The 115,343-nt window shown below is 71.3% G+C and carries 97 protein-coding genes, 1 tRNA gene and 1 pseudogene (2 of these 99 running past the window's edge); 48 read left to right on the forward strand and 51 right to left on the reverse strand.

Going from position 1 to position 115,343, the window contains the following annotated elements:
- From ABT254_RS26460 to ABT254_RS26510, 11 genes are all read left to right on the forward strand, one after another.
- Positions 1-523, forward strand: the 3' portion of a protein-coding gene (locus tag ABT254_RS26460; RefSeq protein ID WP_351474828.1) for a carbohydrate ABC transporter permease. 446 nt of this gene lie to the left of the window's left edge; 523 of the gene's 969 nt are visible here — the last part of the coding sequence; the start codon falls outside the window, past its left edge; the stop codon is at positions 521-523.
- Positions 524-525: 2 nt separating this feature from the next.
- Positions 526-1,419 carry a carbohydrate ABC transporter permease gene (locus ABT254_RS26465; RefSeq protein WP_351474831.1) on the forward strand — a complete coding sequence of 298 codons (894 nt, stop codon included), beginning with the start codon at positions 526-528 and terminating at the stop codon, positions 1,417-1,419.
- 6 nt (positions 1,420-1,425) lie between these two features.
- Positions 1,426-2,691 (forward strand): 6-phospho-beta-glucosidase, encoded by a 1,266-nt coding sequence (locus ABT254_RS26470; protein WP_351474834.1) that lies wholly within the window; start codon positions 1,426-1,428, stop codon positions 2,689-2,691.
- Positions 2,682-3,674: an N-acetylglucosamine kinase gene (locus tag ABT254_RS26475; RefSeq protein WP_351474837.1), complete on the forward strand. Its 993-nt coding sequence runs from the start codon at positions 2,682-2,684 to the stop codon at positions 3,672-3,674. Before ABT254_RS26470 ends, ABT254_RS26475 begins: the two co-directional genes overlap by 10 nt.
- A 126-nt stretch (positions 3,675-3,800) precedes the next feature.
- Complete coding sequence (locus tag ABT254_RS26480) at positions 3,801-5,255, forward strand: CHASE3 domain-containing protein (RefSeq protein WP_351474840.1); 1,455 nt, start codon at positions 3,801-3,803, stop codon at positions 5,253-5,255.
- Positions 5,256-5,269: 14 nt separating this feature from the next.
- Positions 5,270-6,319: a glutamate ABC transporter substrate-binding protein gene (locus tag ABT254_RS26485; protein WP_351474843.1), complete on the forward strand. Its 1,050-nt coding sequence runs from the start codon at positions 5,270-5,272 to the stop codon at positions 6,317-6,319.
- Between the two features lie 65 nt (positions 6,320-6,384).
- A complete protein-coding gene (locus ABT254_RS26490) occupies positions 6,385-7,716 on the forward strand; it encodes a coiled-coil domain-containing protein (RefSeq protein ID WP_351474846.1) in 1,332 nt (443 codons plus the stop codon).
- A 25-nt stretch (positions 7,717-7,741) separates the two neighbouring features.
- Positions 7,742-10,228, forward strand: a complete 2,487-nt coding sequence (locus ABT254_RS26495) for a serine/threonine-protein kinase (RefSeq protein ID WP_351474849.1) — start codon at positions 7,742-7,744, stop codon at positions 10,226-10,228.
- A 3-nt stretch (positions 10,229-10,231) separates the two neighbouring features.
- Positions 10,232-11,566 carry a PP2C family protein-serine/threonine phosphatase gene (locus ABT254_RS26500; protein WP_351474852.1) on the forward strand — a complete coding sequence of 445 codons (1,335 nt, stop codon included), beginning with the start codon at positions 10,232-10,234 and terminating at the stop codon, positions 11,564-11,566.
- 98 nt (positions 11,567-11,664) lie between these two features.
- On the forward strand, positions 11,665-13,011 hold the full coding sequence (locus ABT254_RS26505; protein WP_351474854.1) for a vWA domain-containing protein: 1,347 nt from the start codon (positions 11,665-11,667) through the stop codon (positions 13,009-13,011).
- 79 nt (positions 13,012-13,090) lie between these two features.
- Complete coding sequence (locus ABT254_RS26510) at positions 13,091-14,344, forward strand: FHA domain-containing protein (protein WP_351474856.1); 1,254 nt, start codon at positions 13,091-13,093, stop codon at positions 14,342-14,344.
- 61 nt (positions 14,345-14,405) lie between these two features.
- On the opposite strand, the gene ABT254_RS26515 is transcribed toward ABT254_RS26510, so the two are convergent.
- Positions 14,406-15,389, reverse strand: a complete 984-nt coding sequence (locus ABT254_RS26515) for a methyltransferase domain-containing protein (RefSeq protein ID WP_351474858.1) — start codon at positions 15,387-15,389, stop codon at positions 14,406-14,408.
- 132 nt (positions 15,390-15,521) lie between these two features.
- Here ABT254_RS26515 and ABT254_RS26520 point away from each other — a divergent pair, with 132 nt between their 5' ends.
- A complete protein-coding gene (locus ABT254_RS26520) occupies positions 15,522-15,926 on the forward strand; it encodes a globin (RefSeq protein WP_351474861.1) in 405 nt (134 codons plus the stop codon).
- 221 nt (positions 15,927-16,147) lie between these two features.
- Here ABT254_RS26520 and ABT254_RS26525 read toward each other — a convergent pair whose 3' ends face one another.
- The 9 genes from ABT254_RS26525 to ABT254_RS26565 form a co-directional block, all read right to left on the reverse strand.
- Positions 16,148-16,825 carry a DUF8185 domain-containing protein gene (locus ABT254_RS26525; protein ID WP_351474863.1) on the reverse strand — a complete coding sequence of 226 codons (678 nt, stop codon included), beginning with the start codon at positions 16,823-16,825 and terminating at the stop codon, positions 16,148-16,150.
- Positions 16,822-17,235 (reverse strand): acyl-CoA thioesterase, encoded by a 414-nt coding sequence (locus tag ABT254_RS26530; RefSeq protein ID WP_351474866.1) that lies wholly within the window; start codon positions 17,233-17,235, stop codon positions 16,822-16,824. Before ABT254_RS26530 ends, ABT254_RS26525 begins: the two co-directional genes overlap by 4 nt.
- A gap of 6 nt (positions 17,236-17,241) precedes the next feature.
- Positions 17,242-18,906, reverse strand: coding sequence for an energy-dependent translational throttle protein EttA (gene ettA, locus ABT254_RS26535; protein WP_351474869.1), 1,665 nt, complete (start codon positions 18,904-18,906; stop codon positions 17,242-17,244).
- A 134-nt stretch (positions 18,907-19,040) separates the two neighbouring features.
- Positions 19,041-19,328 (reverse strand): zinc-ribbon domain-containing protein, encoded by a 288-nt coding sequence (locus ABT254_RS26540; RefSeq protein WP_351474871.1) that lies wholly within the window; start codon positions 19,326-19,328, stop codon positions 19,041-19,043.
- 96 nt (positions 19,329-19,424) lie between these two features.
- A complete protein-coding gene (locus ABT254_RS26545) occupies positions 19,425-19,793 on the reverse strand; it encodes a hypothetical protein (protein ID WP_351474873.1) in 369 nt (122 codons plus the stop codon).
- A gap of 115 nt (positions 19,794-19,908) precedes the next feature.
- Positions 19,909-21,318 (reverse strand): Cys-Gln thioester bond-forming surface protein, encoded by a 1,410-nt coding sequence (locus tag ABT254_RS26550; RefSeq protein ID WP_351474876.1) that lies wholly within the window; start codon positions 21,316-21,318, stop codon positions 19,909-19,911.
- Between the two features lie 259 nt (positions 21,319-21,577).
- Positions 21,578-22,054 carry a single-stranded DNA-binding protein gene (locus tag ABT254_RS26555; RefSeq protein ID WP_351474879.1) on the reverse strand — a complete coding sequence of 159 codons (477 nt, stop codon included), beginning with the start codon at positions 22,052-22,054 and terminating at the stop codon, positions 21,578-21,580.
- A gap of 330 nt (positions 22,055-22,384) precedes the next feature.
- On the reverse strand, positions 22,385-24,274 hold the full coding sequence (locus tag ABT254_RS26560) for a GTPase (RefSeq protein ID WP_351474882.1): 1,890 nt from the start codon (positions 24,272-24,274) through the stop codon (positions 22,385-22,387).
- Between the two features lie 3 nt (positions 24,275-24,277).
- On the reverse strand, positions 24,278-25,885 hold the full coding sequence (locus ABT254_RS26565) for a dynamin family protein (protein ID WP_351474884.1): 1,608 nt from the start codon (positions 25,883-25,885) through the stop codon (positions 24,278-24,280).
- Between the two features lie 320 nt (positions 25,886-26,205).
- Here ABT254_RS26565 and ABT254_RS26570 point away from each other — a divergent pair.
- Positions 26,206-26,278: transfer RNA gene (locus tag ABT254_RS26570), tRNA-Arg, on the forward strand.
- A gap of 290 nt (positions 26,279-26,568) precedes the next feature.
- Here ABT254_RS26570 and ABT254_RS26575 read toward each other — a convergent pair.
- From ABT254_RS26575 to ABT254_RS26605, 7 genes are all read right to left on the reverse strand, one after another.
- Positions 26,569-26,793 carry a hypothetical protein gene (locus ABT254_RS26575; protein WP_351474887.1) on the reverse strand — a complete coding sequence of 75 codons (225 nt, stop codon included), beginning with the start codon at positions 26,791-26,793 and terminating at the stop codon, positions 26,569-26,571.
- 97 nt (positions 26,794-26,890) lie between these two features.
- Positions 26,891-27,814, reverse strand: a complete 924-nt coding sequence (locus ABT254_RS26580) for a zinc-binding dehydrogenase (RefSeq protein WP_351474890.1) — start codon at positions 27,812-27,814, stop codon at positions 26,891-26,893.
- A 158-nt stretch (positions 27,815-27,972) separates the two neighbouring features.
- Positions 27,973-29,601: an LCP family protein gene (locus ABT254_RS26585; RefSeq protein WP_351474893.1), complete on the reverse strand. Its 1,629-nt coding sequence runs from the start codon at positions 29,599-29,601 to the stop codon at positions 27,973-27,975.
- Positions 29,602-29,843: 242 nt separating this feature from the next.
- On the reverse strand, positions 29,844-30,137 hold the full coding sequence (gene tatA / locus ABT254_RS26590) for a Sec-independent protein translocase subunit TatA (RefSeq protein ID WP_351474896.1): 294 nt from the start codon (positions 30,135-30,137) through the stop codon (positions 29,844-29,846).
- 15 nt (positions 30,138-30,152) lie between these two features.
- Positions 30,153-32,801: a magnesium-translocating P-type ATPase gene (gene mgtA / locus ABT254_RS26595; protein ID WP_351474899.1), complete on the reverse strand. Its 2,649-nt coding sequence runs from the start codon at positions 32,799-32,801 to the stop codon at positions 30,153-30,155.
- Entirely contained in the window at positions 32,794-33,156 is a 363-nt protein-coding gene (locus ABT254_RS26600; RefSeq protein WP_351474902.1) for an ArsR/SmtB family transcription factor, read from the reverse strand. The genes mgtA and ABT254_RS26600 overlap by 8 nt, the downstream gene beginning before the upstream one ends.
- 42 nt (positions 33,157-33,198) lie before the next feature.
- Positions 33,199-33,477: a hypothetical protein gene (locus ABT254_RS26605; protein ID WP_351474905.1), complete on the reverse strand. Its 279-nt coding sequence runs from the start codon at positions 33,475-33,477 to the stop codon at positions 33,199-33,201.
- A 194-nt stretch (positions 33,478-33,671) separates the two neighbouring features.
- Between ABT254_RS26605 and ABT254_RS26610 the strand changes: the two genes are divergently transcribed.
- Positions 33,672-34,631, forward strand: a complete 960-nt coding sequence (locus tag ABT254_RS26610) for a D-2-hydroxyacid dehydrogenase family protein (protein WP_351474908.1) — start codon at positions 33,672-33,674, stop codon at positions 34,629-34,631.
- Positions 34,632-34,649: 18 nt separating this feature from the next.
- On the opposite strand, the gene ABT254_RS26615 is transcribed toward ABT254_RS26610, so the two are convergent.
- From ABT254_RS26615 to ABT254_RS26635, 5 genes are all read right to left on the reverse strand, one after another.
- Positions 34,650-35,522, reverse strand: a complete 873-nt coding sequence (locus ABT254_RS26615) for a tyrosinase family protein (protein WP_351474910.1) — start codon at positions 35,520-35,522, stop codon at positions 34,650-34,652.
- Positions 35,506-35,973 carry a tyrosinase family oxidase copper chaperone gene (locus ABT254_RS26620; RefSeq protein ID WP_351474912.1) on the reverse strand — a complete coding sequence of 156 codons (468 nt, stop codon included), beginning with the start codon at positions 35,971-35,973 and terminating at the stop codon, positions 35,506-35,508. The genes ABT254_RS26615 and ABT254_RS26620 overlap by 17 nt, the downstream gene beginning before the upstream one ends.
- A gap of 134 nt (positions 35,974-36,107) precedes the next feature.
- The gene (locus tag ABT254_RS26625; RefSeq protein ID WP_351474915.1) at positions 36,108-36,605 is read right to left on the reverse strand and encodes a DUF5949 family protein; all 498 of its coding nucleotides are present in this window, start codon (positions 36,603-36,605) and stop codon (positions 36,108-36,110) included.
- 74 nt (positions 36,606-36,679) lie between these two features.
- The gene (locus tag ABT254_RS26630) at positions 36,680-37,159 is read right to left on the reverse strand and encodes a hypothetical protein (RefSeq protein ID WP_351474918.1); all 480 of its coding nucleotides are present in this window, start codon (positions 37,157-37,159) and stop codon (positions 36,680-36,682) included.
- Positions 37,160-37,181: 22 nt separating this feature from the next.
- The gene (locus ABT254_RS26635; protein ID WP_351474919.1) at positions 37,182-37,916 is read right to left on the reverse strand and encodes a glycoside hydrolase family 16 protein; all 735 of its coding nucleotides are present in this window, start codon (positions 37,914-37,916) and stop codon (positions 37,182-37,184) included.
- A gap of 278 nt (positions 37,917-38,194) precedes the next feature.
- Between ABT254_RS26635 and ABT254_RS26640 the strand changes: the two genes are divergently transcribed.
- The 4 genes from ABT254_RS26640 to ABT254_RS26655 all read left to right on the forward strand — a co-directional run bounded on the left by ABT254_RS26640 (position 38,195) and on the right by ABT254_RS26655 (position 39,976).
- Positions 38,195-38,590: a hypothetical protein gene (locus tag ABT254_RS26640; RefSeq protein WP_351474922.1), complete on the forward strand. Its 396-nt coding sequence runs from the start codon at positions 38,195-38,197 to the stop codon at positions 38,588-38,590.
- A 306-nt stretch (positions 38,591-38,896) separates the two neighbouring features.
- Complete coding sequence (locus ABT254_RS26645; protein ID WP_351474925.1) at positions 38,897-39,217, forward strand: hypothetical protein; 321 nt, start codon at positions 38,897-38,899, stop codon at positions 39,215-39,217.
- Between the two features lie 61 nt (positions 39,218-39,278).
- On the forward strand, positions 39,279-39,596 hold the full coding sequence (locus ABT254_RS26650) for a hypothetical protein (protein ID WP_351474928.1): 318 nt from the start codon (positions 39,279-39,281) through the stop codon (positions 39,594-39,596).
- A 59-nt stretch (positions 39,597-39,655) separates the two neighbouring features.
- The gene (locus ABT254_RS26655; protein WP_351474931.1) at positions 39,656-39,976 is read left to right on the forward strand and encodes a hypothetical protein; all 321 of its coding nucleotides are present in this window, start codon (positions 39,656-39,658) and stop codon (positions 39,974-39,976) included.
- A gap of 413 nt (positions 39,977-40,389) precedes the next feature.
- On the opposite strand, the gene ABT254_RS26660 is transcribed toward ABT254_RS26655, so the two are convergent.
- Positions 40,390-40,719, reverse strand: coding sequence for a hypothetical protein (locus ABT254_RS26660; protein ID WP_351474934.1), 330 nt, complete (start codon positions 40,717-40,719; stop codon positions 40,390-40,392).
- Between the two features lie 324 nt (positions 40,720-41,043).
- Between ABT254_RS26660 and ABT254_RS26665 the strand changes: the two genes are divergently transcribed.
- The 8 genes from ABT254_RS26665 to ABT254_RS26700 are packed head-to-tail and all read left to right on the forward strand — an operon-like array spanning position 41,044 to position 50,417.
- The gene (locus tag ABT254_RS26665) at positions 41,044-42,180 is read left to right on the forward strand and encodes a glycosyltransferase (protein WP_351474937.1); all 1,137 of its coding nucleotides are present in this window, start codon (positions 41,044-41,046) and stop codon (positions 42,178-42,180) included.
- A gap of 20 nt (positions 42,181-42,200) precedes the next feature.
- Entirely contained in the window at positions 42,201-43,655 is a 1,455-nt protein-coding gene (locus ABT254_RS26670; RefSeq protein ID WP_351474940.1) for an exopolysaccharide biosynthesis polyprenyl glycosylphosphotransferase, read from the forward strand.
- 6 nt (positions 43,656-43,661) lie between these two features.
- Positions 43,662-45,053 carry an O-antigen ligase family protein gene (locus ABT254_RS26675; RefSeq protein ID WP_351474943.1) on the forward strand — a complete coding sequence of 464 codons (1,392 nt, stop codon included), beginning with the start codon at positions 43,662-43,664 and terminating at the stop codon, positions 45,051-45,053.
- On the forward strand, positions 45,050-46,717 hold the full coding sequence (locus tag ABT254_RS26680; protein WP_351474945.1) for a lipid II flippase MurJ: 1,668 nt from the start codon (positions 45,050-45,052) through the stop codon (positions 46,715-46,717). The genes ABT254_RS26675 and ABT254_RS26680 overlap by 4 nt, the downstream gene beginning before the upstream one ends.
- Positions 46,707-47,498: a polysaccharide deacetylase family protein gene (locus ABT254_RS26685; protein WP_450751886.1), complete on the forward strand. Its 792-nt coding sequence runs from the start codon at positions 46,707-46,709 to the stop codon at positions 47,496-47,498. The genes ABT254_RS26680 and ABT254_RS26685 overlap by 11 nt, the downstream gene beginning before the upstream one ends.
- Entirely contained in the window at positions 47,495-48,637 is a 1,143-nt protein-coding gene (locus ABT254_RS26690; RefSeq protein WP_351474951.1) for a glycosyltransferase, read from the forward strand. Before ABT254_RS26685 ends, ABT254_RS26690 begins: the two co-directional genes overlap by 4 nt.
- Complete coding sequence (locus ABT254_RS26695; protein ID WP_351474954.1) at positions 48,634-49,308, forward strand: YveK family protein; 675 nt, start codon at positions 48,634-48,636, stop codon at positions 49,306-49,308. The genes ABT254_RS26690 and ABT254_RS26695 overlap by 4 nt, the downstream gene beginning before the upstream one ends.
- Entirely contained in the window at positions 49,305-50,417 is a 1,113-nt protein-coding gene (locus tag ABT254_RS26700) for a GNAT family N-acetyltransferase (RefSeq protein ID WP_351474957.1), read from the forward strand. The genes ABT254_RS26695 and ABT254_RS26700 overlap by 4 nt, the downstream gene beginning before the upstream one ends.
- A gap of 7 nt (positions 50,418-50,424) precedes the next feature.
- Here the strand turns inward: ABT254_RS26700 and ABT254_RS26705 are convergent, their stop codons facing one another.
- The 11 genes from ABT254_RS26705 to iolC form a co-directional block, all read right to left on the reverse strand.
- Positions 50,425-51,684 (reverse strand): glycoside hydrolase family 26 protein, encoded by a 1,260-nt coding sequence (locus ABT254_RS26705; protein WP_351474959.1) that lies wholly within the window; start codon positions 51,682-51,684, stop codon positions 50,425-50,427.
- A gap of 119 nt (positions 51,685-51,803) precedes the next feature.
- Positions 51,804-53,726 (reverse strand): AMP-dependent synthetase/ligase, encoded by a 1,923-nt coding sequence (locus ABT254_RS26710; RefSeq protein WP_351474961.1) that lies wholly within the window; start codon positions 53,724-53,726, stop codon positions 51,804-51,806.
- 87 nt (positions 53,727-53,813) lie between these two features.
- Entirely contained in the window at positions 53,814-55,376 is a 1,563-nt protein-coding gene (locus tag ABT254_RS26715) for a vWA domain-containing protein (RefSeq protein WP_502972047.1), read from the reverse strand.
- A 147-nt stretch (positions 55,377-55,523) separates the two neighbouring features.
- Positions 55,524-56,396, reverse strand: coding sequence for an ABC transporter permease (locus ABT254_RS26720; RefSeq protein ID WP_351474967.1), 873 nt, complete (start codon positions 56,394-56,396; stop codon positions 55,524-55,526).
- Positions 56,393-59,182 carry a CocE/NonD family hydrolase gene (locus ABT254_RS26725; RefSeq protein WP_351474969.1) on the reverse strand — a complete coding sequence of 930 codons (2,790 nt, stop codon included), beginning with the start codon at positions 59,180-59,182 and terminating at the stop codon, positions 56,393-56,395. The genes ABT254_RS26720 and ABT254_RS26725 overlap by 4 nt, the downstream gene beginning before the upstream one ends.
- Positions 59,183-59,363: 181 nt before the next feature.
- A complete protein-coding gene (locus ABT254_RS26730; RefSeq protein ID WP_351474972.1) occupies positions 59,364-60,764 on the reverse strand; it encodes an APC family permease in 1,401 nt (466 codons plus the stop codon).
- A gap of 242 nt (positions 60,765-61,006) precedes the next feature.
- A complete protein-coding gene (mmsA, locus tag ABT254_RS26735; RefSeq protein WP_351474975.1) occupies positions 61,007-62,509 on the reverse strand; it encodes a CoA-acylating methylmalonate-semialdehyde dehydrogenase in 1,503 nt (500 codons plus the stop codon).
- 14 nt (positions 62,510-62,523) lie between these two features.
- Complete coding sequence (gene iolD / locus ABT254_RS26740; RefSeq protein ID WP_351474978.1) at positions 62,524-64,410, reverse strand: 3D-(3,5/4)-trihydroxycyclohexane-1,2-dione acylhydrolase (decyclizing); 1,887 nt, start codon at positions 64,408-64,410, stop codon at positions 62,524-62,526.
- Entirely contained in the window at positions 64,407-65,234 is an 828-nt protein-coding gene (iolB, locus tag ABT254_RS26745; RefSeq protein ID WP_351474981.1) for a 5-deoxy-glucuronate isomerase, read from the reverse strand. Before iolB ends, iolD begins: the two co-directional genes overlap by 4 nt.
- Positions 65,235-65,241: 7 nt before the next feature.
- The gene (locus ABT254_RS26750; protein ID WP_351475251.1) at positions 65,242-66,162 is read right to left on the reverse strand and encodes a Cgl0159 family (beta/alpha)8-fold protein; all 921 of its coding nucleotides are present in this window, start codon (positions 66,160-66,162) and stop codon (positions 65,242-65,244) included.
- Between the two features lie 56 nt (positions 66,163-66,218).
- Positions 66,219-67,169 (reverse strand): 5-dehydro-2-deoxygluconokinase, encoded by a 951-nt coding sequence (gene iolC / locus ABT254_RS26755; protein WP_351474984.1) that lies wholly within the window; start codon positions 67,167-67,169, stop codon positions 66,219-66,221.
- Between the two features lie 125 nt (positions 67,170-67,294).
- Between iolC and ABT254_RS26760 the strand changes: the two genes are divergently transcribed.
- From ABT254_RS26760 to ABT254_RS26770, 3 genes are all read left to right on the forward strand, one after another.
- Positions 67,295-68,215, forward strand: a complete 921-nt coding sequence (locus ABT254_RS26760) for a sugar phosphate isomerase/epimerase family protein (protein ID WP_351474987.1) — start codon at positions 67,295-67,297, stop codon at positions 68,213-68,215.
- A 290-nt stretch (positions 68,216-68,505) separates the two neighbouring features.
- Positions 68,506-69,354 carry a helix-turn-helix domain-containing protein gene (locus ABT254_RS26765; RefSeq protein ID WP_351475254.1) on the forward strand — a complete coding sequence of 283 codons (849 nt, stop codon included), beginning with the start codon at positions 68,506-68,508 and terminating at the stop codon, positions 69,352-69,354.
- A 360-nt stretch (positions 69,355-69,714) separates the two neighbouring features.
- Positions 69,715-69,939, forward strand: a complete 225-nt coding sequence (locus ABT254_RS26770) for a helix-turn-helix transcriptional regulator (protein WP_351474990.1) — start codon at positions 69,715-69,717, stop codon at positions 69,937-69,939.
- Positions 69,940-70,030: 91 nt separating this feature from the next.
- Here ABT254_RS26770 and ABT254_RS26775 read toward each other — a convergent pair whose 3' ends face one another.
- Positions 70,031-71,104, reverse strand: coding sequence for a zinc-dependent alcohol dehydrogenase family protein (locus ABT254_RS26775; protein WP_351474993.1), 1,074 nt, complete (start codon positions 71,102-71,104; stop codon positions 70,031-70,033).
- Complete coding sequence (locus ABT254_RS26780) at positions 71,055-73,337, reverse strand: MMPL family transporter (RefSeq protein WP_351474996.1); 2,283 nt, start codon at positions 73,335-73,337, stop codon at positions 71,055-71,057. The genes ABT254_RS26775 and ABT254_RS26780 overlap by 50 nt, the downstream gene beginning before the upstream one ends.
- 131 nt (positions 73,338-73,468) lie before the next feature.
- Here ABT254_RS26780 and ABT254_RS26785 point away from each other — a divergent pair, with 131 nt between their 5' ends.
- The 3 genes from ABT254_RS26785 to ABT254_RS26795 all read left to right on the forward strand — a co-directional run bounded on the left by ABT254_RS26785 (position 73,469) and on the right by ABT254_RS26795 (position 76,756).
- Positions 73,469-74,140 carry a TetR/AcrR family transcriptional regulator gene (locus ABT254_RS26785; protein WP_351474998.1) on the forward strand — a complete coding sequence of 224 codons (672 nt, stop codon included), beginning with the start codon at positions 73,469-73,471 and terminating at the stop codon, positions 74,138-74,140.
- Between the two features lie 106 nt (positions 74,141-74,246).
- Positions 74,247-74,486, forward strand: a complete 240-nt coding sequence (locus ABT254_RS26790; protein WP_351475001.1) for a heavy-metal-associated domain-containing protein — start codon at positions 74,247-74,249, stop codon at positions 74,484-74,486.
- A gap of 20 nt (positions 74,487-74,506) precedes the next feature.
- Positions 74,507-76,756, forward strand: a complete 2,250-nt coding sequence (locus ABT254_RS26795) for a heavy metal translocating P-type ATPase (protein ID WP_351475004.1) — start codon at positions 74,507-74,509, stop codon at positions 76,754-76,756.
- A 692-nt stretch (positions 76,757-77,448) separates the two neighbouring features.
- Here ABT254_RS26795 and ABT254_RS26800 read toward each other — a convergent pair.
- Positions 77,449-78,738: a citrate synthase gene (locus ABT254_RS26800; protein ID WP_030934849.1), complete on the reverse strand. Its 1,290-nt coding sequence runs from the start codon at positions 78,736-78,738 to the stop codon at positions 77,449-77,451.
- 261 nt (positions 78,739-78,999) lie between these two features.
- Complete coding sequence (gene recD2, locus ABT254_RS26805; RefSeq protein ID WP_351475007.1) at positions 79,000-81,264, reverse strand: SF1B family DNA helicase RecD2; 2,265 nt, start codon at positions 81,262-81,264, stop codon at positions 79,000-79,002.
- A gap of 128 nt (positions 81,265-81,392) precedes the next feature.
- On the opposite strand from recD2, the gene ABT254_RS26810 reads away from it, so the two are divergent.
- The 7 genes and pseudogenes from ABT254_RS26810 to ABT254_RS26840 all read left to right on the forward strand — a co-directional run bounded on the left by ABT254_RS26810 (position 81,393) and on the right by ABT254_RS26840 (position 89,351).
- On the forward strand, positions 81,393-82,409 hold the full coding sequence (locus ABT254_RS26810; RefSeq protein WP_351475010.1) for a LacI family DNA-binding transcriptional regulator: 1,017 nt from the start codon (positions 81,393-81,395) through the stop codon (positions 82,407-82,409).
- On the forward strand, positions 82,406-83,935 hold the full coding sequence (locus ABT254_RS26815; protein ID WP_351475013.1) for a sugar ABC transporter ATP-binding protein: 1,530 nt from the start codon (positions 82,406-82,408) through the stop codon (positions 83,933-83,935). The genes ABT254_RS26810 and ABT254_RS26815 overlap by 4 nt, the downstream gene beginning before the upstream one ends.
- Complete coding sequence (locus ABT254_RS26820) at positions 83,925-85,877, forward strand: ABC transporter permease/substrate-binding protein (protein WP_351475016.1); 1,953 nt, start codon at positions 83,925-83,927, stop codon at positions 85,875-85,877. The genes ABT254_RS26815 and ABT254_RS26820 overlap by 11 nt, the downstream gene beginning before the upstream one ends.
- A gap of 134 nt (positions 85,878-86,011) precedes the next feature.
- A complete protein-coding gene (locus ABT254_RS26825) occupies positions 86,012-86,914 on the forward strand; it encodes a ribokinase (protein ID WP_351475019.1) in 903 nt (300 codons plus the stop codon).
- Complete coding sequence (rbsD, locus tag ABT254_RS26830; RefSeq protein WP_351475022.1) at positions 86,911-87,300, forward strand: D-ribose pyranase; 390 nt, start codon at positions 86,911-86,913, stop codon at positions 87,298-87,300. The genes ABT254_RS26825 and rbsD overlap by 4 nt, the downstream gene beginning before the upstream one ends.
- Positions 87,301-87,577: 277 nt before the next feature.
- Positions 87,578-87,844: pseudogene (locus tag ABT254_RS26835) on the forward strand (EsaB/YukD family protein); the annotation flags it as partial.
- Positions 87,845-87,917: 73 nt separating this feature from the next.
- Complete coding sequence (locus ABT254_RS26840; RefSeq protein ID WP_351475025.1) at positions 87,918-89,351, forward strand: hypothetical protein; 1,434 nt, start codon at positions 87,918-87,920, stop codon at positions 89,349-89,351.
- 12 nt (positions 89,352-89,363) lie between these two features.
- Here the strand turns inward: ABT254_RS26840 and ABT254_RS26845 are convergent, their stop codons facing one another.
- Genes ABT254_RS26845 through ABT254_RS26865 form a run of 5 tightly spaced genes read right to left on the reverse strand, consistent with a single transcriptional unit; the run spans position 89,364 to position 93,920 of the window.
- Positions 89,364-90,179 carry an MOSC domain-containing protein gene (locus ABT254_RS26845; protein ID WP_351475028.1) on the reverse strand — a complete coding sequence of 272 codons (816 nt, stop codon included), beginning with the start codon at positions 90,177-90,179 and terminating at the stop codon, positions 89,364-89,366.
- Complete coding sequence (locus ABT254_RS26850; protein ID WP_351475031.1) at positions 90,176-90,727, reverse strand: hypothetical protein; 552 nt, start codon at positions 90,725-90,727, stop codon at positions 90,176-90,178. The genes ABT254_RS26845 and ABT254_RS26850 overlap by 4 nt, the downstream gene beginning before the upstream one ends.
- Positions 90,728-90,781: 54 nt before the next feature.
- Entirely contained in the window at positions 90,782-91,579 is a 798-nt protein-coding gene (locus ABT254_RS26855) for a sugar phosphate isomerase/epimerase family protein (protein ID WP_351475256.1), read from the reverse strand.
- A gap of 35 nt (positions 91,580-91,614) precedes the next feature.
- Positions 91,615-92,766, reverse strand: coding sequence for a dihydrodipicolinate synthase family protein (locus tag ABT254_RS26860; RefSeq protein WP_351475033.1), 1,152 nt, complete (start codon positions 92,764-92,766; stop codon positions 91,615-91,617).
- Positions 92,763-93,920, reverse strand: coding sequence for a Gfo/Idh/MocA family protein (locus ABT254_RS26865; protein WP_351475036.1), 1,158 nt, complete (start codon positions 93,918-93,920; stop codon positions 92,763-92,765). The genes ABT254_RS26860 and ABT254_RS26865 overlap by 4 nt, the downstream gene beginning before the upstream one ends.
- A 316-nt stretch (positions 93,921-94,236) precedes the next feature.
- Here ABT254_RS26865 and ABT254_RS26870 point away from each other — a divergent pair, with 316 nt between their 5' ends.
- The 5 genes from ABT254_RS26870 to ABT254_RS26890 all read left to right on the forward strand — a co-directional run bounded on the left by ABT254_RS26870 (position 94,237) and on the right by ABT254_RS26890 (position 98,536).
- Positions 94,237-95,295 carry a LacI family DNA-binding transcriptional regulator gene (locus ABT254_RS26870; RefSeq protein WP_351475039.1) on the forward strand — a complete coding sequence of 353 codons (1,059 nt, stop codon included), beginning with the start codon at positions 94,237-94,239 and terminating at the stop codon, positions 95,293-95,295.
- Between the two features lie 474 nt (positions 95,296-95,769).
- On the forward strand, positions 95,770-95,997 hold the full coding sequence (locus ABT254_RS26875; protein ID WP_502972048.1) for a hypothetical protein: 228 nt from the start codon (positions 95,770-95,772) through the stop codon (positions 95,995-95,997).
- 92 nt (positions 95,998-96,089) lie between these two features.
- Positions 96,090-96,689, forward strand: coding sequence for a dihydrofolate reductase family protein (locus ABT254_RS26880; protein ID WP_351475042.1), 600 nt, complete (start codon positions 96,090-96,092; stop codon positions 96,687-96,689).
- Positions 96,690-96,791: 102 nt separating this feature from the next.
- A complete protein-coding gene (locus tag ABT254_RS26885) occupies positions 96,792-97,724 on the forward strand; it encodes a bifunctional helix-turn-helix transcriptional regulator/GNAT family N-acetyltransferase (protein ID WP_351475045.1) in 933 nt (310 codons plus the stop codon).
- An 11-nt stretch (positions 97,725-97,735) separates the two neighbouring features.
- Positions 97,736-98,536: a sugar phosphate isomerase/epimerase family protein gene (locus tag ABT254_RS26890; protein WP_351475048.1), complete on the forward strand. Its 801-nt coding sequence runs from the start codon at positions 97,736-97,738 to the stop codon at positions 98,534-98,536.
- On the opposite strand, the gene ABT254_RS26895 is transcribed toward ABT254_RS26890, so the two are convergent.
- Genes ABT254_RS26895 through ABT254_RS26905 form a run of 3 tightly spaced genes read right to left on the reverse strand, consistent with a single transcriptional unit; the run spans position 98,520 to position 101,410 of the window.
- Complete coding sequence (locus ABT254_RS26895) at positions 98,520-99,233, reverse strand: GNAT family N-acetyltransferase (RefSeq protein WP_351475050.1); 714 nt, start codon at positions 99,231-99,233, stop codon at positions 98,520-98,522. The genes ABT254_RS26890 and ABT254_RS26895 overlap by 17 nt on opposite strands.
- A 13-nt stretch (positions 99,234-99,246) precedes the next feature.
- Entirely contained in the window at positions 99,247-100,491 is a 1,245-nt protein-coding gene (gene aroA, locus ABT254_RS26900) for a 3-phosphoshikimate 1-carboxyvinyltransferase (protein ID WP_351475053.1), read from the reverse strand.
- 4 nt (positions 100,492-100,495) lie between these two features.
- Positions 100,496-101,410 carry an EamA family transporter gene (locus ABT254_RS26905; RefSeq protein ID WP_351475056.1) on the reverse strand — a complete coding sequence of 305 codons (915 nt, stop codon included), beginning with the start codon at positions 101,408-101,410 and terminating at the stop codon, positions 100,496-100,498.
- A gap of 89 nt (positions 101,411-101,499) precedes the next feature.
- On the opposite strand from ABT254_RS26905, the gene ABT254_RS26910 reads away from it, so the two are divergent.
- From ABT254_RS26910 to ABT254_RS26920, 3 genes are all read left to right on the forward strand, one after another.
- Entirely contained in the window at positions 101,500-102,417 is a 918-nt protein-coding gene (locus ABT254_RS26910; protein ID WP_351475059.1) for a LysR family transcriptional regulator, read from the forward strand.
- A 331-nt stretch (positions 102,418-102,748) separates the two neighbouring features.
- Entirely contained in the window at positions 102,749-104,542 is a 1,794-nt protein-coding gene (locus tag ABT254_RS26915; RefSeq protein WP_351475062.1) for a glycoside hydrolase family 3 protein, read from the forward strand.
- A gap of 165 nt (positions 104,543-104,707) precedes the next feature.
- Positions 104,708-105,343 (forward strand): hypothetical protein, encoded by a 636-nt coding sequence (locus ABT254_RS26920; RefSeq protein WP_351475065.1) that lies wholly within the window; start codon positions 104,708-104,710, stop codon positions 105,341-105,343.
- A 34-nt stretch (positions 105,344-105,377) separates the two neighbouring features.
- Here ABT254_RS26920 and ABT254_RS26925 read toward each other — a convergent pair whose 3' ends face one another.
- The 5 genes from ABT254_RS26925 to ABT254_RS26945 form a co-directional block, all read right to left on the reverse strand.
- On the reverse strand, positions 105,378-106,799 hold the full coding sequence (locus tag ABT254_RS26925; RefSeq protein ID WP_351475068.1) for a S28 family serine protease: 1,422 nt from the start codon (positions 106,797-106,799) through the stop codon (positions 105,378-105,380).
- A gap of 97 nt (positions 106,800-106,896) precedes the next feature.
- Positions 106,897-107,289 (reverse strand): hypothetical protein, encoded by a 393-nt coding sequence (locus ABT254_RS26930; RefSeq protein ID WP_351475262.1) that lies wholly within the window; start codon positions 107,287-107,289, stop codon positions 106,897-106,899.
- 77 nt (positions 107,290-107,366) lie between these two features.
- Positions 107,367-111,101: an ABC transporter ATP-binding protein gene (locus tag ABT254_RS26935; RefSeq protein ID WP_351475071.1), complete on the reverse strand. Its 3,735-nt coding sequence runs from the start codon at positions 111,099-111,101 to the stop codon at positions 107,367-107,369.
- A 98-nt stretch (positions 111,102-111,199) separates the two neighbouring features.
- Complete coding sequence (locus tag ABT254_RS26940) at positions 111,200-112,225, reverse strand: esterase-like activity of phytase family protein (protein ID WP_351475074.1); 1,026 nt, start codon at positions 112,223-112,225, stop codon at positions 111,200-111,202.
- Positions 112,226-112,273: 48 nt separating this feature from the next.
- Positions 112,274-113,134 carry a serine hydrolase gene (locus ABT254_RS26945; RefSeq protein WP_351475077.1) on the reverse strand — a complete coding sequence of 287 codons (861 nt, stop codon included), beginning with the start codon at positions 113,132-113,134 and terminating at the stop codon, positions 112,274-112,276.
- A gap of 157 nt (positions 113,135-113,291) precedes the next feature.
- Between ABT254_RS26945 and ABT254_RS26950 the strand changes: the two genes are divergently transcribed.
- Positions 113,292-115,343, forward strand: partial view of an ArnT family glycosyltransferase gene (locus ABT254_RS26950; RefSeq protein ID WP_351475080.1) — the 5' portion only. Its footprint extends 222 nt past the window's final position; the window shows 2,052 of its 2,274 coding nt (coding positions 1-2,052); its start codon is at positions 113,292-113,294; its stop codon lies beyond the right edge, outside the window.

Consider the following 115,343-nt stretch of genomic DNA (forward strand, 5'->3'; position numbering starts at 1 on the left):
GAATTCGATCCTCGAAAAGGTCGGCATTCCGGCCCCGGGCTGGTTCAACGACCCCACCTGGTCCAAGCCCGCCCTCACCCTGCTCGCCCTGTGGGGCATCGGCGACCTGATGGTCATCTTCATGGCCGCGCTGCTCGACGTACCGCAGGAGCAGTACGAGGCGGCCGAACTGGACGGGGCATCCGCCTGGCAGCGGTTCCGGTATGTAACCCTTCCCAACATTTCGCCGATCGTCATGTTCGCCGTCGTCACCGGCGTGATCCAGACGATGCAGTACTACACACAGCCGCTCATCGCGGGGAAGGTCGCCTCCGGCGTGATCCAGGGCGCGGGCACCCAGTTCGAGCCCGGCTATCCCGAGAAGTCGACCCTCACCCTCCCGCAGCTCGTCTACAACCTCGGTTTCCAGCGCTTCGACTACGGCTCCGCCTGCGTCGTCGCCCTGGTCCTGTTCGCCCTGTCCATGGTGTTCACCGCGTTCCTGATGCGGCGCCGGGGCGGTCTCAACCTGGCAGGTGACTGACCATGGCCCAAGTACTGGACAAGCCCGTGCAGTTGAAGGCACCGGTCTCCCCCGCCGAGCGCACGGCCCGCCGCCGGGCCGTACTCGAATGGGTCGCGATCCACTCCCTGGGCGTGGCGACCGCGCTGTTCTTCACCCTCCCCTTCGTGTTCGTGTTCCTGACCTCCCTGATGAGCGACACCCAGGCACTGAGCCGGGACCTCGTCCCGCACACCTGGGAATGGGGCAACTACAAGAAGGTCTTCGACACCCCGGGCTTCCTGACCTGGTGGAAGAACACACTGATCTACGCGGGACTGGGAACAGTCCTTACCGTCGCGTCCTCGATCCCCGTGGCGTACGCGCTCGCCAAGTTCCGCTTCCGCGGCCGCAATCTGTCGCTGATGCTGGTGATCTCGATGATGATGCTGCCACCGCAGGTGATCATCATCCCGATGTACCTGTTCTGGGCGAAGCAGCTGGACCTGTCGGGCACGCTGTGGCCGCTGATCATCCCGATGGCTTTCGGTGACGCGTTCTCCATCTTCCTGCTGCGCCAGTTCCTGATGACCATCCCGAACGAGTACCTGGACGCGGCGAAGGTGGACGGCTGCGGCGACCTGCGCACGCTCCTGAAGGTCGTCCTGCCGATGGCCAAACCGGGCATCGCGGCCGTGGGTCTGTTCCAGTTCTTCTACGCCTGGAACGACTACTTCGGCCCGCAGATCTACGCGTCGGAGAACCCGGGCGCATGGACCCTCAGTTACGGCCTGGAGTCCTTCAAGGGCGCACACCACACCGACTGGAACCTCACCATGGCCGCGACCGTGCTGGTCATGGCCCCCGTGATCCTCGTGTTCTTCTTCGCCCAGAAGGCGTTCGTCGAGGGCGTCACGCTCACCGGAGTGAAGGGTTAACCACGTATGAAACTCACCGTGGTCGGCGGAGGCTCGACCTACACCCCCGAACTCATCGACGGCTTCGCCCGGCTGCGCGACACCCTGCCCGTCGAGGAACTCGTCCTCGTCGACCCGGCGCCCGAACGCCTGGAGCTGGTGGGCGGCCTGGCCCGCCGTATCTTCGCCAGGCAGGGGCACGACGGCCGGATCGTGACGACCGACGACCTGGACGCCGGCGTGGACGGCGCCGACGCCGTGCTGCTGCAACTGCGCGTGGGCGGGCAGGCGGCCCGTGAGCAGGACGAGACCTGGCCGCTGGAGTGCGGCTGCGTCGGCCAGGAGACCACCGGCGCGGGGGGCCTGGCCAAGGCGCTGCGCACGGTCCCGGTGGTGCTCGACATCGCGGAACGCGTCCGCCGTACCAACCCGGGCGCGTGGATCGTCGACTTCACCAACCCGGTCGGCATCGTCACGCGCGCGTTGCTGCAGGCGGGCCACAAGGCGGTCGGTCTGTGCAACGTGGCGATCGGCTTCCAGCGGAAGTTCGCGGACCGGCTCGGGGTCGCGCCGGCCGACGTCCACCTCGACCACGTGGGCCTCAACCACCTCACCTGGGAGATCGGGGTACGCCTGGGCGGCCCCGAGGGCGAGAACGTCCTGCCCAAGCTGCTCGCCGAACACGGCGACGCGATCGCCGCGGACCTGCGGCTGCCGCGGGCCCTGCTCGACCGCCTGGGCGTCGTCCCGTCGTACTACCTGCGCTACTTCTACGCCCACGACGAGGTGGTGCGCGAGCTGCGCACCAAGCCCTCCCGTGCCGCCGAAGTCGCCGAGATGGAACGGAACCTGCTCAAGATGTACGGCGATCCGGCCCTCGACGAGAAGCCGGAACTGCTCGCCAAGCGGGGCGGCGCCTACTACTCGGAGGCGGCGGTGGACCTCGCGGCCGCCCTGCTGGGCTCGGCCGGCAGCCCGTACCAGGTGGTCAACACCCTCAACCGGGGCACGCTGCCGTTCCTTCCGGACGATGCGGTGATCGAGGTGCAGGCGGCGGTCGGCCCCAAGGGGCCGCTCCCGCTGCCGGTACCGCCCGTCGACCCGCTGTACGCGGGCCTGATGGCGAACGTGACGGCGTACGAGGACCTGGCCCTGGAGGCGGCGCTGCGAGGCGGCCGCGACCGGGTGTTCAAAGCCCTCCTCGCCCACCCCCTCATCGGCCAGTACGAGTACGCAGAAGCCCTCACCGACCGACTGATCGCACACAACCGGGAGCATCTCGCGTGGGCATGACCGCACGTGTCCTCGCCGTCGACGCGGGCAACAGCAAGACCGACGTCGCGGTCGTGGCGGCCGACGGAACCGTCCTCGCCACGAGCCGCGGCGGCGGCTTCCGGCCGCCCGTGGTGGGCGTGGAAGCGGCCGTCGACAAGGTCGCCCAGGCGGTGCAACGGGCCTTCGCCGCGGCCTCGGTGAGCTCGGTGGACCACGTCTCCGCCTGCCTCGCCAACGCCGACTTCCCCTTCGAGGAGGAGCAGCTGGCGGCCGCGCTGCACGCGCGCGCGTGGGGCGCGGGCGTGGAGGTCCGCAACGACACCTTCGCCATCCTGCGCGCGGGCGTCACCGAACCCCGCGGGGTCGCCGTCGTCTGCGGCGCCGGCATCAACTGCGTCGGCATGCGCCCCGACGGCCGCACCGCCCGCTTCCCCGCGCTCGGCCGCATCTCCGGGGACTGGGGCGGCGGCTGGGGCCTCGCCGAGGAGGCCCTGTGGCACGCGGCACGGGCGGCGGACGGCCGCGGCGACCCCACCGCCCTCGCGCACACCCTCCCGGCCCACTTCGGCCACGACACCATGCTCGACCTCATCGAGGCCCTCCACCTGGAGCAGGTACCGCCCGCCCGCCGCCATGAACTGACACCGGTCCTCTTCGCCACGGCGGCTGACGGCGATCCGGTCGCCCGCGCGATCGTGGACCGCCTGGCCGACGAGGTGGTGACCATGGCCACGGTGGCCCTGACCCGCCTCGACCTCCTGGAGGAGGAGACCCCCGTTCTCCTCGGCGGCGGCGTCCTGGCCGCCCAGCACCCCCAACTCAACGACGGAATCCGCGAGTTGCTGTCCGCCCGCGCCCCGAAGGCGGTCCCCCGGGTGGTGACGGCGAGCCCGGTGCTGGGGGCGGCACTGCTGGGCCTGGACAGGGTGGGCGCGAAAGCGGAGGTGCACGAACGGGTGCGGGCATACTTCGAGCAACCGCCCAGAACGGAACCGAACTGATTCCCAGAACGTGTTCTTGGGCAGGGGGTCGTGCGGGATCCTGCAAGCCGCCGGCAGGCACCCCGTGCGGATGTCAGTCCTGGCGGCGATACTTGCTGTGACGGATGACCATGGGGGAGGTCAAAAGTGACACACCCGCCGAAGAGCAGTGCGGCAAGACCGGGCACCGCCGTGCCCACGATGCCGTCCGTACCGCCTCAGCCGGGCCGGCCCGTTCCCCCCACGCCGACGGGCCCCGCAGTCGTTCCCGACGTCGTCTCCGCACGCCGTACGGCCTTCGCGGAGGGCGTCGACCGGCTGCGCGAGGCCGCGACCACGGAGCCCGGGCGGCTGCGCATCATCGGTGCGTTCCTCGCCCTTCTCGTCGTCGCGTTCGGTGCGGTCACCGCCTGGCAGATGACGGCCCGGGCGACGGCCGCCGAGCAGGTGCTCACCCGCAGCCAGCCGCTCAGCTCCGACGCGGCCGACATCTACCGCTCGCTCGCCGACGCCAACACGGCGGCGGCCAGCGGCTATCTCGCGGGCCCGCAGGAGAAGCCCGAGACGCGGCAGCGGTACGAGGACGGCATCAGGACGGCCGCGGAAAAGCTGGTCACGGCCGCCTCCAGCTCGGACCCGGGATCCGATTCGGCGAAGACCATCGCCGAACTCAACAAGCTGCTGCCCCGGTACAAGGGCCTGGTGGAGACGGCCCGGGCCAACAACCGGCAGGGCTACCCGGTGGGCAGCGCGTATCTGCGCGCGGCGAACGAGCAGATGCAGCAGCAGATGCTGCCGAAGGCCGAGGCCCTCTACCAGAAGGAGAACCAGCGGCTGAGTTCCGACTACGCGCACGCGAAGTCGTTCCCGTGGGCGGCGGTCGGCCTCGGCCTGCTCGTCCTCGGCGGGCTCGCCTGGGCCCAGCGCCGCAACTACCTGCGCACCAACCGGGTGTTGAACCACGGCCTGGTCATCGCCTCGGCCGCGTCCGTGGTGGTCCTGCTCTGGCTGGTCGTCGGCCACACGGTCGCCCGCTCGGGGCTGAACGCCTCGTACAACCACGGCGTCCGCTCGCTGAACGTGCTGCACGACGCCCGTATCGCGTCCCTGACGGCCCGCAGTGACGAGAACCTCAGCCTGATCCGCCGCGGCGCCGACACCAAGGTCGTGGGCGGCAATCCGGTGGACGCCTACGCCGCCGGGTACGACGAGCAGATCGGTGAGCTGGCGGCCTCGCTGACCAAGGCCGACGGTCTCGCGGACGACTCGGCGGGCCGCAAACCCGTACAGGACGCGAACGGCTTCATGAAGGTGTGGAAGCAACGGCACACGGTCGCGCAGGGCTGGAACGACAAGGGCGAGTACCAGCAGGCCCGGGACAAGGTCATCGGCGTAGGCAAGGACCCGACGAGCGAGTGCTTCGACAACATCGACATCGCTCTGGAGAAGGCGCTCAAGCATGAGCAGACCGAATTCAAGCAGGCCGCGGGTGACGGCCGGGACGCGCTGACCGGACTGCCGTACGGGGCCGCGGTCCTCGCGGTGCTGGGGGCGGCCGGCGCGGTCGTCGGCATCGGGCGCAGGCTGTCGGAGTACCGGTGAGAGGGGGCGTGACGATGGATGCACGGCGTCTGGCACAGCGTCTGCGGACCGGCCTCCGGGGCTGGGGCGGGGTCGGCGCGATGGCGGCCCTGTGCGCCCTCGCCCTGGCGTTCGCACTGCTGCTGCCCCTGACCCAGTCGAGCGGCACGGACGACGCCGCGGGCAGCGGCGGCCCGGGGGTCGCGCAGGGCCTGCAGGCCAGGGCGGCGGCCAAGTGCGACAACCCGCAGGACGGCAGTCTGTCGCCGTCGGGCGGTGACGGCAGCACACCGATCATCGACAGGATCAAGGCCCGCAAGGACCGGCGCCTGATCGTCGGCATCGACACCAACAGCTACCGCTGGGGCTATCTCAACCCGAACAACGCCTCCGGTGCGCCGGAGGGTTTCGACATCGACCTCGTCCACCAGATCGCCAAGGACATCCTGGGCGACCCGGACGCGGTCTCGTTCAAGGCCATCCCGACCAGCCGCCGTATCAAGGCGATTCAGGACGACGAGGTCGACATGGTGGTGCGCACCATGACCATCAACTGCGACCGGATCAAGCAAGTGGCGTTCTCCGCCCCCTACTTCAGGACCGGACAGCAGGTCCTCGCCCCGCGTACCTCGGCGATCACGGGATACAACCGCACCCTCTCCCACAAGAAGATCTGCTCGGCGGACAGTTCGACGGCGCTGGACCGGCTGCAGGCGGACAAGGGGAAGGGCACTCTTCCCACCGGCGCGGACATCTCGACCGTGGTCCCCAACCAGCTCGACTGCCTGGTGAAGTTGCAGCTCGGCGAGGTCGACGCGGTCGTCACGGACGGCGCGCTCGCCGCGAGCCAGGCCGCACAGGACCCCACGGTGCAGCTGAAGGGCGGCCTGTTCACCGACGAGTACTACGGCGTGGCGATGAAGCTGGGCTCCCGGGATCTGATACGCCAGGTCAACCGGACCCTGCAGAACTACATCAAGGACGGCGATTGGGCGGCCTCGTACGAGAAGTGGCTGCATCCGACCATGGACCAGGGTGGCGAGAAGTCGGCGTCGGCGACCCCTCCCGAAGCGCACTACAAGTGACCGATCATCAACTGACGGATGTACGGCACCACACGACGGAACACGACAGCAGCGAGAGGTGATCGATGGGCGTCACGGACCCCGCCGGGCCGGTGATGGACCGGGACGAGGTGGACCGTGCGCTGGCGCGGCTCGGCGCGGAGCACGAGGCGATCGAGACCTCGCTCCTCGCCCTGCAGGACCACGCGGGCCGCAGACTCCTCGAGGGCGCCCAGCTGACGGGCATCACCAAGGAGCGGTGGGCTGCCGCGGAGGCATCGATCACGCTGCTGTGGGCGTACTTCGACGCCTACACGGACGCGTTGCGCTCCGCCCGGGAGATCCGCTCCCGCCGCCGCTGGTCCAGCCGCGAGGACCTGGTGGAGCTGACGGAGCTGCTGCGCGGCGAGTCCGTCACGGTCGCAGGGTCGACGACGGCCACGGCGAACGCGCCGACGCTGCTGTCCGCCCCGGGCAAGCTCAGCCGGCGGTTCTCCCTGGCCGCCCTGGTCGACCTGATGAACGAGCTGTACGCGTCGAGCCTGGACATGGTGGTCGCGGCCGACGCGGTCTGGTCGGCGCTGCCCGCCCGGATCGATTTACTGGCCGCGGAGCTCCAGCGCACCCGTACGCTCGCCCACTCCGTCGGTGTGCGCCCCGGCGAGCACCCCTCCGGGGACGACCTGGAGCGCATCACCCGCACCCTGACCACCCTGCGCGAGCAGGTGATCTCCGACCCGCTGGCGTACTGGATTCCCGCGCAGGGGAGTTCGGCTCCGGGCGGCGGCCGGCCGGACACCACGGTGTACGACCGGGAGGCGCGCGCCCTGGAGGAGGTGCGCCGGGAGATCGACGCCGTGCTCACCGTCCGGCAGGACGCGGAGCAGCGGCTGGTGAAGCTGCGGGACGTGCTCAGCAGGGCGGACCGCACCCTCGCGGAGGCACGCAACGCGCGCGGGGAGGTCCTCGCGAAGATCGCCGCCACGGAGGTGCCGGTCGTCAGCGGCCCGCCGACCGCGCTGCAGGAGCAGCTGGCGACGGCCGCCGAATACCGCAGACACGCCCAGTGGCACCGCCTGTCCCCGCTCCTGGAGTCCCTGGAGCAGAAGGCGGAGGACGAACTGCTGCGCGCCCGCGAGTCGTTGACCGCGGTCACCGCGCCCCTGGCGGTCCGCGCCGAGCTGCGCGGCCGCCTCGACGCGTACAAGGCGAAGGTCGCCCGGCTCGGGTACGCCGAGGACCCGTTCCTGATCGAGCGGTACGACGCGGCGCGCCGCATGCTGTGGAGCGCCCCGTGCGATCTGCGCGTCGCCGAACAGGCCGTGCTGCGCTACCAGCAGGCGGCCGCCGAAGTGCTGGGCGCCCCGCGCGTGCCGCCGCAGGGCGGCCCGCGGGACCGCGGGGGGTCCGGAGCGTGAGCGACAAAGGGGGTACGGCGTCGTCATGAGCGAGGCACAGCAGACCTGCCAGCGACCGGACTGCGAGGGCACGTACGAGGACGTGGGCGGCGGCGAGCTGTACTGCGACACCTGCGGTCTGGCGCCCGTCGTGTCGGCGAAGGGCATGGTGGGCTCGTCGGCCACCGGCATCACCGGCGGCGGCAAGGGCTCGCAGGACAGCGGCAGTTCGCGGGCCGGCAGCTCGCGTACGTCCTCGCAGTCGTCGAAGTCGAGGCGCTCGGTGTCCGGGCGGCTCTCGCGCTCCCTGTCGGGGAGGTCCACGGGCCGTTCGGTGTCGGTGCGCAGCTCCGGTTCCGGCACCAGCACCGGTTCCCGCGGCCGGCTGGGCGTGGGCCTGGTGCAGGTTCCGGACGTGCCGCGGCCCGATCCGCGCGCGATGGTGCTGGAGAACCCGGAGGTGCCCGAGCGCAAGCGGTTCTGCTCGCGCTCCGACTGCGGGGCGCCGGTGGGCCGTTCACGCGGGGAGCGCGCGGGCCGTACCGAGGGCTTCTGCACCAAGTGCGGCAACCCCTACTCCTTCGTCCCGAAGCTGAAGTCGGGTGACGTCGTCCACGGCCAGTACGAGGTCGTCGGCTGTCTGGCGCACGGCGGCCTGGGCTGGGTCTACCTGGCCGTGGACAAGGCGGTCTCCGACCGCTGGGTGGTCCTCAAGGGCCTGCTGGACACCGGTGACCAGGACGCGATGGCGGCGGCGATCTCCGAGCGGCGCTTCCTGGCGGAGATCGAGCACTCCAACATCGTGCGGATCTACAACTTCGTGGAGCACCTGGACCAGCGCACCGGTTCGCTCGACGGCTACATCGTCATGGAGTACGTCGGCGGCAAGTCCCTGAAGGAGATCGCCAACGACCGCCGCACCCCGGACGGCAAGCGGGATCCGCTGCCGGTGGAGCAGGCCTGCGCGTACGGCATCGAGGCGCTGGAGGCGCTCGGCCATCTGCACAGCCGCAACCTGCTGTACTGCGACTTCAAGGTCGACAACGCGATCCAGACCGAGGACCAGCTCAAGCTGATCGACATGGGCGCGGTGCGCAGGATGGACGACGAGGAGTCGGCCATCTACGGCACGGTGGGCTACCAGGCGCCGGAGGTCGCCGAGGTCGGCCCGTCGGTGGCGTCGGACCTGTACACGGTCGCACGCACCCTGGCCGTCCTGTCCTTCGACTTCCAGGGCTACACGAACGTCTTCGTGGACTCCCTGCCCGACCCCGACAACATCGAGGTCTTCCGCCGGTACGAGTCCTTCTACCGGCTCCTGGTCCGCGCCACCGACCCCGACCCGGCCCGCAGGTTCGCCTCCGCGCAGGAGATGGCGGAGCAGCTGACGGGTGTGCTGCGCGAGGTGGTGTCGCTGCAGACGGGCCGGGCGCGGCCCGCGCTGTCGACGCTGTTCGGACCCGAACTGAAGGTCACGGACACGGAGTTGTTCCCGAAGCTGGAGGGGGACGTGTCACGGCTGGGGGCGCGGATGGTGCGGCCGCGGAAGGGGCAGCAGCCGCAGCTTCCCGCGTCGGCGAACGGCACGGCGGCCCTCGTCAAGCACGTCGACTCCCCCACCGCGGCCCTCGCCCTGCCGGTCCCCCGCGTCGATCCCTCCGACCCGAACGCGGGTTTCCTGGCGGGCCTGATGACGACCGCGCCGGCCGAGCTGCTCGGGGCGCTCGCCGCGGCTCCGGCGGCCTCGGTCGAGACCCGGCTGAGGCAGATCCGCGCCTGGCTGGAGAACGGCGACTTCGCGACCGCACTCAACGCCCTGCAGACCCTGGAGACCGAGCGGCCCGACGACTGGCGGGTGGTCTGGTACCGGGGCGTGGCCGCGCTGGTGACCGGCGACGAGGAGAGCGCCGCGCTCGCCTTCGACGCGATCTACGACGCCTTCCCCGGCGAACCCGCGCCCAAGCTGGCGCTCGGCCTGTGCGCGGAGGTGCTGGGCCAGCTGGACAACGCGGCCGAGTACTACCGGCTGGTCTGGTCGACCGACCCCAGCTATGTGAGTGCCGCGTTCGGTCTGGCCCGCGTGCAGCTCGCGACCGGGGACCGGCGCAGTGCCGTACGGACGCTGGAGTCGGTACCGGAGTCCTCGATCCACTACACGGCCGCGCGGGTGGCGGCCGTGCGGGCACGGCTGCGCGGGCGTACGGCGGCCGCTTCCGACGTACCGTTCCTGGAGGACCTGCGGGCCGCCGCCGGGCAGGTCGAGGCGCTGGACGCGTATGGTCTGGATCCGGCACGCCGGGAGCAGTTGTCCGCCGAAGTCCTCGGTTGCGCGCTGGACTGGATACTCTCCGGTGGCCAGGTGGTTGCTCCCGCCGCGCAGCGCGTGCTGCTCGGCAGCGACCTGGACGAGCGGGGACTCCGCTTCGGACTGGAGCGTTCGTACCGCACGCTGGCCCGGCTGGCGCGGGGCGGCGAGGAGAGGATCGACCTGGTGGAACGTGCCAACCGTTACCGCCCCCGGACGTGGGTGTAGTTGATGTCGCAGATGCCCCAGCAGGCCGCCCTGTCGAACTGCCCGAGCTGCGAGTGGCCGCTCGAGTCGGGTGACCGTTTCTGCGGTGCGTGCGGATACGACCTGTCCGTCGTGCCCGCACGGCCGGACGACCATCCGACGATCGCGCTGAACGGCTCGGACCTGCGGCCGGGCGAGGGCGACGGTGCGGCCTGGCCCGTCGCCGCCGCTCCGGGCGGCTCCGACACCCCGGCGGCGACCCATCTGCCGACGGACCTGCACGGCACGGACTCGGGCGGCTCCCCGCTGCCGCCGGAGCAGCCCACGGGATCGCCGGTCTCCCCCGCCTCCGGGGTGCGCTTCGACCGGCCGCCGGTGCCCGACGAGTACCCGCTGCAGGCCCCGGACCCGCGCGTCGCCTCGCTCGCCGCACCCGCCGAGGAGGCCAAGCTGTGCGTGGCCTGCCGCGCGGGCCGTGTCGACGACGACGGCTACTGCGAGAACTGCGGGCACGCCCAGCCCCGGGAGCGCGACCACATGGAGCAGGAGTCCGGCCCGGTGGCCGCCGTCAGCGACCGAGGTCTGCGCCACCACCGCAACGAGGACGCGTTCGGCATCGGCACCGCCACCCTGCCCGACGGCGCGCCCGCGTCCGTGGCGATCGTCTGCGACGGGGTCTCCTCGGCGACCCGGCCCGACGAGGCCTCGCTCGCCGCCGCCCGCGCCGCGAACGACGCGCTGCTCACCGCCCTGCCGCGCGGCACGCACCCGCAACAGGCCATGCACGACGCGATCGTGGCCGCCTCGCACGCGGTCAACGCCCTGGCCGACGAACCCGCGACCGCCCGCGAGCACTCCCCGCACCAGAACGCGCCCGCCTGCACCATCGTCGGCGCGGTCGTGACGGCCGGGCTGCTGGTCGTCGGCTGGGTCGGCGACAGCCGCGCCTACTGGGTGCCGGTGGACCGCAGTTCGGCCCCGGCCCGCCTCACCGAGGACGACTCGTGGGCCGCGCAGATGGTCTCCGCGGGCCTGATGAGCGAGGCCGAGGCGTACGCCGACGAGCGGGCCCACGCGATCACCGGCTGGCTCGGCGCGGACGCCTACGAACTGGAGCCGCACACGGCTTCCTTCAAGCCGGACCGGCCGGGTGTAGTGGTGGTGTGCACGGACGGACTGTGGAACTACGCGGAGGCGGCCGAGGAGATGGCCGAGGTCGTGCCGACGGATGCCGCCGTACGTCCGCTGCACAGCGCCCGTGTGCTGGTCGGTCACGCCCTGGACGGCGGGGGCCACGACAACGTAACAGTGGCCGTCGTGCCGTTCCCGGCCGTCCCTCAGGGGGCAGGATCGGCCTGAGGCCGTATACGGGGATGCCTCAGCGGACCGGAGGGGACCGGTCCGCATACAGTCGTCGCCCCGCGAACGCGGGGTTTTCGAGGGGGATTTGAGTAGGCATGGCCAATTTCTCGAAGTCCAGCGTGCCGCAGTTCTCGATGGACGTGTACCAGAACGAGTACCTGCCGGAGGGCGGCCGCGAGGTCAACGCCATCGTCACGGTCACCGCCACCGGCGGCGGCACGGTCGGCAGCGCCGTCGCAGCGCCTCACCTCTACGGGCCGGGGCGCGGCCCGTCGGCGGGGGTGGCGATCATGGTCGACTGCTCCGGCTCGATGGACTACCCGCCGACCAAGATGCGCAACGCCCGTGACGCGACCGCCGCCGCGATCGACACCCTGCGCGACGGGGTGCACTTCGCGGTGATCGGCGGCACGCACGTCGCCAAGGAGGTCTACCCGGGCGGCGGGCGCCTCGCGGTCGCCGACGCCACCACCCGCGGCCAGGCCAAGGAGGCCCTGCGGAAGCTGAGCGCGGGCGGCGGCACGGCCATCGGCACCTGGCTGAAGCTGGCCGACCGGCTGCTCTCCTCGGACGAGGTCGCCATCCGGCACGGCATCCTGCTCACCGACGGCCGCAACGAGCACGAGTCGCCCGAGGACCTCAAGCGGGCGCTCGACGAATGTGCCGGACGGTTCACCTGTGACGCACGTGGCGTGGGCACCGACTGGGAAGTGAAAGAAGTCACAGGAATCGCCTCCGCACTGCTCGGCACCGCCGACATCGTCGCCGACCCGGCCGCCCTCGCCGCCGACTTCACGCAGATGATGGAGAAGGCGATGGGCAAGGAGGTCGCCGACGTCGCTCTGAGGCTGTGGACGCCGGTGGGCACCACCATCAAGTTCGTCAAGCAGGTGGCGCCCACGGTCGAGGAGCTGACCGACCGCCGCACGGAGGCCGGCCCACGCGCCGGGGACTACCCCACCGGCTCCTGGGGTGACGAGTCCCGTGACTACCACGTATGCGTCGAGGTCCCGGCCGCGGCCCTCGGCCAGGAGATGCTCGCCGCCCGGGTCTCCCTGGTCGTCCCGCAGCCCGACGGCAGCGCGCACAACCTCGGCGCCCAGGGCCTCGTCAGGGCCGTGTGGACCGACGACATGGTGGCTTCCACCTCGATCAACCCCCAGGTCGCCCACTACACGGGGCAGGCCGAACTGGCACAGGCCATCCAACAAGGGCTGGATCTTCGCAAAGCGGGCGATATGGATGGAGCAACGGCCAAACTAGGCCGGGCCGTTCAGCTCGCCAGCGCCTCCGGAAACGCGGATACTGCGAAACTGCTTGCGAAGGTGGTGGACGTGGTCGATGCCGCGACAGGTACTGTGCGACTGAAAGCGAAGGTCGCGGAGGCCGACGAGATGACTCTCGAGACACGGTCGACAAAGACTGTTCGTGTAAAGAAGTGACAGCGACGTCCCGTCGCCGTACACATCACACACATCCCAGGATCGAGTAGGACCCTGAAGGAAAGGGGGAAGCGCCGACATGCCGACCTGCCCGAACGGACACCAGTCGGGTTCCGACGACTGGTGCGAGGTCTGCGGTCACCGCATGGCCGGTGCCGTGCCTCCGCCCCCTCCCCCGCCGCCCCCGCCCGGCGGCGGCTACGGCTTCCCGCCGCCCGGCCAGGGCCCTCGGCCCGGCGGCCGCCCGCTCTCCTCTGTGCCGGACCCCGAGCCGGAGCTCTGCCCGCAGTGCCGTACGCCCCGTGAGGGCGGCGCGCCGTTCTGCGAGGAGTGCCGGTGGAACTTCCTGACGAACACCGCGACCTCGTACACCCCGGCCGCCCCGCGCCCGCCGGCGCCCGGCCCCGGCGGGCCCTTCCAGCAGCAGCCGCCCGGTCCGTCGTACGGCGGCGGCGACTCGTACGAGTACCAGGGCTCCCGCCCGTCCCAGATGAACCGCCCGGCGGAGCCGATCCCGCCGAGCCCGTTCGGCAACGAACCCTCGGGCCCGCCGAGCCCCTTCGGCAACGAGCCCTCCGGTCCGCCGAGCCCGTTCGCCGACCGGTCCGGCTTCGGCCCCGACCCGTCGCGTCCGGTCCCGCCGCCGCCCGGCCCCACACCGCACGGCGGCCCCGGTGGCCCGGGGGGCGCCCCGCAGGCGTTCCAGCAGCCCGGTCCGCCGGCCCCGCCCCGCTACCCGCAGGAGACGGGACGTCCGCCGCAGCAGGGCGGTCCGTCCTTCGGCGGCGGTGACGACGACTGGGTGATCTCCCCGCCGTCCGGCGGCCCCGGCGGCCCCGGTCAGGGCGGTGGCTACGGCTATCCGCAGCCCGGCTCGACGCAGGCACCCCCGCCCGGCCAGGGCTTCCCGCAGACGCAGGGCGGGCCGGTGACCTGGACGGCGACCATCGGTCCGGACCGCGAGTACTTCATGGCGATGATGCAGCGCTCCGGCCCGGAGGCCGCGGGCCTCAACCTGCCCGCGTACTCGCCGGAGCAGCAGCGCACCCTCAGCGGCAACCAGATCACCATCGGCCGCCGCCGGCACTCCACCGGCGACACCCCCGACATCGACCTGGCGGTGCCGCCGGAGGACCCGGGCGTCTCGCACCAGCATGCGGTGCTCGTGCAGCAGCCGGACGGCAGTTGGGCGGTCGTGGACCAGAACTCGACGAACGGTACGACGGTCAACGGCTCTGATGAGCCGATTCAACCCTTTGTGCCGGTGCCTCTGCAGGATGGGGATCGAGTGCACGTGGGTGCGTGGACGACGATCACTATTCGCCGTGGGTAGTTGATGTCGTTGTGGGGCGCGGCGCGGTCGTGGCTGGTCGCGCCCCTCAAGGGCGGCTGAATCACCGGAGGGGCCAGATGTACGGCCCCTTCGGGTCGTCCAGCCATGCCCACGCTCGCTCTGTGCCGATGGTGATGCCGTAGCGCTGGCGCTCCGGCTGTTCCTCGTGGTCCCAGAGGGCGAAGGCCTCCTGGGGATCGAGGGTGCCGCGGGTGAGGGCCAGGAGGAAGCGGAAGAGTTCGTGGTCCCTGGCACGGCGGGGAATGTCGCCGAGTTGGAGTGACTCCTGCTCGGGGCGGGTCCCGCCGCGCAGGGGGACGAAATAGGCGGGCGTGTGGAGGAAGCGGCCCTCGGCGTGGGTGGGGTCCCGGACCGTCAGGACGATCAGGCCCGTGGCGAAGGGCGCCAGGATGCGGGCGCCGGGGTTGCACTGGGCGAGCCAGGCGCGCGGGACCGAGGTCAGGGTGCAGGTGGCGATGATCCGGTCGAAGGGGCCGCGTTCGGGGACTCCGCGCGCGCCGTCGCCGGTGACGACGGCCGGGTGGTGGCCGGCGGCGGCCAGGTGCTGCCGGGCCGACTCGGTGATCTCCGGCTCCAGGTCGACGGTGGTGACCAGGTCGTCGTCGCCGAGGCGGTGGGCCAGCAGGGCAGCGTTGTAGCCGGTGCCCGCGCCGATCTCCAGGACCCGGTTGCCGTCCTCGACCCTCAGCTCGGCCAGCATCTTCGCCATCAGCGACGGCTGGCTGCTGGAGGAGAGCAGCTCGCCGTCGCGCAGCCGCGTGGCCAGCGGGGCGTCCTCGTAGGCCCCGCGCAGCCAGCGCTCGCGCGTCCGTGGATCAGGGCTCTCGCCCCAGCGTCGCTCGTAGCCGCCGACGACCCCGACGTAGTAGTACGGCACGAAGAGATGGCGCGGGACCGCGGCGAACGCCTCCCGCCACACCGGGTCGTCGTCCCAGGCCCCGCTCGCGTCGATCTCCCGTACGAGCTCCGCCCGCGCGGTGGCCGCGAGGTCGTCCAGTTCCTTGTCGAGAGCAGCTGCGCCCATAGGTCCACTGTGCGGCGGGAGGGGGCACGAGGCGAGTACCGAAGCCGCCAGATCCGGAATGTCCGGTTCCTGGAGGCGGGGCGGGGACCTAAGCCTCAAGTCCTCCGCCGAGCGGTCTGAGAGCATGGGAGCGTGAATGAGATTCGGCGCGGCACGCTTCAGGAGCAGACCTTCTACGAGCAGGTCGGCGGGGAGGAGACCTTCCGCCGCCTCGTCCACCGTTTCTACGAGGGGGTGGCCGAGGACCCGGTACTGCGGCCCATGTACCCCGAGGAGGACCTCGGCCCGGCCGAGGAGCGCCTCACGCTGTTCCTGATCCAGTACTGGGGCGGCCCGACGACGTACAGCGACAACCGCGGCCACCCCCGGCTGCGCATGCGTCACGCCCCCTTCACCGTGAACCGCGAGGCGCACGACGCCTGGCTGCGGCACATGCGGGACGCCGTCGACGAGCTCGGCCTGTCCGAGGAGCACGAGCAGCAGCTGTGGAAGTACCTGACGTACGCCGCGGCCTCGATGGTCAACGCCCCGGACTGACCCTGACGACGTTCGGCGCGGCGGCACGGTTCGCCCTGTCACGCGTCGGCGCGCGAGCGGTGACGCGGCCCTGCGCCACTCGCTGCGGGGCCCGCAGAACGCCGCGCAGCGCCTCGGTCCGAAGTCCGGCGACCGCGTGGCCCTGGAGCCGGACCGCATCGCCGTACGGCCGGACGGCAGTGAGTGATCACGTGGGATGACCACCGGACCCGTGCGGATGGCTACCGGACGCTGACGTCCAGCCCCCCAAGCCCCGCACGCCGTACGGCGATCGACCCGTACGGCGTACGCAGCCGCAGCCAGGCGCCCGACGAGACCAGCGCCAGGTCCCCGGCACTCTGCGTGGACCGGAGGAACCCGAGCGACTGTGCCGCGTGCGCGGCCCGTACCGGAAGGTGGGTGTCGCCGACCGTCCGGGACCAGATCTCCCGTCCGATGCGGTCGAGCTCGGCGCGTGTGCGCAGCTCGGGTGCCAACTCCCCCGTACGGGAGCGGAATTCGGCGACGGCCGCGCCGACCATGGCGCGCAGCGCGTCGGGCGCGGGCAGCCCGGGCTCGGGCCGCCAGCCGCCGCGGGGCGGGAGGACGCCGGCCCACGGCGGCCCCGTCAACGCCGCCGGAACGCCCGCCGTCGCCGCCGACTCGTCGACCACCTCCAGGAGTTCACCGGCGGACACGGTCACGTCGAGCGTGACGTCGAGCCCGTTCTCGTACGGCTTGGCGAGCCGCACCGCGCGGATCGCGAGCACCTCGAAGGACGGCGGCCGCCCGAAGACGGCGAGCGCGGTCCCGGCGGCCTGGAGACGTACCGCGGCACCGCGGTCGTAGTGGAGCAGCCGCGAGAGGAAGGCCGCGAGGTCCGCCGCCTCCCGCTCGTCGGCAAGGTGGAGCGCCGTCATGCGGCGACGGCCTCCTCCTCGGCGTCGTCCCGGTACCCCTCGAGGAACTCCCGCTCCTCGGAGGTGATCCGGCGCGGCCGCTGCGTCTCGAAGTCGAACGGCACGACGACGGTCGAGGCCCGTACATAGACCAGGTCCTCGTCCTTCACCTCGTAGGTGACGGTGAAGGACGCGGCCCTGATCTCGGTGATCCACAGCTCGATGTCCACCGGGTCGGGCCGGTGAACGAGCTGCCGCTTGTAGTCGATCTCATGGCGCGCCACCACGGACCCCTGCTTGGACTCCTTGCCCCGCAGGGACAGGAAGTCGATGCGTGCCTCCTCCAGATACCGGAGGAAGATCGCGTTGTTGACATGGCCGTAAGCATCCATGTCCGACCAGCGCAGGGGGCAGCGGTAGATGTGACGCAAGATCGATCAGCCCCGGGTCAGCTTCTTGTAGGTGGCGCGGTGCGGGCGCGCGGCGTCCGGTCCGAGCCGCTCGATCTTGTTCTTCTCGTACGACTCGAAGTTGCCCTCGAACCAGAACCACTTGGAGTCACCCTCGTAGGCGAGGATGTGCGTGGCGACGCGGTCCAGGAACCACCGGTCGTGGGAGACGACCACGGCCGCGCCCGGGAACTCCAGCAGCGCGTTCTCCAGCGAGCCGAGGGTCTCGACGTCGAGGTCGTTGGTCGGCTCGTCGAGGAGCAGCAGGTTGCCGCCCTGCTTGAGGGTGAGCGCGAGGTTGAGGCGGTTGCGCTCACCACCGGAGAGGACACCGGCGGGCTTCTGCTGGTCGGGGCCCTTGAAGCCGAAGGCGGACACGTACGCCCGGCTCGGCATCTCGACCTGCCCGACGTTGATGTAGTCGAGCTCATCGCTGACGACGGCCCAGAGGGACTTCTTCGGGTCGATGTTCTCGCGGCTCTGGTCGACGTAGGAGATCTTGACGGTCTCGCCGACCTTGATGGAGCCGGAGTCCGGGGTCTCCAGACCCTGGATCATCTTGAAGAGGGTGGTCTTGCCGGCGCCGTTTGGGCCGATGACACCGACGATGCCGTTGCGCGGCAGGGTGAAGCTCAGGTCGTCGATGAGGAGCTTGTCGCCGAAGCCCTTGCTGAGGTTGTTGACCTCGACGACGATGCTGCCCAGACGCGGACCCGGCGGGATCTGGATCTCCTCGAAGTCCAGCTTCCGCATCTTGTCGGCCTCGGCGGCCATCTCCTCGTAGCGCGCGAGACGGGCCTTGGACTTGGCCTGACGCCCCTTGGCGTTGGACCGCACCCACTCGAGCTCTTCCTTGAGCCTCTTCGCCCGCTTGGCGTCCTTCTGCCCCTCGACCTTGAGACGGGTCTGCTTGGTCTCGAGGTACTTGGAGTAATTGCCCTCGTAGCCGTGCAGGCGGCCGCGGTCGACCTCGCAGATCCAGCCGGCCACGTTGTCGAGGAAGTACCGGTCGTGGGTGACGGCCACGATGGTGCCGTCGTATTTGGCGAGGTGCTGCTCCAGCCAGTTCACCGACTCGGCGTCGAGATGGTTGGTGGGCTCGTCGAGCAGCAGCAGGTCGGGGGCCTCCAGCAGCAGCTTGCAGAGCGCGACGCGGCGCCTTTCACCACCGGAGAGGTTGGTGACGGGCCAGTCGCCCGGGGGGCACCCGAGGGCGTCCATGGCCTGCTCGAGCTGCGCGTCGAGGTCCCACGCGTTGGCGTGGTCGAGCTCCTCCTGCAGCTTGCCCATCTCGTCGAGCAGCGCGTCGGAGTAGTCGGTGGCCATCAGCTCGGCGATCTCGTTGAACCGGTCCAGCTTGCCCTTGACCTCGGCGACGCCCTCCTGGACGTTCTCCAGGACCGTCTTGTCCTCGCTGAGCGGCGGCTCCTGGAGCAGGATGCCCACGGTGTAGCCCGGCGACAGGAACGCGTCACCGTTCGACGGCTGCTCCAGCCCCGCCATGATCTTCAGGATGGTCGACTTACCGGCACCGTTCGGCCCGACCACACCGATCTTCGCGCCGGGCAGGAAGTTCAGCGAAACATCGTCAAGGATGACCTTGTCGCCGATTGCCTTGCGCGTCTTGCGCATGGTGTAGATGTACTCAGCCAAGAGAAACCGTCCGGCAGCTTGAAATCTGGCAGTGGGCAGATACACCCCATCTTGCCTGAGGTCCAGCCTTGGGTGGTAACCCATATGGCCGGGCGCCCGTGACCTGGGGCTTCGCCGGCCGGTGTCGGGGGTGATCAGGCTCCGGGGTGCTGGTGCGGCTGGGTGTGGGGGCGGCCGTCGGGGGTGGCTGTGGCCTGGGTCTGGAGCTGTTCGGCCTGTTCCTTGGTCACCTTCTGTTCCCTGCCGCAGAAGGTGCACTGCGTGGCGTACCTCGTCGAGATGGGGAACAGCGGCACGAAGAACAGCGTGAACTTCGTGACACGCTTCCTGAGCGTGTGCGCGGCAGGGTTGCCGCAGCCTCCGCACACCAGTGTGAGTATCGCGAGCTGGTACAGGTATCCCCTGGTGCCAAAGATGATCACGAGATCGGCCCTTCTCGGGTCGGTGTCCGCCGCCGGGTGGAAGACGCTGGACCGAGATCTTCTCGCAGATTCACCTCCTCGGCGCCATGGTGACTGTCAGTGGTCGCCGTTCGCCCTGGGCAGCCGCTGGGCCAACAGCAGGGCAGCTACGGCCGTCACCCCGACCACTCCCGCCGACCGGAAGGCACGGGAGGAACGCCAGGACAGCACCGACCACCGGGACTGCGCGGACAGCAGCGATCCCGTGCTCAGCCAGGACCCGGCCGAGATCAGCGACAGCGCCGAGCCGATCGACCCGACGGAGAGCGCGCTCCCGATCGACCCGACGGACAGGGCCGAGCCGACGGACCCGATGGACAGCACCGACCCCACCGAGCCGATCGACAGCACCGAGTCCTGCGACCACAGGGACAGCACCGACCCCGAGGAGGTGGGCGACCCGGGCGATACGGATGACTTCGTCATGAGGCCATCCTGCCCATCGATCGGGCCGGGCCGCACGCATGTGGCCCAACCCGTGTTGGAAGAGCGTGAGTTGGGGAGGCGTCCTTGCCCTCGGCGCCCACGCTTCCTCCGGGTCTCAGTCCTGCGTCGGTGCGTTCTTCTTTCCTACGAGGACCAGGGCCGCGCCGCCGATCACCACCAGGGCGATGGCGATGCCCGCGATCAGTGGGGTCGCGGTGGAGCCGCCGGTTGCGGCGAGGTTGGTGTCGTCCGCTGTGCCGCCCACCGTGGCGGGGCTCGGTTCGCTGAGGATCTGGGTCGCGTTGCCGGTCTCGGAGGCCTGGGTCCTGCAGTCGAGGATGCCGGTGAAGCGCTTCTGGAAGCCGGCGGGGCCCGTGATCGTGAAGTCGTAGGGCTGGTCTTCCTGCAGGGGGATCGTCACCGTGCGGGACTCGCCTGCCGGGATGCTGTGCTCGATGCCCATCAGCTCGAAGGTGAACGCCTCGTCGCCCTGGTTGGCAGCGGTGATGTCCACGCCCTCCTTGACGCAGTTCCGCGCGGCGGACAGGGCCGGTATGGCGCCCTTCTTCGCCCAGGTCGCACCCACCACCGCCGAGACCGTCGACTCGCTGGAGCCGGCCAGGATCTGCGTCTGGCTGCGGGTGTCGGAGGCGAAGGCGCGGCCCACGGGCACGGTGGTCGAGGCCTGCACGGTGAGCTCGGCCGAGCCGTCGGCCGCGTGCTCGGGCACGTCGAGGAAGACCTGGCTGCCGTCGACCGCGGAGGTGAGGGGCTTGCCGTCCTTGCCGACGATCCTCACCCCGGTGGTCGCCGCGTTCGCCGGTGGCGTCACGGTCACGCCGGTCGCGTTGGTGTGCACGGTCACCGGGCCGAGCAGCTCGCCGGGGTGGCCGGAGACGGCGGCCGGGTCCAGCGTCAGCGACGCCTGGGGCTCCGCCATGTCGACCGCGCTCTTCTGCAGGTAGTCCGCCAGCTTCTCGGCCTGCGGGTCGACGGCGTCGACGTCGGCGTGGTCCGAGTAGCGCCAGATGGCCACCTGGGTGCCGGCCGCCGCGTCCTGCTCGGTCAGGCCGCCCTGGACGCCCGCCTTCGCCGCGAGCGCCGCGAGGTCGTTGACCTGCGGGTAGGAGTTCTGCAGGATCCAGCGGATCCGGCCGGCGTTGTCGTTGGCGCCCAGCGAGGTGCCGCTCCAGGCGGTCTCGTGGTACTTGGCGTCCCGCTGGGTGGGGTTGTGGATGTCGACGCAGTACGTCTGCAGGGTGCCGCCGCCGTCGACGGACATCTCGAACAGGCCTGCCGAGACCTGCTGGTCGCCGGTCTTCTCGTGGATCACGGCGGTCCCGTAGGTCTTGAGGCCGCCTATGGTGGCGGTCGCCCCGCCCTGGCTCTGTGTCGTCTCCTCCGCGGTGGCCGTACCGGCTCCGGTGAGCATCCCGACAGCCACAAGACCGGACACCAGCGTCGCGGCGGCGAGACGGACGGCCCCTCGCCTGCGCGCGGACGGCGCAGAGAAAGAAGAAAACACCAAATTCCCCTTCGAGCAGGACCATTGACGTGGGGGGTGTGGTCCCACCAGCAGAATCAGAAGCCCCGAGAGCTATGCCGGGCATCCTATGGACGCGGCGCACCACGCTTGCCGGTCATACCGTCGGACAAGCGATCCGACTCGGAATCGTTATCGCCAGGACAGCCCATGAGCAGGGCTTATCGACAAATCCACCGGACCGTTCGGAACGCATTCGCCGATAAGCCGCAGTACGGTCAGCTCGGGGCACCGCCTGACATCACGTCACCGCAGCGGGCTCCGGCTCTCGTTGGGTTGAGTCAGTACCTGAACCGCCGGGCGATGTCTCCCAGTTGGGCTCGGGCTGCCGGGGCTCAGCAGCGGCCGGCTCGGGTTCCGGCCTGCCCGGCCGCCGGAAGGCCGAGGTCCCGCGCGTGAGGTCATGGCCGATCGCCACCGCCTCGAGGTCCGCCGAGGCCCAGTTCTGTCCCTCGCGCATGTCCGTGCGCACCTTGAGCCTGCCCTGCACGATGACGGGATCGCCCACGTCGAGCGAGGCGGTCACGTTCGTGGCCAACTGCCGCCTCGCCCACACCGTGAAGAAGTTGGTGTGGCCGTCGGTCCACTCGTTCTTCTCGCGGTCCAGATAGCGCGTGGTCACCGCGAGCCGGAAGCGCGCCGACGGCCCCGACGCCAGATCCCGGAACACCGGCTTGGTCGCCACGTTCCCCACGGCGCAGATGATCGTCTCGTTCATCACGACCCCCTCCCTCGCCCGGCCGCCGGGGCCGGGCGGACATGCCTACGGGCCCGTCCCGTACGGCTGCGTCTGCCGCGGTGACCGCGTCCCTCGCGATCACCGCACCGCCAGACTGCCTGTGCCGGGCCGAGCCCGCCGGACCCTGTGGACCGTCCCCCGCCTGTGGAAAACTCCGTCACCCGGACGAGTGAGTCCAGATGGACCCCGAAGAGTGATCATCTACAGAAAGGCTCACCGTCACCCTCCGGGAGCCAACGCCCCGTCCGGGTGTCGCCGCCTCGTCCAGGTGTCACCGCCCCGTCCGGGCGCCACCGCCCCGTCCGAATGTCACCGAGGCCCGTTCCCCACCCCCGTCACCCGCCCATACTGCTCCCGCACCTCCCGGTAGCGCAGCAGCTCCGCCGCCACCGGGTCCAGCACCCGGGCCCGGCCGCACCCGGCGGCCGCCTCCCGCAATCGCCTTTCCGCGTCGGTGCCGTAGCGCCGAGCCGGTCCGCGCGCCGCCATCCGGCAGCTCCACTCGACGATCGGGCCGCCGATGATGCCGGCCGCCATCAGCAGCACCGGCACCCCCAGGTTCGGCGCCATGAACCCGATGATCTGCCCCAGCAGCCACAACCCGCCCACGACTTGAAGGAGCGTCATGGAGACCTGGGCCATGACGGCCAGTGGCCACCAGCCCGGCCGCGGTGGCCGGCCCGGCGGCAGCCCCGCCCGTACCGCCAGGTCGTCGAGCGCCTCGGGCAGCCCGTGGGAGCCGCGTACGGCCGCCTCGCGCACCGCCTGGGCCCAGGGCGCGGGCAGCCCGGTCGCGGCCTGGTCGGCGAGCGTGCGTACCGCCTGCTCGACACGCTGGCGTGCCGTGACCTCCTCGTCCGTCTGGGTCGGCAACGGCACCCGCCCGGTGGTCGCCTCGGACCGGTCGCGGTACCACCGCCACAGCCGCAGCCAGGGCGTTCCGCAGGCGCGGTTGGCGTTGCGCAGCCAGGCGCGCTCGGCCGCCTCGCCGGCGGCGGAGGCTCCCACCGCGTCCGCGAGCCGGGCGGAGAACTCGTCCCGCGCCTCCTCGCTCAGGCCGGTCCGCCGCCGTGCCGCGTAGAGGGGCCGCAGCGACGCCGCGGCCGCGTCGAGATCAGCCGAAATTCGCCGTGCCGGAGCGCCGCGTTCCGCCACGAACTGCCCAAGTGCCTCGCGCAGTTCACCGACGCCGTCCCCGGTGAGCGCGGACAGCGCGAGCACGGTGGCACCGGGATCTCCGTACTCGCCCAGTGCGATCCCGTCCTCGTCGAGCAGCCGCCGCAGGTCGTCGAGAACCTGATGGGTGGCCTCGCCGGGCAGCCGGTCGGTCTGGTTGAGGACGACGAACATGACCTCCGCGTGTCCCGCCATGGGCCGCAGATAGCGCTCGTGCAGGACGGCGTCGGCGTACTTCTCGGGGTCGACGACCCAGATGACGGCGTCGACGAGGGCCAGCACCCGGTCCACCTGCTCACGGTGCTGTACGGCCGCGGAGTCGTGGTCGGGCAGGTCGACCAGCACCAGCCCGCGCAGTTGCGCCTCGGTCTCCGGGTTCTGCAGCGGGCGCCGCCGCAGCCGGGGCGGGATGCCGAGCCGCTCGATGAGGCTCGCCGCGCCGTCGCTCCAACTGCACGCGATGGGAGTCGCGGTGGTGGGCCGCCGTACGCCGGTCTCCGAAATGGGCACCCCGGCCAGGGCGTTGAACAGCTGCGACTTGCCGCTGCCCGTCGCGCCCGCGATGGCGACGACGGTGTGCTGCCCGGAGAGCCTGCGCCGCGCCGCCGCCTCGTCGAGCACCCGTCCGGCCTCGGCGAGCGTCTGGCCGTCGAGCCGGGTGCGGGAGAGCCCCACGAGTTCCCGCAGCGCGTCGAGCCGCGACCGCAGGGGGCGGTCGTAGGTGAGCGGGACCGCCGGCTGGACGCTGAGCGCCCGTGTCTCCACCACCGGGGCATGCTCGGACCCGGTGTTCTCCTCGGTGGCGCGCCGCGCGATCAGCCCGTCGTCCCAGGCGCTCGCGGTGTCGGCACGACGGGAGGTGCCGACGTCCACCACGCGCGCGTGGCCGCCTTTGTCACGTACGCCGGACTCCCGCCCGCCGGGCCCCTGCTTCGCCGCTCCGCCCCCTCCCGTCAGGCCCTTGGCGCTCTCTTCGGGGTGCTCGGCCCGGCCCGTGTGGTCCTCGTCTGTGACGGCAGTCACCGGTCACCTCTCCTTCTGCAGTACGGACAGCGCGGCGATGAGTTCGGCCTGGGGTTCGGGGTGGATCTCGAGGGCGTCGAGGGGGGCGAGGCGGCGCTCGCGTTCGGTGTTCATGACCCGGTCGAGGTGCTCGGTGAGCAGCCGCCCGCCCCGGTCGCGCAGCCGCAGCGCCCCGTGCGCGCCGATCCGCTCGGCGAGCCCTTCACCGGCCGGACGCGCCCGGCGGCCGCCCAGCAGCGCGGTGGTGACCAGGGCGGCGACGACCTCGGGGTCCGGCGCGACATTGCGGTCGAGGTCGCGGACCTCTTCCTCGGCGTACTCCTCGAGCTCGCGCCGCCATCGCCGTACGGCCATCCCGATGCGGTCCTCGGCGCTCTCCGAGGACGGCTCCTGTTCCGTCAGCTCCGGGGCGCTCGCCGCGGGTTCGCGCCGCCAGGCCTCCCGGATGCGCTCGTCGGCTGCCGTGACGGCGCACAGCAGGAGCGTGGCCAGGCTCTCCACGAGCGCGTCCAGGAGCTCTCCGGCGGAGCAGTCCAGGGGGAACGCGCGCCACCGCTTGAGGGCGTCTCCGGCGAGTACGGCGCCTGCCTGCAGCCGCGCCCGCACGCGCGCGTGCTCGCTGTCGTACGCGCCTTCGACGGCGTTGGTGAGCCGCAGGGCCGCCGCGTACTGGGCGGCGGAGGCACTGGCCAGTTCGGGCAGCCGGGTCCTGAGGGAGTCGAGCATCCCGTTCACGGTGCGTGCCATGGCCTGCTGCCGGGCGGCCGGGTCCTGCGCCAGGTGCACGAGCCAGGTCCGCAGCGAGGCCACGGCGGTGGCCGGCAGCAGCCCGCTTCCCCAGGCGGACTCGGGCAGTTCGGGCACGGTGAAGCGCGGTACGTCGCCGAGTCCGGCCTTGGTGAGCAGGGCGCCGTACTGCCGGGACACCTCGGAGACGACCTGGTGCGGCACGCGGTCGAGCACCGTCACGAGGGTGGCGTCGTACTCCTTCGCCGTACGCAGCAGATGCCAGGGCACGGCATCGGCGTAGCGGGCGGCTGTGGTGACCATCACCCAGATGTCGGCCGCGCAGACGAGTTCGGCGGCCAGGACGCGGTTGTCGGCGATGAGGGAGTCGATGTCGGGGGCGTCGAGGAGGGCGAGCCCGCGCGGCATCGTGTCGGCGGTCTCGACGCGCAGCACGCGCGCGGGGTCCTCCCCGGGGAGCAACAGGTCGTCCCCGGTGTCCTGATGGGGCACCCACACGCGCGTGAGGTCGGGCAGCACCCTCATCCCGCTGAACCAGTGATGGTCCTCCGGGTGGCACACCAGCACCGGGGTCCGCGTGGTCGGCCGCAGCACGCCCGCCTCACTGACCCGGCGCCCCACGAGGGAGTTGACGAGAGTCGACTTGCCGGCTCCTGTCGATCCGCCCACGACGGCCAGCAAGGGCGCTTCGGGCTCCCGCAGGCGGGGCACCAAGTAGTCGTCGAGCTGTGCGAGCAGTTCGTCGCGGTTGGCACGCGCGCGTGGAGCCCCGGCCAGGGGCAGCGGGAAGCGTGCGGCGGCGACACTGTCGCGCAGGGCGGAGAGTGCGTCGAGCAGCTGAGGCCGTACGTCCAAGGTCACCACATGCGGAGAATGCCCGATTTTAGGGGAATTCTGAAGCATATGAGCATGTCTGCGCGCCGACAGGACACAAGGGACGGAAGGGACGACTGGGACGCGGGCACAGTCCAGGCATAACGAGTGCACAACACCCGGTGCGCGAGGGCCCAAAAGCGATGCACGATTCGTACCTGCCTGCGATTATCAGGACCGCTTCACCGAACCTCCACATCGAGCCACGGAGGCGAAGCAACAGGGACAAGGACACGGGAGCCCTATCCTTGTCCCCGGCAACGTCACGGAACGGCCCACACCCGGGCACCCACGACAGAGGCCACACACCGGCCCCCGTAGCTCAGTGGATAGAGCAGGCGCCTTCTAAGCGCTTGGCCGCAGGTTCGAGTCCTGCCGGGGGCGCCCAGTCTCCGCCCTCCTTCGGGAGGGCGTTTTTGCTGTTCAGAGCGGCTTCCTCGGGCACGACAAAGCCCCGGGCGCTCCCCCAACGATCAAGGGAAGGCTCCGGGGCTGTCCGGCTGTCACCGGGTTCTTGCGGGTCGCCGTGTCGAATACGTCTCGAAGTTTTTGGCCGAAGATCAACCAGTGGCGGGCAGCTCGGGGAGGTCTCCGGCGGCTTTCACCGGCTTCTTCCAGTCAGGAAGTTGCCCTCGACACACCGGGATGGTGGTGGGTTGAGGGGACCGTTCGACCTAGATCGTCGGGTAGTCGAGCACGTTGCCGTTCGGGCAGTTGTTGGCGTGGACGGGAACGAAGTCGGTCAGAATCGGCAGCACCGACACCTCTGCCCCTTCCAGCCCGCAGACGGATCCCGGCGCGAAGGTCCAGTGGGGGGTCGACTTGTTGTCCGCGTGAGCAGGAACTGCCATGGCGACAGCAGCCACGGCCAGCGTGGCGGTCATGATGATCTTTCGCATGTTCGCTCCAACGACCATGCCCATCACCGGACACGGCTCACCATGGGCGTGTCCCCCACGTGCCGGAACCAGAGGCCGGGCGTCCGGTCTCCGCTGGTCAGTGTGGGCTTCCCAGCGCCATGACCGCTTTTCCTGAGACGCGGGGCCCGCGGAGGGCCTCGGCGGCCTCGTCGAAGCGGTCCCAGGAGCCCTGCCAGCCGATCTCGACCCTGAGGAACCCCTCAGCGGCCATGCCGGCGAGAACGGCCAGGTCCGCGCCGGCATGGCCCTCGATGACGAAGGAGTTCAGCGACTTGGCCGGGCCGACGGTCGCATACGGCGGAAAGACGGCCGGCTCCCCGGAGGTCCAGCCGACGCTCTGCACGCTGCCCCCGGGAGCGAGCAGGTTCCATGCCGCGACGAGTTGAGAGCCGCCCACGCTGTCGATGACCGCGTCGACCGGTCGATCGAGCCCCTCCAGCCCGATCAGCACCTCGTCGGCGCCGGCCTCGGTCAGCCCCTCTCCGCGGGCCGCCGAGCCCACCGACGCGATCACATGGGCGCCGGCCCGCGCCGCCAGCTGGACAGCGAACCGGCCGACCCCGCCGGAGGCCCCGGTGACCAGCACCCGCTTGTCCGGTCCGAGCCCCGCGGCCCGCAGCGCGCGCAGTGCCGCCACTCCGGCCACCGGCAGAGCGGCCGCCCGTGCCGGCTCCAGGCCCTTCGGTATTTCAGCGAGTGCGTCCACGTCGATCGCCACGCGCTCGGCGAACGCCCCCGCGGTCAGCGCCACGACCTGGGTGCCCACCGCCGGGCCCGTTCCGTCGGCCGCGGCCTGAACGACCACTCCGGCGGCGTCCGAACCGAGCACCGCGCCCACGGGGACGCGCCCCGAGCGGGCGTCGTTGAGGTCGCCGTGGTTCAACGAGGCGTGGGAGACATCCACCAGGACCTGGCCCGGTCCGGGCACGGGGTCGGGCACCTCGGCGAGGCGGACGGCCGCGGATGCGGACGGATCGACGACGAGAGCACGAACAGGCATGTCTTCCCCCCTGGTTCACGACTTGTTACAGCAGTCAAGCGGCACCGGTCCGCCATCGCCGAGGCCCGCGCCGTCTATGACACCGCGGCGGAGCAGAGATCCGACACCGGCTGAACGGGCCGCACGGCGACGAACCGCTCATCCGGCGAGGGGCTCGGTCACGGCGCCGAGTCCTTCCTGCCGCTCGCCGCCGCGTACGCCTGGGACGGTGTCATCGGCACGCCGTTGATCTGCACCGTCTTGTAGGGGCTGACCTTCGCGCAGGTCTTGGCCTTGTCGGCGGTCTGGGCGTGGGCGTCGGCCACCGCGGCGTGCGTGTCGGCGGGGGCGGCCGACGAACCGCCCGAGGAGCCGTACGCGGTGCCGCTCGGCCAGTCGCTGCCGATGACGAGGACCACGCCGCTGCCGCTGCCCTGGGTGAGGTGCGAGGCGGGCAGTCCGAGGGCGGAGGCCGCCGTCTGGGCCTCGGCCTTCTGCCCGGGGCCGTAGGTGATCGTCGTCCTCGACGACTGCGCGGGGGCGTTGCCCGTGGTGGTGTTCGAGCTGAAGCCCTTGGCGAGGAGGGCCTGCGCGACGGCGGAGGCGCGTCCGCCGGTGGTGGTGCCGTTCTCGACCTGTACGGCGACCTCGGAGGCCGGCACGGTGGCCGCCGCCGACGCGGACGGGGACGCCGAGGACGTCTTCTTCTTGCCGCTGTCCGAGGTCAGGGACTGGTCGTTCGCGATGGTCGCGAACAGCGACTTCGCGGAGGCCGCGGGGACGACCCGGTTGGCGTTGGTCGGGTCGGCCGCGGTCTGCATCGTGGTGAACGTCATCCGCTTGGACGGGACCTTGTTCAGATCGGTCGCCAGGTCCACCAGCCTGGTGACGCTGCCCAGGCCGGTGTCCACGGTCAGCGCCTTGGTGGCGGCGTCCGCCAGCGAGTACACCTTGGCCGGGTCCGTCAGGGTCCCCGCGCTCTTGAACTTGCGGATCATGGCACTGAGGAAGAGGTGCTGGGAGACGGTACGGCCCAGGTCGCTGCCGTCGCCGAAGCCGTGCCGGGAGCGGACGAACTCCAGCGCCGCATCGCCCTGGAGGGTGTGGGTGCCCTTGGCCAGCTTCAGATGGGAGTAGGTGTCGTAGACGTTGTCGCTGACGCACACCGACACACCGCCGACCGCGTCGGACATCTTCACCACGCCGGAGAAGTCGAGCATCACGAAGTGGTCGATGGTGATGCCGGTGAGCTGGTGAATGGTTTTGACCTGGCAGGCCGCGCCGTACTGCAGCGCGCTGTTGATCTGCCCGTAGTAGCCGGACGTCGCCTGACCGCTGTCCGGGTCCTTGCACGCGGGGACATTGGTCATGGTGTCGCGCGGGACGCTCATCACGGTGGCGTTGGAGCGGTCGGCGGAGACGTGCACCACCATCTCCACGTCCGCGTTGTGCCCGACGGTCGAACTCGCCGAGCCGCAGCCGCCGCCCAGTTTGCAGTCGGCCGCGTTGTTACGGCCGTCGGAGCCGATCACCAGGATGTTGATCGGGGTCCGCCCGAAGGCGTCGGCCTTCTCTTTCCCGCCGGCGCCGTCGTCGATCGCGACGCTCTTGATGTTGCCGTTCAGGTGCTCGTACAGCCAGGCACCGGCTCCGGCGGTGACCAGGATCAGCACCGCCACCGTGAACAGGGCTATGCGGGCGATCCTTCTGCGCCGGACGACGGGCTTGGCCCGGCGGCCCGAGCCGCGCCCCCGGGAGCGCGCAGCCTGCCGGGTGGCCGCCCGGCCCCCCTGCGGCGGGCGGGACATGCCGTCATCCGACTCGCGCTGACGGGGAACGCTTGCTGAACGATCTCGGGTGGCCGCATGGCCACGGTTTCCGCCCCAGGGGTCGCTCAACTCCCACTCCCTACGCTGTGGCCGACGCCAACCGACGGCGCCACGGCGCATCCCTCGGGTTGGTTGATTGCGCAATATAGCAAGCGTTATCCCGTTCGCAGGTGGGCTGCGTCACACCTCCCACCTGCACCGGGCCGGTACGCCGTACCGGCTCAGCGAACCGTGCTGCCCTCGGAGACCGGACGGGCCGATGCCGTATCGCCCGGGAAGGACTGGACGACACGGACGGCCGTCGCGCCGGACGGGAACGCGGGCTCGGACCGGCGCTGGGCGGCGGGTGCCGGGGCGGCGCCGTCCTCCTTCATCGCCTTCGCCTCGCTCTTGAGGATGCGCATGGACTTGCCGAGCCCGCGGGCGGCCTCGGGCAGCCTCTTGGAACCGAACAGCACGATGATGACGATCGCCAGGACCAGCAGGTGCCAGGGTTCCAGTCCGTTGCGGAGCATCCCGCCCACCCCTTCTCACTTCTCGCATGGTTGCTGCGTTGCGCAACTGTACAACCAAGGTGCCCTTCCGACAGCCATCAGTCCGACGGTGTACAGCGCGAGAACGGCGGCCAGCAGCAGGTAGTAGAGGAGCGGCAGCGGGGTCAGCCCGAGCAGCGAGCCGAGCGGGGAGACCGGCAGCAGCAGCCCTACGGCGGCCAGCGCGCCCGCCGCCCAGCCGATCGGCCCGGGTCCCCGACCCGCCGCGAGGCGCCCCGTGCGCAGCAGCACCATCACCAGGGCCTGGGTGAGCAGGTTCTCGGTGAACCAGCCGGAGTGGAACACGGCCTGGTCGTCCAGCCCCTCGGGCCCGTGCAGGGCGAGTTCCAGCACGCCGAAGGTGGCCAGGTCGGCCACCGCGTTGAGGACGCCGAAGCCGATGATGAAGCGCAGCAGGTCGCGAGGGCGCAGCAGCGTCGGACGGCGCAGCACGGAGGGATGCGGCCGGTCGTGCGCGAAGGCCAGCTGGGCCGCGTCGAAGCACAGGTTCTGCGCCAGCACCTGGGCCGGCAGCATCGGCAGGAAGGGCAGCAGGAGGCCCGCCGCGAGCATGGCGATGACGTTGCCGAGGTTGGAGGAGAGGGTGATGCGCAGATAGGTGGCGATGTTGCCGCCCGAGTACCGTCCGGCCGCGATGCTGTGGTCGATCGCGGTGAGGTCCTTGTCGGCCAGGACCACGTCGGCGCTGTCCCGGACGACGGCCACCGCGTCGCGCGGTGCGATGCCGACGTCGGCCGCGCGCAGGGCGGGCAGGTCGTTGACCCCGTCGCCGAGGTAGCCTACGGTGTGTCCGCCGGCTCGCAGGGCGGCGGCGAAGCGGGCCTTGTGCTCGGGGGTGCAGCGGGCGATGACGACGGTTCGGGCGGCGGCCGCGGCGAGTTCGGCGTCGGTGAGCGAGTCGATGCCGTCGGCGGTGAGGACTCCGTCCTGCGGTACGGCGATGCCCAGGTCGCGGCAGGCGCGGACGGCGGTGCCCGGGTGGTCGCCGGTGAGGATCCGTACGGTGACGCCCCGGTCGGCGAGGACCTTCAGCGCGTCGCCGGCGGTCGGGGCGAGCGCGTCCTTGAAGGTGACGAAGCCCCGGAAGTCAAGGCCGCGTTCGTCGGCGGCCGTGTACTCGCGGGTGCGGGCGGGGCGGTCGGCGGTGGCGACGGCCAGCACCCGCAGCCCGTCGTCCGCGTGCCGCGCCGCGAGCGCGAGCAGTTCCCCGCGCTCGTCGTCCTCCAGTACGCAACGCTCCAGGACGCCCTCGGCGGCCCCCTTGACGACCAGGGTGTGCGTGCCCAGCCGCCCCGGTCTGCCCACGACGGCGGTCGCAAGGCGCCGCAGCGGATCGAACGGAAGGGCGGCCACCCCGTCGTACGCCATGACGTCGTCCTCGTCGGCCGCGTCCAGGACCGCGTCGTCGAGGGCGTCCGGGGCGGGCAGATCGGCGAGCTGCAGGGTCCACCAGGCGTTCACCGCGGCCCAGCGCAGCACCTCGGGGTCCTCCCGGCCGTCCGGGGCGAGGGCCCGGTGGAGGACCGGCCGGTCCCGGGTGAGCGTGCCGGTCTTGTCGAGGCACAGCACGTCGACGGCGCCGAGGTCGTGCAGCGCGGGCAGCCGTTTGACGATCACCCCGTGGCTGCGGGCCAGCAGCGAGGCGCCGCGGGCCAGGCACATGGTGACGATGACCGGCAGCATCTCCGGCGTCAGCCCGACCGCCACGGCCACGGCGAACGGCAGCGTCTCCAGACCGCGGTCGCGCAGCGCGGCATTGGCCATCAGGACCAGCGGCGGGGTCAGCAGCATGAACCGGATGAGGATCCAGGAGATGCCGTGCACGGACCGGTCGAAGGCGCTCGCCTCGGGCCGGGCGTCGCCGCGGCCGTGCGCCGCGGCGAACCGGGTGCGCGCACCGGTCGCCACGACGACCGCGGTGGCGCTGCCGGAGGCGACACTGCTGCCCTGGAAGCAGAGCTCGGGCCGGTCGAACGGACCACCGCCCGCCCCGTCGGCGGCGTCTTTCGCCACCGGGGCCGACTCGCCCGTGAGCACGGCCTGATGCACGGTCAGGCCCTGCGCGCGCAGCAGTCGTACGTCGGCGGGGACCAGGTCGCCGGGGCCGAGCCGGATCACATCTCCCGGCACCAGCTCGTCCACCGGGATCTCCCGGGCGTCCGGCGGCAGGTCCTCCCCGGCGCGGCGCAGGACGGTGGCGGTGGTGGCGACCAGACCGCGCAGCGCGGCCATGGACCGGCCGGCCCGGTACTCCCCGGACGCCCGCAGCACACAGCTCACGGCGACCAGCAGGAGGATCACACAGGCGGTGCCCCAGGAGGCGACGGCCGCCGACACCAGCCCGAGGCACAGCAGCACGGCGGTGAACGGATCGCGCAGACTGCGCAGCAACGCCCGTGGCCAGGAGGCCTCCCGGTGCGTCGGCAGCGTGTTGGGCCCGAAGCGGGCCTGACGCTCCTCGGCCTGCGCCTCCGTCAGACCGCGCGGCCCGCTGCCCAGGCGCCGCAGGGTCTGCAGCAGCGTCGCAGGGCCCGGCCCCGATCCCGCATCGGCGACCGGTCCCGGCCCTCCCGCGGAATCGAGCGCCCCGGAGTCCGGTTCCGGGGCCGCGGTGGTGTCAGCCACCGGCCCCGTGCAGCGCGTGCACGGAAGCGGACGCCCCGTCGGCACGCGCGGCCAGCTGTCCCACCATCACCCGGACCACGGTCACCACGTCGGGATCGTCGACGAAGTAGATCTGCCGCCGCCCCTCCCGCCGGGACCGCACGAGCCCCGCGAGCTTCAGCTTCGCCAGGTGCTGGCTGACCGCGGGCAGGGCCCCGCCCACCCGGTCGGCGAGGTGGGTGACATCGCTCTCGCCCTGCGCCAGCGCCCACACGAGGTGCAACCGGGCCGAGGAGGCCAGCAGTCCGAAGGCGGCGGCCGCCTCGGCCAGTACCTCGGCGGACGGATCGTCGAAGCCCCCGATGTCTGCCGCCACAGTCCTCTCCCGTCCAGCCCTGGTCGTCACGCTCGGTCCAGTCTAGGTGTCCGGCTGTGCCCGGACCTCCGTCTCGGCGCCCCCTGCCGTCGCGTCGTCCGGCTCGGACCGGCCGCGGGCCGCCATCAGGAACCAGGCGACGTCACCGACCGCCGTCCCGGCGGCCACGGCCCCGGCGACCAGCCCCGCCGTGATCAGCCCCTGGCCGACGTAGGGCCGGCCGGCGAAGGCGCCCACGCCGAACCCGAGGAACAGGAAAAGGGCCGCGGCAACGGCCGGTACCCCGGTCACGAGCATCGCCCGTACACACACGAACCGCATGTATCTCCCCCGATGGATGGACGCCTGCGGCATGGAGTGGCGAGTGTAATGGTTCTCGGCTTGCGCAATCCTTAAAGGCTTCTTGATCTACGCGTACTCGGTCCCCGCATGCCCGACTGGCTCGCGGATCCGCTCATGCGCGACCATTACTGATCACGCCCTGCCACCCGACCGCGCCGACGAAGGGACCCGCCGTGCGGCTGCGCTGCGCTGTGCTCGACGACTTCCAGCAGGTGGCGACGGAGCTCGCCGACTGGTCACCCGTGGCCGACCGGGTGGAGGTCGTCAGCTTCGCCGAACACTTCGACACCGAGGACGCACTCGCCTTTGCCCTGACCGACTTCGACATCGTCGTCACCCTGCGCGAGCGCGTTCCCTTCCCCGCCTCGCTGCTCGCCCGCCTGCCCCGGCTGAAGCTGCTCGTCGCCTCCGGCATGCGCAACAGCGTCATCGACCACGCCGCCGCCGAGGCGCACGGCGTCACCGTGTGCGGCACGGCGAGCACCTCGACACCGCCCGTCGAACTGACCTGGGCCCTGCTCCTCGGCCTCGCCCGCTCCCTCGTCGAGGAGAGCAACTCCCTGCGCTCCGGCGGCCCCTGGCAGCAGACCGTGGGGGCCGACCTGCACGGCCGCCGCCTGGGCCTGCTCGGGCTGGGCAGGATCGGCAGCCGGGTCGCCCGCGTCGGCACCGCCTTCGGCATGCACGTCAGCGCCTGGAGCCAGAACCTCACCAAGGAGTACGCCGACGAGGTGGGCGTCGAACTCGCCGCCTCCAAGGAGGAGTTGCTGTCGAGCAGCGACTACGTCTCCGTCCACCTGGCCCTGAGCGAGCGCACCCGCGGCCTGCTCGGCCCCGCCGAACTCGCCCTCCTCAAGCCCACCGCCTACCTGGTCAACACCTCCCGCGCCGCGATCGTCGACCAGGACGCCCTGCTCGCCGCCCTGCACGAGGGTCGGATCGCCGGCGCGGGCATCGACGTCTTCGACATCGAGCCCCTCCCCGCCGACCACCCGATGCGCACGGCTCCCCGTCTGCTCGCCACCCCCCACCTCGGCTATGTGTCGCGGGCGAACTACGAGACGTACTACCGGGAGGCGGTGGAGGACATCCGGGCGTTCCTGGACGGCGCCCCGGTACGCCGGCTGGGCTGAGCCGGCTCCCGGGAGCGGTCAGGCGTACCGGTAGATCCGGCTCACGTCCTCCATCTCTTCCGGTGTCACCCCCCAGGGCGGCATCGGCTCGTGCCGCGCGACGATGCGCCCGCGCTGCCCGCTGCGGGGGCCGGGCGGCTGGGCGGGGAGATAGCGCGGGGAGCCGTTCCTGTGCAGTCGCTGCCAGCGCGTCCACTGCAGGTCGACGAAGGCGTGGTGCAGCCAGAACACGGGGTCGTTGACGGAGGCGCCGCCGAGCATGGCACCGCCGACCCAGCGGTGGACGCGGTTGTGATTGCGCCAGGCGACGCCGTCCTGTCCGGTCCCCCAGCCCTCCAGCTTGTTGCGGAACCCCTCGTCGCAGGTGGAGTCCCAGGGCGAGGTGTCGTAGACCGGGTCGGCGAGCGCCTCCTGGAGTTCCTCCTCGGTCGGCAGCTCGATGGGGTCGTCGGCCCGGCCCAGGTCCCGGGTGAGGAAGTCGACGTCGATGATGCCCTCCCGGATGCGCCAGTAGCCCTGCGCACGGGCGAACGGCCCGGTGACGACCTGGTGGTCGGAGCTGCGCCCGTTGCCGCCGAGGAGGTCGTCGCTCCAGGGCACGGACGTCGTCGAACGGTCCCGCGTCCAGTCCCAGTACGGCACCGTCACCGACGGGTCGACCCGTTGCAGCGCCCGCTCCAGGTCCAGCAGGAAGCGGCGGTGCCAGGGCAGGAAGGAGGGCCCCATGTGGGCGGGACGCAGCCCGGTCTCGCCGTCGGCCTGGTAGTACGCGATGTGCACCCGCACGAACTCGTCGTACTCCCCCCGCCATTTGATCTGGAGGAGTGCGTTGACGAGCCGTCGCCGCTCGTCGCGCGTCAGTGTGCTCACGTCCTTACGCACGTACACCATGGCGCTCCCCCCTGTGCAGATGCCGTCCGTCGAGCAGGCCCGGCGCCAGGTCGCGCAGCCGCTGCCCGGGGCCGAGCTCGTCCACGGCCGCCCGGGTGGCCTCCAGCAAGGTCCGATACGAGCAGTAGTGGTTGACCATGCTCAGCCAGCTGCCGTCGGAGCGGCGCATCAGATGCAGCGGGCGGCCGTCCACGGTCACCTGCCACGCACGGCCGTCGGCGCCGCATCCCGGGGCGGGCAGCAGGGCGCCCCGGATGCGACGGCCCCGGTAGATCTCGTCGAAGGCCGACTCGGCTGCCCGCCCGGACCCTTGGGCGGCCCGCGGGGCACGCGAGGCGGCGAGGACGGGGGCGAGCGCGAGCGCGGCGAGGCAGGCGAGCACCCGGCGCCTCGTCGCCCGCCATCCCGGCGGCTCGGCGCCGCTCGGTACTCCACCGGCACTGACGACCATGGCTCGCTCCCTCGTAGGGTCAACACCAGTACGTTCATACGATGCTGTGCCCACCCGGAACGTCGGCGGAGCCGGTACGTCAGCTCGTCCAGAAATCCCACAAACGGGTCAGGCTCGGCATGCCGACCACGCGCTCAGCGCGTGGTGAGGGCCGGCAGGAGCACATGCGCGGCGGCCCTCAGGGTCTGCTCGGCGCCGGCGAAGGCGGCCAGCGCCGCGGGCTCGATCGGCCGGCCCGGCCTGCCCTCGGACCAGGGGCGCGTGGTGAACACGAGGTAGGCGTAGCCGCGTTCGGCGACCGCCGCGAGCCACTGAGGCGGAGCGGCGCACCGGGCCCCCAGCTGTGGCATGGTGACGAAGGCCTGCCCGGCTTCGAGGAACAGGCTGACGGCGATCCGGTCCTCGGTGGTGCCGTCGACCAGGCCCCCGCCGACCCGCAGTCCGTTGCCGGCCAGCAGCGCCTCGACCGCGGCCGACGTCGCCCGCGGCCCGCCCTCGGCGTCCCCGAGGGAGTAGGCCAGCAGATACGGCAGGTCGCCTCCGTCGGCGGCGGCGCCGCTCCAGGGCAGCAGGACGAGGGTGCCGAGGTCGGACATGCGCAAGGGGCGCGTTTCGGTCGGGGTTGAGGTCATCGCGCGACCTTATCGACGGGTTGCCGAACGGCCCGCTGCCTTCTCACCCGAATGACCGACGGCCCGGGCGAGGTTCACCCGACCGTTGCCGCCGCGGCGAGGACCTTGCCCAGGGCGGTCACCATGCTGCTGACAGCCGGGGGGACCTTGTCGGCGTCGCCGGAGGTGACGGCCACGATCAGGGCGTCCACCGCCTTCTTCAGAGCGGTGAGCGCGTCTCCCTTGGCCTCCTTGGTCCTCAGCGGGGTGGCCTTGGCGATGGCGTCCTTCACGGCGTCGCCGAGCTTCTGCGCGTCGACGACGGACAACTGGCCGCCGTCGGCCTTCAGTACGGCGTTGAGCAGTCTGGCGACCGGAGTCAGCACACCGCCGATGTCGCCGAGCTTCTTGATCTGCGGGATCAGTTCGTCCGCCCCGGGGACGGGCCCGAGGAGCGCGGCGCGGGCGCTCTCCCGTGCGGAACCGGCCGCGACGGCGGCCGGGGCGGCGATGCCGACCAGGAGGGCGGCGCTCAGAGCGACGGACGCGATACGCCGTGCGGGCAGTGCACGCATGGGGGCTCCTTTCGAGAAACACTCAGCGGTAGACGCGAAGGTGGTCGACGGCGAAGGTCAGGGGGCCGGGACCGGAGGGGGCCGGGTGGTACCGGCCGGCGCTCAGCGAGAGATTGAGGATCAGGTACGCCGACCAGCCGGCACCCACTCCGGTGCCGTCGCGGAAGACCCGTTCGCCGTTGACGTACCAGTCGACGGAGTGCTTGCCGTACCGGCTGCCGATGGTCACCCACTCGTCCGGGGCGATCGCGGAGGCATCCGTGTGACAGGCGTCGGCGGGGTTGACGTGGTTGGACAGCTCCAGCAGGTTCGGGTTGTCGGGGTGGTACTCGAAGGTGTCGATCTCGTTCCCGCCGTTCTTCCAGGTCCACAGCGCGGGCCAGGCACCGGTCCCGGAGGGCAGTCTGACCCGGGTTTCGGCGTAGTCGCCGGTCCGCACCTGGAAGCCCTCGGCGGAGTACTCGGTGGTGAGCAGTCCGGTGTGCCAGGCCTGCAGGCCGTTCTCGAGGGTGTGGCCCGCCGGGGTGGCGGTGAAGGTGGCCACTCCTTCGGAGACGGTCACACAGCCGGGGCTGAGCCAGTCGAGCTTGTTGTCGTCCGGATTGTGGTTGCCGTAGCGGTAGGCGCTGGTTCTGTCGCCGACCCATTTGGCCCCCCAGGCGAGGGGGGCGTCGAACTCCTCCGACCAGATGAGCGACTTGCCGGTGGCGATGGCAGGGGACGCGGTCGGCGTGGGCTGGGCGCTGTCGGCGGTCATGGCGGTGAGGGTAGGGCCGCGAAGCGGCCGCCCCGGCCGAAGCACCGGCTGCCCCGCTGGAATTCCTCTTTCACACTACCCATCCGGTCGAAACCGCACCCACCATACGATCAATTGATTCACCGACCATGTGAATCCCTTTGACGACACCGTAAGCAAAGCATTGTTCACCCCTCCGACTTTCATGCGTATGGAGTAACGCATCGCTTTTAAGGAGGGCATGGACTGCTATGTTCTCCAGCCGTCGGATCAGAGGTAACTTTCAACCGAGGTGAATCATGAAGAAGGCAATTTTCACCACTGCGGCGTTGGCCATCGGCGCGGGCCTCGTGGGTGGGTCCGCCGTCGCGGCGTCGGCCGCCACCCCACCGGCCGCACCGGCCGCGTCGGGCGGCCTGCTCGGTCTCATGTCCCCGACCAAGGTGACTCCGGCGGTGGTGCCCGCGGCCGACGTCGTGTCGCGTCTTGCCCGCAACGGCAAACTCGCCAACGGCAGCGCCTTCGACAAGCAGAAGACCCCGGGTGTCTCGGGCGTCTACCTCGACGGCATGGACCCGAACGCTTCCAAGAAGCCCACGATTCCGGTGAAGAACCCGGCCGGAAACGGCGTCGTTCAGGTCCACCCGCTGCAGGCCCCGACCTCGGCCGGGCTGGGCTCCCTGCTCAGCAAGTGACCAGACGTAAGCCGTAGGAGCCGGCCGTACCGGCGAAAGCCCTCATACGAAGCATTTGCCCGGCCCACCGGCCCCCTCCCTTCCGGTGGGCCGGACCCATGTCAACGCGCGTCCCCCATTGGGATTGTCGTTCATTTACGCCATATGGATTCCGGATCCATTCCGGCTCGACCCCCAGGAACCTGCGGCATTGCGCCATCCGACGGAATAAACCTTGTTTAGGCGCCCGTCCCGTGACTTATAGGCGCATATCAAGGTTTCCTGGTATGCAAGCGTGCGCAACCGTGAATTGAGGAAGGAACTAAGTTGCCCAGGAAGTTCGCGGTCATCACTGCCCTCACCCTCGGCGCTATGGTCAGCAGCGTCGGTTACGCCTCGGCCAACGACACCAACACCACCGTCAAGGGCGGCAGCGGCTTCGCGGAGTCGCCGGTCGTCGTGAACGCCCCTCAGCAGGGCGTTCTGGTTGTCAACGGGACGCTCATCGACGGTCGTTGCATCGCCCCGTGGTCCAACGGATCCGTGCTCGGTGGCGTCGTCGCGCCGAATTCCCACTACGCCGCGTGCAACACGGCGGCCGTCGACCAGTCGCAGAACGCCCCGTACTCGGGCGGCATTCTCTTCTGACCCTGCCCCGAGTAACTCGGAGCAGGTGCAACACCCAAAACAGCCCGGAAAGGCGCAACTCATGCGTAACAAGGTTTCGGCCATTTCCGCCCTCGCCGCGGGCATCGTCCTCGCGGCGGCCGGCACCGCCGCGGCCGAGGACTGCACCGACGTCAAGGGCGGCAGCGGCTTCTCGTCGTCCCCGGTCGTCGTCAACGCTCCCCAGCAGGGCGTCGCCGTCGTCAACGGCTCGGTCGCCGACCTCCGTTGCGTCGCGCCGTGGTCCAACGGTTCCGTGCTCGGCGGCGTCGCGGCCCCGAACTCGCACTACGCCGCATGCAACACGGCGAAGATCGACCAGTCGCAGAACGCCCCGTACACGGGTGGGCTGCTCTTCTGACCTGCTCCGAGCAATTCGGAGCACGGAAATCCCTACCGCCCCACCGAAAGGCGCATCCCATGCGTAACAAGGTTACGGTCATTACCGCCCTCGCCGCGGGCCTCGTGCTCGCGGCCGGTGGCGCCGCCGCGGCCAACGACTCCAACACCACCGTCACCGGCGGAAGCGGCTTCTCGCAGTCCCCGATCGTCGTGAACGCCCCCCAGCAGGGCATCGCCGTCGTCAACGGCTCGGTGATCGACGGTCGTTGCATCGCTCCGTGGTCCAACGGTGCCGTCCTCGGTGGCATCGTGGCCCCGAACTCGCACTACGCCGCGTGCAACACGGCGGCCGTCGACCAGTCGCAGAACGCCCCGTACACGGGCGGCATCATCTTCTGAGCCGCACTTCACTCGATGGCGGTCCGCCGGAACTCCGGTGGGCCGCCATCGGCTTTTCCGTGCTCTGCTTGCCCTCGCCTTTCCCCGGCTCTTCTCCCCCGTGCATCTTTTTCGGCTTCTTTTCCGGGCGGCGCACATGCCCGCGGGGCCTGTCTGCTTCTGCAGCAGACAGGCCCCGCGATCAGGAGGTGGCCGACCAGGAGCGCGCCAACAAGGAGGGAAAGGCGCTCCAGCAGGTCATTCCAATGAGCACAACGGTGCCCTGTCGCCCGGGGTCACCCTGAATCCATCGTTCGGCCCAGCGCGCGAAGTGCGGACGCATATGCCGAAGGGCCGACTCCGAGGAATGCGGAGCCGACCCGAATCGTGGATCCCATGGGCGGCGAGGTTGTCGCCGTGCCTTCCGGGGCCGGCTACTTGCCGACCGGAAGCCCGCCCAGCAGCTTGCCGTCGGCGGTGGCCGGCAGCGCGGGGTTCGGCAGGGTGCCGCCGACGACGGGGCCCTTCATGCCCGCCTCCTTCATGCTGCCCTTCACGCTGTCCTTCACGCTCTGCGCCACCTGACCGACGTTGTCGCCCACGAAGCCCGTCGACACCTTGGCTGCCGTGGGGACGCCACTGGCGACCGTCTTCCCGCTGTCCACGAGGCCCCCGGCCGGCATGTCCGCCGCGCCGGCCGGCACGGCGACAGCGGCGATGGCGAGGGAACCGGCTACGACGGCGGCAGCCTTCAGAGTCTTCATCGTGTGCCTTTCTTTCGTAAGTCGTCTTCGAGCGGCCTAACGAGAGCGCGGCTTCCGGGAAACCCTGTTGCAGGTGCCGTAACTCCAAATGGGTGATCCGGGGCGACAAATAGCTCATGGAAACGCCACCATTCCGACACAGATGACCGGTCCGCAGATAAATACGGGTGAGCGGCTAGAGTGGCTCACCTCGTGATTTCAGCGATGCCGGTTGAACAACGAACCTCACGCTCTCGAACGGGTGCGGGTTTTTATATCAAGAAGCACGAGCCGCACGTCCTGGCCCCGGCTCGGACTCTTTTGTTCGGAAGGGCATCCTCTCCCATGCGTTTTTCCCCACCCGTGCCGCACATCCTGCATGTCACCCAGCCCGTCGAGGGCGGTGTCGCGCGGGTCGTGGCGGACCTGGTGGCGGCTCAGGTCGCCGCCGGGCTGCGGGTGACCGTGGCCTGTCCGGAGGGTGGCACGCTGACGGACGCGCTGCGCGTGACGGGCTGCACGGTGCTGCGCTGGGACGCGACCCGCTCGCCGGGGCACCGACTCGTGGGCGAGGTACGGCGGTTGACGCGGATCCTTCACGAGGTGCGCCCACACCTGGTGCACGCGCACAGCGCGAAGGCGGGACTCGCGGCCCGGCTGGCCGTGCGCGGCGCTCTCCCCACCGTCTTCCAGCCGCACGCCTGGTCGTTCGAGGCCGCCGGGGGAGTCGTCGCGCGTCTGGCGCTGGCCTGGGAGCGGTCGGGGGCGCGATGGGCGACGCGCGTCGTGTGCGTCAGTGAGGCGGAGCGGCGGACCGGGGAGAGGCACGGGATCAAGGCCCCTTGGCGGGTGGTCCCCAACGGTGTCGACACGCTCAGGTTCCGGCCGGAGGGGGACGTCTCCCGGTGCGGGCCGGGGCCGCTCGTCGTGTGCGTGGGCCGGCTGTGCCGCCAGAAGGGGCAGGACGTGCTTCTGCGGGCGTGGCCCGAGGTGGAACGGCAGCTGGCCGGGGCCCGGTTGGTGCTGGTCGGCGAGGGCCCGGACGCGGACCGGCTGCGCTCCTGTGCGCCCGCCTCGGTGGTGTTCGCCGGTGGAGCGCCCGACGCGGCGCCCTGGTACCGGGCCGCCGACGTCGTGGTCCTGCCGTCCCGCTGGGAGGGCATGGCGCTCGCGCCGCTGGAGGCGATGGCGTGCGCCCGGCCGGTCGTGGTGACGGACGTGGACGGGGCGCGCGAGAGCCTGCCGCCCGAGCAGCTGCCGTACTGCCTGGTGCCTCCGGAGGATCCCGGTGCGCTGGCGCGGGCGCTGACGGCGTTGCTCAGGGACGAGCCGCTGCGCGCGGCGCTGGGCGCGCAGGGCCGCCGGCATGTGCTCGCCGCTCACGACCTGCGGCAGGCGGCGGACGCCGTGACCGAGGTGTACCGCGAATTGCTCGGCGAACTGCTCGGCGTCGTTGTCGCGCCGGTCGCCGTACCCAACTAGAGCAGGAAGTGCATCACCAGATGACTGCGGAAAGTACCGTTCCCCCTCGTACGGGGCAGCAGCCGCGGACGGCGGAGCGCGCTGTCTCCGTTCTCGCCCCGCGCGGCCCCGCAGCCGGACGTCGACTGCCCGCCGGTCGGAGAGAGGGCCGGCCGCGGCGGGCCTTCAGGGGGACCCTGCCGCTCGTCGACGGCGGCGCCGCCCTGCTGGGGGTCCTGGTCGTGCCCGGGGCCGAGAGGTATCCGCTGGTCGTCGCCCTGCTGGCGCTGGGGGTGATCGGGCTGAACCGGCGGGCCCGCCTGTACGACAGCTCCCTGGTGCGCGGTGTGCTCGACGAACTTCCCGCCGTGTGCGGGCGGATCGCCGTCGGCTGGGCGGCCGTCGGGGCGCTCTCGCCGCTGCGGCCGCTCCCGCCTGGCGTACTGGCCTGCGCGTTCGCCGTGCAGTGCGCGGCGGCCTGTGCGGGCCGCGCGGCGGTGCACGGACGGCGGGCACGGCGGCGGCTGCCCGATCCCGCGCTGGTGGTCGGTCCGGTCGCGGTGGCCCGGAAGGTCGCGGCCGCGCTGCTGCGTCAGCCGGGCTGCGGAGTGCGGCCGGTGGGGGTGGTCGGCGACGGCCTCGCCCGGCCCGGTGAAGGTCCCGAGCTGCCGCTGCTGACCACGGATCAGGCGGCGCGTCGGGCGGTCATCCAGAACGGTGTGGAGACGGTGCTCGTCGTGGGCGCCGCCACCCGGGTGGAGAGGACGGCCCTGCTGCGGGACCTCGCCGCGTACGGCTGCGTGGTGTGGGAGCTGGACGCGGACGCGCCCGCGTACGGCCTCGGCGGGCGCCGCGAAGCGGGCGGGCATCTGGCGGGTTTCCCGCGCAGGCTGCTGTGCCCGGGGCGCGGACGGCGGCGGGTCGGCGTGGGCAAGCGGGTGCTCGACGCGGTGCTGTCGGGCTCGCTGCTGCTGCTCGCCTGCCCGGTGCTGCTGGTGTGCGCGGCGGTGCTGCGGGTCATGGACGGGCCGGGCGTGCTGTTCAGACAGGAGCGCATCGGCAAGGACGGGCGGCCGTTCACGCTGCTGAAGTTCCGCACCCACCGGCCCGCCAGCGCGCACGAGGCGGCGACCCGCTGGAGCGTGGCGAACGAGCAGGAGATGAGCCGCTTCTGCCAGTTCCTTCGCCGCACCTCGCTGGACGAGCTGCCGCAGCTGTGGAACGTCTGCCGCGGAGACATGAGCCTGGTCGGTCCGCGGCCCGAACGGCCTTATTTCGTCGCCAAGTTCAGCCAGACCTATCCGGGTTACCGGGAGCGCCACCGGATGCCGACCGGGATCACCGGGCTCGCCCAGATCCATGGGCTGCGCGGCGACACCTCCATCGAGGACCGGTGCCGCTTCGACAACGCCTACATCGACAACTGGTCGCTGTGGCAGGACATCTGCATCCTGGCGCGTACGGCGGCCCTGTTCGTACGGCCGACGGGGAGCTGAGCGCGGGTGAGCACTCCCTCGGCCTCCGTACCGCTCGCGTGGCCACTGCCGGCGCTGCGGCGGGCCGCGCCCGTGCTGCCCCTCCTGGCGGTGATCGCCCTCCTGGGGCTGCCGGCCGAGACGGACAGCGGTGCCACGCCCGCCGACCTGACCTGCGGGCTGGTCCTGCTGTGGGCCGCGGTACTGACCGTGCGGCGGGCGCGGCGCCCGCTGACGCGGACGGCGGCGGTCGTGCTCGGGCTGCCCGTGGTGGGGATCGCGGTCTCCGCGACCGGGGCGGTGACACCGGGCGACGCGGTCACCGGCCTCGCGCGCTATCTCCAGGTGTTCGTGCTCGTCCCGCTCGCGATGGTGCTGCTGGTGCGCGGCCCGCGCGATGCCCGGCTGGTGCTCCGGGGGCTGGCCGGTCTCGCGCTGTGGCAGGGGGCGGTCGGGGTGCACCAGTACCTGACCGGAACCGGGGCCTCGTACCAGGGGGCCTACATCCGGGCGGTGGGGACGTTCGGGCCGCACGACGTGATGGGGATGGCGACGGTCGTCGCGGCCGGAGTGGTGTCGCTGACCGGTCTGGCGCTCGGGACGGGTGCGCGGCGGCAGCGTGTCGCGGCCGCCGTCTGTGCGGTGGCGCTGCTCGTGCCGCTCGCGCTGTCCTTCAGCCGGGGCTCCTGGATCGCCACGGCCGTGACCTGCGGGGCGCAGCTGCTGCTGACCGGGGTGCGGCGGGCGGTGAAGGTGTTCGCGGCGGTGGCCGCGGCCTCGGTGGTGCTGGTGGGCGGGTTCGGCGTGGGCGGCTCGGCGCTGCAGGAGCGGCTGACCAGCATCACCCAGGTCGCCGGCGCACCGGACCAGTCGGTCGTGGACCGCTACACCATGTGGGCGGCCTCCATCGACATGTGGGACGAGCACCCGGTGCGGGGCGTCGGCCTCAAGGCCTTTCCCGCCTACCGGGACTCGCACGCCTCGCTCGCGCTGTCGTCGGGCAGCGACACCGAGGGCGACGGCCAGGCCTTCCGGCGCCAGCCTCTGCTCTCCCCGCACAACATGTACATGCTGCTCCTGAGCGAGCAGGGCCTGCTGGGCCTGGTCACGGTCGCGGGCAGCTGGCTGGCCCTGCTGGTGTGCGCGCTGCGGCGGCTGCGGCGGCTGCGGGGGGCGGCGGAGGCGCGGGACTGCGCGCTCGCGGCGTGCGGGCTGCTGCTGTGGCAGCTGGTGAACTTTCTGTACTCCGACATCGGCGGTCCCTCCACCACCCTGACGGGGGTCTGCTTCGGGGTCGTCGCCTGGTGGTCGCTGGCGGCCCACTCCGCCGGCTGCGCCGATGTGCGGCTCCGCCGCGGGGCGAAGTGCCGTCGGCCGTCCGACACGCCGTCGTGGGCAGTGGGATCGGACCCCCGGTGAATCCCGGAACCGCGAAGACCGCGGGTGCCCCCGAAGTGGCCGACGTCGACGGCCGTCCCGGCGCAGTCACCGCCCGGCAGGGCGACACCCCCTCGGCCCGCTTCCTGGCCCGGGCGACGCTGCTGTCCGCCGCGCTGTCCATGGCCGGGGCGGTCCTCGGGCTGGCGCGGGACCAGGCGCTCGCGCATCTCTTCGGTGCCGGCGCGGACACCGACGCGTTCCTGGTGGCCTGGACGGTGCCCGAACTGGCGGCGACGCTGCTGATCGAGGAGGGCATGGCGTTCGTGCTGGTGCCCGCGTTCAGCGTGGCGCTGGCCCGGCGGGCGCTCGGGAACGGCACCCCCGACCCGGTGCGCGCCCTGGTCGCCGCCTCGCTGCCGCGGCTGTGCCTCGCCTTCGCCGCCACGGCCGCCGCGCTGGTGGCCGGGGCGCCGCTGCTGGTGGCCGCCCTCGCGCCCGGTCTGCCCGACCCGTCGCTCGCGATCGCCTGCACCCGGCTGACCGCGACCTGTGTGCTGAGCTTCGGTCTCGCGGGGTACTGCAGTGCCGCGCTGCGCGCCCACCGTTCGTATCTCGCGCCCGGCGCGATCTACATCGCGTACAACGTGGCGATCATCTCGACGATGTTCGTCCTCGGTGTGCACTGGGGCGTGCGGTCCGCCGCCCTCGGGGTCGCGCTCGGCGGGTGCCTCATGGTCGCCGTACAGACTCCGTCGCTGGTGCGCCGGCTCGCGGGGCGGCCCGGCCGGAACGACCGCGGGTACGAGGACGACGGCGGGAGGCCGCTCGCGCCGGGCCTCGTCTGCGCGGTCCTGCTGTTCGCGCTGTGCCGGCAGTCGCAGGTGCTCATCGAGCGGCACTTCGCGTCCGCCCTGCCCGCCGGCGCCATCTCGCACCTCAACTACGCGCAGAAGGTCGCGCAGTTGCCGATGTCGCTGTCCATGATGGTGTGCATCGTCACCTTCCCGGTGGTGGCGCAGGCCATCGCCGAGGGCGACACGCGGCGGGCCCGGGACCGGGTCGAGCGGGACGTGCTGCTGATGGCCTGCCTGGTTCTGCTCGGTGCCGCGGTGGTCGTGGCCTGCGCTCCGCAGATCGTCCAACTCCTCTTCCAGCGCGGGGCGTTCACCGCACAGGACACCGCCGCGACCGCGGCCGTGATGCGGGTGTACGCGGCCGGGCTGCTCGGGCAGACGCTGGTCGGGGCGCTCGTGCGGTCGTACTTCGCGGCCGGCCGCACCACCTGGTTCCCGCTCGGCGCGATGGGCGTGGGGGCGCTCGCCACCGTCGTCATCGGCGCCTGGGCCGTACGGCCGTGGGGTGCCTGCGGCATCGCGGCGGCCAACGCGACCGGCATCACCCTCACCGCGCTGCTCATGCTGCACGGCCTGGGCCCGCGCAATGTGCCGGTGCGCGTGCGCCGGGTCGTCGCCGAACTGGTCCGGCCGGTGTGCGCGGCCGCGTGCGCCACCGGGGCCGGACTTGTGGTCGCCGGGCTGTTCACCTCGCCCGCGGCGGCCGTCGCCGCCTGCTGCATCTGCGTGACCGTCGTCTTCCTGCTGCTGGCCTGGGCCCTCGACGCGGCGGACGCCCGGTCTCTTCTGCTTCCCGTCGCGCAGTCACTCCGTCATACCGTCACACGAAAGCTGGGTCATGGTCGCTGACGTCTCCGCTGCCCCGCGCAAGGCCGAACCCGATCCCAGATCGTCCGCGAGAAGACGGTCCAAGCGGGGTCCCGCCGTCTGGGTGGCCATGTACCACTCCGTCTCGGACTGCCCGGACGACCCCTACAACGTCACCGTCTCCCCCGCCCGCCTCGACCGCCAGTTCGCCTGGATGTCGAGCCGCGGCCTGCGCGGGGTGAGCATGCGCGAACTGCTCTCGGCGCGCGCCCGTGGCACCGAGCGCGGCCTGGTGGGGCTCACCTTCGACGACGGATACGCCGACTTCACCGCCGACGCGCTGCCCGTGCTGTGCCGCTGGGGTTTCACGGCGACCGTGTTCGTGCTGCCTGGCCGGCTCGGCGGCGAGAACGCCTGGGAGCCGCTCGGACCGCGCAAGCCGCTGCTGGACGTGGACGGCATCCACCGCGCGGTGGCCGCGGGCATGGAGGTCGCCTCGCACGGCCTGACCCACCTGGACCTGACCAAGGCCACCGACGAGGTGCTGCGCTCCGAGGTCCACGACAGCCGCCATCTGCTGGCCGGGATCACCGGCACCGATGTGGAGGGCTTCTGCTACCCGTACGGATATCTCGACGAGCGCGTCGCCGCCGCCGTGCGCCTGGCCGGCTACCGATACGCCTGCGCGATCACCCCCGGCCCGGACGGCTGCGGCGACTTCGCGCTGCCCCGCATCCACGTCGGGGAGATCGACACCGCCGTACGGCTGGAGCTGAAGCGACGCCTGGCCCGGTTCTTCGGCCGCTCCGTGGAGGCCGTGTGAGGGCCCTGCACATCATCACCGGCCTCGGGGTCGGCGGGGCGGAACAGCAGCTGCGCCTGTTGCTGCGGCACCTCCCCGCGCAGTGCGACGTGGTGACCCTGACCAACCCCGGACCGGTCGCCGCGGGCCTGGCCGCCGACGGGGTCCGTGTCATCCACCTCGGCATGGGCGGCAATCGCGACCTCGGTGCGCTGCCCCGGCTGACCCGGCTGATCCGCACCGGCGGCTACGACCTCGTCCACACCCATCTGTACCGGGCCTGCCTCTACGGCCGGATCGCCGCGCGGCTCGCGGGAGTCCGGGCGGTGGTGGCCACCGAGCACTCGATCGGCGACACCGCGCTGGAGGGCCGGCCACTGACCGCGGGCGTCCGCGGCCTGTATCTCGCCGGCGAGCGCCTGGGCCGTGCCACGGTCGCCGTCTCGCCGACGGTGGCCGAGCGGCTGCGCCGCTGGGGCGTGCCCGGAACACGCATCCGTGTCATCCCGAACGGCATCGACGCGTCCCGGTTCCGCTTCGACGACGTGGCCCGCAAGGAGGCACGGCTGCACTACGGGCTGCCCGAGGACGCGTACGTCGTCGGCGGGGTGGGGCGCCTCACCCCGGGCAAACGCTTCGACCTGCTGCTGCGCGCCCTGTCCCGGCTGCCCGGTGACGTACGGCTGCTGCTGGTGGGCGGCGGGCCCGAGGAGACGGCGCTGCGGCGCACCGCGCGGGCGCTGGGGGTGGCGGACCGGGTGGTGCTGGCGGGCGAGCGGCCGTATCTGCCCGGCCCCCGCGACGACGCGCCCGGTCTGGTCGACCTGCTGTCGGCGATGGATGTGCTCGTCTCGCCGTCGACGCAGGAGGCCTTCGGGCTGGCCGTGGTGGAGGCGCTGGCGGCCGGGCTGCCCGTGCTGTACGCGAGCTGCCCCGCCGTCGAGGACCTGCCGCCTCAGGCGGCACCCGGCGCCCGGCGCGTCACCGGCTCCACCGGGGCGTACGTACGGGAGCTGCTGCGGCTGCGGGCGGCGGGGCCGGGTGAGCGATGCGTCCCGGACGCCGTGCACCGCTACGACATCGCGTGCAGCGCCCGGCAGTTGATGGATGTCTACACGGCCGCCCTGGCCGGCTCGACCCTGGAAGTGAGTGCTCCATGACCGACAACCCCGTTCAGCGTGCCCGCCTGTCGCGCCGTGAGCGTGCCCGTGTGAGGCGGCTGCCCTCGTGGTGGCTGCTGCCGGCCGGCGCGCTGCTCGGTGCCGTGGCCGGCGGCACGTACGGGCTGGTGAAGCCGCCGCAGTACACGGCGACGAGCTCTGTCGTCGCTGTGGCGGCCGGCGGCCGCTCCGACGTCGACTGCGCCGACGCGCTCGGCTTCGCACAGGCCTACGGCCGGGTGGCCCCGCAGCTCGCGCTGCTCGGGGACGCACAGGTCGAGGCGGGCGTACCGGCCGCGTTCCTGCGCAAGAGCGTGCAGGTCGCGACCTCTCCGGACGCCCCGATGGTCTCGGTCTCGGCGACCTCCTCGAGCCCCGCCCAGGCCGCGGACATCGCCAACGCCGTGTCCGGTGCGCTGGTCACGCAGGCGACCCACACCAAGGCCGGCACCGGCATCCGGCTCGAACCGCTCGCCCGTGCGATGCGGCCCGCCCAGCCGTCGTCCGCGTCCTGGAAGCTGACCTCGCTCGTGGGCGCGTGCGCCGGAGGTCTGCTGGGCGGACTCGCCCTGCTGGCACGGCCGCGGCGCAAGGCGGACGACGAGGGACCCGGCCAGCCGACGGTGCCCGCCCCGACCCATGCCGCGGACGCCCGCGGGACCCTCGGATGACCGCGTCCGGCCATACGCTCTCGGTGGAACTGTGCACCGACGAGCGCACGTTCGCCGCGCTGGCCGAGGAATGGGGACGGCTGCACGACGCCTGCCCGTCGGCGACACCGTTCCAGAGCCACGCCTGGCTGCACTCCTGGTGGCTCTCGTACGGCACACCCGACGGGCTGCGGCTGTTCCTGGTGCGCCGGGGCGGTGAACTGGTGGCCGCCGCACCGCTGATGCGGGTACGGCATCCACTGCCGAAGCTGGTGCCCATCGGCGGCGCCATCTCCGACTTCTGCGACGTACTGCTCGACGAGAGGGAGGCCGAGCACGGCAGCCGGGCGCTGGCCGACGCCCTGGCCGACGCGGCCCGCACCGCGCTGATCGACTTCCGGGAGGTCCGGCCGGGCAGCGCGGTGGAGCAGGTCTACGGCCGCTGGCGCGGTCCGCGCCGCAGGCTGCGCGACTCGACGTGCCTGGAACTGCCCGCCCTGCCGATGACCGAGCTGGTCAAGCGGCTGCCGCCGACGCGCGCCCAGCGGGTGCGCAACAAGGTGAACAAGCTGGGCCGGCTCGGCGTCGAGTGGCGGGTCGTCGGCCACGACGAGACGGAGACCGCACTGCGGCGGCTGCTGGAGCTGCACCGTCTGCAGTGGCAGGGCAAGAAGATGACACCGGAGCACACCCGGCCGCAGTTCCTGGAGCACCTGGTGCGGTCGGTGGTCCCGATGGCCCGCTCCGGACAGGCCGCGGTGACGGAGTTCCTCCTCGAGGGCGCGGTGGTGGCCGTCAACCTGCATCTGCTGTCGGGGCGGCTGCTGGGCGACTACATGTACGGCTTCCACCCGGGGCTTCGGGAGCGCAAGGTGGATGTGGCGACGATGCTGCTGCGCGCCTCCACCGAGCATGTCACGTCCGCCGAGGAGGGCCGGGTGCTGAGCCTGATGCGCGGCGACGAGCCGCACAAGTACCGCTGGTGCCCCGACACGGTCTACAACCAGCGCTTCCTGCTGGCCGGACGGCGCACGGCGCCGCTGCTGGCGGCCACCCTCTGCGCGGCCGCCGCCCGGTGCGGGGCCAAGTCGGTCCGGCGCATGGTCCCCGACTCCAAGGACCACTGGTAGCACCGCCTCAGGGCGAGGGGGCGGGCGGGATCTGCGGGGTGAGGGGCGGCGTGGGCACGGCGGGCACCGGCGGGGTCGGCGCCGCCGGCGCCGGGGGTTCGGGAACTGCCGGTGCCGGGGGCGTGGGCACCGGCGTCGGCAAGGGCACCGGTGTCGGCTCCGGTGGCACGGGGATCACGGGAACGGGCGGGACGGGCACGACGGGCAACGGCGTCGGCTCCGGCAGCAGGGAGCTGGCCAGCACCGCACGGTAGGTGGCGGCGGCCCGGGGATTCTCGGTGCACAGCCACACGCCGTGCGGGCAGTAGTCGGTGATCGTGTTGTACAGCGGCTTGTGCTCGTCCATCCAGGCGAGCATGCGCAGCATGTACGTGACGTTGTCGCCGTTGCGGTACAGACCCCACTCCGGATACGAGATCGGCTTGTGGTGCCGGCGCGCGAAGTCCACGTGGAACTGCAGGCCGTAGGGCTCCGACACCTCCTCGTCGAACGACATGCCACGCGGCTGGTCGTACGAGTCCATGCCGACGATGTCGACGAAGTCGTCGCCGGGATAGCACTTCGGCCACGGGATCGCGTCCTGCCCCCGGTTCGGGGTGAAGTCGAACCTGAACCTCTGGCCGGGAATGGAGCGCATGACGGTGACGATGCGCCGCCAGTACCGGATCCAGTCCTCCGGTTCGGGGCCGCAGCGGTGGGTGTACGTGACGCCGTTCATCTCCCAGCCGAGCACCAGGACCGTGTCCGTCGCACCCAGGTCGACCAGGCGCTGTGCCAGCAGCCGGAAGTGCCCGTCGAACTCGCCGGCCGCGGCGCGCCGCAGCAGCCGTGCGACGGCGGTGTCGGAGACCTGCGCCTCGTTGTGCTCCATCAGCGGGACGTTGAGCACGAGCAGCCGGTCGGGCTTGGCCAGCCGCCACTTGGCCCAGCTGTCGAGGAAGCCGTAGCCGCCCTCGATGTTCTCCCACACGTCGCCCGGCAGATAGGTGTGCCCCACGCGCAGTTCGGTGCCGCCCAGCCAGCCGCTGAACTCCCTCAGGCGGACCAGCCCTTCGGGCTCGGAGTCGAGGAACGCGCCGAACGCGGCGCGCCGCACGTCCGCCACCGAGTAGGCGCGCGCGTCGTTCGGGGGCGGGCCGGGCCGGCCGGGATGCCGTGCGGCGTCGGCCGGGGAGGCCGGGCCCCAGGCGAGCGCGGCTGACACGAGCGCTGCGACGGTGAGAATCGCCAGTCGCCTGTGGGCGGACCGGCGACGACGAGGGCTCATTCATCCTCCTTTGCCGCAATTCCGCACATTAATGACACATAGTCATATATCACTTAATTGCGACACTTGAGTCGGACAGCTGACCGCGGATCACCCGCACGAGTGACCGGGGCCGGCCCTCAGCCGCCGTACAGCGCCTCGATCTCCTCCGCGTACGCCGCCGTCACGGCGTGCCGCTTGATTTTCAACGACGGGGTGAGCAATCCGTTGTCCTCCGTGAACTCGCCCTCGACGAGGGCGAACGCACGGACCGACTCGGCGCGGGAGACGGCCTCGTTGGCATAGTCCACGGCCTTCTGGACGTTGGCGCGCATCCGCGGATCGCGTACGACCTCGGACATCGGGGTGTCCGCGGGCAGCTTGCGGACCGTCAGCCAGTGGGCGACGGACTCGGGGTCGAGGGTGATGAGGGCGGCGACGAAGGGGCGGTTGTCGCCGACGACGATGCACTGGCCGATCGGCGGGCGGCTGCGCAGCCGGTCCTCCAGGACGGCCGGGGAGACGTTCTTGCCGCCGGAGGTGACGAGGATGTCCTTCTTGCGGCCGGTGATGGTGAGATAGCCGTCCTCGTCGAGGGAGCCGAGGTCACCGGTGGCGAACCACTCGTCCCGCAGGACGGCGTCGGTGGCGGCCGGGTTGTTCCAGTACGCGCCGAAGACGACGCCGCCCTTGATGAGCACCTCCCCGTCGTCGGCGATCCGCACCGCCGTGCCCGGGACCGGGACCCCGACCGTGCCCGGGCGGGGCCGCAGGGGCGGGACGATCGTGGCGGCGGCGCTCGTCTCCGTCAGGCCGTAGCCCTCGTAGACGATGATTCCGGCGGCGTAGAAGAACAGGTTGAGGTTGCGGTCGAGCGGGGAGCCGCCGCTGATGGCGTACCGCATACGGCCGCCGAGTTCCTTGCGGATGCGGCGGTAGACCAGCAGGTCGTACAGGGCCCAGGCGGCGTAGAGGGCGGGGCTCGGGCCCTTGCCGGTCTCCAGGAACTTGTCCAGGTACGCCTGTCCGAAGCGGACGCCGATGCGATCCGCGCGGTCGAAGGAGGCGCCGCGGCCGATCTTCTCGGCGGTCGCGCGGCCCGTGTCGTGGATCTTCTCGAAGAGGTACGGGACGCCGACCAGGAAGGTCGGGCGGAACTCCTTGAGGGCCGGGCGCAGTTCGTCGGGCTTGATGCTCGGGCAGTGGCCGATCTCGATGCGGGCCATCAGACAGGCGATCTGGAGGGTGCGGCCGAGGATGTGGGCGAGCGGGAGGAAGAGGAGGGTGGAGGCGACCTGGCGGGTGACCTCCTTGAAGATCGGGTGGAGCAGTTCGACCGTGTTGGCGGCCTCGGCGTGCAGGTTGGCGTGGGTGAGGACGCAGCCCTTCGGTTTGCCGGTGGTGCCGGAGGTGTAGCAGATCGTCGCGGTCGTGTCCGGGGTGAGGGCGGCGCGGCGCTTGGCGACCTCCTCGTCGGGGAAGTGGCGGCCGAGGGTGGTGAGGTCGGTGAGTGCTTCATCGTCCAACTGCCATATGCGCGGCTGCCGTTCGTGGCGGGCCGTGCCCGTCGTCACCGTGTCGGCGTTCTCGGCGGTCTCGGTGATGACGAAGCGGGCGTCCGAGTCGCGGACGATCCACTCCACCTGCTCGGCGGAGGACGTGGCGTAGATCGGGACGGTCTGGCCGCCCGCCGCCCAGATGGCGAAGTCCAGGACCGTCCACTCGTAGCGGGTACGGGACATGACGGCGACCCGGCCGCCCGGTTCGAGGCCCGCGGCGATCAACCCCTTGGCCACGGCGGTGACTTCGCGGGCGAAGGCGGCCGCGGTCACCGGCTGCCAGGTGCCGTTGTCGTGCCGGCGGCGCAGCACCACGGCGTCGGGGGCCTCGGCCGCGTTGGTGAAGGGGAGGTCGGCGGTGCTGCCGGTGGTCGGGCGCGGGGCGAGGGCGGGGGTGCGGGCCTCGCGCACGACCCCGTCCTCGTCCTTGACGACCTCGACCCTGGTGCGGGATGCGAGGTCGGTGCGCCGTTTTGCCCTTTTCAGGTCCTTGCGTACGCCCATGACGGCTCCCGGTCGGCTCTGACTGGGAGGTCAACTTACTCGCAAGTAAGGAAAGGTCAATGGGGCGGCGGTGAGTGGACTGACGTTCTAGCCCTGCTCGCGGTCGGCCTGGTCTATCGCCTCGGCGAGCTGCTGTACGTCCTTGTCCTCGGTCTTCTTCGACAACTGCTCGGCACGGGCGTGGAGTTCGCCGAGACCGGGGTCGCCGGGGAGGGCGCGCCGGCGTTCGTCGCCCTGGCGCAGGGCGTCGGCGAAATAGGCGGCCACGGCGGTGACCTGGAAGCGGGGGCTCGCTTCCCGGAGGGAGTCGCTCAAGGCGCCGGTCTCCAGTTCGCCGGACTTCTCGTGCGGGTCGCGGGTGTCGGGGTCGAGCCAGCGGACAGTGGCCGTGGCGAGGTGGCCGTCGGCGCCGGCCCTGGTGCGGACGGCGTAGAGGGCGGTGACCGTGTGGCCGGGGCCGACCTCTCCGCCGTCGACGCGGTCGTTGCGGAAGTCGTCGTCGGCGACCCGGCGGTCGTCGTAGCCGACGAGGCGGAACTCGGCGACGGTGGCGGGGTCGAAGGCGACTTGCGCCTTGGCGTCGCGGGCGGTCAGGTCGATGTTCCGCGGGAGCTGCTCGCAGAAGACCTTGCGGGCCTCGTCCTCCTTCGAGACGTACACGGTGTGGCCGTCGCCCTTGTCGGCGAGGCGTTCCATGAGGGCGTCGCCGTAGTCGCTGCCGACGCCGACGCCGAAGAGGGTGATGCCGTACTCGCGGCGGGCCGAGGAGATGCGGTCCAGGATCGAGTCCGGGTCGGTGTCGCCGTCGTTGGCGAGGGCGTCGGAGATGAGGACGACGCGGTTGGTGGCGTTCTTGCGGCGGCCCTCGACGGCGGTGGCGTAGCCGGTCTCGACGCCCGCGCCGAGGTTGGTGGAGTAGGTCGGCTCCAGTCCGTCGATCGCGTCGTGGATCTCGCCGCGGTGGCCGCCGAGGCGGGTCATCGGCAGGACCTGCTCGGCCTTCTCGCTGAAGGTGACGAGGGCGACCGAGTCGTCGTCGCGCAGCCGGTCCGTCATCGTGTCCAGGGACTTCTGCGCGAGGTCGAGACGGCCGGGCTCGGACATGGAGCCGGAGATGTCGATGACGAAGGTGAGGGCCGCGGGCGGGCGCCGGCCGGTCTCGGTGGCCGGGCGGGTGGCGAGGCCGACGCGGACCAGGGACCAGTTCTTCTCGTCGGTGCGGGCGCCGTCGACGGTGACCGTGAAGCCGTTGCCGTCGGGGCGTTCGTAGTCCTGACGGAAGCTGTTGACGAACTCCTCGGGGCGGATGGTCGACGGGTCGGGGCGGCCGCCCGCGGCGAGGGTCCGGCGGGCGTAGCCGTAGGAGGCCGTGTCCACGTCGAGGGCGAAGGTGGAGAGGTAGTCGGTGGTCGGGGACGGGCTCGCGAACCTGTCCTCGCCCTTGTGCTCGCCGGCCGTCGGGGCGGGCGGGGCCGGGAAGCCCGTCCGGTACGAGCCGTCGGAGGCCTTGTTGCTGCTGTCGGAGCCGCCGCCCGCACCGCATGCCGTCAGCAGCAGACCGCTCGTCGCCATGAGAGCGAGGAGGGCTGCGCGCAGCCGTCGGGTGCGGCGGTGTGGCGTGCCCGGCCGTGGTGTTCGGTACCGCTCCATCTTCCGTGCCCCCTTGGTGTGTTGACGCCGACTTCTGTGACTGTGACGGCGTGGGGGGTCGGAATGTGCGGCACGGGGTGTTGCGGATGAATCTCAAGACGGCCACGATCATGGCCGGCCGAGACCGGTGGGTGATCCTCCGTTGACCTAGGACACCACGTCCTTGCGGGCGAAACCCCGGAAGGCCAGGGCGAACAGCACGAGCGCGTACGTTACGGAAATCGCCGTGCCCTGGATCATGCCGGACCACTCGGGATGCGGCTGGACGGCGTCCGCCCAGGCGAACTGCCAGTGCGCGGGCAGGAAGTCACGCCAGTGGCCGAGGGCCGTCACGGCGTCCAGGACATTGCCGACGATGGTGAGTCCGACGGCGCCGCCGACCGCGCCGAGGGGCGCGTCGGTCTTCGTCGAGAGCCAGAACGCCAGCCCCGCGGTCACCAGTTGGGACACGAAGATGAACCCCACGACCACCAGCAGGCGCTGGGCCGCCGTCCCCGAGTCCAGAGCGCCGCCGGTGGGGATCTGGAGCGGGCCCCAGCCGTAGGCGGCCGTCCCCACGGCCAGGGCCACCACCGGGAGCAGGATCATCGCGGCCAGGCTGAGGCCGAGCCCGACGACCAGCTTGGACCACAGGAGGCGGGCCCGCGGGACGGGTGCGGCCAGCAGATAGCGCAGGGAGGACCAGCTCGCCTCGGACGCCACGGTGTCCCCGCAGAACAGGGCGACCGGGATGACGAGCAGGAAGCCCGCGGAGACGAAGAGGTTGACGGCGGCGAAGTTGGCCCCCGACGCGGTGGCCGTGTCCATCAGTGTCACCTGACCGTTGCGGCCGCTCGGGTCGCCGCCGATCGCGAACGCGATCAGCAGCACGAACGGCAGCGCGGCGAGGATCCCCGCCATGATCAGCGTCCGGCGCCGCTTCAGCTGCCGGACCAGCTCGACCCGTAGGGGCAGCGTGCGGCCGGCCCGGTAACCGGAGGCGGCGTGGAGGGGCTCGGTGTGCTCGGCCAGCGTGCTCATGCGGAACCTCCGATCAGGGTGAGGAAGGCGTCCTCGAGGCGGCGGTGGGGGCCGAGTGAAGCCACCGGGACTTCCAGGCGCACCAGCTCTACCAGGAGGCTTGCGGCGGTGCCCGTGCGGGCGGCTGTGGGCGGTTCGGTGAGTGCCGCGATGTGCCGTCGTTCGTCTGCGGCGCCGTCGTGGCTGGTCGCGCCCCGCGGCGGAGCCGCTGATGTATGCAGCCCCGCGCCCCTTACCGGCACTGCCGCACCGTCGGGTGACAGCCGGACCACGAGGCCGCCCTCCGTCCGCACAGCCGACTCGACGCCCGGCAGGGCCGCGACCTTCTCCAGCAGCGGGTCCGGGATGTCGGATGCCAGGCCCACCAGGAGGGTGTCGCCGGAGCCGATGATGTCGGCCACCGGGCCCGCCTGGATCAGGCGGCCGCGGTCCATGACGACCAGGTGGGTGCAGGACTGTTCGACCTCTGCCAGGAGGTGGCTGGAGACGATCACCGTGCGGCCAGCCGCCGCGTAGCGGATCAGCACCTCGCGCATCTCGCGGATCTGGGGCGGGTCGAGGCCGTTGGTCGGCTCGTCGAGGATGAGCAGGTCCGGGAGGCCGAGCATGGCCTGGGCGATGGCCAGGCGCTGGCGCATGCCCTGGGAGTAGGTGCGGACCGCTCGGGCCAGCGCGTCGCCGAGGCCCGCGATCTCCAGGGCCTCGTCCAGGTGGGCGTCCTCGGGCGGGCGGCCCGTCGCCTGCCAGTACAGCTCCAGGTTCTCGCGGCCGGACAGGTGCGGGAGGAAACCCGCGCCCTCCACGAACGCACCGACCCGGGACAGGACGGGGGCGCCGGGACGGATCGCCTGGCCGAAGACGCGGATCTCGCCGCCGTCCGGCCTGATCAGGCCCATCAGCATGCGCAGGGTCGTCGTCTTGCCCGCGCCGTTGGGACCGAGGAGGCCGAGCACCTGGCCCTTCTCCACACGGAAGGACAGGTCCCGTACCGCGTAACGGTCCGCCGACTTGGCGTACCGCTTGCTCAGGTCCGTGATCTGGAGCGGGACTTCGGCCAGTTCGGGAGCCGGGGCCGGCGCGATCGTGCGGCGGCGGCCGGTCAGCAGCAGGGCCAGGGCGAGCACGGCGCCGGCCGGCGGGAGCCACCACACCCAGGACGGCAGCGGGGCGGCCGCGGTCGTCACGCCGGGTGCCGTCGGCACCTTCAGGTCGCCCTTGAGGGAGACGGTGTACGTCGCCGGGGCGGCCGGGGAGGCGTAGCCGAGGTCGGTGGAGGCGAGGATCAGGCGCAGCCGGTGCCCCTGCTCGACCTCGTGGTCGACGGCCGGGAGCGTGATCGTGACGTCCTTGCCGGACTTGGCGCCCTCGACGCGGACGGGTGCCACCAGTTGCGAGGGCAGCACGGGGGTGCCGCCGCCGGGGCCGACGTCGTACACCTTCCCGAACAGCACCGCGTCGTCGCTGGTCGACCTGACGTGGACGGTGACCGTGGGCGATCCGGTGATCCGCAGGCCGCTGCTCACCGGTGCCGACTCGAATCGCGCGTACTGGCCGGGGAAGTCCAGCGACACCCCGACGCCGAGCGAGGACAACTGGGCTAGGCCGCCGGAGCCGCCGAGGCCGGGCAGGGCGGAGACGGCGGGCGGGCTGGCACCCGCCGGGTTGGCGAAGCTCTGCTGCGAGCCCCGGAGCCGCACGGAGCGCTGTCCGCTCTCCAGGCCCGGGTACGTGCCGTCGGTCGCTCCCCGCAGCACGGCCGCGCCGTCCGTGGAGTCGACGCCTCCGGTGCGGGTGATGCGGAAGGCCGGGCCCGTGTCCGTGCCCTTCTCGTCCTTGAGGTACTGGTCGAACCATGCCCGCACGCGTGTCTGGACGCGGCTCGCCTCCATGTCGCCGCCGTCGTGCCCGCCGGCGATCCAGTCGACGTCGACCGGGGCGCCATTGGCACGGATGGCCTTCGCCGCCGCGTCCGCCTGGCCGAGCGGGAAGAGGGAGTCCGTCTGGCCCTGCACCAGGAGCGTCGGCACCTTGATGCGGTCGGCGACGGCGGACGGGGAGCGGGCGGCCAGCAGCCGGCGCGCCCGGGCGTCCGGCTTGCCGGACTCCGCGACCCGCTCGTACATCCGGCACAGCTCGGGCTGGAACCTGCCGCAGCCGCCGCCGGAGTTGATGAAGATGCCCGCCCACAGCTTCTTGAAGACGCCGTTCGGGAACAGGGCGTCCGCCAGGTTCCAGTACGTGATCGCCGGGGCTGTGGCGTCCACCCGGTGGTCGTACCCCGCTGCCAGCAGGGAGATCGCGCCGCCGTACGAGGCGCCCGCGACGCCCACGCGGGGGTCGCCGGGCTTGTCGAGCTGGACCTGGGGCTGCTCGGCGAGCCAGTCGATCAGCTTGGAGACGTCGGCGACCTCGCCCTTCGGGTCGTTCAGTCCGATCTTGCCGGTGGACTTCCCGAAGCCGCGGGCCGACCAGGTGAGCACCGCGTAACCGTCTGACGCCAGGTCCTCCGCCTGCTGCCGGACGTCCTGCTTGCTGCCGCCGAAGCCGTGGGCGAGCAGGACGGCGGGGTGGCGTCCGCCGGTGGAGGCGGGGGTGAAGTACGAGGTGTCGATCCGCACCCCGTCCATCGCCATGATGCGGTCGGTCCGCCGCACCGGGGCCTTGTCGTCCGAGGCGACGGCCGTCCACGTCCCCGCGCCTGCGAGTACGACGACGGCGGCCCCGGCGGCGAGCAGCCGCCGGGGCCCCCGAAGCAGCCCTCGCAGGCGGGGCAGTCGAAGATCCATGTCTCAACGGTACGGGGCGTCTCTGACAGTTGGGGCAGACCGGGGGGTGAGCCGGGGGTAGCCCGTGGGAGTACGGGGTGGTCTCCCTGTACCGCGACTGGTGTACGGCTACGAACTCGGTCGCTTCCGTGGTTCGCCGGTTGCGGCTGCGTCGTGGCTTGTCGCGCAGTTCCTCGCGCCCCTAGGAACGCTGGTCTTCGGGAAGCGAGACAAGCCACCGGGACTCGCGGCGCGGGCGCAGGTAGAAGGCCCAGTACAGAGTGGCAGCCGCCGTGATGCCGCCCGTCCACAGCAGATAGCTCGTCTCCTGCTGGCTGAGGATGTACGCCAGGACCGCGATCAGCAGCACCGGCATCGCCGGCCACAGAGGCATCCGCCAGGCGGGGGTGTGTTTGTGGGAGCCGCGGCGGGAGAGGAGTGCCGCTACCGCGACCAGGAGGTACATGCCCGTCACCGAGACGCCCGTGACGCCGTACAGGGTGTCCAGGTTCACGAAGCAGAGCAGGGCGCCGGGGACTCCGACGGCGAGGGTGGCGACCCAGGGGGAGCCGAAGCGGCCCAGCTTGGCGAAGACGTTGTTGACGGGCTCCGGCCAGGCCTTGTCGCGGGCCGAGGCGAACAGGACACGGGAGTTCTGGATGACCATGACGATGCCCGCGTTGATGATCGCGAGGGCCACGCAGAGGCTGACGAAGGTGCCGACCGCGGAGTTGGACCAGGCGGTGACCATGGAGCTGATGTCGCCGCCGGTCAGCGTGGAGAGGTCCGAGGCACCCATGGTGATCGCCACCACCGGGACCAGGATGATCACCGTCGAGATGGCGAGGGTGGCCAGGACCGTGCGGGCGACGTTGCGGCGCGGGTGCTCCAGTTCCTCTGAGAGGTAGACCGCGGTCGAGAAGCCCTGGGTGACGAACAGGGCGATCGCGAGGCCTGAGACCACGAGCATGGCCGTCACCGTGTCCGTGTGGCCGCCGGAGCCCGCCACCTGCATGGAGACCAGGCTCCCGGCGCCCCGCTCGCTGTGTGCGAAGCCCAGGACCGCCACCACGGCCGCCGCGATGACCTCCAGGACCAGGAAGATGCCGGTGATCCAGGCGTTGGCCCGCAGGTCGAGCAGACCGGCGAGCGTCGCCAGGAGCATGACGCCGGCGCCCGCGATCGCCGGGTCGAGGTGCACGACAGGGGCCAGGTAGTCGGCCGTGCCCATCGCGATCACCGGCGGGACGATCATGACGACCAGGAGGGAGAGAACGAAGACGAGCCAGCCCGCGAGCCGCCCGGCCATCGTCGAGACCATCGCGTACTCACCGCCCGCGCTGGGGATCAGGGTGCCCAGCTCCGAGTAGCAGAACGCCACGGCGATACAGAGGAGGGAGCCGATGGCGATCGTCAGGGCGGTGGCGGTGCCGAGCGAGCCGAACAGATCCGGGACGACCACGAAGAGCGTGGAGGCCGGGGTCACGCAGGAGAGGGTGAGGAGCGTGCCGCCGACCACCCCGATGGAGCGTTTGAGGGCCTTGGGGCTGCCTGCCGCCGTCTCCGGGACGGCGGTGTCGACAGGGCGGAGCGTGTCGGTCATACGGCGGATTCCGATCGACTCGTGCGGATGCCTCCGGCGGCTGGGTGGCTGCATGGAACCTCGACGGAAACCGTCGCGTCAATGCTTCTTCACCTACAGAATCCGTAGCCAGATGACCTTACGGATGTTGATTACGACACAACGGGCCGGTCGGTGTGGGCGCTTGTCCCGCTACGGGAATCGCAGCGGGCGCCCGAAAAAAATGGGGCCGTCCGCATGGCGGACGGCCCCTGACTCCTGCGTCAGTGGTTGCGCGGGAAGCCCAGGTCCACGCCCGCCGGGGCGTCGGCCGGGTCCGGCCAGCGGGTGGTGACGACCTTGCCGCGGGTGTAGAAGTGCGTGCCGTCGTTGCCGTAGATGTGGTGGTCGCCGAAGAGGGAGTCCTTCCAGCCGCCGAAGCTGTGGTAGCCGACGGGGACCGGGATCGGGACGTTCACGCCGACCATGCCGGCCTCGATCTCCAGCTGGAAGCGGCGGGCGGCGCCGCCGTCCCGGGTGAAGATCGCGGTGCCGTTGCCGAACGGCGAGGCGTTGATGAGGGCCACGCCTTCCTCGTAGGTGTCCACGCGCAGGACGCACAGGACCGGGCCGAAGATCTCGTCCTGGTAGGCCTTCGCGGACGTGGGCACCTTGTCCAGGAGCGAGATGCCGATCCAGTGGCCGTCCTCGAAGCCCTCGACGGTGTAGCCGGTGCCGTCGAGCACGACCTCGGCGCCCTCGGCCGCCGCGCCGGTGACGTAGGAGGCCACCTTGTCGCGGTGGACCTTCGTGATCAGGGGGCCCATCTCGGAGGTGGGGTCGTTGCCGGGGCCGATCTTGATCTTCTCGGCGCGCTCGCGGATCTTGTCCACCAGCTCGTCGCCGATGGAGCCGACCGCGACGACCGCGGAGATGGCCATGCAGCGCTCGCCCGCGGAGCCGTAGGCGGCCGACACGGCGGCGTCGGCGGCCGCGTCAAGGTCGGCGTCCGGCAGGACCAGCATGTGGTTCTTGGCGCCACCCAGGGCCTGCACGCGCTTGTGGTTCGCGGCGGCGGTGGTGTGGATGTAGCGGGCGATGGGGGTGGAGCCGACGAACGACACCGCCTTGACGTCCGGGTGCTCCAGGAGGCGGTCCACGGCCACCTTGTCGCCGTGCACGACGTTGAAGACGCCGTCCGGCAGACCGGCCTCCGCGAGCAGCTCGGCGAGCTTGATGGACGCCGACGGGTCCTTCTCGGAGGGCTTGAGGACGAAGGTGTTGCCGGTCGCGATGGCGATCGGGAACATCCACATCGGGACCATCGCCGGGAAGTTGAACGGCGTGATGCCCGCGACGACGCCGAGCGGCTGGCGGATGGACGAGACGTCCACGCGGCTGGCCACCTCGGTCGACAGCTCGCCCTTCAGCTGCACGGTGATCCCGCACGCCAGGTCGACGATCTCCAGGCCGCGCGCGACCTCGCCCAGCGCGTCACTGTGCACCTTGCCGTGCTCGGCGGTGATCAGCTCGGCGATCGCGTCCCGGTTCGCCTCCAGCAGCGCCCGGAACTTGAACAGGATCGAGGTCCGCTTCGCGAGCGAAGAGGTGCCCCAGGTGGCGAAGGCGTCCTTCGCGGCGGCGACCGCCGCGTCGACCTCGTCGACCGAGGCGAAGGCGACCTTCGTGGTGACCGCGCCGGTCGCAGGGTCGGTGACCGGCCCGTACGTGCCCGACGCGCCTTCGACGGTCTTGCCGCCGATCCAGTGGTTGACGATCTTCGTCATGACCGGTTTCTCCTTCACAGATGGCGGCGTCGGGTCGAGACGTGCCGTTCGTACAGCTCACGGGCCTTCACCGCCGACGGTCGGGTAGCGGTCTCGGCCACAGGTACATCCCACCAGGCCTGCGCCGGCGGCGGGCCCGACACAGTGTCGGCCGTTTCGGTCTCGACGTAGACACATGTGGGTGTGTCGGCGGCGCGCGCCTCGGCGAGCGCCGTCCGCAGGTCCGCCACGGTCTTCGCGCGCAGCACGCGCATGCCGAGGCTTGCGGCGTTGGCGGCGAGATCCACGGGCAGCGGCGCCCCCGTGTACGTACCGTCGTCCGACGGGAAGCGGTAGGCGGTGCCGAACCGCTCGCCACCCACCGACTCGGACAGGCCGCCGATGGACGCGTATCCGTGGTTCTGGATCAGGAGGATCTTGATCGCGATGCCCTCCTGTACGGCGGTCACGATCTCCGTCGGCATCATCAGATACGTGCCGTCGCCGACCAGCGCCCACACGGGCCGGTCCGGGGCGGCCAGCTTCACGCCGATCGCGGCGGGTATCTCGTAGCCCATGCAGGAGTAGCCGTACTCCAGGTGGTACTGGTCCCGCGAGCGCGCCCGCCACAGTTTGTGCAGGTCGCCGGGGAGGGAGCCGGCCGCGTTGATGATCACGTCCGACTCGTCCACCAGCGCGTCCAGGGCGCCGAGGACCTGCGGCTGCGTCGGGCGTACGTCCGGCTCGTCGGCCTCGTAGCAGGCGTCGACGCGCTGTTCCCAGCGCTCCTTGTCCTCGGTGTACTCGGTGACGTAGGAGGCCGCGACCTCGTACGCGTGCAGGTCGAGGGCCGCGGTCAGCTCCTGGAGGCCGCTGCGGGCGTCCGCGATCAGGGGCAGACCGGCCAGCTTGTGGCCGTCGAAGGGCGCGATGTTGAGGTTGAGGAAGCGCACGCCCTCGCCGGTGAAGAGGGTGCCGGAGGCCGTGGTGAAGTCGGTGTACCTGGTCCCCACGCCGATCACCAGGTCGGCGGTGCGGGCGAGTTCGTTCGCGGTCGCCGTGCCGGTGTGGCCGATGCCGCCGACGTCCTGCGGGTGGTCGTGGCGCAGGGAGCCCTTGCCGGCCTGGGTGGAGGCGACCGGGATGCCGGTGGCCTCGGCGAACTCGGCGAGGGCCTCCTCGGCGCGGCTGTGGTGGACACCGCCGCCCGCGATGACGAGCGGCCTGCGCGCGGACCTGATCGCCCGTACGGCCTCGGCGAGTTCGGCCGGGTCGGCACCCGGACGCCGTACGACCCAGGTGCGCTCGGCGAAGAACTCCTCCGGCCAGTCGAAGGCCTCGGCCTGGACGTCCTGCGGGAGGGCCAGGGTCACGGCGCCGGTCTCGACGGGGTCGGTGAGCACACGCATGGCGTTCAGGGCCGAGGGGATCAGGGCTTCCGGCCGGGTGACGCGGTCGAAGTACCTCGACACCGGGCGCAGGCTGTCGTTGACCGACACATCACCGGCGTACGGGACTTCGAGCTGCTGGAGCACCGGGTCGGCGGGGCGGGTGGCGAAGACGTCGCCGGGCAGGAGCAGGACCGGGAGGTGGTTGACGGTCGCGAGGGCGGCGCCCGTGACGAGGTTGGTGGCGCCCGGACCGATGGAGGTCGTCACCGCGTGGGTGGACAGGCGGCCCGACTGCCTCGCGTAACCGACCGCCGCGTGCACCATGGCCTGCTCGTTGCGGCCCTGGTGGAACGGCATGTCGTCGGCGTACTCGACGAGTGCCTGACCGATCCCCGCCACGTTGCCGTGGCCGAAGATGCCCCAGGTGGCGCCGATCAGCCGCTGCCGGACGCCGTCGCGCTCGGTGTACTGGGCCGACAGGAAGCGGACGAGTGCCTGCGCGACCGTGAGCCTCGTCGTTGAGGACGTCATCGGTAACCCTCCGTATGTTCCGGATGGAAGCAGATCCGCCACTCCCGGGTCTCCCCCGGGCCCGCCATGACATTGAGGTAGTACATGTCGTGGTCGGGCTGGGCGATGGACGGGCCGTGCCAGCCGTCGGGGACGAGGACGGCGTCACCGGAGCGGACCTCCGCGAGGACGTCCGATCCGCCCTCACGGGAGGGGGATACGCGCTGATAGCCGAAACCGTTCGGGCCGTCGATCTCGAAGTAGTAGATCTCCTCCAGCTCCGCCTCCACACCCGGCCGGTGCTCGTCGTGCTTGTGCGGCGGGTACGAGGACCAGTTGCCGCCGGGGGTGATCACCTCGACGGCGATGAGCTTGTCGCAGTCGAAGGCGTCGGCGGAGGCGAAGTTGCGGACGTGCCGCAGCCGGTTGCCGCTGCCGCGCTCTTCGACGGGGACCTCCGGCGCGGGGCCGTAGCGGGCGGGGAGTTGTCGCTCGCACTTCGCTCCTGCCAGGGCGAAGCGGCCTCCCGCGCCGGAGGCGATCTGGACCCGGGCGTCACGGGGTGCGTACGCGAAGTCGGTGACCGACGCGAACACGCTTTCCCTGCCCAGGAGTTGGAACTCTTCGTCCGTAGTGCCGTCGGCTGTGCGCACGGTACATCCGCCCCGCAGCGGAAGCACGATCCACTCACTGGTGCCGGTGGTGAAGGTGTGGGTACCACCCGGCTCCAGCTCGACGATCCGCAGGCTGCAGTACGTCCAGCCGGCCCGCTCGGGGTCGATGTGGAGCGCGTGGTCGGCATCCTCGGTGGTGCCCCGCGCGACGTACAGCTCCTTGCCGGTCATGCGGCCCTCACAGCAGTCCTACGGCGGTGTCCACGGCGGCGGCCACATCGCCGTCCGCCGGGTACAGCAGCGAACGGCCGACCACCAGGCCGCGCACGGTGGGAAGTTGCAGGGCGCCCCGCCACTTCTCGTACGCGCCGTCCTGGTCGTCGCCGACCTCGCCGCCGAGCAGGACGGCAGGCAGCGTGGAGGTCTCCATGACCTGGGCCATGTCGTCCGGGTTCTCGGTGACCGGCAGCTTCAGCCAGGTGTAGGCCGACGTGCCGCCCAGGCCCGAGGCGATGGCGATGGACCTGGTGACGGCCTCGGCGGACAGGTCGTTCTTCAGCCGGCCCTCGTCCGTACGCCTGCTGATGAACGGCTCGACGAAGACGGGAAGCCTGCGCGCGGCCATGTCGTCGATGGCGCGGGCCGTGGACTCCAGCGTGTTCAGGGAGCCCGGGTCGTCGTAGTCGATGCGCAGGAGCAGCTTGCCGGCGTCGAAGCCGAGGCGCTCGATGTCCTCGGCGCGGTGGCCGGTGAAGCGGTCGTCGAGCTCGAAGCTGGCGCCCTGGAGGCCGCCGCGGTTCATCGAGCCCATGACGACCTTGCCGTCGAGGGCGCCGAGGAGCAGCAGGTCGTCGAGGATGTCGGCGGTGGCGAGGACGCCGTCGACGCCGGGCCGGGAGAGCGCGAGGCAGAGGCGTTCCAGCAGGTCGGCGCGGTTGGCCATGGCGAGCCTGCGGTCGCCGACACCGAGGGCGCCGCGGGCCGGGTGGTCGGCGGCGACGATCATCAGCCGGCCGGAGTCGCCGAGGAGCGGCCTGCGGGTGCGGCGGGCGGCGGCCTCGGCTATCGCCTCGGGGCGGTGGGCACGGATGCGGACGAGTTCGCCGACGTCCACGGTCGGGGGTGCGGGAGCGGACTCGCTCCTCGGCACCACGGTCATGCCCAGGCAGCCGGTGTCGTACGTCTCGTCCGCGCCCTTGCGGCGCTTGCGGGTACTCACAGCACGGCTCCGGCCTTGAGGGCGGCTTCGATCTCGTCCGGCGTCGGCATGGCGGAGGAGCACTCCAGTCGGGAGGCGACGATCGCGCCGGCCGCGTTGGCGTGCCGCATGATCGTCTCCAGGTCCCGGCCCTCCAGCAGACCGTGGCAGAGGGAGCCGCCGAAGGCGTCGCCGGCACCGAGCCCGTTGAGGACGTTCACCGGGAGCGGCGGGACCTCGGCGGACTCGCCCTTGCTGTTGACGGCGAGGACGCCCTTGGGGCCCTGTTTGACGACGGCGAGTTCGACACCCGCGTCCAGCAACGCCTGGGCGGCGGCCTGCGGTTCACGCACTCCGGTGGCGACCTCCACCTCGTCGAGGTTGCCCACGGCGACGGTGGTGTGGCGCAGGGCCTCCTTGTAGAAGGGGCGGGCGGCTGCGGGGTCCTTCCAGAACATGGGGCGCCAGTCGAGGTCGAAGACCGTCGTACCGGCCTTCGCGCGGTGGGCGAGGGCCGCCAGCGTCGCCGTACGGCTGGGCTCCTCGCTCAGACCGGTGCCGGTGACCCAGAAGATCCGGGCGTCGCGGATGGCGTCGAGATCGAGCTCGTGGGCGTCTATCTCCAGGTCGGGGGCCTTGGGCTGCCGGTAGAAGTACAGCGGGAAGTCGTCCGGCGGGAAGATCTCGCAGAAGGTGACCGGGGTGGGCAGACCGGGGACCGGGGTGACCCAGCGGTCGTCGACGCCGAAGCCCCGCAGGGCCTCGTGCAGATAGGCGCCGAAGGGGTCGTCGCCGGTGCGTGTGATCACCGCCGTACGGCGTCCGAGGCGGGCCGCGGCGACCGCGACGTTGGTCGCCGAGCCACCGAGGAACTTGCCGAAGCTCGTCACCTGCGGCAGCGGGACACCTGTCTGGAGCGGATACAGGTCCACCCCGATCCGCCCCATGGTGATCAGGTCGTACGCCATCGGCTTCCCTTCGTCACGGCTCTCCCCGCGTTTCTAGCCCCGCATACGGAGCCCTGTCAATGTTTTGTCCAGACATTCGGACGAGACCTTGACAGCGCTTACTACGTGCACGGAAGCTGACCGGCATGACGTCGTTGTCGCCCTCCTCTTCCTCACTGTCCCGCATCCGGATCGGGTCGGCTCCCGACTCCTGGGGTGTGTGGTTCCCCGACGACCCGCAGCAGGTCCCCTGGCAGCGCTTCCTCGACGAGGTCGCGCAGTCCGGCTACGAGTGGATCGAGCTGGGCCCGTACGGGTACCTGCCGACCGACCCGGCCGTGCTCACCGAGGAGACCTCGAGGCGCGGCCTGAAGGTGTCGGCGGGAACCGTGTTCACGGGCCTGCACCACGGCGAGGCGGTCTGGGAGAAGACCTGGGCGCACGTCGCGGACAACGCGGTGCTCGCGCAGGCCATGGGCGCCTCCCACCTGGTGGTCATCCCGTCCTTCTGGCGGGACGACAAGACCGGTGAGGTGCTGGAGCCGGACACGCTCACGGCCGAACAGTGGCGGAATCTGACCTCGCTGACCGAGCGGCTCGGGCACGAGGTGCGGGAGCGGTACGGGCTGCAGATCGTCGTCCACCCGCATGCCGACACGCATATCGACAGCGAGGAGAACGTCGTCCGTTTCCTGGACGGGACGGACTCCGCTCTGGTGTCGCTGTGCCTGGACACGGGGCACTACGCGTACTGCGGCGGGGACAGCGTCAAGCTGATCGAGACGTATGGGGAGCGGATCGGGTATCTGCACCTCAAGCAGGTGGACCCGGAGATCCTTGCCGACGTCCGGGCCAACCAGGTGCCGTTCGGGCCTGCGGTGGCGCGAGGTGTGATGTGTGAGCCGCCGGCGGGGGTTCCGGCGCTGGGGCCGGTGCTGGAGGCTGCGCAGAAGCTGGACGTGGATCTCTTCGCCATCGTCGAGCAGGACATGTATCCGTGTGAGCCCAGCGCTCCGCTGCCGATTGCGCAGAGGACGCGGGCGTTCCTCCGGTCCTGCGGGGCCTAGGAACGCCTTCGGATGTGCCGGGATCTGCAGTAGTGCGAGTGCCACTTGTACGTGGCCGGTCGCTCCCCCGTCGCGGCGGAGCCGCACATTGACACTGTCCCGCGCCCCCGCGGCAGTTGTGCTTGCCGCTCGTAGCATGGGGCCCTCGGCTCGGCACGGGAGGGCGGATGACGGACGGAGTGCGCAGCCGGTCTGGGCGAGGGCCTTGGGGTTCCTGGGAAACGGTGCTCGCGCGGCCGAACCCACGACTGCGGCCCGCTGTCATCAGTTACCGCGGCATCAGGCTTGCCCTGGACCGGCCGCGACGCCGGCTGGAGGCGCCGATCGGGGCGGCGACGTTGATGCTCGGGTTCGAGCAGGCCGTCACGGTGACGCGGGCGGGGCGGGCGCCGGTGGAGCTGGTGTCCGTGTTCGCCGGGCCGACGACCACGCCCGCCCTCGGTGAGCACGGCGGGCGGCTGTCGGGCATCGAGGTGCTGATGATGCCGTGGACGGCGTTCACCCTCTTCGGGACCCCGCTGTACGAACTCGTCGACCGCACCCTCGCCCCCGACGACCTCCCGCACGTCCTGGGCACACGGCGAGCGGGCGACCGTCGGGGCACCATCGGCGAACTCTCCGCCGCGCTGGCCGCGTTGCCGACGTGGGAGCAGCGGTTCGGGCTGCTCGACGAGGTGCTGGTGCGCTGGTCGCAGGCCGGGACGCCGAGTTCGGCACGGGTCGTGCGGGCCTGGTCGGAGCTGGTACGGACGTGGGGTGCGGTGCCGGTGCGGTCGCTCGCCGACGAGGTCGGCTGGAGCGTACGGCAGTTGGAGAGCCGGTTCCGGGAGCAGATCGGGCTCGGGCCGAAGGTCGCGGCACGGGTCCTGCGGCTGCAGCGGGCGCGGCGGTTGCTGGCTCAGGGGCGCGGACAGGCGGAGACGGCGGCGATCTGCGGCTTCTACGACCAGGCGCATCTGAGCGGTGAGTTCAAGGCCATGACGGGGTGCACCCCGCGGGAATTCACCATGGCCCGGGTGATTCCGTCGGTGTCCCAGCCGGGTGCGCCCGCGGCGGACCGGATGACCGGCGAGGCGACGAGTCTGTTGCTCACGTCCACGCGAAGTTCGCTTTTTTCCAAGACCGGCAGGGTGCGCTGAATGCACCCTGATCGTCCGGCGGGAGATCCCGGGGGGAGGTCTCCGACGGCACCTCCACGGGGAAGCGGGGGGCCTGGTGGGCCGGGCCCGGCGCAGCGGGTCCGGCCCACCTCGGCGATGTCAACCCACCACGCTTCCGATCCCGCCCGCGCGTTTGCAGCGCTCGTGTCACAAACACCACTTCCCTGTCACGGGTGTCGCATGTGCGCGAGGCTTGCGTCACACCCGTCCCACAGACCCTGCCCTCCCCTCACGCTCCGTCGTTGACCAGGCACAGATCTGTGATCGCCAGCGCAGCGCCCGGTTCCCCCGACGGCCGTCCCCGGCCGCCCCCGCGGTGCGCGCGGGGAGGTGCTACCCATGACCGACCGAAGGCTCTGGTCGTACAAGGAGATCGCGGCGCACATCAGGGTGCAGCCGGACACCGTGCGGTCCTACCGCAAGCACGGGCTGCTGCCGCCGCCCGACCATGTCGAGGGCGGCAAGCCCTTCTGGTACGCGGACACGGTCCGGGCCTGGGTCGCCTCCCGGCCCGGAAACCGCGGCCGCAGAGACGACGAAGCCCGTGACCACCCGGCTTCCTGACCGCCTGACCACCCTGGCCTCGCGGTCTTCTGGCTCTCTGACCTCTTGAAAAAGGACCTGTGCCCCACCTGACCAGTGGGGCGCAGTCGTCTCATGAGCGGCGCAACGCGCCCTGCGCGTCTACGAGCCACGGCTCGATGACCGTCACCCCCGCCCCCGGAGCCGTCCCCATCGCTGCCAGCGCGTCGGGGGTCGCGTCCAGGGTGATGGTGGACGTGACCAGCAGGTCGGGGCGGAGCACTCCCGCTCTGACCAGCTCCAGCATCGGGGGGTAGGTGTGCGCCGCCATGCCGTGGCTGCCGAGGAGTTCGAGCTCCAGGGCGATCGCTCGGGCCATCGGGACGGGGGTCGTGCCGGTGGGTGACGGGAGCAGGCCCACCTGGATGTGGCGTCCGCGGCGGCGCAGGCCGTTCACCGAGGCGGCGCAGGTGGCGGGCGAGCCGAGAGCGTCGAGGGACAGCTGCGCGCCGCCGCCGGTCAGCTCGCGGATCGCCGCGGCCGTGTCCGGTGTCCGTGTCGCGTCCACGCACTCCGTCGCGCCGAACTTCCGCGCCAGGTCCAGGGCCTGAGGCGATACGTCCACCGCGATCACCCGCGCCCCCGATGCCGCCGCGATCATCACCGCGGACAGGCCCACACCCCCGCAGCCGTGCACCGCGACCCACTCCCCCGCCGCCACCCGGCCCTGCTGCACCACCGCGCGGAACGCCGTGGCGAACCGGCAGCCCAGCGCTGCCGCGGTGGCGAACGACAGGCCCTCCGGGACGGCCACCAGGTTCACGTCCGCGTGGTCCAGCGCCACGTACTGCGCGAAGGAGCCCCAGTGTGTGAAGCCGGGCTGGGTCTGGCGCTCGCAGACCTGCTGGTCGCCGGCGGCGCAGGCCGTGCAGCTGCCGCAGGCGCAGACGAAGGGGACGGTGACGCGGTCGCCGGGGTGCCAGGCGGTCACTCGGGCGCCCACTGCCTCGATGACACCCGCGAGTTCATGGCCCGGTACGTGCGGCAGGGTGATGTCCGGGTCGTGGCCCTGCCAGCCGTGCCAGTCGCTTCGGCAGAGGCCGGTTGCCTCGACCCGGACGACCACGCCGTGGTCGGCGGGGCGGGGGTCGGGGACCTCACTTACGTCGGGCCGGCTCCCGTACTTCTCGACTACCACTGCCCGCATGGGGGCTCCCCTCGCCGTTCGTGTCTGCGGGTACATCGTGGCTGCTCGCGCCGCTCGCCGCGTCCCCATGGGGGCGCTCGTCCTCGCCCTCGCTCAGGCCGAACCGCTCATGGAACCTCCGCAGCGGCCCCGGCGCCCACCAGGTTGCCCGCCCCGTCAGCCGCATGACCGCCGGTACCAGCAGGCTCCGTACGATCATCGCGTCCATCAGCACCGCCAGGGCGATGCCCAGGCCCAGCATCTTGGTGTTGGTGACCCGGGAGGTGCCGATGGCGACCATCACGACCGCCAGGATCACCGCCGCCGCCGTGATCAGGCCGCCCGTGCGCTGCAGGCCGTGGCGGACCGCCTCGTTGTGGTCGCCCGTCCTGTCGTACTCCTCCTTGATGCGGGACAGCAGGAAGACGCCGTAGTCCATGGAGAGGCCGAAGGCCACGCAGAACATCAGGACCGGCAGGGTGGTCTCTATGGAGCCGGGGCTGGTGAAGCCGAGCAGGCCGGACAGGTGGCCGTCCTGGAAGACCCAGACCACCGCGCCGAACATGGCGGTCAGACTGAGCGCGTTGAGCACCACCGCCTGGATGGGTATCAGCACGCTGCCGGTCAGCAGGAAGACCAGGAGCAGGGTCACGATCGCGATGAAGGCGGCCGCCCAGGGCAGGCGCTCGGCTATCGCGTGCTTGGAGTCGACCAGGACGGCCGCCGTGCCGGTCACCTTGGTGGCGAAGGGGGCGTGGGTGGCGCGCAGTTCACCCACCAGGCGTTGGGCCGCGTCGTCCACGGCCTCCCCCTTCGGCAGCACGGTGAAGTACGCCGACTGGCCCTTCACCAGCGGGCCGTCGACCCTCAGCACGCCGGGCAGATCAGCTATCCGGTCCTTGTACGCGGTGTACTGGGCGGGGGTCGAGCTGCCCTCGGCGAGTACCTCCAGGCCGCCGCCGGGGCTGCCCGGGAAGCCGTCGCGTATGTGCTGCTGAACCACGTGGGACTCTGCGGTCGAGGGGAGCTGGCGGTCGTCCGCGGTGCCGAACTTCACGCCCAGGAAGGGCAGTCCGAGGACGATCAGGACAGCGGTGGTCGCCACGGCGAAGAGCGGGGCCCGGCGCATCACGAGGGTGGCCATCCGCGCCCATGCCGTGCCCTCCTCGCCGGAGGCCTTCGGTGCCCGTCCGCGCCGGAACAGGCGGCGCAGATCCAGGGAGTTGACCCGGTGTCCGAGCAGCACCAGGGCTGCCGGGAGCAGGATCAGCGCGGCCGCGGCGGCCAGCAGGACCACCGCTATGCCGGCGTAGGCGAAGGACCGCAGGAAGTACTGCGGGAACAGCAGCATCGCCGCGAGGGAGACCGCGACCGTGAGGGAGGAGAAGAGGACTGTGCGGCCGGCCGTGCGCAGGGTGGTGCCCACCGCCGTCAACGGATCGGCTCCCGTGGACAGTTCCTCACGGAAGCGGCGGACGATGAACAGCGCGTAGTCGATGGCCAGGCCCAGGCCGAGGGCCGTGGTGAGGTTCATCGCGAAGACGGAGACGTCGGTGAACTCCGTCAGGCCGCGCAGCACCGCGTTCGTACCGAGGATCGCGACGATGCCGATGCCCAGCGGCAGCAGGGCGGCGATCGCCGAGCCGAAGACCATCACCAGCAGCACGAGCGTCACCGGCAGGGCGATCATCTCGGCGCGGGTCAGGTCCTCCTTGATGATCGTCTGCATCTCGTGCCGCACGGCGACTTGGCCGCCGACCTTCACCTGCACCGGGCCGTGTGTGCCGCGGTAGTGGGGCGCGATGCGGTCCAGGGTGTCGCCCATCGCCTTCTCGTCGCCGGTGATGTGCGCGGCGATCAACGCCTCATGGCCGTCCTTCGCGCGGAGGGCCGGCGACTTGGACTGCCAGTAGGAGCCGACGCCTATGACGCCCTTCTCAGCGGCCAGGCGCTCGGTGAGGCGCCGGGCCTGGGCGGCGACGGCCGGATCGTCCACCGAGGAGCGGCCCGCGTCGACGAGCAGCAGCAGATTGGGCTGGGAGTCCGGGAACTCGCGCTCAAGCGCCTTGGTCGCATAGGTGGACTGGGCGTCCGGGTCCTCCCAGCCGCCGCTGCCGAGGCGGTCGGCGACTCCGCTGCCGGCCAGCACGGCGAGCGCGGTGATGACCAGGGCCACAAGGAGTGAGAGCCGCGGGCGGGCGGTCACGAAGCGGGTCCAGCCGCCAGGGCGCGGTGGCTTGTTGACTTCGGTCATCGTGCGGTGTCCCCTTCACCGTGGAAACCATAAACTGGCAAACACGAGACAGCGCTCGCGTTTCGTCTGGACCCAGAATGCGAGCGACCGCTCGTGTTTGTCAATCGCGTTCGGAGAGCTGGGGATAACGCGTGCCCGAGAACTCACAGAAGGAACAGCCGCGCCGCCGCCAGGCGCGCGGCGAGCGCCGCATCGCCCAGCTCCTGGAGGCCGCCGCCTCGGTCTTCTGCACCACCGGCTACACGGCGGCCAGCACCAACGCCATCGCCCGCGAGGCCGGCGTCTCGCCGGGCACGCTGTACCAGTTCTTCCCGAACAAGGAAGCGATCGCGATCGAGCTGGGCGACCGGCTGATGCACGAGATGCGGGAGACGTACGGCGAGGCGCTCGCGCCGGTCGACCCGACGACCCCGCTGGAGGAGGCGGTCGGTGCCGCCGTGGACCGGTTCATCGCCTTCAACTGCGACCACCCGGTGTTCTTCGCGCTGATGCACGGGCCCGACATCCCGGGCCGGATCGCCGAGGAGCACGACGCCCTGCACGCGACCCTGGTCTCCCGGATCGAGGCCCTGCTGTCCTCACTGCTGCCGGAGGCACCCCCGGCCGAGGTCACCCGCACCGCGCATGTCTGCCTCGGCATGTACAAGGCGGGCCTGGAGCTGGTGCTCGCCCACGAGGGCGCCGAGCGCGACGCATACACCCGGGAGATCAAGAACGTACTGATCCGCTATCTGGAGCCCTTGGTCGGCGGCCGGCTGGGCACCCCTGAAGGCACGGGCACCGCCGCGACGCGCACGGTCTGACGGTGGCACCCCTCCTTGGATGGGTACCCCCTAGGGGTATAGTGTGAGAAGTGGAGGGCCTCCCGTGGGCCCCCGCAGCCCCACACGCCTCGATGAGGAGAACGACATGACCGCCCAGACCGACACCCCGGGAACCGTCACCGCTGTCTACAAGGTGAGCGGCATGAGCTGCGGACACTGCGAGGGTTCCGTCTCCAGTGAGATCCGCGAGCTTCCCGGCGTCAGCTCGGTGACGGCCGTCGCCGCGTCCGGTGAGGTCACCGTCGTCTCCGCGGCCCCGCTCGACGAGACCGCCGTGCGCGCCGCGGTGGACGAGGCGGGCTTCGAGCTCGTCGGCCAGGTCTGACCGAGACCCGGGAGCCCGAGATGAGCAGCGCCACCACTCAGACACCGGCACCGATACGCACGGCAGCGGACGCCTCCGAGGTGGAGCTGCTCATCGGCGGGATGACCTGCGCCTCCTGCGCGGCCCGCGTCGAGAAGAAGCTCAACCGCATGGACGGCGTCAGCGCCACGGTGAACTTCGCGACGGAGAAGGCGAAGGTCACCTACCCCGCGGGCATCCAGGTCGCCGATCTGATCGCCACCGTGGTGAAGACGGGATACACGGCCGAGCAGCCGCCCCCGCCGCAGCCGGAGCCCGCCGAAAAGGAGGCCGCCGAGGCCCCGGAACCGGCCTCCTACCGGCAGCGCTTCACCGTCTCCGCCCTGCTCGCGCTCCCCGTCGTCCTGCTGTCGATGATCCCGGCCCTGCAGTTCGACAACTGGCAGTGGCTGGCGCTCACGCTCGCCGCGCCCGTGGTCGTCTGGGGCGGACTGCCCTTCCACAGGGCGGCCTGGACGAACGCCCGGCACGGCGCGGCCACCATGGACACGCTGGTCTCGGTCGGCACCCTGGCCGCGTTCGGCTGGTCGCTGTGGGCGCTGTTCTTCGGCGACGCGGGCATGCCGGGCATGCACGACGAGTTCCGGTTCACCGTCTCGCGCATGGACGGGGCCTCCACGATCTACCTCGAGGTCGCCTCGGGCGTCGTCGCCTTCATCCTGCTCGGGCGCTATCTGGAGGCCCGCTCCAAGCGCCGCGCGGGCGCGGCGCTCAGGGCGCTGATGGAGCTGGGCGCCAAGGACGTGTCCGTCCTGCGGGACGGCCGTGAAATGCGCATTCCCGTGTCCCGGCTGGCGGTGGGGGATCGTTTCGTCGTACGGCCCGGGGAGAAGATCGCGACCGACGGCACCGTCGTCGAGGGCGCGTCCGCCGTGGACGCCTCGATGCTGACCGGTGAGTCGGTGCCGGTGGACGTGGCCGTGGGCGATGCCGTCACCGGGGCCACGGTCAACGCCGGCGGGCGGCTGGTCGTCGAAGCCACGCGGGTCGGCGCCGACACCCAGCTCGCGCGGATGGCGAAGCTGGTGGAGGACGCGCAGAACGGCAAGGCCGAGGTGCAGCGGCTCGCCGACCGGATCTCCGCGGTCTTCGTGCCGGTCGTGATGCTGATCGCCGTCGGCACCTTCGGGGTGTGGCTCGGCGTCACGGGCGACACCGTGGCCGCGTTCACCGCGGCCGTCGCGGTCCTGATCATCGCCTGCCCGTGCGCGCTGGGCCTGGCCACGCCGACCGCGCTGATGGTCGGCACGGGCCGTGGCGCCCAGCTCGGCATCCTCATCAAGGGCCCGGAGGTCCTGGAATCCACGCGCCGCGTCGACACCGTCGTACTCGACAAGACCGGAACGGTCACCACTGGCCGGATGACCCTGCGCGAGGTGTACGCCGTCGCCGGCACAGACGAGAAGGAGGTGCTGCGGCTCGCGGGCGCCGTCGAGCACGCCTCCGAGCATCCCGTCGCCCGGGCGATCGCCCTGGGCGCCGAGGAGCGGGTCGGGCGGCTCCCGGGGGTCGAGGAGTTCGAGAACGTGCCCGGGCGGGGCGTACGCGGCCGCGTGGAGGGCCGTGAGGTGGCCGTGGGGCGGCTCTTCGAAGGGCTCCCCGAGGAGCTGGTCCGCGCCAGGGCCGAGGCCGAGAGCGACGGACGTACCGCCGTCGTGGTCGGCTGGGACGGGGTGGCACGCGGTGTCGTCGCCGTCGCCGACGCGGTCAAGGAGACCAGCGCCCAGGCGGTGCGCGAACTGCGCACACTGGGGCTCACGCCCGTGCTGCTGACCGGGGACAACCGGACGGTCGCCCGGGCGGTGGCGCGCGAGGTCGGGATCGAGCAGGTGATCGCGGAGGTCATGCCCGAGGACAAGGTGGCGGCCGTACGGCGGCTCCAGGCCGAGGGGCGGACGGTCGCCATGGTCGGCGACGGGGTCAACGACGCGGCCGCACTGGCCACCGCCGATCTGGGTCTGGCGATGGGGACCGGGACGGACGCGGCGATCGAGGCGGGCGATCTGACACTGGTGCGCGGGGATCTGCGGGTGGCCGCGGACGCGATCCGGCTGTCCCGCAGGACACTGGCCACGATCAAGGGCAACCTGGTGTGGGCCTTCGGGTACAACGTGGCCGCGCTGCCGCTGGCCGCCGCCGGCCTGCTGAATCCGATGATCGCCGGGGCCGCGATGGCCTTCTCGTCGGTGTTCGTGGTGACGAACAGCCTCCGGCTGCGGACGTTCCGTTGAACCGCGCCGAGGTTACCGGCGGTTAGCCGAAGTCGAGGTGAGAGCACCTCTGGAGTCCGGGGCCAGCCTCACATAAGCTCTTCACAAGGCTCGCGCATCATCCTTACGCTTGGGCATCGATCGCCGCATCGGGGCTCTTGCGTATCTAACGGACAAATGCAAGAGACGCAGATCACAGTGATGTGAACGTAACCATCGAAGGGGTTCGAAGGTCTAAGTTGGCGATGTCAGGCAGCGTCTTGGGGGGCGTTTCCTGGCATCTGGGGATGTCTTGGGGGACTTCCTCAGAGGTGCGTTGCCGGGGCCACGTACACCGGGGTGCTTTGAGCGGCCCTCCCGAGCGTGCGTTGTCCCGGCAGACCGCACAACCATGAGTACGGCGAGTTTTGCTCATTCTGCTCAACGCTCGCCGCACTCGACAGCGATTCAGGCGCTGTCTTCACAGGCGCCCGGCCGGATCCCGTGGGGGGAATCCGCACCGGGACATGGGAAGGCGCCCTGGACGTCGGCCCGTGGGGGGACCGGCGCCAGGGCGCCTTTCGCTTCGCGGATTCAGCCGGGGGGACTGGGGTCCTCAGGTCGTCGTTCGGCTGAAGGCCGGTGGGGGCTTGTCGCGCCCACGCGGCGGAGCCGCAAATCGATGCGGCTCCGCGCCCCTTAAAAGCAGGTCGGGCCCCGTCACCGGCGGCGTATCAGCGCTCCTCGACCGGGACGAAGTCCCTTTCCACCACACCCGTGTAGATCTGGCGCGGGCGGCCGATGCGGGAGCCCGGCTCCTTGATCATCTCGTGCCACTGGGCGATCCAGCCCGGGAGGCGGCCGAGGGCGAACAGGACCGTGAACATCTCGGTCGGGAAGCCCATGGCGCGGTAGATCAGGCCGGTGTAGAAGTCCACGTTCGGGTAGAGGTTGCGCTGGACGAAGTAGTCGTCCGAGAGCGCGTGCTCCTCCAGCTTGAGCGCGATGTCCAGCAGCTCGTCGGACTTGCCGAGGGCCGAGAGGACGTCGTGCGCCGCCGCCTTGATGATCTTCGCGCGCGGGTCGAAGGACTTGTACACCCGGTGGCCGAAGCCCATCAGGCGGACGCCGTCCTCCTTGTTCTTCACCTTGCGGATGAAGGAGTCGACATCGCCGCCGTTGGCCTGGATGCCCTCGAGCATCTCCAGGACGGACTGGTTGGCGCCGCCGTGCAGCGGGCCCCACAGGGCGTTGATGCCGGCCGAGATCGACGCGAACATGTTCGCCTGCGAGGAGCCGACCAGGCGGACCGTGGACGTCGAACAGTTCTGCTCGTGGTCCGCGTGCAGGATCAGCAGCTTGTCCAGGGCGGCGACGACGACCGGGTCGAGGTCGTACTCCTGCGCCGGGACCGAGAAGGTCATGCGCAGGAAGTTCTCGACGTAGCCGAGGTCGTTGCGCGGGTAGACGAACGGGTGGCCGATCGACTTCTTGTACGCGTACGCCGCGATCGTCGGGAGCTTGGCGAGCAGGCGGATCGTCGAGAGGTTGCGCTGCTTCTCGTCGAACGGGTTGTGGCTGTCCTGGTAGAACGTGGACAGCGCCGAGACGACCGAGGACAGCATGGCCATCGGGTGGGCGTCGCGCGGGAAGCCCTTGTAGAAGTTCTTGACGTCCTCGTGCAGCAGGGTGTGCTGCGTGATGTCGTTCTTGAACACGGAGAGCTCGTCGACGGTCGGGAGCTCGCCGTTGATCAGCAGGTAGGCGACCTCCAGGAAGGTGGAGCGCTCCGCCAGCTGCTCGATCGGGTAGCCGCGGTACCGCAGGATGCCCGCCTCGCCGTCGAGGTAGGTGATCGCGGATTTATAGGCGGCGGTGTTCCCGTAACCGCTGTCCAGGGTCACCAGCCCGGTCTGGGCACGCAGCTTCCCGATGTCGAAGCCCTTGTCGCCGACGGTGCTGTCGATCACCGGGTAGGTGTACTCGCCGTCGCCGTACCGCAGTACTACAGAGTTGTCGCTCACGTCTTCCCTCACCGACGTAGTGCCTCATCTTCGAGGTTGCCCTGACTGTCTCTACCTTCCCCCAATTGGCTCAGGAGAGTGCACTCGGGGTCGACCATCGGGCCTATCGACGGCACTGAGTGCCGTCAACTTGCTCATCCTGCCCCCTTGATTCCCCATCCGGAAGTGCTATGTGACCTTCACGACTCATTTGATCGATCATTTTTCGTGATGCCTGTCTCAAACCCGGCCCGGCGGCCCGCACAAGGGTCGCGGGGGCTCTCACAGGGCTCTCGGGGAGAGCCGGAAGTCGAGTGCCGTGCAGCGTCTCCCGGCCGACACCGTGCGCACCGCCTGGCCGATCGCCTTGCGCGAACCGACCAGGACGACCAGCTTCTTGGCCCGGGTCACCGCGGTGTACAGCAGGTTCCGCTGCAGCATCATCCAGGCTCCGGTGGTGACGGGGATCACCACGGCGGGATATTCACTCCCCTGGGAGCGGTGAATGGTGACGGCGTACGCGTGGGCCAGCTCGTCCAGTTCGTCGAACTCGTACGCGACCTCCTCGTCCTCGTCCGTCAGCACCGTCAGGCGCTGGTCGACCGGGTCCAGCGAGGTGACCACGCCGACGGTGCCGTTGAAGACACCGTTCTTGCCCTTCTCGTAATTGTTGCGAATCTGGGTGACCTTGTCGCCGACCCGGAAGACCCGGCCGCCGAACCGCTTCTCCGGTACGTCGGGGCGGCCCGGGGTGATGGCCTGCTGGAGCAGGCCGTTGAGCGTGCCGGCGCCGGCGGGGCCGCGGTGCATGGGCGCGAGGACCTGCACGTCCCGGCGGGGGTCGAGCCCGAACTTGGCCGGAATCCGACGGGCCGCCACATCCACCGTGAGCCGCCCCGCCTCCTCCGTGTCGTCCTCGACGAAGAGGAAGAAGTCCTTCATGCCGTCGGTGACCGGGTGCTGCCCGGAGTTGATCCGGTGCGCGTTCGTCACCACCCCCGACTGCTGGGCCTGGCGGAACACGCGCGTCAGGCGCACGGCGGGGATCGGGCTGCCGTCGGCGAGCAGGTCGTGGAGCACCTCGCCGGCGCCCACGCTGGGCAGTTGGTCGACGTCCCCGACGAAGAGGAGGTGGGCGCCCGGCGGGACCGCCTTCACCAGCTTGTTGGCGAGCAGCAGGTCCAGCATGGAGGCCTCGTCGACGACCACCAGGTCCGCGTCGAGCGGGCGGTCCTTGTCGTACGCCGCGTCACCGCCGGGCTTCAGCTCCAGCAGGCGGTGGACCGTGGAGGCCTCGGCCCCGGTGAGCTCCGCCAGGCGTTTGGCGGCGCGGCCCGTGGGGGCGGCCAGGACCACCCTCGCCTTCTTGGCGCGGGCCAGCTCCACGATCGAGCGGACCGTGAAGGACTTGCCGCAGCCGGGGCCGCCGGTCAGCACGGCGACCTTCCGGGTCAGCGCCAGCTTGACGGCGGCCTCCTGCTCGGGCGCGAGCTCGGCGCCCGTACGGTCCTTCAGCCAGGCCAGCGCCTTGTCCCAGGCCACGTCGTGGAAGCCGGGCATCCGGTCCTCGTCGGTGCGCAGCAGGCGCAACAGCTGGGCGGAGAGGGAGAGTTCGGCGCGGTGGAAGGGGACGAGATACACGGCCGTCACCGGGTCCCCGCCGTCCGGGCCCGGCACCTTCTCCCGTACGACACCGGGGTCCTCGCCGTCCTCGGGCTGCTGGGCGAGTTCGGCGAGGCACTCGATGACCAGGCCGGTGTCGACCTGCAGCAGCTTCACGGCGTCGGCGATCAGCTGTTCCTCGGGGAGGTAGCAGTTGCCCTGGTCGGTGGCCTGCGACAGTGCGTACTGGAGGCCTGCCTTGACGCGCTCCGGGCTGTCGTGCGGGATGCCTACGGACTGGGCGATCTTGTCGGCGGTGAGGAAGCCGATGCCCCACACGTCGGCGGCGAGGCGGTACGGCTGGTTCTTGACGACGGAGATCGAGGCGTCGCCGTACTTCTTGTAGATGCGCACGGCGATCGAGGTGGACACCTCGACGGTCTGGAGGAAGAGCATGACCTCCTTGATCGCCTTCTGCTCCTCCCAGGCGTCGGCGATCTTCTTGGTGCGCTTGGGGCCGAGGCCGGGGACCTCGATGAGGCGCTTGGGCTCTTCCTCGATGATCTGCAGGGTGTCCAGGCCGAAGTGCTGGGTGATGCGGTCGGCGAAGACAGGGCCGATGCCCTTGACCAGCCCCGAGCCGAGATAGCGGCGGATGCCCTGGACGGTGGCCGGGAGCACCGTCGTGTAGTTCTCCACCGTGAACTGCTTTCCGTACTGCGGGTGGGAGCCCCAACGGCCTTCCATGCGCAGTGATTCGCCGACCTGGGCACCGAGCAGCGCGCCGACGACCGTGAGGAGGTCGCCGGCTCCTCTGCCGGTGTCGACCCGGGCGACCGTGTAGCCGTTCTCCTCGTTGGCGTATGTGATCCGCTCCAGGACGCCCTCGACCACGGCGAGCCGCCGCTCGCCCGGCTGTGCGGTACTCCCCGCCTGATTGGACATGATCCGACGCTACAGCGGGGGTCTGACATCACGATCCGGTTTCGGGAGGTGGTTGAGGGCTTGATCAATCGCCGTGTAATCGATTCCAATCCTCCGTGTAATCGATTCCACAAGGAGGTGGAGCGGCGATGGCGAGCATCAAGGACGTCGCTGCCGAGGCGGGCGTGTCCGTCGCCACGGTCTCGCGGGTCCTGAACGACCACCCGTCGGTCAGCGCGGACGCACGCACGCGCGTGCTGGCCGCCGTCGAAGCCCTGGGCTACCGCCCGAACGCCGTCGCCCGCTCCCTGCGCACGGACCAGACCCACACCCTCGGCCTGGTCATCAGCGACGTGATGAACCCCTACTTCACCGAACTGGCCCGCTCCGTCGAGGAGGAGGCCCGCGCGCTCGGCTACAGCGTCATCATCGGCAACGCCGACGAGCGGCCCGACCTTCAGGACCACCACGTCCGCAACCTGCTGGACCGCCGTATCGACGGGCTGCTGGTCTCCCCCACCGACGGCGGTTCGCCGCTCATGCTGGACGCCGCGCGCGCGGGGACGCCGATGGTGTTCGTGGACCGGTGGATCCCGGGCGTCGAGGTGCCGGTGGTGCGGTCGGACGGGCGGGGCGCCGTGCGGGACCTCGTGGCGCATCTGCACGGGCTGGGGCACCGCAGGCTCGCCATCATCGCGGGCCCCGCGGCGACCACCACCGGACGGGAGCGGGTGGAGGCCTTCCGGGAGGCGCTCGGCGCGTACGGCCTCGAACTCCCCGAGGCCTACATCGGGCAGGGCGACTTCCAGGCCGAGAGCGGGCGCCGGGTCACCGAGGGCTTCCTCGACCTGCCCGAGCCGCCCGAGGCCGTGTTCGCCGCCGACAACCTGATGGCGCTCGGCGCGCTGGACGCCGTACGCGCGCGTGGGCTGCACATTCCCGAGGACCTCGCGCTGGCCGCCTTCGACGACATCCCGTGGTTCGTGCACACCGATCCCCCGATCACCGCGGTCGCCCAGCCCACGGGCGAGCTGGGCCGGGCCGCCGTACGGGCCCTGGTCGACCGCATCGAGGGGCGGCCCGCGCGGTCCGTCACCCTCGCCGCCCGTCTCGTCGTACGCCGCTCGTGCGGCGAGCACCCCGCTGAGAACAGGAGCCACTTGTGAGCAACCCGGACGAGTTGCTGCGCATCGAGGGCATACGGAAGGCCTTCCCGGGCGTGGTCGCGCTGGACGGCGTCGACTTCGACCTGCGCCGGGGCGAGGTCCATGTGCTGCTCGGTGAGAACGGCGCGGGCAAGAGCACGCTGATCAAGATGCTCTCCGGTGCCCACACCCCCGACGCCGGGCGGATCCTCGTCGGCGGCGAGGAGGTGCGCATCCATGGTGCGCAGGACTCCGAGCGCCTCGGGATCGCCACCATCCACCAGGAGTTCAACCTCGTCCCCGACCTCACGGTCGCCGAGAACATCTTCCTGGGGCGGCAGCCGCGCCGCTTCGGGATGATCGACCGCAGGACGATGGAGGCGGACGCCGAAGTCCTCCTCGCGCGCGTGGGCGTGAACGTGCCGCCACGCGCGCGTGTACGCGAACTCGGCATCGCACGCCTTCAGATGGTCGAGATCGCGAAGGCGCTCAGTCTGGACGCACGGGTGCTGATCATGGACGAGCCGACCGCCGTGCTCACCTCCGAGGAGGTCGACAGGCTCTTCGCGATCGTGCGCAAGCTGCGCGAGGACGGCGTCGGGATCGTCTTCATCACGCATCACCTGGAGGAGATCGCCGCCCTGGGCGACCGCGTCACCGTGATCCGGGACGGGAGGAGCGTCGGGGAGGTCCCCGCCGGCACGCCCGAGGACGAGCTCGTACGCCTCATGGTGGGCCGCTCGATCGAGCAGCAGTACCCGCGTGAACGGGCCGGCGCGGGCGCCGCGTTGCTGACCGTCGAGGGACTCACCCGCGACGGTGTCTTCCACGACGTCAGCTTCCAGGTGCACGCCGGTGAGGTCGTCGGCATCGCGGGCCTGGTCGGGGCCGGTCGTACGGAGGTCGTGCGGGCCGTGTTCGGCGCCGATCCGTACGACGAGGGCGCCGTGAAGGTCGCCGGGGCCGAGGTGCGGCGGGGCGACGTGAACGCGGCCATGGCGGCCGGCATCGGGCTGATCCCCGAGGACCGCAAGGGCCAGGGCCTGGTCCTCGACGCGTCCGTCGAGGAGAACCTCGGCCTGGTGACGCTGCGGAAGACCACGCGCGCGGGGCTCGTCGATCTCAAGGGCCGGCGCGAGGCCGCCGCCCGCGTCGCGGGGCGGCTCGGCGTGCGGATGGCCGGACTCGGCCAGCCCGTACGGACCTTGTCCGGCGGCAACCAGCAGAAGGTCGTCATCGGCAAATGGCTCCTCGCCGACACCAGGGTGCTGATCCTCGACGAGCCGACGCGCGGCATCGACGTCGGCGCCAAGGTCGAGATCTACCGGCTGATCAATGAACTCACGGCCGCGGGCGCCGCCGTACTGATGATCTCCAGCGATCTCCCTGAGGTCCTCGGCATGAGTGACCGGGTGCTGGTGATGGCCCAGGGCCGGATCGCGGGCGAACTCGCCGCCGACGAGGCCACCCAGGACGCCGTGATGGCGCTCGCCGTAAGCAACCCCACGAACCAGAAGACCGAAACGGAGGCCTCCCGTGGCCACTGACACGCTCAAGAGAGCGACGGGCGCGAGTGGCGCGACGGGCGGCCTGCGCCGCCTCCTGCTCGACAACGGCGCGCTGACCGCGCTGATCGTCCTCGTCGTCGCGATGTCGGCGCTGTCCGGCGACTTCCTGACGGCGGACAACCTGCTGAACGTCGGCGTCCAGGCGGCCGTGACCGCCATCCTCGCCTTCGGCGTCACCTTCGTGATCGTCTCGGCGGGCATCGACCTGTCGGTCGGCTCGGTGGCCGCGCTCTCCGCCACCGTGCTTGCCTGGAGCGCCACTTCACAGGGCCTGCCGGTCGCCGTGGCCGTCCTGCTGGCGGTCGCGACGGGCATCGTCTGCGGACTGGTGAACGGCTTCCTGATCTCGTACGGCAAGCTGCCGCCGTTCATCGCGACGCTCGCCATGCTGTCGGTGGGCCGCGGTCTGTCCCTGGTGATCTCGCAGGGCTCCCCCATCGCCTTCCCCGGCTCGGTCTCGCACCTCGGCGACACGCTCGGCGGATGGCTGCCGGTGCCGGTCCTGATCATGGTCGTCATGGGCCTGATCACGGCGTTCGTGCTGGGCCGTACATACATCGGCCGCTCGATGTACGCGATCGGCGGCAACGAGGAGGCGGCGCGCCTGTCCGGCCTGCGGGTGAAGAGGCAGAAGCTGGCGATCTACGCCTTCTCCGGGCTATTCGCGGCGGCCGCGGGCATCGTGCTCGCCGCCCGGCTGTCCTCCGCGCAGCCGCAGGCAGCGCAGGGCTACGAGCTGGACGCGATCGCGGCGGTCGTCATCGGCGGCGCCTCGCTGGCCGGCGGCACCGGCAAGGCGTCCGGCACGCTGATCGGCGCGCTGATCCTGGCGGTGCTGCGCAACGGCCTCAACCTCCTGTCCGTGTCCGCCTTCTGGCAGCAGGTCGTCATCGGTGTCGTGATCGCGCTGGCGGTGCTGCTCGACACGGTGCGGCGCAAGGCCGGGGCGACGCCGGTGGCGGCCGGTACGGCGGGCGGCGGCAAGGGCAGGCAGGCCGTGACGTACGTGCTCGCGGCCGTGGTCGCGGCGGCCGTCGTCGGAGCCATGTCGTTCCTGCACAGCGGTACATCGGCGGCGAAGGACCAGAAGATCGGGCTGGCCCTGTCGACCCTCAACAACCCCTTCTTCGTGCAGATCCGCGCCGGAGCACAGCAGGAGGCGAGGAAACTGGGCGTCGAGCTGACCGTCACCGACGCGCAGAACGACGCCTCCCAGCAGGCCAACCAGCTGCAGAACTTCACCAGCGAGGGCCTCGGCACGATCATCGTCAACGCGGTGGACTCCGACGCCGTGACACCGGCGGCGAAGGCCGTGAACAAGTCGGGTATCCCGCTCGTCGCCGTAGACCGGGCCGTCAACAACGCGGACACCGCCGCGCTCGTCGCCTCCGACAACGTCACCGGTGGCAGGCTCGCCGCCAAGTCCCTCGCGGACCGGCTCGGCGGCAAGGGCACCATCGTGGTGCTGCAGGGCCAGGCGGGCACTTCCGCCAGCCGCGAGCGCGGCGCGGGCTTCACCGCGGGCCTCAAGGCCTACCCGGGCATCAAGGTCGTCGCCGAGCAGCCCGCCGACTGGGACCGCACCAAGGGCCTCGACGTGATGACGAACCTCCTGCAGGCTCACCCCGACATCGACGGCGTCTTCGCGGAGAACGACGAGATGGCCCTCGGTGCGATCAAGGCCCTGGGGAGCAAGGCCGGCAAGTCGGTCGCCGTCATCGGCTTCGACGGCACCCCCGACGGCCTCGGCGCCGTCAAGGCGGGCACGCTTTACGCGTCGGTGGCCCAGCAGCCGACGGAACTCGGCAGAATCGCGGTACAGAACGCAGTGCGGGTCGCCGAGGGCAAGAAGGTCACGAAATCGGTGATGGTGCCGGTGAAGGTGGTCACGAAGGAGAACGTGGCCGGCTTCAGCGGCTGACGACGCGACCAGTACAGGGGAACGGGCGGGCGGTCGTTGCCGCCGAGCAGCCGGGGGGTTGTTCGGGCGGCTGTCCGGTGGCGACGACGGCCCGCCCCACGTCATCTCTCGTCATCTCTCAGGGGAGTCATTTGATGTACGACTACGACCTGCTGGTCGTGGGGTCCGCCAACGCCGACCTGGTGATCGGCGTCGAGCGGCGGCCGGGCGCCGGCGAGACGGTGCTCGGCTCCGACCTGGCCGTCCACCCGGGCGGCAAGGGCGCGAACCAGGCCGTGGCCGCCGCCCGTCTCGGGGCCCGTACGGTCCTGCTGGCCCGGGTCGGCGACGACGCGTACGGCAGGCTGCTCCTCGACTCGCAGCGGGCGGCCGGCGTCGACACGGTGGGGGTGCTGGTGGGCGGGGCGCCGACGGGGGTCGCGCTCATCACCGTCGACCCCTCCGGGGACAACAGCATCGTGGTGTCGCCGGGCGCGAACGGACGGCTGACCCCGCAGGACGTCCGGACCGCCGCGAGCCTGTTCCTGGCCTCGCGGGTGGTCTCGACCCAGCTGGAGATCCCGCTGGAGTCCGTCGTGGAGGTGGTACGGAATCTGGCGCCGGACAACCGCTTCGTACTGAACCCGTCCCCGCCGCGGCCGCTGCCGCCCGAGGTACTGGCGGCCTGCGACCCGCTGATCGTCAACGAGCACGAGGCGAAGGTGGTCCTCGGCGACGCATATGTCTCGGACCGCCCGGAGGACTGGGCGCGCCTGCTGCTCGCCAAGGGCCCGCGCTCGGTCGTGGTCACCCTGGGCGCGGAGGGCGCGCTGGTGGCCTCGTCGGCCGGGGTGACACGGGTGCCTTCGGTGAAGGTGGACGCGGTGGACACGACGGGTGCGGGCGACGCGTTCACGGCGGCGCTGGCGTATCGGCTGGGGTCGGGGGCGTCCCTCGCGGAGGCCGCGGCGTACGCGGCCCGGGTGGGCGCGGCCGCCGTCACCAAGGAGGGCGCTCAGGTGTCCTTCCCGACGGCCGAGGAGGTCGACGCCCTGTGAAGAAGGCGGGAATCCTGAACCGTCATCTCTCCGGCGCGCTGGCGGAGCTGGGCCACGGGGACGGGGTGCTCGTGTGCGATGCGGGCATGCCGATACCGGACGGGCCGAGGGTGGTCGACCTCGCCTTCCGGGCCGGGGTACCGTCCTTCGCCGTGGTGCTGGACGGCCTGCTGGCCGAGCTGGTGGTGGAGGGGGCCACGGCGGCGAAGGAGATGCGGGAGGCGAACCCGGCGGTCGCCGGCCTGCTGGAGAGCGAGTTCCCCGAGCTGGAACTGGTCCCGCACGAGCACCTCAAGGAGCTGTCGGCCCACGCACGGCTGATCGTGCGCACCGGCGAGGCGCGGCCGTATGCGAATGTGCTGCTGCGCTGCGGGGTCTTCTTCTAGAAGATTCGAGGGGGCCCGGTCCGTCGACCGGGCCCCCTCGGCTTTTCCCCTCCAACATCAGAACCCCCGCGATCCCCCCAGATCCCCCTCCGAGAAGTCCTGATGCCAAGTACGACCCGCGGGGTGGGGAAAGGGTTGCACGGCGTCTTCAGAATTTTTTTCGCCGCGCGTATGGGCGCTCCGTGCAGCGGTCGTAGGGAGGTTCCGTGCAGTGTTCGGGCGGGGGTCGGTACGTCCGCCGGCTCGGTATCCGCCCGGTGATAGGTTCGAATGCGTGATGTCTGCGGGGGCCTTGAGTCGTGCGGCGGCCGATGGGTCCGCAGTCGTTCTGAGTCGCGTCACGCTGGTCGGGGAGCGGCGTCGGGTCGAACTCGTGTTGCCGGCCCGTGAGCCGGTCGGGGCCTTGTTGCCCGAGATTCTGCGAGTGCTGGACGACCGGGCCAGTGAGCGGCCCGGGTTGCGGCATCTCGTGACCGCGGACGGGTCCGTGCTCGGTGATGACAACAGCCTTGAGTCCGCCGGGGTCCGCGACGGTGCCGTGCTGCTTCCGCTGCTCATCGGTGTCTTCGGCGTGTACGGGCGGCTGCTCGGCACCCTCGCTTAGGGGACGGTACGGCATGGTTCACGGGGAGCAGGAGTCGCAGGACGACCGCGACGACTGGCGGCGCGATGCGCTGTTCCAGCTCGAGCCGGCGGAGCAGCCGCGGGCTTCGGCGCCCTCGGGCGAAACCGTCGTGGCAGCGGACCCGGCTCTTCCCGCACCCGGCGGCGAGCCCACCCTGCGTCTTGTGCACTCGGTACGGGACGAGTACCCGTCCCCTGGCGGGGCACAGGCCGGCCCGTCGGCCGATCCGCTACCTGCGGCCACCGCGCCCGCCCCACCCGCACACCCCACGGTCGGCCCCACCCCGCCCCCTGCTCCACCCACCATCACCGTCCCCGCACACCCCGCCCCACCGGAGCCCGGGACACCCGCCCCCGCCCCGCAACGCATGGAGCAGGCCAGCGCCCCCACGCGGGCCACGGACGCCCCGGCCCAGACCCAACACCCCGCCCCCGCCACGTCCCGCACGGCCACAACCCGGCCCCGATCCCACGTCCCCGCCCCCGCTCCCCCTTCGGCCCCCGTCTCCACCCCCGAAAGCCTCCCCACCCTCGACCCCCGGCTGGCCCTCGCTCTCGGCCGCCCCCAGCATGGGGATTCGCTCGCCCACCGGACCGGGCGGACCCTGCGTCGGCTGGCCACCTCCGTCTCGCAGGACGTGGGCGAACAGACGCGGATCGCGCGGGAGTTGCAGCAGCCGGTGGGTACCGGACGGGTCATCGCCGTGACCTCGATCCGCGGGGGCGTCGGCAAGTCGACCGTTGCCGCGCTGCTCGGCCGTACCTTCAACCACTACCGGCACGACCCGGTGCTCACGCTGGAGGCGGACGCCGCGCTGGGCACGCTGCCGGTGCGGATGGGTGCGGAGTCGGTGCGGTGGTCGTGCGGCGACCTCGCCCGGATCCTGACGCCCGCCATGCAACTCACCCATGTCACCGGGTACTTGGTGCCCGTGGCCGACGGCGGCTGGCTGCTGCCCGGGAGCCAGGGCAAGGTCGGCGCCCCCTTGGACGTACGGACGTACCGCACCGTGACGCTCGCCCTGCGGCGCTACTTCTCCGTGACGGTGGTCGACTGCGAGACGCTGCCCGGCGACGTCGCCCGGACGGCGATGGACACCGCCCACGCCCGGGTGGTCGTCGCGCCCATGACCGCGGAGGGTGTCGGCGGGACCCGCCAAGTCCTCGACTGGCTCGGGCAGTTGCCGCACTCCGCGCTCTCGACGACCGTGGTGGCGCTCACCGCGGGTTCCCCCGACATGATCCTCGACGTGAAGGCCGCCACCGCTCACCTGAAGGAGACGGGCGTTCCCGTCGTCGTCCTGCCCTACGACCGGCATCTGGCCGGCGGCGGCCCCATCCGCACGGATCTGCTCGGCCGGGCCGCCCAGGACTCGGCCATGCGGCTGGCGGCCGAGGCGCTGCACCGTGCGGTGCGCGCGCAATGACCGCCGGCGGCTTCAGAACCGTATGACATCCCCTTCCCGCACCCACCCGTCCCGCACCACCTGCGCATACACCCCGGCACACGGCTCGGGCGGCCGGCCGGGCAGGGCGGGTACGCGGTTGTGGTGGGCGAGGACGCGCAGGGCGTCCGGGTCGCGGGGGAGGTCACCGTGGGCGAGAGTCGGGATCGCGCAGCGGGGTGTCGAGGCGATGACGCGGAGGATCGGGCCGTCGGCGATGTGCAGTTGCCGGCCGGCCCAGGTGTGTTCCGCGAAGGCTTCGGCCTCGTCCGTGTCGATGACCACATTGGGGCGGTAGCGCTGGGCCTGCGCCGTGCCCCGGGGGCTCAGTTCCGCGATCCTCCTCAGTGTTGACGTCGTGATGACGTGCACCGGCGCGAAGTCGAAGAAGGTGCCCGGTGGGGCGGCCGAGCCGAACTGGACGGTGTCCGCTTCCACTTCGGCCTCCTGCCCGGCCGCCAGGACCTGCTCGGGACGGGAGCGGTCCAGGGTGCCGGCGGGCGGGGGTACGTCGGTCAGCCTGACCTTGCGGCCGACGAGGGCCGAGAGGGCGGCGTCCGTGGGCATCTCGGTGCCGTCCGGTCCGGTGACGCGCGGCCCGGCCTCGGTGAGGGTCGCGGCGCACCTGAGCAACTCGCGCCACAGACGCGGGGCCTTCGCGCTGGCGACCTTGCCCGTCTCCTCGTCCAGCAGCGCGAACCGGCGGTCGCCGCTCAGCCCGCGCTCGGTGATCTCGACGGCTTCGAGCGGCTCGCCGAGCATCGACTTCACCGGGTAGCGGTACAGCGCGACGACCGTGGCCCGCCTCACGCCGATCCCGCCCCGGCACTCGACGGCCCCGCCGCCTCCACCGCCTGCGCCGCCGCCCGGCGCAGTGCCCCGCTCGTCGCCCAGCCGTCGAACGTCGACAGGCGCTCGACCACACGGGCCGTCCAGTCGGCGTCGCCGAGCCGGTGCAGCTCGCCGTCCTCGACCAGTCGTGTCATCACGGACTGCAGGATCAGGGTGTCCTTCGTCCGGTACCAGCGGGGATGGCGGTCGAAGAACAGCTGCCGGTCCTCGTACGGGTGGCGCACCGTCATGTGCAGATAGCCGCCGCCGCGTCCCTTGAAGGGGCCGGGCAGGCCGCCCAGGACACCCATCTGGGTGTAGACGTCGCGGTTCGGGTAGCGGCCGCCCAGGGTGATGCGAAAGCCCAGCATGATCCTGGCCCAGGGAACCACCTCCGCCCCGGAATCCCGCGCGATGGCGTGCAGGCCGTCCGGGCGGAACTCCACCCGTGCACGGCCCGGCCGCCGGGCGTCCCCCAACGCCCAGCGGCCGTCGACCTGTTCCAGTGGTCCGAGGCTCTCGCTCACGAGATCACATTTACACGAACCTCTGTGCGGTTCCAGCGAGTTGTTCCCGTGCGGTCAGGCGGCGTGCTCCACGAACCGTGCGGCCGTCTCCGCCAGCACCTCCCGGCCGTCCCGTGCCCACAACGCGTCGTTGAAGAGTTCGACCTCGATGGGCCCGGTGTATCCGGCCGCCTCCACGTACCCCTTCCACTCCCGCATGTCGATCGAGCCGTCCCCGATCTGCCCGCGGCCGTTGAGCACGCCCTCCGGCAACGGCGTGGTCCAGTCGGCGAGCTGGAAGGTGTGGATACGGCCGCCCGCACCCGCGCGGGCGATCTGCGCGGGCGCGTTGTCGTCCCACCAGATGTGGTACGTGTCGACGGTGACGCCGACCTGGTGGGCAGGGAAGCGTTCCGCGAGGTCGAGCGCCTGGGTGAGCGTCGAGACCACACAGCGGTCGGCGGCGTACATCGGGTGCAGCGGCTCGATCGCCAGCCGTACGCCGTGCCGCTCCGCGTAGGGGCCCAGTTCGCCGAGCGCGTCCGCGATGCGCTCCCGGGCGCCGTGCAGGTCCTTGGAACCCGCCGGGAGGCCGCCGGAGACCAGCACCAGCGTGTCCGTTCCCAGGGTGGCCGCCTCGTCGATCGCGCGCCGGTTGTCCTCGAGGGCGGCCGCGCGCTCGGCCGGGTCGATCGCCGTGAAGAAGCCGCCGCGGCAGAGGGTGGTGACGGTCAGACCCGCGTCGCGGATCAGCTTCGCCGTCGCCTCCACACCGTGGGACTGGACCGGTTCGCGCCACAGGCCCACACCCGGCACGCCCAGCTCCAGGCAGGCGTCGACCAGTTCGGGCATCGACAGCTGCTTCACCGTCATCTGGTTGATGGAGAAGCGGGAGAGGTCGCCGGTGGTCACTGGGTCACTCCGTACAGGGCGAGAAGGTTCTTCATCCGCTCCTGAGCCAGCTTCGGGTCCGGGAACAGGCCCAGTCCGTCGGCGAGTTCGTAGGCGCGGGCGAAGTGCGGGAGGGAGCGGGCCGACTGGAGGCCGCCGACCATGGTGAAGTGCGACTGGTGGCCGGCCAGCCAGGCGAGGAACACCACGCCCGTCTTGTAGAAGCGGGTCGGGGTCTGGAAGAGGTGACGGGAGAGTTCGACGGTCGGGTCGAGCAGGGCACGGAAGCCCGCCACATCGCCCGTGTCCAGGACCCGTACCGCCTGAGCCGCCAGCGGGCCCAGTGGGTCGAAGATGCCGAGCAGGGCGTGGCTGAAGCCCTTCTCGTCGCCCGCGATCAGCTCGGGGTAGTTGAAGTCGTCGCCCGTGTAGCAGCGCACGCCCTGCGGGAGCCTGCGGCGGATGTCGATCTCCCGCCGGGCGTCCAGCAGGGAGACCTTGATGCCCTCCACCTTGTCCGGGTGCGCGGCGATGACGTCCAGGAAGGTGTCGGTGGCCGCGTCCAGGTCGGACGAGCCCCAGTAGCCGTCCAGCGCCGGGTCGAACATCGGGCCGAGCCAGTGCAGGATCACCGGCTCGGAGGCCTGGCGCAGGAGGTGGCCGTAGACCTCCAGGTAGTCCTCGGGGCAGTTCGCGGCCGGCGCGAGCGCGCGGGACGCCATCAGGATGGCCTGGGCGCCGGACTCCTCCACGAGGGCGAGCTGCTCCTCGTAGGCCGTCCGGACCTCCTCGAGGGACCCGGCGGTGATCTGGTCGGTGCCGACTCCGCAGGCGATCCGGCCGCCGACCGCCTTGGCCTCGGCGGCCGACCGTCGGATCAGCTCGGCCGCGCCCGCCCAGTCCAGGCCCATGCCGCGCTGGGCGGTGTCCATCGCCTCGGCGACCCCGAGCCCGTGCGACCACAGGTGGCGGCGGAAGGCGAGGGTGGCGTCCCAGTCGACGGCGGCGGGCGAGTCGGGCGACACGTCCGCGTACGGGTCGGCGACGACGTGCGCCGCCGAGAAGACCGTACGAGAGGTGAAGGGTGAGCCGGCCGTGACGGCGAGGGGCTCGGGGCGGGGCTCGTACGTCCTCAATCCGCCCTTGGAGTCCGGGAGTCGGATGGTCACAGCGCGATCTCCGGGATGTCGATGCGGGCGCCCTGGGCCGAGGACTTCAGGCCCAGCTCGGCGAGCTGGACGCCGCGGGCGCCGGCGAGGAGGTCCCAGTGGTAGTCGGCACCGGCGTAGACGTGCTTGAGGAACAGCTCCCACTGGGCCTTGAAGCCGTTGTCGAACTCGTCGTTGTCCGGGATCTCCTGCCACTGGTCGCGGAAGGAGTAGGTGGCCGGGATGTCGGGGTTCCAGACCGGCTTGGGGGTCATGCTGCGGTGCTGGATGCGGCAGTTGCGCAGGCCGGCGACGGCCGAGCCCTCTGTGCCGTCGACCTGGAACTCCACCAGCTCGTCGCGGTTGACGCGCACGGCCCAGCTGGAGTTGATCTGGGCGATCGCGCCGCCTTCCAGCTCGAAGATGCCGTAGGCCGCGTCGTCCGCCGTCGCGTCGTAGGGCTTGTCGTTCTCGTCCCAGCGCTGCGGGATGTGGGTGGCGGTGAGGGCCTGCACGGACTTCACCCGGCCGAACAGCTCGTGCAGGACGTACTCCCAGTGCGGGAACATGTCGACGACGATGCCGCCGCCGTCCTCCGCGCGGTAGTTCCACGACGGGCGCTGAGCGGTCTGCCAGTCGCCCTCGAAGACCCAGTAGCCGAACTCTCCGCGGATGGAGAGGATGCGGCCGAAGAAGCCGCCGTCGATGAGGCGCTTGAGCTTGAGCAGGCCCGGGAGGAACAGCTTGTCCTGGACGACGCCGTGCTTGATGCCCGCGGCGTTCGCGAGGCGCGCCAGTTCCAGGGCGCCCTCCAGGCCGGTCGCGGTCGGCTTCTCGGTGTAGATGTGCTTGCCCGCGGCGATCGCCTTCTTGATCGCCTCCTCGCGGGCCGAGGTCACCTGGGCGTCGAAGTAGATGTCGACGGTCGGGTCGGCGAGGACCGCGTCGACGTCGGTCGAGATGTTCAGCGGGTCCAGGCCGTGCTGCTCGGCGAGCGCCCTGAGCGCGTGCTCGCGGCGGCCGACCAGGACCGGCTCCGGCCACAGCACCGTGCCGTCGCCGAGGTCGAGGCCGCCCTGTTCGCGGATGGCCAGGATGGAGCGGACCAGGTGCTGGCGGTAGCCCATGCGCCCGGTCACGCCGTTCATGGCGATACGCACCGTCTTGCGTGTCACGTCATTCCCTTCGCAGGCGTCGTACACAGCGTCGTACGCGGGTGGTGTGCGCCGCGTCGGCCCCACTCATGAGCGTCACAGCAAGCGCTTTCTATACAAGGAGAAGTTAGCCTCTGGGCAGTGGTCCGGACAAGACCGTGACCGCTTCGAGTTGTTCGAGGGGACGAACAGTGGGGGGTTCTGGCCGTAAGGTCTGCTCGACGTGCTCGGAACCGGAGGCCTCGGGCGGCCTGTCTACGAGCACGTACGACGAGGTACGGACGTACGACGAGGTACGAGAGATGCGCGACGAAATGCGCGACCGGAGGACGACGAGATGACGGTGACCCTGGCGGACGTGGCGGCCCGCGCGCAGGTCTCGCCCGCGACGGTGTCGCGCGTGCTGAACGGGAACTATCCCGTGGCCGCCTCCACCCGTGAGCGGGTGCTGAAGGCGGTCGACGAGCTGGACTACGTGCTGAACGGGCCGGCCAGCGCGCTGGCGGCGGCGACTTCCGATCTGGTCGGAATCCTCGTCAACGACATCGCCGACCCCTTCTTCGGGATCATGGCGAGCGCGATCCAGTCGGAGATCGGGGGGCCGGGCGGCCGGGCCGGCGGTGAGCGCCTCGCGGTCGTCTGCAACACGGGGGGTTCGCCGGAGCGTGAGCTGACGTATCTGACCCTCCTGCAGCGGCAGCGGGCGGCGGCGGTCGTGCTGACCGGCGGCGCCATGGAGAACGAGCCGCACGCGGCGGCGGTCGCGGCGAAGCTGCGGAAGCTGACGGACGCGGGGACACGGGTGGTGCTGTGCGGGCGGCCGCCGGCGCCGGACACCGGGGCGATCGCGCTGGCCTTCGACAACCGCGGGGGCGGACAGCAGCTGACCGAGCACCTGATCGGCCTTGGACACCGGCGGCTGGGCTATATCGCGGGTCCGGAGGAGCGGACGACGACACGGCACCGTCTCGAGGGGCACCGGGCGGCGCTGGCCGCGGCGGGGATCGAGGAGGATCCGCGGTTGACGGTGTGGGGGCGCTACGACCGGACCTCCGGGTACGAGGCGACGCTGGAGCTGCTCCGCCGGGACCCGTCCCTCACCGCGGTGGTCGCGGCGAACGACTCCGTCGCGCTCGGGGCGTGCGCGGCGCTGCGGGAGACCGGGCTGCGGATTCCGGAGGACGTGTCGGTCGCCGGGTTCGACGACCTGCCGTTCAGTGTCGACGCGGTGCCCGCGCTGACGACGGTGCGGCTGCCGCTGGCGGAGGCGGGGGCGCGGGCCGGGCGGATCGCCATGGGGCGCGAGGAGCCGCCACCGGGCGGGATGGCTACGGTCCGGGGGGAGCTGATGGTGCGGGGGTCCTCCGGGGTGCCGCGGAATCCGGCGGCGGCGTGACCGTCCCGTCTCTGGGGGCTGCCGCCCCCAGACCCCCGCTTTCGGCCTGAACGGCCTCGTCCTCAGACGCCGGACGGGCTGAGTGGGTGTCCGAGGAACTGCCCGACGACCTCGTGGAGTTGTGGCCTCGGCTGATGGAGTCGGCCGGGACGACGGGCGGGCATCCGTATCTCCGCCGGCCCGACGCCTCCTTCTTCCTCCAGGGCCTGGAGGCCATGGACGCCGTCGTGGCGCGAGCCGGCTCGATACGACGATCTGCCCGAGGGCATCGCGCCCTGGCCTCACGACCCGGGACCGCCGTTCGAGAGCTGGCCCGGACTGGCGGAGGCAGCGGAGAGCAGGGCGGACGGTCCGAGGCCGGAGGAGGCCTCGGCGCGGGTCGTCGAGGACCTTCTGCAAACGCATCCGTTCGCCCGCACATGTCACCTCGCCCTCGCCCTCATCCCCGCCCGCCACAGTGCCGATGTACCGGCCGTGCTGGGCCGGTCCTCCGGGGCCCCGCTGCCCCTGCTGTGTGCCCTGCTGCGCAGTGGGGAGGAGCGGTTCGGAGCCCGGGTCGTGGCGGCCTTCGGAGGTGAGCTGTTCGCCTCGGCCGCCCGGCCGCCGCTCGACCTTCCGCACGCCGAGCGGCTCGCCCTGGAGCATGTCCTCTCCACCGCCGAGCTGGTCGGACGGACCGAGTGGCGGTTCTGGTGGGACTGAGCGATGACTCTCGGCCGGTTCTTCGGTCTGATGGACGTAACGCCGGTCAAGGCACCGCAGACGGAGAGTACGGACAGTAGGGAGCGAGTCACATGCGCATCGTTGTCAGCGAGTTCATCAGTCTCGACGGAGTCGTGCAGGCGCCCGGCGGTCCCCAGGAGGACACCGACGGCGGGTTCGCGCACGGCGGGTGGTCGCATCCGTACTTCGATCCGGAGGTGGTCGGCGGGGCCTTCGCCGCGGGCCTGGAGCAGGCCGAGGCACTGCTGTACGGGCGCCGTACCTATCTGACGATGGCGGCGGCCTGGCCCGACCGGGCCGGGGACCCGTTCGCCGACCGGCTCAACGCGATGAAGAAGTACGTCGTCACCGACACCCTCGACGACGACCAGCTGACCTGGAACAACACCGAGCGCATCCCGGGCGGGGAGGCCGTCGCGCGGATCCGTGAGCTGCGTGCCGCTCCCGGCGGCGACCTGGCGATGATGGGCAGCCCCACCCTCGTGCGGACCCTCATCAGCGAGGGGCTGGTGGACGAACTCCAGCTCATCCACATGCCGGTGCTCCTCGGCGGCGGAAAGTCCATCTTCCCCGAGGACGGGACCAAGCGGCCGTTCGAGCTGGTCTCCACGGCCAGGGGCAAGACCGGTGTGCAGGTGAGCGTGTACCGGCCGGTGACCGACGAGGGGTAGTCACGCGGGTGCGGGTGTCCTAGTCTCGGAGCCGACGGTATCTCTGACTGAGTCAACTATCTGGTTCATGTATCCGGGACAACCATCCGGGGGTCGACGCTCATGACCGTCCAGGACATCCGCACCTTCAACCGCTTCTACACGAACGTCATCGGTGCCCTCGACTACAGCCGCCAGCTGTACGCCCCGTTCACCCTGACCGAGTCCCGCGTCCTGTACGAACTGGCGCACTCCCCGCGGACGGACGCGGCCGACCTGCGGGCCGAACTCTCCCTGGACGCCGGGTACCTGAGCCGGATCCTGAACAAGTTCGAGGAGGACGGGCTGATCGAGCGCACGCCGTCCGCCGACGACTCCCGGCGCCGGCGCGTCTCCCTCACGCCCCACGGCCGCGAGACCGCCGCCCTCCTCGCCGAGCGTGCGAACGAATCGGTGGGCGCGCTGCTGTCCACCGTGCCCTCCGCCGAGCGGCCGCGCCTGGCGGAGGCGATGCGGGCCGTCCGCGAGATCCTCTCCGAGGGCCGCCCTCCCCGCCGTGAGGACGTCGTCCTGCGCGAACCGGCCCCCGGCGACCTCGGCTGGATCGTCCAGCGCAACGCCGCGCTGTACGCGTCCGAGTTCGGCTGGAACACCGACTACGAGGGGCTGGTGGCGCGGATCGTCGCCGACTTCGCCGAGGACCACGACCCGCATCTGGAGCGGGTGTGGATCGCCGAGCTCGACGGCCGCCCGGTGGGGTGTGTGATGTGCGTACGGGACGAGGCGCCCGGCACGGCCCGGCTGCGGCTGCTGCTGGTCGAGCCGGACGCGCGCGGGCTCGGCATCGGCGACCGGCTCGTGCGGGCCGTCGTCGACTTCGCGCGCGGTGTCGGCTACCGGGAACTCGTCCTGTGGACCAACGACGTCCTGGCCTCCGCCCGCCGCATCTACCAGCGCCACGGCTTCGTGCTCGTCGCCGAGAAACCGCACCGTTCTTTCGGAAAGGACCTGAACGGCCAGGACTGGCGCCTGGACCTGCACGGCACCCCCGAGTGACAGTAGGGACCATGAGACTGGCGTTCTCCACCCTCGGCGTACCCGGCCTGCCCATCCCGGACGTGATCCGGCTGGCGGCCACCCACGGCTACCACGGTGTCGAACTGCGCGCGCATCCGGAGGAGCCGGTGCACCCCGGCATCGACCTCTCGGAACGTGCCGACGTGGCCGCCGAGTTCAAGGCGGGCGGCATCGAGGTGCTGGGCCTCGCCGGGTACGCGCGCGTGGCCGCGCCCGGCGACGACGGTCCGGTGATCGACGAGATCCGCGGCCTTCTCGACCTCGCCCGCGACCTCGGCGCCCCCTACATCCGGGTCTTCCCGGGCGGCGGGCACGAGCAGAGCACCGAGCGCGCCGACGCGACGGCCGCGCGACGGCTCGGCACGGCGGCGGAGTACGCCGCCGACCTCGGCGTACGCATCCTCCTCGAGACCCACGACTCGCACCGCAGGGCCGCCGACGCGATCCGCATCCTGGGTCTCGTCGGGCACCGCCATGTCGGCGCCCTCTGGGACGTCATGCACACCTGGCTGGGCGGCGAGCAGCCCTCGGAGTCGTACGCGGCCCTCTCCCCCTACCTCGGCTACGTCCAGGTCAAGGACATCGCCTCCGCCGAGGACACGGCCCCGCTCGCGCTCGGCGCGGGCGTACTGCCGCTCACCGAGACCGTGGAGGTGCTCTCCCGGCACGGCTGGGACGGCTGGCTGTGCTGGGAGTACGAGAAGCGGTGGTACGAGGAGGCCGCACCGCTGCCGGAGCTGCTGGCGACGGGGCGGGAGCACCTGGGGCGACTGCTCAACGAGTGCGCGTAGCGCTCTGCTCGAGAGTGCCGCTGTGCGGCTGCGCCGCGGGGCGCAGCCGCCGTCCCGGTACCCGCGCCGCGAACCTGGCCACCCGCGTCTCCAGGCGCTCCCGGCACTCGGGCCACTCCGCCGCCGTGACCGAGAAGATCGCGGAGTCGCGGAGATTTCCCTCCTCGCCGGGGGCCCACGAACGCGACCAGTTCCTCAGAACGCCTTCGAAGCGTGCGCCGACGCTCTGGATCGCCGCGCGCGAACGCTCGTTACGGGCGTCGGTCTTCAGGTCCACCCGCGACACACCCCACACCTCGAAGGCGTGCCGGAAGAGCAGCAGCTTGGCCTCGGCGTTCACACCCGTGCCCTGCGCCGACGCGCCGAGCCAGGTGAAACCGACCTCGACGGCGTCCAACCGGTCGTCGCCGCGCCAGCACCGCGGCTCCCAGTACGAGGTCGCGCCCACCGCCCGCCCGGTCGCGACCGACACCTGCGCGTAGGGTGCCAGCCGCCCGGTGGCCGCGCGGGCGAGCTGCGCGTCGACGTAGTCGCCGACCTCGGCTGCTGTGGGCACCCAGGTGAACTCGTACGTGCCCCGGTCCTCCTCGGCCGCCACCGCGAGGTCGGCGGCGTGCCGGTGTTCCAGCGGCTCCAGACGCACCAACCTGCCTTCCAGTACCGGGCCTTCGAGCCGGTAACCGCCGCCTTCAGCCATCCTCGTGAACCCCCTACGCCGGCAACTGCCCCCGCAGCTGGGCGAAGGCCTCATGGAAAGCGGGGAAAGTCTTCCGTACGCAGCCGGGGTCGTCGAACGAAATACCCGGCACCCGCAGGCCGGTGACCGCGAAGGACATCACGATGCGGTGGTCGCCGTACGAGGTGATCTCCGTACCGCTCCCGGACGGCACACCCGGCCGGATCTCGATCCAGTCGGGGCCCGTCGACACGGCCACCCCCAGCCGCCGCAGGTTCTCCGCGCAGGCCTCCAGCCGGTCGCACTCCTTCACCCGTGTGTTCGCCACGTCCTCGATCCGCACCGGCCCGTCCGCGAAGGGCGCGATCGCCGCCAGTGTCGGCATCGTGTCCGAGATGTCCCGCATGTTCACCGTCAGGCCGCGCAGCACTCCCGTGCCCCTGACGGTCGTGCCGTCGGGGCGCACCGAGACCTCCGCGCCCATCCTCCGCAGTACGTCGACGAAGCCGAGGTCCCCCTGCAACGCCCCCGCGCCCAGCCCCGGCACCGTCACCTCGGCGCCCGGTGTCACCGCGGCCGCCGCGAAGAAGTAGCTCGCCGTCGAGGCGTCGGGCTCGATCGCGTACGTGGTCGCCCGGTAGCCGCCCGGCGGGACCACGAACACGTCGCCCTCCCGCTCGACCTCCACGTCGAACGCCCGCATCATCGCGATCGTGATCTCCACATAGGGGACGGACACCAGGTCGGTGACCCGGATCCGCAGGCCCTTGCGGGTCAGCGGGCCCAGCAGCAGCAACGCCGTCAGGTACTGCGAGGACTGCCCCGCGTCCAGGACCACCTCTCCGCCCTCGACACCGGCCGCCCGCACCGTCAGCGGGTGGTGCCCCTCCGCCTCCTCGTGCCGCAGGTCGACGCCGAGGTCGCGCAGGGCGCGGGTCAGGGGCAGCAGGGGCCGGCGGCGCATCTGGGCCGAGGCGTCGAAGCGGTACGTCCCGTGTCCCGCCGCCGCCAGGGTCGGCAGGAAGCGGGCGGTCGTGGCGCCGTCCCGGCAGTACACGTCCGCCTCGCTCACCGCGGGGCCCTGCGGACGGCCGTCCACCTGCCAGGCGTCCCGGGTCCGCCCGACGCGATACCCGAGCCGCACCAGCCCCTCGGCGAAGCCCTCGGTGTCGTCCGAGCGCAGGGGGCGCAGGAGGGTGGTGACTCCGTCGGCGGCCGCCGCCAGGAAGAGCGCACGCGCGGTGATGGACTTGGAACCGGGGATGGTGACTACGGGCATGCCCTCATGATCGGCCGAGTGCGGGCTCGGTCGCCGCCTCGTCCACGGGATGGACGACTTCCCGTCGCCCCCGCGTCACCGACGCCAGCCCCACCCCGCCCACCAGCAGCGCCGCCGCGCACCAGCGCAGCGGGCTCACCCCCTCCCCCAGGAAGACGGCCGCCGACGACACCCCGAAGACCGGGACGAGGAGCGAGAACGGCGCGACCGTCGACGCCGGGTACCGGCGCAGCAGCCACCCCCACGCCCCGAAGCCGAACACCGTCGTCACCCAGGCCACGTAGACGACCGTGCCGGCGCCCTGCCAGTCCAGGGCGCGCAGGGCGTCGTAGTCCCGGCTCGGCCCCTCCAGCAGCAGGGACAGGCAGAGCAGCGGCAGGACCGGGACCGTGCTCACCCAGACCATGAAGTTCAGGGCGTCCGGCGGGGCCGCCTTGCGGGTCAGGACGTTCGAGACGCCCCAGCAGGCCGCCGCGCCGATCACGAGGGCGAAGGCGCCGAGCGGGCCCGAGGTGCCCTCGTCGACCGCCGCGACACCGATGCCCGCCAGCGCCACCGCCATGCCCGACACCCGTACCGCGGAAGGCCGTTCGCCCAGCACGACGAAGGCCACCCCGGCCGTGAACACCGCCTGTATCTGCACGACCAGCGAGGACAGTCCCGCCGGCATTCCGGCGTCCATGCCGATGAACAGCAGACCGAACTTGGCCACACCGAGCACCAGGCCCACCGCCAGCACCCACCTCCACGCCACCTTCGGGCGGCCCACGAAGAGGACGGCCGGCAGGGCCGCCGCGAGGAAGCGCAGGGCCGAGAACAGCAGCGGAGGGAAGTGGTCGAGGCCGATCTCGATGACCGTGAAGTTCACGCCCCAGACGGCGGCGACGACCACGGCGAGAGCAAGGTGTGCAGGTCGCATGCGTTCGAGCATCACGCCCCACGACCGTGTAGCACCAGCGATGATTACTGCATGGTCGGATGAAGCAACGCTGATGAATGGGAGCTGCCGTGCTCGATCTCCAACGCCTGCGCGCCCTGCACGCCGTCTCCGTCCACGGGACCGTGGGAGCGGCGGCCGCCGCGCTCGGGTACACGCCGTCCGCCGTGTCCCAGCAGATCGCCAAGCTGGAGCGGGAGACCAGGACCGTACTCCTCGAAAGAGAAGGACGAGGGGTGCGGCTGACCCCCGAGGCGCATCAACTCGTCGATACGGCCCAGGAGTTGCTCGCCATAGTCGAGCGGGCCGAGACCGCGCTGGAGGAGCGGCGCGGGGTGCCGGCGGGGCGGCTGACGATCGCCGCGTTCGCCTCGGCGGCGCGCGGCCTGATGCCCGCCGTGCTCGCCGACCTGGCCACCCGGCACCCCGCGCTCGACGCCCGGCTCACCGAGATCGACCCCCATCTCTCCGTGGACCTGGTCGCCAAGGGCGCGGTCGACCTGGCCGTCGTGCACGACTGGGACATCGCGCCGCTGCCCGTGCCGCCGGGCGTCGAGCACGCGGTGATCGGCGACGACCGCAGCACGCTGCTGGTGCCCGTCGGCCACCCCTTCGCCGGGCGGGAGTCCGTGCGGCGCGAGGAGCTGGGCGGGGAGCGGTGGGTGTGCCAGCCGCCGGGGCGGGTCTGTCACGACTGGCTGGTGCGGACCATGCGGGCCGCCGGGCACGAGCCGGAGATCGTGCACCAGGCCGACGAGAACCCGACCCTGGTCGCGCTGGTCGCCGGTGGCCTGGGCATCTGTCTCGTCCCGCGCCTGGGCCGCGGCCCGCTGCCCGCCGGGGTGGTCGAGGTGCGCCTCGAGCCCACCCCCGTACGGCGCCTGTACGCCCTGTGGCGCAAAGGAGCCGCTCGTCGTCCGGCGATCGCAGAGACGGTACGCACTCTGCAGGAGCAGTGGCCGGGCATCATGTCCCACCCGTCCCCTTGAACCCTCGGGCACCAACTTCCGGGAATCGCGCGGAAGGCGGGAACCCGCCCCGCATACGGTTCGTCCAACCCGCAAGCTGCCGGATGAGTCTCCGCCGTGCGGTGTCGGCCCTCGCTGCTGGCTGCGATCGCTGACTCCACCCTCTCCGCCGTACAGCGGCCGGCAGCACGCCGCCATCGGCGCGCCCCCCTCCAACAGCGCCGATGGCGGCCCCTCCGCCAAACCCCCGCCGTGCGCGCTCCCTTGACTGGCAGAAACTTCCCGGATATTGAGTCCCTCACGGAAGTTTCCTTCAGTCGATCTCCAGCGGATCACTCCGGAAGGAGCGCACGTGCCCTCCAGACGTACCGTCCTCGCCGCCACCGCAGGCGTCACCGCGGCTCTGGCCGTCGGCACCACGGCAAGCGCCGGCACCCCCGGCGACAAGAAACTCCGCTCCCTCATCTCCCGTATGACCCTGGAGGAGAAGGTCGGTCAGCTCTTCGTGATGCGGGTCTACGGCCACTCGGCCACCGACCCCGACCAGGCCGACATCGACGCCAACCTCAAGGAGATCGGCGTCCGCACGGCCGCCGAGCTGATCGCCAAGTACCGCGTCGGCGGCATCATCTACTTCACCTGGGCGCACAACACCAAGGACCCGCACCAGATCGCGGACCTGTCCAACGGCATCCAGCGCGCCTCCCTCAGCCGGCCCCGCGGTCTGCCCGTCCTTGTCACCACCGACCAGGAACACGGCATCGTCTGCCGCGTGGGCAGGCCCGCCACCCTCTTCCCGGGCGCCATGGCGATGGGCGCCGGCGGCTCCCGCGAGGACGCCCGCACCCTTGGCCGCATCTCCGGCGCCGAACTGCGCGCCATGGGCATCAACCAGGACTACTCCCCCGACGCCGATGTGAACATCAACCCGGCCAACCCCGTCATCGGCGTCCGGTCCTTCGGTGCCGACCCGGACGCGGTGGCCGCACTGGTCGCCGCCGAGGTCGCCGGCTACCAGAGGTCGTCGGTCGCCGCGACCGCCAAGCACTTCCCGGGGCACGGGGACACGGCCGTCGACAGTCACTACGGCTTCCCGGTGATCACCCACAGCCGGGAGCTGTGGGAGAAGCTGGACGCCGTGCCGTTCCGGGCGGCCGTCAAGGCGGGCATCGACTCGATCATGACGGCGCACATCCAGTTCCCGGCCCTCGACGACTCCGGCGACCCGGCGACCCTCTCCCACCCGATCCTCACCGGCATCCTGCGCGAGGAACTCGGCTACGACGGGGTGGTGGTGACGGACTCCCTGGGCATGCAGGGCGTACGGACCAAGTACGGCGACGACCGCGTCCCCGTGCTCGCGCTCAAGGCCGGCGTCGACCAGCTCCTCAACCCGCCCGACCTCGCCACCGCCTGGAACGCCGTCCTCAAGGCCGTCCAGGACGGGGAACTCACCGAATCCCGGCTGGACGAGTCGATCCTGCGCATCCTGAAGCTCAAGGCCAGGCTGCGGCTCTTCGACGAGCCCTACGTCAGCCGGAAGGGCGTCGACCGGACCGTGGGCACGGCCGAGCACCTGGCCGCCGCCGACCGTATCGCCGAGCGCACGACGACCCTGCTGGTCAACACGGGTGGCCTGCTGCCGCTGTCCCGGCTCACGCACCGGAAGATCCTCGTCGTCGGCGCCGACCCGGCCTCCCCGTCCGGTACGACGGGACCGCCCACCGGCGTGCTCGCGAGCGCCCTCACCGAACTGGGCTTCACCGCCACCGCCCTGTCCACGGGCACGGCCCCCTCCGCGGCCACCGTCGCCGCGGCGGTCGCGGCGGCGCAGGACGCGGACGCGGTGGTCGTGGGCACCTACAACGTCACCGCGGGCAGCTCGCAGCGCACGCTGGTCGAACAGCTGGCGGCGACCGGAAGGCCGGTGGTGGCCATCGCGATCCGCAATCCGTACGACGTGGCCCACCTCCCCTCCGCCTCGGCCCACTTGGCGTCGTACTCGTGGACCGATGTGGAGCTGCGGGCGGCCGCGCGGGTCGTCGCGGGCTCGGCGGTGCCGCGCGGGAAGCTGCCGGTGCCGGTGCAGCGGGCGGACGATCCGGCGAAGGTGCTGTATCCCATCGGGTACGGACTGACGTACTAGAACCCCTGCGCCCCGCGCCCGATGCAGGGCGCGTAGGGCGCATACGTAACGCACCCGGCGCGCAACCCCAAACTGGCCCAAAGCCTCCCGCGCGTCTGGCGTGCGCCCGCTGCGGCGGGTCACGCTGGATGCGGGTCATCTGGGGAGGTGCCCGGGGGGATCGCGATGCGTGAGAGAAGTTCCGTGGGGGTGGTCTGCGCACTGCTGGTACTGGTCGCCGCCCTGCTGAGCGGCTGCCAGGTCCTGAAGTCCGGGACGGACAAGGACGGCCGGGCCGGCGCGGCACCGAAGACGACCACGACCCAGCCCTCCGGCTACGGGGCGGTGTTCCTCGCCGTCGACGAGTGCAGTTCGTTCGGCTCGACGAGCTTCACCGAGGTGCCGTGCACCAGCGAGCGGGCGGCGGCCCGGGTCGTGGCGCGCTACGACGGCAGGGCGGGCAACGGACCGCTGTGCCCGGCGACCACGGACTTCGTCCTGCACATCAGCCGGCAGAGCCCGTCCTCCGACGAGGACGGCGACGGCTCGATCCCGCAGGGCTACGCCTGTATGCGCAACCTGGAGCCACCGCACCCCGGCGACCCGGGCGGCGGGGGCGGCCCCCGCACCATCGTCGGCGACTGCGTCTACGGCTCCGGGAGCGGGCAGGTCCGCGAGACGGCCTGCGACGGCAGCGGCACGAAGAAACCGCAGTACAAGGTGGTGCAGGCGGTCGCCAGGCGCGCCCAGTGCCCCGCGGGGACGGCGCTGTACGTCCAGCTGGACGGCGCACAGCCGGTGGGCTGCGCCCGGCGGGTGTGAACAACCGCCGGGCGCGGCACAGGAGTCGGCGGAGTTACGGCCGCAGAGCCGGCTCGCGCTCCACGTCCCGCACGTCCAGCCTGCTGTCGAACCTGGCCAGCGGCTTCGCCGCGGCCGTGGAGGCGGCGGGGACACCGGCCCACTGCAGGATGCGGGCGGTGGCCAGCGCCTTCTGGTCGGCGACCAGACCGGCGACGTTCGCGCCGTGGTTCAGTCCCGGTGCTGTGAAGACGTACGCGTCCTTCGCGCCCTTGTCGACGCGGAAGCGCTCCGCTCCCCACGGGTCGTTCTGGCCGTAGACGAAGAGCATGTGGTGCGCGTGGTGCCGCACCCAGGAGTCGACGTCGCGCATCGCGTGCGGCTGGAACCTCATCGGGATGTCGCGCGGGACCAGGCTGCGCGGCGACTCGTAGCCGTAGCGGATGTACTGCTTCTCGATGTACGGGAAGTGGATGTCCGGCGCGCCCAGCTGCGTGCCCGCCTGGTAGTAGTACGGCGTGTACGGCTCCAGGCCCTGGTCCGTGTAGAAGGAGAACCCGGAGATGCTGTCGACGGAGTCCCAGATCGCCTGGTCGGTCGCGGTCCTGGCGTCCGCCGGGATGGTGGCGCAGTCGCTGAGCAGGCTGTACTGCCAGAAGCCCCAGACGTAGTCCAGGACGACGGCCTCGTAGGCCCGGTCCAGGCTGCCGATGGTGTGGAAGGTGTAGCCGTTGTCCGCCGCGTAGGCCGCGTACTTCTTCTCCAGCGGCTCCCGGCGCACCAGCGCCTCGCGCTGCACGGCCTTCAGCCGGTCGCGGCACTCCTTGGTGCCGACCTTGGTGAAGAAGCGGTCGTAGGCGGAGTCCTCGTCGTTGACGACGTCGTTCGGGGCGACGTACGCGACGACGCCGTCCATGTCGCGGGGGTAGAAGCGTTCGTAGTAGGTGGCGGTCATGCCGCCCTTCGAACCGCCCGTGGAAATCCACTTCTTGGTGTAGATGGACTTCAGCGCCTTGAAGATGCGGTGCTGGTCACTGGCCGCCTGCCAGATGTCCAGCTTGCTCCAGTCGGCCGGGGCCGGCCGGGAGGGCGTGAAGAAGCGGTACTCCATGGAGACCTGGTTGCCGTCCACGATCTGGGTCGGCTCGCGGCGGCTGGGGGTCGTGGAGACGTTGTAGCCGCCGGTGTAGAAGACCGTCGGGCGGCTGACGTCCTTGTGCAGCACGGTGATCCGCTGCTGGAACGTGCCCTTGGACGGGTCGCGGTGGTCGACCGGCTGGGTGTAGTCGAGGACGAGGAAGCGGTAGCCGGTGTACGGCTTCTCCTCGATCAGGCTCATCCCCGGTATGGCGAGCAGCTGATCCTTGATGTCGGTCGTCCCGGTGGCCTCCGGCTGTGCGGCGGTGGCCGCACCCGCCGTGCTCAACGTGCCTATGAACACGGCGAGCGCGAGCAGCCATCTGAGCGCCTTGCGCATGCACCCTCCCCTGTGAATCAGATGTGCGAGCGGAAGCTATCGGAGCAACTCCGCTGCGCACCAGGGGAGATGAGGGATTACTGCTGTGATTGGCGAGTTAGTAGCGCTTCCAGCCACCGGAGTCGTACGACCCGCTGCCGACCGAGCCCTTGATCCACACCTTGCGGTGTCCGACGTACGAGCGGACCGGGCCGGCGTGCTGGGTGAACAGTCCCTTGTCGACGACGGGCTCGAAGCCGCGGGCCTGCAGGCTGACCATCATGGGGCGCTTGCCACCGGGGCTCTTGGGGACGGTGAGGGCGCAGAGGTAGTTGCCGCTCTTGTACAGCTTCACGGCCCCGGTGGAGAAGGTGAACGTCCTGATCTTGCGGCCCGCGCAGGAGGAGTCGGCGGCCTGCGCCTCCCCCGGCGCCGCGAGCGCAAGCAGCCCGGAAGCGGCCAGCACGGCAAGGAACGCCCCGAGCCGCCGCCGTATCGCACCACTGTCCACTGTCATCCCTCCCGTACCCCGGCGATGTACGTACGGGTGTACGGACGCAGGACGTATGTCGGATGGTTGCACGACCATCAGTAGGACGCGCCCACCGGCTCCTCGGGCTCGGCCTCCCCGATGAACGTCCGCCACAGCGCGGCATACCGCCCCTCCCGCGCCAGCAGCTCCTCGTGCGTGCCGTCCTCGACGACCCGGCCGTGGTCCATGACCACCACCCGGTCTGCGCGGGCGGCTGTGGTCAGGCGGTGGGCCACGACGAGGGTGGTGCGGCGGCCGGCCAGGCGGTCGGTGGCCTGGTTGACCTGGGCCTCGGTGGCCAGGTCGAGGGCCGCCGTGGCCTCGTCCAGGAGGAGGATGTCGGGGTCGACGAGTTCCGCGCGGGCCAGGGCGATCAGCTGGCACTGGCCGGCCGACAGGTTGCGGCCGCGTTCGGCGACCTCGTGGAGGTAGCCGCCGTCGAGCGTGGCGATCATCTCGTGCGCCCCGACCGCGCGGGCCGCCGCCTCGACCTCGGCATCGGTGGCGTCCGGGCGGCCGTAGGCGATGGCGTCGCGCACGGTGCCCTGGAAGAGGTACGCCTCCTGCGGGACGACGCCGAGACGGTGCCGGTAGGAGGTGAGGTCGAGGGTGCGCAGGTCCTGGCCGTCGACCGTGACCCGGCCGGCCGTGGGGTCGTAGAACCGTGCCACCAGCTTGACGAGGGTCGACTTGCCGGCGCCGGTCTCGCCGACGAAGGCGACGGTCTGCCCGGCCGGGATGCTCAACTCGATGCCGCCGAGCGCCTCTTCCCCTTCTGCCTCATCGGCGGAGCCGTACGCGAAGTGCACGTCCTCGAAGGCGACCTCGCCGCGCAGGGAGAGCACCTCGAGGGGTTCGTCGGCGGACTTGGTGGAGGTCGGCTCCTGGAGCAGTTCCTGGATGCGGCCGAGGGAGACGGTGGCCTGCTGGTAGCCGTCGAATACCTGAGAGAGCTGCTGGACCGGGGCGAAGAACAGGTCGATGTAGAGCAGGTAGGCGACCAGGGCTCCGGTCGTGAGCGTGGCGTCGTCGACCCTGCCCGCGCCCGAGATCAGCACGGCGGCGGCGGCCACGGACGACAGCAACTGCACGAAGGGGAAGTAGATCGAGATCAGCCACTGCCCCCGGATCCGGGCCCTGCGGTAGCTGTCGCTGCGCTCCGCGAACCGCCGGCCGCCGTCGCCCTCGCGCCGGAAGGCCTGCACGATCCGCAGCCCGGAGACGGACTCCTGGAGATCGGCGTTCACCACCGACACCCGCTCACGGGCCAGCTCGTACGCCTTCACGCTCGCCCGGCGGAAGAAGAACGTGGCGACGATCAGCGGCGGCAGCGTGGCGAAGACCACGAGCGCCAGCTGCACGTCGATCACCAGCAGGGCGACCATGATCCCGAAGAAGGTGACTACGGAGACGAAGGCCGTGACCAGCCCGGTTTGGAGGAAGGTGGACAGCGCGTCCACATCCGTCGTCATCCGCGTCATGATCCGGCCGGTCAGCTCCCGCTCGTAGTAGTCGAGTCCGAGCCGCTGGAGCTGGGCGAAGATCTTCAGCCGGAGCGAGTACAGGACCCGCTCCCCGGTGCGCCCGGTCATCCGGGTCTCACCGCGCTGCGCGGCCCACTGCACCACCACGGCGAGCAGCGCCAGCAGCGAGGCCGACCAGACCGCGCCGAGGGCCAGCTTGGAGACGCCCTGGTCGATGCCGTGCCGGATCATGATCGGCAGCAGCAGGCTCATGCCCGCGTCCACGGCGACGAGCCCCAGGCTGACCAGCAGCGGCAGCCCGAAGCCGCGCAGCAGCCGCTTCAGGCCGTACGACTCCTCCGGCCGCACCGCCCGCGCCTCGTCGATGTCCGGGGTGTCGTCCGCCGGGGGCAGCGCTTCGACCTCGGCGAGGAGTCCGGGGGTGGCGGGCATCCCGGCCAGCGCGGTGTCCTTGCGCTCGCGGTCACCGGTCCACAGCCGGGGCGTCAGCCCGCGCTCGGCGTCGAACTCGGCGTCCAGCTCGTCCCGTACCGAGGTGTCCTCGGCGGGGAGCGAGGGCTGGGTGTGGCCGGGCGATACGCCGCCGAGCTCGTCAGGGTCGGTGAGCAGACGGCGGTAGAGGGCGGACCGTTCCTGCAGCTCCTCGTGGGTGCCGATGTCGGCGAGGCGGCCGGCGTCGAGGACGGCTATGCGGTCGGCGAGGTTGAGCGTGGAGCGGCGGTGCGCGATGAGCAGGGTGGTGCGGCCCTGCATGACCTGCTTCAGCGCCTCGTGGATCTCGTGCTCCACGCGGGCGTCCACGGCGGAGGTGGCGTCGTCGAGGACGAGCAGGCGCGGGTCGGTGAGGATCGCGCGGGCGAGGGCGACACGCTGGCGCTGCCCGCCGGAGAGGGTCAGGCCGTGCTCGCCGACCTTGGTGTCGTAGCCGTCGGGGAGCTCGCGGATGAAACGGTCCGCCTGGGCGGCACGCGCGGCGGCCTCGATCTGCTCGTCGGTGGCGTCGGGGCGGCCGTAGGCGATGTTGCTGCGCACGGTGTCCGAGAAGAGGAAGGAGTCCTCGGGGACCAGCCCGATCGCGGCCCGCAGCGAGTCGAGGGTGAGCTCGCGGACGTCGTGGCCGCCGATGAGGACGGCGCCGTGCGTGACGTCGTAGAAGCGCGGGAGGAGAAGGGAGACCGTGGACTTGCCGGATCCGGAGGAGCCGACGACGGCGAGGGTCTCGCCGGGGCGGATCTCGAAGCTGAGCCCGTCGAGGACCGGGCGCTCATGGTCGTACCCGAAGGACACGTCGTCGAACTCGACGGTCGCGGGCGCGTCGGCGGGGAGTTCCTTCGTCCCGTCCGTCAGGGACGGCTCGGTGTCGATCAGCTCCAGGACGCGCTCGGTGCCCGCCCGCGCCTGCTGCCCGACCGTGAGGACCATGGCGAGCATGCGGACCGGGCCGACCAACTGGGCGAGGTAGGTGGAGAAGGCGACGAAGGTGCCGAGGGTGATGTGCCCGCGCACGGCCAGCCAGCCGCCGAGCGCCAGCATGGCGACCTGGCCGAGGGCGGGAACGGCCTGGAGCGCCGGGGTGTACGTGCTGTTCAGCCGGATGGTGCGCAGCCGCCCCGCGAACAGCCGGCGGCTGACCTCCCGGAGCTTTCCGGTCTCCTGGTCCTCCTGCCCGAAGCCCTTCACCACGCGTACGCCGCTGACGGCGCCGTCGACCACACCGGCGACGGCGGCGGCCTGGGCCTGCGCGTACCAGGTGGCGGGGTGCAGCTTGGAGCGGCTGCGCTTGGCGATCCACCACAGGGCGGGGGCCACGGCGAGGGCGACCAGGGTCAGCGGCAGCGACAGCCAGGCCATGATCACGAGGGAGATCAGGAAGAGCAGGAGGTTCCCGATGGTCATCGGGAGCATGAACAGCAGACCCTGGATCAGCTGGAGGTCGCTGGTGGCACGGCCGACGACCTGCCCGGTGGACAGCTCGTCCTGGCGCCGCCCGTCGAGCCGGGTGATCGTCTCGAACATCTCGGTCCGCAGGTCGTGCTGGACGTCGAGGGCGAGGCGTCCGCCGTAGTAGCGGCGTATGTAGGTGAGGACGTAGACGAGGACCGCGGCGCCGAGCAGGGCACCCGCCCAGGGGGCCATACGGCGGCTGTGGTCACCGATGACATCGTCGATGATCACCTTGGTGACCAGCGGGACCAGCGCCATGACGGCCATGCCGCCGAGGGAGGAGCCGAGGGCGAGGAGGACGTCCTTCGGGTAGCGCCAGGCGTATCCCGCCAGCCGTCGTGCCCATCCCCGTTGCGGTTCCACGCGGGTGCCCTCCGTCGCTCAGAAGTCCTGATCTACCGGAAGGCACCAACACGCGCCGGGGCGGATTTCATCCCCCCGCAACAAAACAGGGGCGGGGCTCAGACCCGTACCCGCAGGTGGTAGAAGCGCGTCGTCTGTACGGCGTTCTGATTGTCGTCGCTGACCAGCAGCACCTTCAGGCGGCCCTTCGAGTACCCCGTGATCGCCATTCCCTCGATGTTGTCGAGGAGGGGGTTGGGCTGGGGCTGTTTGGCCGTCGCTCCCAGTGACGGGCAGGTCACCATGTCCGTGAGGAGGGTCTTCCTGATCGGGCGGACGCCGGACTGCCCCGTCAGGTTCTCGATGCCGCTGGTGTCCGTCGCGTGCCGCGGGTCGGCCAGATAGAGGCGGACCGTGTTGCCGACGCCGGAGGTGAAGCCGCGCTCCAGGACGAGCAGACGGCCGTCGGGCGTGGCCTGGACCTCGGGAACGCCGAGCCCGGAGTCGACCGGGTACGCGTACTGGGCACCGAGCCGGAAGTGCCCGCCCTTCGTCCGCTCCCAGGTCTGGAAGCGGACGATGTCCGTGGCGTCGCCGGAGATCGCGTTCTCCATCGACGCCAGCAGGGTGTGGCCGCCGGGGAGGAGGGTCAGGCCCTCGAAGGTCTGGTTGGCCGTGGCGCGTCCGGCGGGGGCGACGAGGAGCGAGGACGGGACCGGGAGGCGGTCGAGGATCCTGCCGTCCGTGCTGTAGCGGCGGATCGACGGCTCGGTCTCCGAGGTGATCAGGCGGGTGCCGTCACCGTCGATGACCAGGCCCTCGCTGTCGAGCGCGGCGCCCTTCTCGTCGGCGAGCGGGACGACGGACCGCGGCGCGAGGGTCTTCCGGTCCAGGCTGAACAGCGAGGAGCGGTCCTCCAGGGCGGCCAGCGATCCGTCGCGGTCCACGGCGAGCGCGGAGAAGTTGCCGACGAAGGTGTCCTGGTACGTCGTCTTGTCGAGCGCGTCGGAGAAGCGGTCGATGGAGACGGAGGGCGAACAGGCGTGGCCCTGCCGGGCGTCGGCGGTGGCGGGCCCGGCGGCGGTCAGACTGGTGGCCGCCGCCAGGGCCGCGGTGGCGGTCGCGAGTACGGTTCTCAGGCGCATGGGCGTCACCGTAGGGCGGGTGGGTGACGGGCGGGAGACCGGGAGGGGTCAACTCGCGGCGAGATCGCGGTGAATGACCTTGGCGACGCCCTGGATGGTGTTGATGCCGTAGTTCATGGTGCTGTTGCCCCACGTCAGCACCGTGATCATGTAGTCGTGGCCGCCGCCGTCGAAGGTGCCCACGCTGTGTACGCGCCAGCCGTGCGTGGAGCGCTGCAGCCAGCCGTTCTTGACGTGGACCGAGACGCCGGAGGGCGCTCCGTACGGTGTGCCCCAGCGCTGCGAGGAGATGACCTGGCTCATCAACTTCAGGATGTAGGCACGGGCGTTGTCGCTCAGGACCGTGTTCTGCGCGGTGATCAGCTTGAGCAGCTTCTGCTCGTCGGTGACGTTGATCTGGGTCAGGCCCCAGTAGCCGTTCGCGCCGGGGACGGTCTTCGTCATGCCGGCGGCGCTCAGGAAGCCCTTGATCTTCGTCAGGCCCAGCTGCTTCCAGAGCTTGCTGGTCGCGGTGTTGTCCGACTTGGTGATCATGGCCTTGGCCAGCGAGGCCTCGGTGTCGGTCAGATAGCGGTTGTGCTTCTTCGCGTCCCACAGCAGCGTGGCGAGGACGGTGACCTTCACGACGCTGGCGGAGTCGTAGGAAGAGGTGGCCCGCAGCGAGCAAGTCGTGTTCGTGGAGCGGTCGTAGAGCCCGACCGCGACGGTGCCCGTGCGGTTCGCGAGGGCGGCGGTGATGTCCTTCTGGAGCTTGGTGGCCAGGGCCGCCTTGGAGGACGTGCAGCTGACGGTCGGTGTGGTGGCGGCCGCGGCGGGCGAGGCGGCGGCCACCGCGGGTATGAGTACACCGAGCCCGAGGGCTCCGGTGGCGAGCGCTCTGGCGCGTCTGGTGGAAGTCCGGTGAGTCATGCCCCTGTTGACGCACGAGTTCGACTGAATGGTTGTACGCATCAGCGGGCCCGTTGGGCAAAGGAAGCACAAGGCGTTACCGCGGCCTGGGCCGATTCACAGGCAGGTGCCAGGTTCGCCACAGCGCGCACTCACTCCGCCTGCGGACGATGCGCTCGTGACATCTGCCACCGATCCACTCCCCCACACCCCCGAGACCGTGTCCGCCGACTGGCCGCCGCCGGCCCCGCCCGCGGTGCCCCCGGACAGGGCGCCCCGCTGGTCGCTGCCGGCGCTCATCGCGATCCTGGTCCTGGCGGCGGTCCTGTATGCCTGGAACCTCTCCGGCTCCAGCATGAACACCTTCTACAGCGGTGCCGTCTGGGCGGGCACGCAGAGCTGGAAGGCGTGGTTCTTCGGATCGCTGGACCCGGGCAACTTCCTGACCGTCGACAAACCGCCGTTCGCGCTCATGGTCATGGGTCTGTCCTGTCGCGTCCTCGGCTTCGGCACCTGGCAGATGATGGCGCCGATGATCGCGGTGGCCCTCGCCACCATCTGGATCCTGCACGCCCATGTGAAGCGGGTGTGGGGGCACGGCGCGGCAGCCGTCGCGGCGCTGGTGCTGGCGCTCACCCCGATCACCGTCGCCATCAACCGCGACAACAACCCGGACACCCTGCTCGTCTTCCTCATGGTGGCGGGCGCGGCGCTGGCGTTCCGCGCCACCCGTGACGAGAAGCTGCTGCCGCTGCTCGGCTCGGCCGCCTGCTTCGGCCTCGCCTTCAACACCAAGCTGCTCGCGGGCTGGATCGCCCTCCCGGCCGTCTTCGCGCTCTACCTCCACGCGTCGAAGGCCCCTTGGGTGAAGCGCATGGTCAACCTGCTCCTCGCCGCGGTGGTGCTGGCCGTCTCCAGCTTCTGGTGGGCCCTCGCCGTCTCGCTGGTCCCGGCAGCCGACCGGCCCTACATCGGCGGCTCCACGGACGGCTCCGCCTGGGACCTGATCATGGGCTACGACGGTCTCGGCCGCGTCTTCGGCGGTGAGGGCAACGGCGCAGGCCGCGGTGGCGGTGGCGGCGGCTTCTCCGGTTCCGCGGGCCTGGGCCGGATGTTCAACGACATCCTCGGCGGCCAGATCTCCTGGCTGCTGCCCTTCTCCGCGATCGCCCTGATCGGGGGACTGGTCCTGTGCGGGCGCGCCCCGCGCACCGACCTGCGCCGGATGGCACTCGTCCTGTGGGGCGGCTGGACTCTGCTGCACTACGTGATCTTCGCGACCGCCCAGGGCACCATGCACCCGTACTACACGACCGCGCTCGCCCCGGGCATCGCGGCGCTGTGCGGCGGCGGTGGCGCGATGCTGCTGGACGCCTTCCGCCGCGACCGGCGTTGGGTGTGGGTGCTTCCAGTCGCCTTCGGCGTCACCGGTGTCTGGGCGATCGTCCTGCTCCGTCGCGCCTCGGGCTGGAACACCTGGCTGTGGCCCACGATCGGCGTCCTGACCGTGGCCGGCATCGTCGGCATGCTGGTGTCCCTCCCCCGCTCTCGGCCCCGCCCGAGCGGCGGAACCCCCATCGGCTCCCGCGCGCGGTTGCTCACCGCGTCCCTGGCGGCGGCGGTCGTCGCGGCCCTCGCGGGCCCGACGGCGTACGCGGCCTCGCCGGCCTTCGGCTCCTCCGGCGGCATGATGGGCGGCACCAACCCGACGGCCGGCCCGTCGACGGGAGGCGGCTTCGGCGGCGGACCCAGCGGCAACCGCGGCGGCTTCCCGGGCGGCGGCACCGAGGCAGGCGGCCGGACCGAGGGCACAGGCGGCTTCCCCGGCGGCGGACAGCAGGGCCAGAACGGCGAACTGCCCGGCGGCGGTGGGATGATGCCGGGCGGCGGGAACGGCGAACTGCCGGGCGGCGCCCCGCAGGGCGGCGGCCGAACGCCCGGCGGCAACGGCGAGACGGGCGGTACGTCCGGACAGGGCGGCTTCGCCCGCGGCGGCATGGGCGGCGGCCCCGGTGGTATGGGCGGCGCGGACAGCGAGCTCATCTCGTACCTGAAGGAGCACCAGGACGGCGCCACGTGGCTGCTCGCGGTGTCCAACTCGCAGAGCGCCGCCCAGATCGAGCTCAGCGCCAGGGAACCGGTCATCTCCATGTGGGGCTTCACCGGCTCCGACAACGCGATGACGGTCGCCAGGCTCAAGGAGCTGGTGAAGAAGGGCGAGCTGCACTAC

It is taken from the genome of Streptomyces sp. NPDC001137 (assembly GCF_040298885.1).
In the GTDB taxonomy this organism is placed as follows: Bacteria; Actinomycetota; Actinomycetes; order Streptomycetales; family Streptomycetaceae; genus Streptomyces.

What these genes read in the sequence shown, in the direction of transcription:
- ABT254_RS26465 (WP_351474831.1), top strand. Translation starts at nt 526, where the DNA reads ATGGCCCAAGTACTGGACAAGCCCGTGCAGTTGAAGGCACCGGTCTCC.
- ABT254_RS26470 (WP_351474834.1), top strand. Translation starts at nt 1,426, where the DNA reads ATGAAACTCACCGTGGTCGGCGGAGGCTCGACCTACACCCCCGAACTC.
- ABT254_RS26485 (WP_351474843.1), top strand. Translation starts at nt 5,270, where the DNA reads ATGGATGCACGGCGTCTGGCACAGCGTCTGCGGACCGGCCTCCGGGGC.
- ABT254_RS26490 (WP_351474846.1), top strand. Translation starts at nt 6,385, where the DNA reads ATGGGCGTCACGGACCCCGCCGGGCCGGTGATGGACCGGGACGAGGTG.
- ABT254_RS26495 (WP_351474849.1), top strand. Translation starts at nt 7,742, where the DNA reads ATGAGCGAGGCACAGCAGACCTGCCAGCGACCGGACTGCGAGGGCACG.
- ABT254_RS26500 (WP_351474852.1), top strand. Translation starts at nt 10,232, where the DNA reads ATGTCGCAGATGCCCCAGCAGGCCGCCCTGTCGAACTGCCCGAGCTGC.
- ABT254_RS26505 (WP_351474854.1), top strand. Translation starts at nt 11,665, where the DNA reads ATGGCCAATTTCTCGAAGTCCAGCGTGCCGCAGTTCTCGATGGACGTG.
- ABT254_RS26510 (WP_351474856.1), top strand. Translation starts at nt 13,091, where the DNA reads ATGCCGACCTGCCCGAACGGACACCAGTCGGGTTCCGACGACTGGTGC.
- ABT254_RS26515 (WP_351474858.1), bottom strand. Translation starts at nt 15,389, where the DNA reads ATGGGCGCAGCTGCTCTCGACAAGGAACTGGACGACCTCGCGGCCACC.
- ABT254_RS26525 (WP_351474863.1), bottom strand. Translation starts at nt 16,825, where the DNA reads ATGACGGCGCTCCACCTTGCCGACGAGCGGGAGGCGGCGGACCTCGCG.
- ABT254_RS26545 (WP_351474873.1), bottom strand. Translation starts at nt 19,793, where the DNA reads ATGACGAAGTCATCCGTATCGCCCGGGTCGCCCACCTCCTCGGGGTCG.
- ABT254_RS26555 (WP_351474879.1), bottom strand. Translation starts at nt 22,054, where the DNA reads ATGAACGAGACGATCATCTGCGCCGTGGGGAACGTGGCGACCAAGCCG.
- ABT254_RS26575 (WP_351474887.1), bottom strand. Translation starts at nt 26,793, where the DNA reads ATGCGAAAGATCATCATGACCGCCACGCTGGCCGTGGCTGCTGTCGCC.
- ABT254_RS26580 (WP_351474890.1), bottom strand. Translation starts at nt 27,814, where the DNA reads ATGCCTGTTCGTGCTCTCGTCGTCGATCCGTCCGCATCCGCGGCCGTC.
- ABT254_RS26585 (WP_351474893.1), bottom strand. Translation starts at nt 29,601, where the DNA reads ATGTCCCGCCCGCCGCAGGGGGGCCGGGCGGCCACCCGGCAGGCTGCG.
- tatA (WP_351474896.1), bottom strand. Translation starts at nt 30,137, where the DNA reads ATGCTCCGCAACGGACTGGAACCCTGGCACCTGCTGGTCCTGGCGATC.
- ABT254_RS26605 (WP_351474905.1), bottom strand. Translation starts at nt 33,477, where the DNA reads ATGCGGTTCGTGTGTGTACGGGCGATGCTCGTGACCGGGGTACCGGCC.
- ABT254_RS26615 (WP_351474910.1), bottom strand. Translation starts at nt 35,522, where the DNA reads ATGGTGTACGTGCGTAAGGACGTGAGCACACTGACGCGCGACGAGCGG.
- ABT254_RS26620 (WP_351474912.1), bottom strand. Translation starts at nt 35,973, where the DNA reads ATGGTCGTCAGTGCCGGTGGAGTACCGAGCGGCGCCGAGCCGCCGGGA.
- ABT254_RS26625 (WP_351474915.1), bottom strand. Translation starts at nt 36,605, where the DNA reads ATGACCTCAACCCCGACCGAAACGCGCCCCTTGCGCATGTCCGACCTC.
- ABT254_RS26630 (WP_351474918.1), bottom strand. Translation starts at nt 37,159, where the DNA reads ATGCGTGCACTGCCCGCACGGCGTATCGCGTCCGTCGCTCTGAGCGCC.
- ABT254_RS26635 (WP_351474919.1), bottom strand. Translation starts at nt 37,916, where the DNA reads ATGACCGCCGACAGCGCCCAGCCCACGCCGACCGCGTCCCCTGCCATC.
- ABT254_RS26640 (WP_351474922.1), top strand. Translation starts at nt 38,195, where the DNA reads ATGAAGAAGGCAATTTTCACCACTGCGGCGTTGGCCATCGGCGCGGGC.
- ABT254_RS26650 (WP_351474928.1), top strand. Translation starts at nt 39,279, where the DNA reads ATGCGTAACAAGGTTTCGGCCATTTCCGCCCTCGCCGCGGGCATCGTC.
- ABT254_RS26655 (WP_351474931.1), top strand. Translation starts at nt 39,656, where the DNA reads ATGCGTAACAAGGTTACGGTCATTACCGCCCTCGCCGCGGGCCTCGTG.
- ABT254_RS26660 (WP_351474934.1), bottom strand. Translation starts at nt 40,719, where the DNA reads ATGAAGACTCTGAAGGCTGCCGCCGTCGTAGCCGGTTCCCTCGCCATC.
- ABT254_RS26665 (WP_351474937.1), top strand. Translation starts at nt 41,044, where the DNA reads ATGCGTTTTTCCCCACCCGTGCCGCACATCCTGCATGTCACCCAGCCC.
- ABT254_RS26670 (WP_351474940.1), top strand. Translation starts at nt 42,201, where the DNA reads ATGACTGCGGAAAGTACCGTTCCCCCTCGTACGGGGCAGCAGCCGCGG.
- ABT254_RS26685 (WP_450751886.1), top strand. Translation starts at nt 46,707, where the DNA reads ATGGTCGCTGACGTCTCCGCTGCCCCGCGCAAGGCCGAACCCGATCCC.
- ABT254_RS26695 (WP_351474954.1), top strand. Translation starts at nt 48,634, where the DNA reads ATGACCGACAACCCCGTTCAGCGTGCCCGCCTGTCGCGCCGTGAGCGT.
- ABT254_RS26700 (WP_351474957.1), top strand. Translation starts at nt 49,305, where the DNA reads ATGACCGCGTCCGGCCATACGCTCTCGGTGGAACTGTGCACCGACGAG.
- ABT254_RS26705 (WP_351474959.1), bottom strand. Translation starts at nt 51,684, where the DNA reads ATGAGCCCTCGTCGTCGCCGGTCCGCCCACAGGCGACTGGCGATTCTC.
- ABT254_RS26710 (WP_351474961.1), bottom strand. Translation starts at nt 53,726, where the DNA reads ATGGGCGTACGCAAGGACCTGAAAAGGGCAAAACGGCGCACCGACCTC.
- ABT254_RS26715 (WP_502972047.1), bottom strand. Translation starts at nt 55,376, where the DNA reads ATGGAGCGGTACCGAACACCACGGCCGGGCACGCCACACCGCCGCACC.
- ABT254_RS26720 (WP_351474967.1), bottom strand. Translation starts at nt 56,396, where the DNA reads ATGAGCACGCTGGCCGAGCACACCGAGCCCCTCCACGCCGCCTCCGGT.
- ABT254_RS26725 (WP_351474969.1), bottom strand. Translation starts at nt 59,182, where the DNA reads ATGGATCTTCGACTGCCCCGCCTGCGAGGGCTGCTTCGGGGGCCCCGG.
- ABT254_RS26730 (WP_351474972.1), bottom strand. Translation starts at nt 60,764, where the DNA reads ATGACCGACACGCTCCGCCCTGTCGACACCGCCGTCCCGGAGACGGCG.
- mmsA (WP_351474975.1), bottom strand. Translation starts at nt 62,509, where the DNA reads ATGACGAAGATCGTCAACCACTGGATCGGCGGCAAGACCGTCGAAGGC.
- iolD (WP_351474978.1), bottom strand. Translation starts at nt 64,410, where the DNA reads ATGACGTCCTCAACGACGAGGCTCACGGTCGCGCAGGCACTCGTCCGC.
- iolB (WP_351474981.1), bottom strand. Translation starts at nt 65,234, where the DNA reads ATGACCGGCAAGGAGCTGTACGTCGCGCGGGGCACCACCGAGGATGCC.
- ABT254_RS26750 (WP_351475251.1), bottom strand. Translation starts at nt 66,162, where the DNA reads ATGACCGTGGTGCCGAGGAGCGAGTCCGCTCCCGCACCCCCGACCGTG.
- iolC (WP_351474984.1), bottom strand. Translation starts at nt 67,169, where the DNA reads ATGGCGTACGACCTGATCACCATGGGGCGGATCGGGGTGGACCTGTAT.
- ABT254_RS26760 (WP_351474987.1), top strand. Translation starts at nt 67,295, where the DNA reads ATGACGTCGTTGTCGCCCTCCTCTTCCTCACTGTCCCGCATCCGGATC.
- ABT254_RS26770 (WP_351474990.1), top strand. Translation starts at nt 69,715, where the DNA reads ATGACCGACCGAAGGCTCTGGTCGTACAAGGAGATCGCGGCGCACATC.
- ABT254_RS26775 (WP_351474993.1), bottom strand. Translation starts at nt 71,104, where the DNA reads ATGCGGGCAGTGGTAGTCGAGAAGTACGGGAGCCGGCCCGACGTAAGT.
- ABT254_RS26780 (WP_351474996.1), bottom strand. Translation starts at nt 73,337, where the DNA reads ATGACCGAAGTCAACAAGCCACCGCGCCCTGGCGGCTGGACCCGCTTC.
- ABT254_RS26790 (WP_351475001.1), top strand. Translation starts at nt 74,247, where the DNA reads ATGACCGCCCAGACCGACACCCCGGGAACCGTCACCGCTGTCTACAAG.
- ABT254_RS26795 (WP_351475004.1), top strand. Translation starts at nt 74,507, where the DNA reads ATGAGCAGCGCCACCACTCAGACACCGGCACCGATACGCACGGCAGCG.
- recD2 (WP_351475007.1), bottom strand. Translation starts at nt 81,264, where the DNA reads ATGTCCAATCAGGCGGGGAGTACCGCACAGCCGGGCGAGCGGCGGCTC.
- ABT254_RS26810 (WP_351475010.1), top strand. Translation starts at nt 81,393, where the DNA reads ATGGCGAGCATCAAGGACGTCGCTGCCGAGGCGGGCGTGTCCGTCGCC.
- ABT254_RS26825 (WP_351475019.1), top strand. Translation starts at nt 86,012, where the DNA reads ATGTACGACTACGACCTGCTGGTCGTGGGGTCCGCCAACGCCGACCTG.
- ABT254_RS26840 (WP_351475025.1), top strand. Translation starts at nt 87,918, where the DNA reads ATGGTTCACGGGGAGCAGGAGTCGCAGGACGACCGCGACGACTGGCGG.
- ABT254_RS26855 (WP_351475256.1), bottom strand. Translation starts at nt 91,579, where the DNA reads ATGACGGTGAAGCAGCTGTCGATGCCCGAACTGGTCGACGCCTGCCTG.
- ABT254_RS26870 (WP_351475039.1), top strand. Translation starts at nt 94,237, where the DNA reads ATGACGGTGACCCTGGCGGACGTGGCGGCCCGCGCGCAGGTCTCGCCC.
- ABT254_RS26880 (WP_351475042.1), top strand. Translation starts at nt 96,090, where the DNA reads ATGCGCATCGTTGTCAGCGAGTTCATCAGTCTCGACGGAGTCGTGCAG.
- ABT254_RS26885 (WP_351475045.1), top strand. Translation starts at nt 96,792, where the DNA reads ATGACCGTCCAGGACATCCGCACCTTCAACCGCTTCTACACGAACGTC.
- ABT254_RS26890 (WP_351475048.1), top strand. Translation starts at nt 97,736, where the DNA reads ATGAGACTGGCGTTCTCCACCCTCGGCGTACCCGGCCTGCCCATCCCG.
- ABT254_RS26895 (WP_351475050.1), bottom strand. Translation starts at nt 99,233, where the DNA reads ATGGCTGAAGGCGGCGGTTACCGGCTCGAAGGCCCGGTACTGGAAGGC.
- aroA (WP_351475053.1), bottom strand. Translation starts at nt 100,491, where the DNA reads ATGCCCGTAGTCACCATCCCCGGTTCCAAGTCCATCACCGCGCGTGCG.
- ABT254_RS26905 (WP_351475056.1), bottom strand. Translation starts at nt 101,410, where the DNA reads ATGCGACCTGCACACCTTGCTCTCGCCGTGGTCGTCGCCGCCGTCTGG.
- ABT254_RS26920 (WP_351475065.1), top strand. Translation starts at nt 104,708, where the DNA reads ATGCGTGAGAGAAGTTCCGTGGGGGTGGTCTGCGCACTGCTGGTACTG.
- ABT254_RS26925 (WP_351475068.1), bottom strand. Translation starts at nt 106,799, where the DNA reads ATGCGCAAGGCGCTCAGATGGCTGCTCGCGCTCGCCGTGTTCATAGGC.
- ABT254_RS26940 (WP_351475074.1), bottom strand. Translation starts at nt 112,225, where the DNA reads ATGCGCCTGAGAACCGTACTCGCGACCGCCACCGCGGCCCTGGCGGCG.
- ABT254_RS26945 (WP_351475077.1), bottom strand. Translation starts at nt 113,134, where the DNA reads ATGACTCACCGGACTTCCACCAGACGCGCCAGAGCGCTCGCCACCGGA.